An 82764-nucleotide genomic window follows, 5' to 3' on the forward strand; every position below is an offset into this window, starting at 1 on the left:
GAAATACTGATAAATCATCAGATGCAATGGCAGGCTTTTTACCCGAAATAATATCAGCCAGTAACTGACTAGAACCGCATGCCATTGTCCATCCCAATGTACCATGCCCGGTATTTAGATAGAGATTGTGATATTCAGTCGGACCAACAATTGGCGTACCATCTGGTGTCATTGGACGTAATCCTGTCCAAAAATGAGTCTGAGTAATATCGCCACCGCCTGGATAAAGGTCTTGCACCACCATTTTCAATGTTTCATAACGTGCTTTAAGCAGATTCAAATTGAAACCGACAACTTCTGCCATTCCACCCACACGAATACGGTTATCAAACCGGGTAATCGCAATTTTGTATGTTTCATCCAATGCAGTAGATACCGGAGCCCGTTGTGCATCGACAATAGGCATAGTTAATGAATAACCTTTCAGTGGATATACTGGAATTTTGACAAGACCTTTCAGTAATTCAGTGGAATAAGCGCCCATTGCAACAACATAGTTGTCTGCTGTCATAACACCATCTTCGCACTGGACGCCGGTAATCCGATGCCCTTCCACCAATAACTGTTTGACCTGTTTATTAAACAGAAACGTTACGCCTGCCGCTTCTGCCATTTTTGCCAACTCTTTAGTAAAAAGCTGACAATCACCCGTTTCGTCGTTCGGTAATTGTAAGCCCCCCGTCAGTTTGTAAGCGACATGTGCTAATGCCGGCTCTACTGTCGCTAGCTTATCTGCCGTTAATAAATTGTAAGGAACACCTTCCTGTTCAAGAACGGCGATGTCATTCACGGCATTATCAAACTGCTTATTGGTGCGGAATAACTGAAGCGTGCCCCCCTGCCGCCCTTCGTATTGAATACCCGTATCTGCCCTCAATTGTTTGATACAGTCACGACTGTACTCTGCCAGTCGTACCATCCGGCTCTTATTTATCGCATAGTGACTTGCATCACAATTACGCAGCATCTGCCACATCCAGCGTAACTGAAACAGCGATCCATCCGGGCGAATAGCCAATGGAGCATGACGTTGAAACATCCATTTAATCGCTTTCAATGGAATACCCGGCGCTCCCCATGGGGTCGCGTATCCCGGCGAGATCTGCCCGGCATTAGCCGCACTGGTTTCTTCAGCAGCACTTCCCTGGCGATCAATGACAGTGACTTCATGACCTTGCTGTACCAAATACCAGGCACTGGTTACACCAATAACACCACTACCTAAAACAAGGATTCTCATCATGGCCCCCGGACGATTTAAAATTTTAGGCAAGCATAATATGCTGATTATAAAAAACCAATATAGAACAATCATCGGTCACGTCAATAATCTACATTTATGATTTAGGTCACAATTAGATTACATTTATGCAACAGACTTATTTGTGATTTATACATACCCAACTTATGAAAATTAATATTAAAATCATAAAATTAAGATAATAATGACGATATGAACCACATGCTAATTATTTCATATCAAGTCATTATTCTGAGTTTTTCGGTGAAAAAAATGAATCAATTAAACAACCACAAGATACCAATAACCATCAATTAATCGAAATAAAAACCCAAATAAAAACCAAAAAATCAGAATAACATTCTGAAATAGAGACATTAACGATTAGCTTGAGATTGAATGAGAAAAAAGAAACAAAACGCCCGGTACAAAGCATTCTGCACCGGGTCAATTCAAAATAATTTTGATTTGAAACTACTAGATCGGATAAGGCCTGGAATTAAGTAAAAATACTAACGAGATATCAGCGACGCACTTCAGACAAATCACTTGGCATCGTACTTTGCATACTGTGCCAAATGACACCGCTATCTTTACCATAGTTACGTACACATTCCATGACGTTATCGTAAGATTTATCACGACATAATATCACCAGTTGCTGATAAAAATTCAGCGCCAATTTACGCGCCTCAGGATTAGAGAAGTAATAACGCCCTATACGGGTATATAACCCTTTCAACCCATTGATAATAAGGCCGTAAATTGGATTACCTGAAGCAAAAGCTAAACCACGGAAAATATCATAATCTAGCATACTAAATGAATCTGAGTTATCTTCCACATGCTCTTTTTCTGCCAGTACTTCCAATGATTTCCCCGGATTATGCTTAAAAGCCGTGCGAATAAATATCGCCGCAATATTCGTTCTCACCGCCAGTAGGTTATCAATCAACTCAGGAACGCGATCGTGATCAAGACGGGCCAGAGTCTCTAAAATATTAAGACCCGATGTTTCCCAAAAGTTATTCACTTTTGTTGGTTTGCCATGCTGAATTGTTAACCATCCATCACGTGCCAAACGCTGCAATACTTCACGCAGGGTGGTCCTTGTCACACCAATTAACTCAGATAATTCACGTTCTGCCGGAAGAATGGAGCCTGGAGGAAAACGGCCGTTCCATATACTCTCAATAATATACTCTTCCGCAAAACCTGCGGGACTTTGAGCCTTAATGACCATATTTTTATTATTCCAACGTGATTTTTTCAACTAATAATAGATGAAATTATATCAGAATACGCAACTTCAATATAGCTATACCCGTTATCTTTCAAGTTGCCTCTTTGTTGGCTGCACTCGCTCACCCCGGTCACATAGTTTGCTATGCTCCCGGGGATTCACTCCCTTGCCGTCGCGATGCATCTTGAAATCCATTGGGTATATGTAGTCTAGAAAGCGTAAAGGCGACCATGAAAAAAAGCGTACTAATGCTTAATTATACCTCATTTCCCTTAAAACATTCTGTATTAAAGCGTATTATTGTTTAAAGAACACAATTTTACGAATTTAGAGGAACTTTAATTGCAATGGAAACCAGTATCCTAAAAACAGCGGTAAAAAACTTTCTCGGCAACTCGCCAGATTGGTATAAGCTCGCTATCATCATCTTTCTCATCACCAACCCATTAATATTCTTCTTTATTAATCCATTTGTCGCAGGCTGGCTGCTTGTTATCGAATTTATCTTTACTTTAGCAATGGCACTTAAATGTTACCCGCTACAACCGGGTGGCCTGTTAGCAATTGAAGCGGTCATTATCGGCATGACCTCACCTCAACAAGTTGGTCATGAAATTGCTAATAACTTGGAAGTTGTACTGTTGCTGATATTTATGGTCGCAGGAATTTACTTTATGAAGCAATTACTATTATTTGCTTTCACTAAACTCCTGCTCTCCATAAAATCTAAGCGTATGCTTGCCTTAGCATTCTGCCTAGCCAGCGCATTCCTGTCAGCATTTCTTGATGCCCTGACCGTTATCGCGGTAGTTATTAGTGTTTCCCTTGGTTTCTACTCTATCTACAACAACTTCATTACGGATCAGCATGATGTAATTAACGCTAAATATGAAAATGATATTGATATAGCAAAAAAGAAACAAACTCTTGAACAGTTTCGCGCTTTTTTGCGCAGTCTGATGATGCATGCAGGTATAGGTACTGCACTCGGTGGTGTAATGACGATGGTAGGAGAACCACAAAATCTGATTATCGCCAAAAACGTTAATTGGGATTTTGTCACCTTCTTTATTCGCATGGCGCCAATTACCCTACCTGTCTTTCTCTGCGGGCTGCTAGTCTGTTTTCTGGTCGAACACTTTAAATTGTTCGGTTATGGTACAGAATTGCCAGAACGCGTCCGACAGGTATTGGAAGATTACGATAAAAAAACCAGCGCAAAACGAACACGTAAAGAAAAAGCACAGCTTATTGCTCAAGCGCTAATAGGTATATGGCTCATTGTCGCGCTGGCATTTCATCTGGCAGAAGTTGGTCTAATTGGCCTTTCAGTCATCATTCTAACCACGTCGTTCTGTGGCATTACTGAAGAACATGCACTGGGTAAAGCATTTGAAGAGGCACTACCATTCACGGCATTACTGACAGTTTTCTTCTCTATCGTTGCAGTCATCGTTGACCAACAACTGTTTACGCCATTTATTCAATTCGTATTACAGGTTTCTGAAACTTCTCAACTTTCCCTGTTCTATCTGTTTAATGGCCTGCTTTCATCAGTATCAGATAACGTGTTTGTCGGTACGGTTTATATCAATGAAGCAAGAGCTGCTATGCAAGAGGGCCTGATTTCACATAAACAATTTGAATATCTGGCTGTTGCGATTAATACCGGCACTAACCTGCCTTCCGTTGCAACACCTAACGGACAAGCCGCATTTCTGTTCTTGTTGACTTCGACATTATCACCATTGATTCGTTTATCTTATGGCCGCATGGTGATAATGGCATTACCTTATACCATTGTCATGACGCTGGTCGGTTTGCTGTGTGTAGAATTTCTGCTAATTCCAGTCACTGACATGATGGTTCATTGGGGCTTAATTGCTTTGCCATAACCAACCAATGCCGTATTGAGCAATGATTACGCTCAATACGGTTTTATTTTTCCTCGAAAAAGCCAGATTGACCTTAATTGACTTTTTTTGTTACCTGTAAATCGGCAAAATAGGCGCTCAATTGTTTATCTTAATCTGCATGGAAAAACGGAAATGATGCGATTTTTGAACCACTGTTCTCAAGGACGAAGCGCATGGCTGTTAATGATTTTGACAGCCCTGATACTAGAAAGCTCGGCATTATATTTTCAACATACGATGAAATTACAACCCTGCGTGATGTGTATTTATGAACGGGTTGCTCTGTTTGGTGTGTTGGGCGCTGGGATATTAGGTGTAATCGCACCAAAAACGCCGTTACGCTGGCTGGCTATTATTTTGTGGGCCTACAGTGCCTGGAGTGGCCTGCAACTCGCATGGGAACATACTATGATGCAGTTGCACCCTTCTCCATTTAATACCTGTGATTTCTTCGTAAACTTCCCTTCATGGTTGGCGTTAAACCAATGGCTTCCTTCTGTATTCGAAGCTACAGGTGATTGTTCAGTAAGACAGTGGCAATTCCTGACATTAGAGATGCCACAATGGCTGGTGGGTATTTTTGCCGCTTATCTGGTTATTGCTACGCTCGTATTAATCAGCCAATTTTTTATTCGTAAATAACTACCAACTCAGACAGGTGAAAATGATTGTCTTATGAATCAAATATATACCCTATGGATTTCAAGATGCATCGCGACGGCAAGGGAGTGAATCCCCGGGAGCATAGCAAACTATGTGACCGGGGTGAACGAGTGCAGCCAACAAAGAGGCAACTTGAAAGATAACGGGTATAGTCGCAGAATCATGCCTAAGGTTGCCTATAACCGGATATCCGAACGGCATGTTCCTGCTTGCTTAATTTCTACCTCAAATTGATGCACAGGAACCCTGCAATAATGCCCTTTCATCACAACGCTTACCATTTGCCAACTGGCAAACAGGTATTTGCGCCCCATTTAATTGTATTGCTAATGCAGGCAGACCACCTGCATAAAGACAGATTGCTCTAACATTATCTCTAAGAACAACTTCCGATTGAGAGTATTGTATCCCTTGATATAGGGTAGATGTTTTCCCTGCCTGGCTACTGCAACCCGCTAATACAGCAATGCCCAAGAACACGCCTAATAAGACTATCTGGAATCCTTTCTTATTACTGGCATTTAACATATTTTTTCTCCAGAAAACGATTCAGGGAAAACAGGAACACCGTTAATTGTTAATTAATGTGCACTGCTGTTAGAAAGCAGATTTATTACCATCACACCGGCAACAATAAGAGCCATACCTAAAATAGCCGCCCAATCCAGCTTCTGCTGATATAAAAATATCGCGGCAACAGAAACCAGCACAATACCCAAGCCAGACCATATGGCGTAAGCAATTCCTAGTGGCACAACTTTGACCACCTGGGATAGCCCCCAGAAAGCGATGCCGTATCCAACAATGACCAGTATAGACGGGAATAATTTACTGAACCCATCAGAGGCTTTTAACGAAGCCGTTGCTATAACCTCAGCAACAATTGCCATTGCTAAATATACAAATCCATTCATATCCTTACTCTCTATAGTAGAAAAAACAAAGCGACCAAAATTAATAGACAAAAACGGATTGAATCTATCACAAACGCTTTAAGGTGTAACGTAACAAAATTGATATATTTCGTTCCTTAAATCCAATTCAAACCTTATTTACCCCCAGTTCAAGAAGTACCGCTCAGGCAGGAAAATCGCTGGGGAGATTTTACAGAGAATATGGAAAAGTGCTAACGATAGGTTCCAGCTTTGAGATTTAGATCAGAATCATTCGTACGATAACCTTTAGGATTTGTAAGAAAACATAGCACTGTAGAATTAAAAACGTGTACATTTATAAGATAAAAATAATCTTATCATTTGATTAAGCAATGATGGTGATGAAATGATAAGAAAGTTACGTTGTCCAACGTTGAGTCAACATGTTAAACACCACTACGGAAGCAAATAGAGTATATGAAAAGAAACATTCAACCCAGTTTCTGTATCGTACAACAACCCAGAGGATTAGTCGCTATTTACAAGATAAATTAGCGTAACATCAATAAAATCATTGAATTATATACATGCTATTAACTGGAAAAAATTAACCTGATAATAAATACATGCACCAATAATCTTACAGTTTTATGCAAAGTTTATCTTCCAGTTTAATTCATTGAATAAAAATATATTTCATTACCATTAATATAGGTGGGACACGCTTTTTTATATCAATGGCAATGTAGTTATTTGAAAAATACACTTACATTCCAACAAAAATATAAGCGTATAAACTGTATTTATCAATAAACCATCTCATCCCAAATGAGATATCCTGATGTTCCCGCCATATGATGTCGACAAGTAATATTAGCATACTGAACTGAAACAACCTCCTCCGGCTGACCATTATTATCATTAATAACATGCGGATAATTAACATTTAAATCACAAATTCTTGTCCCAGTGAGCAAGATAGAATAAAAAAGTTCTTGTGAACCTATTGAAGAGGTCCGATAAATATCAAATGTCAGTTCCAGCTTTTCACGGTTAGCAGCCGCTATCATTAGCAATGGGGAAGATTTATCTAATAATTTAATAAAGTTTACCGGCTGATAATTGACATGCTGAGCGACAGTCAAACCATGATTGAATTGCAACACCATAATTTTATTTTCAAATCCATTCTGATACCGGTTACCAATAGAATCTAAAGTTGAACATCCTTGAGAAATAAGCCCCTGAGATTCACCTTTTATCGTCACATAAATCATATTTGCCATATTACACCTTAATTAACTTACCTTAATTAATTTACCTTATGTTCAATTCCCCATTTTGAGTTATTTTTCTTCGATTTCAATAAGAGAATTGTAATGAATCGTTAAGTATCTTATATAAATGTAAATATTGAAGGCTCGTAGTCAGGCCAAAGATAATAAAAAATTTTCATCACTATTTCTATCCTTTAGTAAAGAAAAAAACGTAAATTAATCAATATTACCAGACAAAACCAGATTGAATTTATACATCACTTAACCCCCTATAAATTCTTACTCCGTAGAGATTAGAAACCCGTTTGCTATATGTTGAAGATAATCCGATTATCTGATTAAGTTATGTCATCTAACGTCAGGCCAACATGTTAAAAGCTACCACAGGAACAAATAGAGTATTATGAAAAGAAACATTCAACCCGGTTTCTGTGTCGTACAGCAACCTGGAGGATTGAGTTTTCAGGCAAGTCTGTTATTCAGCCATTCAAATAGCGAAGCGGCCCGGTATTTTATGGCATTAAATGCAAATTACCGATTCCTGCAACCGGGACAAATCCTGCTGGTTGCAGATCCAGATTCCTATAATCCGCCACACATAATACAGCTATTAAAGCAATCTCAGTATGAAGTAAACCGATCCATTTCAAGTTTACCCAATGAATACGCGGCATTTTTGCATCGTCATTTTGGTCTGTTTCACTATGTGCTGGATCAGGGAGGAACTTTGGTTGGTACCGCTTCATCTCTGGGTAACTCTTATTTCTCCCAAATTAAAAAAAATCTGTCAAAATTACAGAAGCTTTATCAAAAAGAATATCGGCTAAATGGGCTAAACCGAAAATATGTCAGTCCCGAGTTTTATGTAGAAAGACAATTGATTATGGGTAACCTAAAGGGATTATTGAATAAAGTTGGCCGACTCTCTTTGAAAATCGACCAACATCCTAATCTAAAGCATGCGCTAAAGTTATCAACTAAAGCCATTGCTCATCAATGGGATAAAGTCGGAGTTGGCGCAATAAAGGGATATAGTCAAACAATTATGCAAAGTGAAAAAATGGTTAAATGGATGAAATATGGTGGCTGGGTTGCAATCGGCTTAGATTTTACTGATACCACCGGGCAAGTTATTGATGCCTGTAATTATGGGCAAACAGGGAAATGTGAGAAAGTAGCTATCAAAGAATATAGTAAATTTGCTGGGAGAACTGGAGGAGGAATTATAGGGGGAATAGGTGCTGGAACAGCAGCAGGTGAAATTTGTCTAGCATTGGGTATAGCATCAGCTCCTGCCGGAGGCGCCGTTGGATGGATATGCGTAGCTGTCGGTAGTGTAGTAGGTGGAGTTGCTGGAAGCACCGCAGGAGAGTTTTTAATCGATAAAATAGTAAGTGAATAACATGAGTATCCTAATTAATACAATTAACTTTCTCATGATTTCTTTATTTTTAGTTAGTCTGTTTTTGCTACTATTTTTATTCTTTTTTTATGGGATAAAGAAAGCATTCTTCGCAGAAATCAGAGAAAAATATACACAAAAAGGATTTTTTATACCACAAATTATATATGTAATATCGTTTTCTGGTTTTTATGGTAGTTATTATTTGTCCTGTTTCTTTTACCAAATAATAACCAAAAAAAAGACTATAATATCTCGTGCTTATATAGGTAATTCCATACCGGAAGAAGCATATGAGTTTGCAAACAGTATACCTAAAAAACTTGCTTCAATAATAATTATATATTATTATTTATTTTCTATTTCCATATTTTCATTCACCTTAAGCAGTATACTTATCTTGTTATACAAGTATTTAACGAATACATAAAACACACCCTATTAATTAAAATACCAATAGGAAATTAACATGAACAGATCAACTATTGCCATCATGCTTATTTTTTATATTTTATTTATTATTTTCTTAGTTGTATCAATAGCCATTTATAAAATAAACCAAAGAAAGATGGACAAGATCATTGAATTATATATAGAAGAAGGATTTTATTTACCAATAGGAATAACAATACAACGCTTCGGAAAGATGCGTGATCAGTTTCAAGTCGTTATGTTTTTCTACAGGTTGTTAACTGGAAAAAAAATGAAAACAAATCATCCTGATAGCAAATATATGCACCAAGAATCTTATGACTTTATTCAAAATCTACCCTCCAGCTTAACGCATTGGATAAAAATATATATCATTACCACTTATATAGGTATAGCATTTTTTCTCATATCAACAATAATAATCTTAATTCAAAAAGATTATTACTCGTGCTAAACCTATTTAAGAGTTTCAATAAACATTGAATATCAGTTCCAGTTTTTCACGTGTTAGCATCCGCTATCATTAGCAATGGAGAAGATTTATCTAATAATTTAATGAAGTTTACCTGCTGATAATTGACATGCTGAGCAACTGTCAGCCCATGATTAAATTGCAACACCATAATTTTATTTTCAAATCCATTCTGATACCGATTACCAATAGAATCTAAAGTTGAACATCCTTGAGAAATAAGCCCTTGATTTTCGCCTTTTATCGTCACATAAATCATATTTTCCATACTACACCTTAATTAATTTACCTTATATTAAATTTCTCATTCTGAGCTATTTTCCTTTAATTTCAATAAAATAATTGTAATGAATCGTTAAGTATCTTATATAAATGTAAATATTGGAGGCTTGTAGTCAGACCAAATATATAAATAAATCTCTTCCACTATTACTATCCTTTAGCATAGAAAAAACCGTAAATTAATCAATATCAACAAACAAAATCAAATTGAATTTATACATCATACCTCCCATGAATTCTCACTCTGTAGAGATTAGCAACCCATTTATCTACATATTGAAGATAATCCGATTATCTGATTAAGTTATGTTACCTAACGTTGAACCAACATGTTAAAAGCTACCACAGGAACAAATAGAGTATTATGAAAAGGAACATTCAACCCGGTTTCTGTGTCGTACAGCAACCTGGAGGATTGAGTTTTCAAGCAAGTCTGTTATTCAGCCATTCAAATAGCGAAGCGGCCCGCTATTTTATGGCATTAAATTCAAATTACCGATCCCTGAAACCGGGACAAATCCTGCTGGTTGCAGATCCAGATTCCTATAATCCGCCACACATAATACAGCTATTAAAGCAATCTCAGTATGAAGTAAACCGATCCATTTCAACTTTACCCAATGAATACGCGGCATTTTTGCATCGTCATTTTGGTCTGTTTCACTATGTGCTGGATCAGGGAGGAACTTTGATTGGTACCGCTTCATCTCTGGGTGACACTTATTTCTCCCAAATTAAAAAAAAATTTGAAAAAATTACAGGAACTTTATCAAAAAGAATATCGGCTAAATGGGCTAAACCGAAAATATGCCAGTCCCGAGTTTTATGTAGAAAGACAACTGATTATGGGTAACCTAAAGAAATTATTGAATAAAGTTGGCCGACTCTCTTTGAAAATCGACCAACATCCTAATTTAAAACACGCGCTAAAGTTATCAACCAAAGCCATTGCTCACCAATGGGATAAAGTCGGGGTTGGCGCAATAAAGGGATATAGTCATATAGTTACCCGCAGTGCCAAAATGGTCAAATGGATGAAATATGGTGGCCGAATTGCCATTGGCCTGGATTTTATTGATACCACCGGGCAGGTTATTGATGCCTGTAATTATGGGCAAACAGGGAAATGTGAAAAAGTGGCTATCAAGGAATATAGTAAATTTGCTGGTAGGACAGGAGGAGGAGCAGGTTTTGCGTATGCTGGTGGAATTGCCGCGGGCGCAGCATGTGTTGCTCTTGGTGCTGTAACTGATGGCTTAACTGCCGGACTTTGCATGGCAGGCGGCGGTCTTGCCGGTGGTTATATTGGCAGCAAAGGAGGAGAATTGTTCCTCGAATTTATTGTTGAATATTCAATGGGGTTTTAATATGAATAGAGTCACTTTTATCATTTTACTTATTTCTTGCGCTTCTTTTATTGGTTTTTTCATTATATCAGCAGCTATTTACAAAATAAATCAAAAAAAGATGGATAAAATTATTGAATTATATATGGAAAAAGGGTTTTGTTTATCATCAGGAGCATATATAGGGCATTTTATGGGTATTCACGGTCAATTTTATACTGCCGCATTTTTCTATAGATTATTAACAGGAAAAAGAATAAGAATAAATAAACCTAATAGTAAATATATGCCAAAAGAGTCTTACGATTTTATTCAAAATTTACCCCCCAATTTAACTCACTGGATAAAAGCATGTTTCATTACCATCAATATAAGTGTTGCATCCTTCATTATATCAATGGCAATATACTTATTTCAAAAATACGTTTAACTATATAGGTGGAATATTCCTCTTTATATCAATGGCAATGTTCTTATTTGAAAAATACATTTAAATTTAAACCTAACTAAAAATACGCGATAAGATTTGGAGGTCATATTGGGAATAAAAATAGAAAATAAATGGGCAAATCTTTTTCCGGAGATTAATATGCACAGGATAATTCCTCTTATTGTTATTATCTCTTAATCAGTTTATTATTTTTCACTATTGGGATAGTATTTCTTACATATGACAAATATATCTTGCCGTTCTTTAATTAGGAATTTTTCAGAAGAATTCTTAATTAGAAAGGCTACAGGCAGCTATGGATTTGAGAAAACCGAGGAATTTATTGTAGATTTGTTTATAGGAAATTAATTATGAACATGTTAGATTTGATAATGACAATATGTCTTTTTTTATCTCTTTTATTTTTGATTATATCAATAGCCATTTACAAAACAAATCAAAAAAAGATGGATAAAATTATTGAATTATATATAGAAGAAGGACTTTATTTACCAACAGGCATAATGATACAACGCTTCGGAAGGATGCGTGATCAGATTCACGTCGTTTTGTTCTTCTACAGGTTGTTAACTGGAAAAAAAATGAAGATAAATCAGCCTGATAGTAAATATATGCACCAAGAATCTTATAACTTTATTCAAAATCTACCCTCCAGTTTAACGAATTGGATGAAAACATGCATCATTACCACTTATATAGGTGCAGCATTTTCTCTCATATCAACAATAATAATCTTAATTCAAAAAGATTATTAATCGTGCTAAATGGATATGCGTGGCTGTCGGTAGTGTAGTAGGTGGAGTTGCCGGAAGCACCGCAGGAGAGTTTTTAATCGACAAAATAGTAAGTGAATAACATGAATATCTTAATTAATACAATTAACTTTCTCATGATTTCTTTATTTTTAGTTAGTCTGTTTTTGCTACTATTTTTATTCTTTTTTTATGGGATAAAGAAATCATCCTTCGAATAAATCAGAGAAAAATATACACAAAAAGGATTTTTTATACCACAAATTATATATATAATATCGTTTTCTGGTTTTTTGGCAGTTATTATCTATCCTGTTTCTTCTACCAGATAATAACTAGAAGAAAGACTATAATATCTCGTGCTTATATAGGTAATTCCATACCGGAAGAAGCATATGAGTTTGCAAAGAGTATACCTAAAAAACTTTCTTCAATAATGATTATATATTATTTTTTGTTTTCTATTTCTATATTTTCATTCACCTTAAGCAGTATACTTATCTTGTTATACAAGTGTTTGACGAATACATAAAACACATCCTATTAATTAAAATACCAATAGCATGAAAAGATCAACTCTTGTCATCATGCTTATTTTTTATATTTTATTTTCTTAGTTGTATCAATAGTTATTTATAAAACAAATCAGAGTAAGATGGATGAAATTATTGAATCATATATAGAAAAAGGACCTTATTTATCAGCAGGTGTAAAACTGGACCGTTTTTTGGGTGTTTATGATCAATTTCAAATTGCTTTATTTTTTACCAATTGCTAATCGGTAAAAAAATGAGCGGAGGCTCTGCTCCGCTTTTCGCTTAACCTGTCCATTACCTGTATATTTTACTATTTTAATGGTCAAACCCATTCGAATTCATCACAAATAAATCTTTTCATCATCTCCCCCTCTCTTATTCAGCAGATACCAATAAAGGTTCACATAATAACAACCCCATTTGTCATGGGTACATGGCTCACTGGTTTTTTATCAAATTGATGTCATTTAACATGATATAAATTTATATCATCTAACGTGATAATAGTTCGATTGAACCCCTAGTTCAACAAATTTAACAACCAGCTATCCCTAGTTTTACAGCAACAATAATAGCCTTGATTCAAAAACTTTATTCATTGTACTAAATCAAGAAGCTCGATCTAAATAACAGTTAAACCATGATTGAATTGCAACACCATAATTTGATTTTCATCTCCATTCTGACACCGGTTACCAATAGAATCCAGAGTATGCACGCTCTTCATCTTCGACAACAGAAAAAGCTATCAATTCACTAGCATTAACAGGTAAAAATGAGCGGAATCTATCGCAAACTCTTTTAAGGTGTCAGGTAATAAAAATGGTATACTCCACCCCCTAAATCCCATTTAAACATTATCTACAGAGTGTCCGTGGTGGATCAGAAACAACAATATAATCTGAACAAATTACAAAAGCGTTTACGCCGTGATGTCGGTCAAGCAATCGCTGATTTCAATATGATTGAGGAAGGCGATCGTATTATGGTCTGCCTTTCTGGTGGTAAAGACAGCTATACCCTGCTATCTATCCTGCAAAATCTGCAAAAAAGTGCTCCGGTTAATTTTTCACTTGTTGCAGTTAATCTGGATCAGAAACAACCCGGTTTTCCTGAGCATATCCTTCCCGCTTATCTGGATGAACTGGGTGTCGAATATAAAATTGTCGAAGAAAATACTTATGGCATAGTGAAAGAGAAAATACCCGAAGGTAAAACAACGTGTTCACTCTGTTCGCGTCTACGCCGTGGCATCTTATATCGTACAGCCACTGAGTTGGGCGCAACGAAAATTGCATTAGGCCATCATCGTGATGATATTTTGCAAACTTTATTTCTCAACATGTTTTACGGTGGCAAACTAAAAGGTATGCCGCCAAAGTTGATGAGTGATGATGGTAAACATATTGTCATTCGCCCTCTTGCCTATTGCCGTGAGAAAGATATTGAGCGCTATGCAACCGCCAAAGCATTCCCAATCATTCCTTGTAATCTCTGTGGTTCACAACCCAACCTGCAACGTCAAGTTATCAAGGATATGTTACGGGAATGGGATAAGCGTTATCCGGGCAGAATTGAAACCATGTTTCGTGCGGTACAAAATGTCGTTCCATCGCATCTCAGCGATTTTAATCTATTCAATTTTAAAAATATCACTCACGGCAACGAAGTGATTGATGGCGGAGATCTCGCTTTTGACCGCGAAGAATTACCCATACAACCCGTTGTTGATATAGAAGATCAACCCGATTATCAATCAGAACGGCTGGATATCATTGAAGTCAAATAGTTATACCCTATGGATTTCAAGATGCATCGCGACGGCAAGGGAGTGAATCCCCGGGAGCATAGATAACTATGTGACCGGGGTGAGTGAGTGCAGCCAACAAAGAGGCAACTTGAAAGATGACGGGTATATTCTTAACCATACCGCTCTGGATATATCTCAGAGCGTTAATTTCTGCTTCTCTTTCACTTTCGTCTTGATTTTTATTTATTTTCCTAAAGCAACAAATGAAAAATAAAAAAAGCCGACATTAGAAATTAATATCGGCACAAGAATGGGCAATTATTCTGTATAAAGACTTATGTGAGAAAAACTACAATTACGGAGAACAACGTTCATCGCTTAACGTTGTTTTCACCTGCGAGAGTTATCATGCCTCAATGACGACTGGTGAATATTGATATATCTCAAATTAAGGGCTAGTTTTAGTAACACTTCTCCGTAGTTATGTTTCATATCTCCAAATAACTATTTAATTTTCATAGCCATTTACTTCTTTTTAACCACCAGGCAACAAATATAATCAATCCCAATAACAGCAAACAAAAAATACTAAAACCCAGATGGTTTTCATTACCAGGAATACCGCCAAGGTTGACACCAAATAATCCAGTCAGGAATGTTGTCGGTAAAAAAATCATGGCAAATAATGACATAGTATAAGTACGACGGTTCATCGCATCCGCCATCATAGATGTAATTTCATCTGAAATAATCGCTGTGCGAGCAATACAACCATCCAAATCATCCAACTCTCTTCCCAAGCGGTCAGCTATTTCCTGCATTCGATGACGATCTTCATCACTCATCCAGAGTAATCTTTCATTGGCAAGACGAGCAAATACATCTCTTTGAGGAGCCATATAACGGCGCAGAATAATCAATTGTTTACGCAGTAAAGCCAACCCACCCCGCCCCGGTATCCGTTGCTCAAGAATCATATTCTCAAGCTCAATAAGGTTGTCATGAAGATCTTCAATAAAATTACCCACTTCATCGGTTATTGCATCAGCTATTTCAACCAACCAGTGCCCGGTCGTTTTCGCGCCTATCCCATTCTGTAAATCACTCAGTACCTGTTCAAGTGAATGAACTTTACGATGGCGACTGGAAACGATAATTTCAGCATTAATATAAATACGGAACGTTACCAGTTGATCGGGACGTTCACTTTTATTGCTATTAATTGTCCGCAGCGTGATCATCGTACCATCTCCGGTACGAACTATTTTTGGTCTAAAACTCTCTCCGGCCAGCCCCTTTTTGACTGTTTCTGGTAACAGATCCGTGTCCATTATCCAGCGATAACTTTTGGGATTGTGGTAATCCAGATGTTGCCAGAAAGGTTGAGCTGGTGTGGCTAATCCATTCATGTCAATCGGCGTCATGCCGCCTTGACCATCAAACTGACAAGCATAGACTGCATCAGCCTCTTTCAATGATGAACCATAAATGGTCTCCACATCCAGCTCCTTACCCTTAGTGCTTAATTATGTACATAGTATGGCTATATGCCACGTCTTCAGGATTGGTGATCGGGTATCCTTTTAACCAAGGTTTTATCAACCTGCCGTTAGTGTATTGATAAATCGGTGCAATAGGCGCCTGTTCAGCAATCATTTGCTCCGCTTTGTTATAGTCATCGTTTCTTAAAGCATCATCTGTTCGCAAACTAGCAGATTTTAGTAATTTGTCATAATTTGCCTGATGGAATTTCGCAATATTGCCACTATGCGTTGACGTTAACAGGCTTAGAAATGTAGAAGGTTCGTTATAATCACCCACCCAAGATGCACGAATAACATCAAAATTACCCGTGTTACGGCTATCAATATAAGTTTTCCATTCCTGATTCATCAAACTTACTTGCACCCCCAGTTTTTTCTTCCACATAGAGGCAATAGCAATCGCAATTTTCTGATGGTTTTCGGAATTATTATAGAGCAGAGAAAGTTTCAGTGGATTGTTCGGCCCGTAACCCGCCGCTTGTAACAAAACTTTAGCCTGTTGGTCCAGTTCTGCCTGTGTATGTTGTTCCATGTCACTAAGCACAGGATGGAAACCCGCGGTCACATCCGGCGTAAAATGCCAGGCAGGTTTCTCTCCTGTCGCCAAGACTTTTTCCGCAATGACTTTACGGTCAATTGTCATAGAAAGCGCTTTACGCACTCTGGCATTATTCGTTGGCGCACGTTGGGTGTTAAAAGCGTAATAATAGGTCCCCAACTGATCCGGCGTATAGACTTGCCCAGGTAATTCATGCTGCAATTTTTTATACATATTTTTCGGAAAAGATTCGGTGATATCCAAATCATCCGCCAGATAACGTTTAGTCGCGTGTGATTCCTGATTAATTGGTACAAATGTGACTTTGGTCAGGACGGTTTTTTTATGATCCCAGTAATAAGGGTTTGGTGTCAGAACGATTTTTTCATTAACAATTCGATCATGTAATTTGAAAGCGCCATTCCCCACCAAATGACCAACTTTTATCCACTCTTTCCCATATTTTTCTACTATTTTCTTATTTACCGGATAGAGACTGAAATTCGCCGTCAGATTGGGAAAATAAGGCACAGGCCGGTTTAATGTCACCTTTAATGTGTGCTTATCAATGGCCTCAACACCCAGTTTTGCCGGAATTAATTTACCATCAATAATTCCCTGAGCATTCTCGATACCCGCTAGTGCGGCAAACCAAGCAAAAGAAGAGGTATTAGCCGGCGTGACCAACCGCTGCCAACTATACACAAAATCTGTCGCAGTAACGGGTTCGCCGTTTGACCAACGAGCATCAGAACGCAAGGTAAAAAACCAAGTTTTGTTGTCTGCGGTTTTCCACGCTGTTGCGACGCCGGGAATGGCCTTGCCATACGCATCCTGATTCACTAACCCTTCAAACAGATCACGCTGAACTTGCGCTTCTGTCAAACCCACGGCATTCATCGGGTCTAAGGACGCCGGTTCGTCTTTTAGATGACGCACCAATTCCTGTTTGTCATTAAGCTGAGTGCCAGCAGGAACTTCTGCAGCGAAAACAGAAACGGAGATAAGAGAACTATTGATAAGTAGTGCACAAGAAATCAGATTCAAATAACGCATAAGATAATAATCTGCCCTGTTATAAAATAAATATCCCAATACTAAATTATAAGCCATTGTCGAAATGACACAATCAGACAATTTTACTCTCACAAGCACTATTTTTGATGGGCAAGCGCCAAATATTCTTCTACACTGGGCAATCGTGGTTCATTTATCAGAGGAAGAAAGCTATGACACAAACAGTAAAATTTCAAGGCAATGATATCGCCGTAAGCGGCCAGTTCCCAAAATCAGGGGAAAAAGCGAAAGATTTTACTCTGACAGCCAAAGATCTCTCCGATGTCTCTCTTAGCCACTATGCCGGAAAAAGTAAGGTGCTGAATATTTTCCCAAGTATCGATACCGGTGTTTGTGCGGCATCAGTACGTAAATTTAATCAGGTAGCGAATGATTTGGAAAATACCGTCGTACTGTGCATTTCTGCCGACCTGCCTTTTGCTCAGTCCCGTTTCTGTGGCGCGGAAGGGTTATCAAATGTCGTCACGCTGTCTACCTTGCGTGGCGGTACTTTCAGTGAAGATTATGGCGTTGCCATCAGCGATAGTCCTCTGAGTGGTCTCACAGCCCGTGCAGTCATTGTGCTTGATGAAAGCGATAACGTGATTTATAGCCAACTGGTTGATGAAATCACTAATGAGCCAGATTACGATAGCGCACTGGCCGCACTGAAATAAATCCCATGATTTGTATAATGCCCACTTCCGGTGGGCATTATTTTATTCATCACCATCCGGCTCATATTCAGTAGCATGCTTCCTGCTACTCAGACCATATTCTCTCAATTTATTGGCAATCGCAGTATGCGATACCCCAAGACGTTTAGCCAGTTTACGCGTACTGGGATAGTGCCGATAAAGACGCGTTAACACCGAACGTTCAAAACGTTTACTGATTTCATCCAGAGAACCATTGAACACATCTTCACTAAAAGAAACCTCTGTTTCAAACTCTGGCAGTTGTATATCCCGCGGCGTCAGCTCCATATTTTCAAGCTGAGTCAGCGCCCGATAGATGGCATTTTGTAACTGCCTTACGTTACCGGGCCAACTGTAACTCGTCAGAAAGTGGGGAAGTTCAGGGGACAATTTCGGTTTCAGTACTCCCTGTTCTTCAGAAAAACGCTCAATAAAATACTCCACCAGCGGCATAATATCTGCTTTACGATCACGCAACGGCGGGAGTGTAATCGCCAACACATTAAGACGATAATAGAGATCTTCGCGAAATTCCCCTCGCTGCACCAATTCAACCAGATTTTTTTGTGTAGCACAGATAACTCTGACATTCACTTTGACTTCATTTTCTTCCCCTACTCGGCGGAAAGTACCATCATTCAGAAAACGCAGTAGCTTAATTTGCATCTGTGGCGACATTTCACCGATTTCATCCAGTAAAACAGTGCCTCCATTAGCCTGCTCGAAGAAACCTTTCTTTCCTTCAATCGCATTCGGATAAGCGCCGGCAGCATAGCCAAACAGTTCACTTTCTACTACATCATCCGGCATCGATGCGCAGTTCAACCCCAAAAAGGGCTGTTTTCCGCGTAAGCTGTGAAAATGACAGGCTTTTGCCAGAATATCTTTGCCAGTTCCTGTCTCACCAATCAGCAACAGTGGCGCATCCAGCATTGCCATTTTACGGGCCTGCTCAATAATCTGAGTCATTTTTGGGCTAACAGCGATAATCGCCTTAAACTCACTACCATCATTGACAGTCAGTTTTTTCAGCTGATTCCCTATTCGAGCGGCAGATTTGAGCATAATCACTGTGCCAACACATTGCATTTTCTGCTTTTCATCCATCAGCTGAATAGGAGTAATATCCATCAGGTAGTCCAGACCTTTGAGAGTTATCCTTTCCACTCGTTGCTGGATATTTTTATTTTCAAACCAGCGCGAAAAGTTATAACCGCTGATAAACTGCCCAATAGGTTTTTGATAAGTTTGTTCCTCACTAACACCAAACAGCTTAAACACCGCGGAGTTAGCAAGCTCAATATTTCCTTTCAGATCAACTGAAAAAACAGGCTCAGGCAAGGATTCCAACAGTGCACACATCGCTTTGTGTTCTCTTTCTGAAGGCATAAAAGAGACGGTACGAACATCAATAACACCATTAATACGGCGAATTTCTGCCATCAATTTACGAAATACATTGAAATCAACTTGTGAAAAATTAAGGTAAATCCGGCCGATTTGAGATATTTCTATCCCTTTTAAATCAATATTCTCTAATACCAGTAGATCGAGCAGTTCACGGGTCAGCCCAATTCGATCATGGCAAGCAACTTCTAAGCGCATCTGTTTTGACCTTATTTACACTAATGCATATAATTTTTTAAAATACTACTCTCTACAATTATGCATATGAAGCATTCTGTCAGTAAAAATTGACCAGACTCCAGTTTTTTAATGTCGCAAATAACACAGTATTTGAAACTTTCACTAAAATAAACAAATCCTAAGATTGATTATAAAACAAATTAATAAAATAACGTAAAATATTGTCATTATCTGGATATTTTGTGCGTTCATATAGAATTAAAGTATATATCATTTAATTAACTATATTCTTAGACTTATTTGGCAGGATATTCTTAAGTTGAGTGATTAGCTGACGACGGAAATCTCCTAATTTAGGTTTATCACCTTCTATCCAAGGTAATGGCCTACATAATTCCATCGCTTTAATACCCAACCGGGCGGTCAGTAAACCTACACCGATCCCTTGAGCGGCTCTGACAGAAAGACGCGCAGCGATATCCTGCGATAACCAATCCATACCCACTTCCCGCACCACTTCTGAAGCACCAGAAAAAACAATATTCAGTAGAACAAGACGGAAGAGCCGAATACGACTGAAATATCCCAGTTCAATACCATATAGAGCTGCAATACGATTAATTAGCCGGATATTACGCCAGGCAATAAATGCCATATCGACAATGGCCAACGGGCTAACTGCTATCATTAATGCCGATTCCGCAGCACAGCGGCTGATTTCAGCCTTGACTTGAGAGTCCAAAACAGGTTGAACCCATTTACTGTACAACACCACCACTTCACGATCGTTATGTGTATCATGTAAAGCGGCCCACCAGCGCTGTAACGCCGGATTATGCTGTTCGATACCCGCCTGACTTGCCAACTTCTCACAAAATTCCCGCCCTTTACCCACGCCATGATGCTGCAATAACGCTCTTGCCGTATCGCGTTCCTCAGACCGCATTCTTAGCCGATAAAGACGATGCCACTCATTGACAAGAGAACCTATTCCCGCAAAGACAATCATGCCCCCGGCTGCCGCTACACCTAATGCACTCCAATCCTGTTGCTGCCATGATTGATAAATCCACTGCACAAACTGAGCAACAGCACTCACCCCCAATAACATCAGAGAACCATATACCATTCTACGCCAGCAACTACGCTTAGGTTTCAGTGCTGCATTAACTATCCCTTCTACCTGACCTTCGCGTTCTTCAGCCTCAAGTTCCGGTGAAGCAGGACAAAAATTCGCTGTGTCTTTTTCATTAAAGATCTGAGCAGGCTTTAAAACCGGCTCTTGTGGCCCCGATAAGGATTCTGCAAAGTCAATTCTTGGCTTCAAGGGTTCCGTCATTTCACTTTATCTCCCACTAAAAATTCCAGCACGGTATCCAACCGGATATGAGGCAATGGTGTATCAACATTTACCGGACAAGGGCTAAACTCTTCGAAAGAGAAACCCTGTTTTTGCCAGAAGTTATCCTCAGGTAAACGCCGTGGCACCTCTCCGGGAAAAAATGTCAGCGGTTTACCATCTGTAAGCCGATATCCTTTCAACGCCGGAATACTTTCACCATTGTGTTCAATCACGCCACTTTCTGTCGCTCGTACCGACGCCAGGCCAACACAATCCATGCTGATACCTTCAAAAACCGCATTTTGTCTGGCTTCCTGAATCAATTGCTGGAGTAAAGAAACCAAATTAGCATGCTGATCTGCGGTAACGTGATCGGCTTTACTGGCAGCAAACATTAATTTATCAATGCAAGGGGAAAACAGGCGACGGAAGAGCGTTCGTTTACCATAATGAAAACTTTGCATTAATTGTGTCAGCGCCAAACGCATATCATTAAATGCTTGTGGTCCACGGTTTAATGGCTGTAAACAATCTATCAACACAATCTGCCGATCAAAACGTAGAAAATGCGCTTTATAAAACCCTTTCACCACCGACTGGCAGTAATATTCAAAGCGCTGACGCAGCATACCGATATTCGTGTGTCTATCTGCCTGAGCAAATCGTGACTCAGTGATATTGTTGATATCCGGCCACGGGAAAAATTGTAAAGCCGGAGCACCCATCATATCACCGGGCAGAACAAATCTCCCCGGCTGAATAAAATGTAAACCTTGCTCTTTGCATTTAGCCAAATATTCCGTATAAGCCTGAGCAATAGCAGCCAACAGATTCTCATCTGCGGGTGCCAGTGGATCGCACTGTTTACAAAGTTCCAACCAAGGTTTTGCCCATACAGCTCTTTGTCCCTGCAATAAGCTATTCATCTGGTGTGACCATGTTAAATAACTTTGCGCCAACATCGGTAGATCCAACAGCCATTCGCCGGGATAATCCACAATTTCCAGATATAACGTGGCAGTTTCTTTAAAATGGCGCAGCAGAGAATCCCCAGAACGGTAACGAAGTGCCAGACGGATTTCACTGACACCCCGCGTCGGAGTCGGCCAGGCTGGCGGTGTGCTGTAAAGTGCGGTCAACCCTTCATCATAAGTAAAGCGAGGAACGCCCAAATCACGTTGTGGAACCCGTTTTACACCCAACAAGCGACCGTCACGCACAGCAGAAAATAGCGGCAACCGGGCACCGCTATGGAGGTTAAGTAACTGATTAACCAAAGATGTGATAAACGCTGTTTTACCACTATGACTTAATCCTGTTACAGCTAACCGTAAATGGCGATCCATCCCACGATTAACCAACGCAGTTAATTCATTTTGTAGCCGTTTCATGTCTCTCCTGTGATAAATATGACGATCAGGCAATACCCGTTGCATCATTTAACTTTTCCTGCAACTCGTGCTGGCAGGGCTTCACGCTGACGCTACATCTCTTGTTTAGCCAACTTATGAGAAACCCAAACCGTGTTAGGATCATCGGCTTCATTGAGGCCCTGTTTCACTTGTTCCCAGAACCAATTATCGTGTTCCGCCGCTTCATGAGTTCGTTTCAACACTAATGACCCCACAATTAGCCCAAGGCCTCCCTTAATTATTATCAAAGCTGCCTGAAACGACTGCGAACGCTGAACGTTTCTGAGGTGATATAACGCTCCATTTGGCGCAGACGAATCTCTCCCGATTTCAATTGATAATCGATTTCATTCAGCAAGTTTTGTACTGAAAAATGGTCCTCTTCGATATAACCCGTAGGTGCCGGATCAAGGACGAAAACCAGTACAATATAAGCAACAACCACAAAACCAAACAGGCCAAAGAAGAGTGACAATACCGCGATGACACGAATCAAACGTACTGGTACATCAAAATAATAGGCCAACCCAGCACAAACACCTTTAATTTTGCCCTTTTCGGGTATTCGATACAGTTTCCGGCGGTTACCATTCGACATTATGATTGCCTCCAATCAGGATGTTCCGCATCCAGAATATCTTCCAATGTTTTGATTCGTGCCTGCATATGTTGTACCCGCTCTGCCAGACGCTGAATTTCATTCTGATCTAACTGGCTTTGGTTTGAATTCCGGCTGTTATAATGCAACCACAACCAGATGGGTAACACAAAAAGTACAAAAATAGTCAGCGGAATGCCAAGAAATATAGAGCCCATCACTTTTCCTTAAATGGTTAGTTGAGTGCGCCAACACTTAATGTTGTTCTTTATTAGCATTTATTTTAGCCTTCATTGCCGCTAACTGCGCACTGATTTCATCGTCTGCTTTTAATTCAGCAAACTGTTGATCCAACGATTTTTGTTTTCCCATGCCCACGGCTTCTGCTTCCGCTTCCATATGATCGATACGGCGTTCAAATTGTTCGAAGCGAGCCATTGCCTGATCAATTTTACCGCTGTCTAGATGATGACGAACCTGTCGGGAAGAGGCGGCCGCCTGATGACGCAAAGCCAATGCCTGTTGTCTTACTCGGGTTTCGCTAAGTTTGTTTTCAAGCTCAACAATCTCCCCTTTCATTCTCTCAAGTGTCTCTTCCAGTATGGTTAATTCATGTTTCAATGTATCCACTAAAGCAGCCACTTTCTGCTTTTCAAGCAGGGCTGCCCGTGCCAAATCTTCTCTCTCTTTATTCAACGCCAGTTCCGCTTTTTCCTGCCAGTCGTGCATTTGTTGTTCACCTGCGGTAATGCGGCGAGATAACTGCTTTTTCTCTGCCAAAGCACGGGCGGAAGTTGAGCGAATTTCAACTAAAGTGTCTTCCATTTCCTGAATCATTAGACGAATCATTTTCTGCGGATCTTCCGCTTTATCCAGTAATGAAGAGATATTGGCATTCACGATATCAGCAAAACGAGAGAAAATACCCATAACAAATTATCCTCTTTGGTTAAGGTTGGTTAATACTATTCATGTCACTTCTATCCTATCAAGAGTCATGCCAACTTTTCATTTACTTTATTTCCATGAAATATAAAGAAATTTTTTTATTTAACTTTTTATCACAACGTAATAAAGTGGCTAAAATAACCAATTATCGGTGAAAATAACCATGAATGACGCCACAGAAAACCTATTGGGTGAAGCAAACAGCTTTATTGAAATTCTGGAGCAGGTATCCGCGCTGGCAAAATTAAACAAACCCGTTATCGTTATTGGGGAACGCGGAACCGGCAAAGAGCTGATTGCCCGCCGTTTGCATTATTTATCTCCCCGCTGGCAAGGCCCATTTATCTCCCTAAACTGCGCGGCTCTGAATGAAAATTTATTAGATTCAGAGTTATTTGGTCATGAAGCTGGCGCATTTACCGGTGCGCAAAAGAGGCACCAAGGAAGATTTGAACGTGCTGATGGAGGAACACTATTTCTTGATGAATTGGCAACCGCACCAATGCAAGTTCAAGAAAAGCTGTTGCGTGTCATTGAATATGGGCATCTTGAACGCGTTGGCGGCAGCCAATCATTACAAGTTGATGCTCGACTGATATGCGCGACCAATGATAATCTGCCCGCAATGGCAGCTAAGGGGCAATTCCGCGCTGATTTGCTCGATAGGCTGGCTTTCGATGTGGTTAAAATCCCACCATTGCGGCAAAGACAGCAGGATATCATGTTGTTAGCGCAGCATTTTGCTATTCAGATGTGCCGCGAACTTGATTTACCACTATTTCCCGGGTTCACTGACCAAGCAAGACAACAGTTACAGGATTACACGTGGCCCGGTAATATTCGTGAACTGAAAAATGTTGTGGAACGATCGGTTTATCGTCACGGCGAAAATTCTGCTCAACTTGATAATATTATTATTAACCCATTCGCCTCCACACCACATTTTATAGCCAATGATGATAGTAATGATTTATCTTCACAACTTCTGCCTTCACTACCAGTTAATTTGAAACAGTGGCAACATGACAGCGAACGACAATTAATAGCATTATCATTAAAAGAGAGCAGATTTAACCAAAGAAAAGCAGCAGAGAAACTACGACTGACCTATTATCAATTACGAGGCTTAATGAAGAAACATGATATCAACGTCGGCGATAAGTGATCCGGATTACAGATAAAAAAAAGCCAGCACCCGAGCTGGCTAAAAAACACTGGAAGCAATGTGAGCAATGTCGTGCCTTTCCTGAGATACAAAAACTGTTCCCCGGAAGTGCGATACAGATGATAATGGTTATCAATACGTTTTGCAAAGCACTTTATTGAGAATTTTTCTCATTATCATCCCCGCAGCGTTTTTTTGGGCTCAAGCGCGAATTGAGATACAATATGTCAATTCTAATTAATAACAGATGCCTTATATGCGCAGTTTGATTTATTGGATCATATTATCCCTTTCAGCTCCTGCTATTGCAGAAACAATAGCTATGCCTGAAAAAAATCCCCACGTTCCGACTGACATTCAGCAACAAGGGCTTATTTATTGCGTTAATGGCAATCTGAATACCTTTAATCCCCAACTGGCTAGCAGCGGCTTAACTGTCGATACACTGGCAGCACAACTCTATGAGCGCCTACTAGATGTAGACCCCTATACTTATCGTTTACTCCCTGAATTAGCCTCCCATTGGGAAATACTGGATAATGGTGCTACCTACCGTTTTTATTTGCGCCATAATGTCTCATTTCAATCAACAGACTGGTTTACTCCGACCCGTAACATGAATGCTGATGACGTCATTTTCAGCTTTAAGCGTCTGTTTGATAAGCAACACTATTATCACAACGTCAATGGCGGGCATTATCCCTATTTTGACAGCCTCCAACTGGCCGATTCTATTCAAAGTATCCGTAAACTTAATGAATATACGGTGGAGTTTCGCTTGAACGAACCAGATGCTTCTTTTCTTTGGCATTTGGCAACCCACTATGCCCCAATACTTTCACAAGAATATGGGCAACAATTGCATCAAATGAATCGCCATGAACAAATTGACTGGAAACCTGTCGGCACAGGCCCGTTTATGTTGGAAGATCATCGGACCAGACAATTTATTCGTCTGGTTCGTCATGATAAATACTGGAAAGGCAAACCACAAATGCGTCAGATAGTTATTGACGTCGGCGCCGGCGGCACCGGCAGGATGTCTAAACTTTTAACCGGTGAATGTGATGTATTAGCGTATCCCGCTGCCAGTCAGCTTACAGTTTTACGAGATGATCCTCGCCTGCGTCTGACTTTACGCCCAGGAATGAATATCGCTTATCTGGCTTTCAATACCAGCAAGCCACCACTTGATAAGCTACAGGTCCGGCAAGCCATTGCTTACGCTATTAATAACCAACGGCTGATGCAATCCATCTATTATGGTACGGCGGAAACAGCCTCATCAATTTTACCTCGGGCGTCATGGGCTTATGATAATCAAACTGAAATTACGGAATACAACCCAGAAAAATCCCGTAAAATGCTTAATGACCTCGGATTAAATGGCTTGCAATTGAGCTTATGGGTACCTTCCGCCTCTCAATCATATAATCCAAGTCCACTCAAAATGGCAGAACTGATTCAGGCCGATTTAGCACAAGTTGGTATTATCATGAGTATCAAACCTGTTGAGGGCCGCTTTCAGGAAACCAAACTGATGGATAAATCTCACGATATGACATTATCAGGTTGGTCAACTGACAGTAATGACCCAGACAGTTTTTTCCGTCCACTGTTAAGTTGTGCTGCTATCGCTTCACAGACAAATTTCAGCCATTGGTGTGAACCAACGTTTGATAAAATTTTGCGGGAAGCTTTGATTAACCAGCAATTATTATCCCGAATTAAGTATTATCATGCGGCTCAACAAGTCCTTGAGCAGCAATTACCTATATTACCATTAGCCTATTCTCTGCATTTACAGGCCTACCGTCATGATATTAAAGGGCTGGTACTCAGCCCATTTGGTAATACCTCTTTCGCTGGCGTTTATCGGGAAAAAGAGACTAATCGAATGAATCAGAAGGGTGACAAATGATTATTTACACTCTCCGTCGTCTGCTATTGCTGATTATTACCCTGTTTTTCCTGTCACTGATAAGCTTTAGCCTAAGTTACTTTACCCCCAATGCTCCACTCAGCGGGGCATCCCTATTTGATGCTTATATATTCTATTTCAACAGCTTATTACTATGGGATTTTGGCGTATCCAGCATTAATGGTGAACTTATCAGCGGACAACTACGGGAAGTGTTCCCCGCCACAATGGAGCTCTGTATTCTGGCTTTCTCTACCGCCTTACTAGTCGGCATCCCACTCGGGATTATTGCGGGAGTATGGCGTAACAAACCAGCAGATACTGTTATCATCTCCATTGCTTTAGTCGGATTTTCCATCCCGATTTTTTGGCTAGCATTATTACTGACTCTATTTTTCTCTCTTTATCTCGGCTGGCTACCCGTCTCCGGGCGCTTTAATCTGCTATATCAGATTGAACCTGTAACAGGTTTCTCATTAATTGATGCCTGGTTATCAAAATCACCCTATCGTAATGAGATGATCATTAGTGCCATGCAACACTTGCTGCTACCCGTTATTACACTCGCCGTTGCACCGACAACCGAAGTTATCCGGTTGATGAGGAACAGCACAGAAGAAGTTTTTGGTGAAAACTATATTAAAGCCGCCGCAACCCGTGGTTTATCAAGGCTGACAATTATCCGTCGTCATGTATTACACAATGCGTTGCCCCCTATCATTCCGAAACTAGGATTACAATTTTCCACCATGCTGACACTGGCAATGATGACAGAACTCGTATTTAACTGGCCGGGACTTGGTCATTGGTTGGTCAGTGCCATTCGTCAGCAAGATTATTCCGCCATTTCTGCCAGTGTTATGGTGATTGGCACACTGGTGATTTTTGTCAATGTTCTGTCTGATATTATTGGCGCAATGGCTAACCCTCTGAAGCATAAGGAATGGTATGCCCTTAGATAATTTTTATCGTGAAAAGAAAATGCCGTCACCGATAAAGGTCATCTGGCGCTTTTTCTATTCTGACATGTTGGCAATGATGGGGTTTTATGGGGTGCTGATTCTGATCGCCCTAAGTCTGTTTGGTAGCTATCTGGCCCCCTATAAGCTCGATCAACAATTTCTTGGTCATCAGTTGCTGCCACCTTCATGGTCATATCACGGTAATATCGCATTTTTTCTAGGTACCGACGATCTTGGACGCGACATTCTCAGCCGATTACTAATAGGTACAGCCTCTACATTCGGTTCAGCTCTGTTAGTCACTTTAGCAGCCGCTTTATGTGGTCTGATTATTGGCTGTCTGGCAGGCATGACACGAGGACTGAAATCCGCGGTGCTCAATCATATTCTCGATACATTACTCTCTATCCCATCACTATTGTTGGCAATCATTGTCGTCGCCTTTGTGGGCGCCAGTTTGCAGCATGCAATAATCGCTATTTGGTTGGCGCTATTGCCACGTATCGTTCGCACAGTTTACAGCGCCGTTCACGATGAGCTAGATAAAGAATATGTTATTGCCGCTCGCCTGGATGGCGCCTCTAATTACCACATTCTATGGTATGCCGTATTACCAAACATTACCGCCGCCTTGGTCAACGAGCTAACACGTGCCCTTTCTATCGCCATACTTGATATCGCTTCACTTGGTTTTCTTGATCTTGGCGCCCAGCTTCCCTCACCCGAATGGGGAGCCATGTTGGGCGATTCACTGGAGCTAATCTATGTTGCGCCCTGGACCGTTATGTTGCCCGGCGCGGCAATTATGTTCTGTGTCTTGTTAGTCAATTTATTAGGTGATGGATTACACCGAGCAATTAATTCCGGGGTGGAATAATGCCATTACTCGACATTCGCAATCTCACTATTGAATTTATGACTGCCAAAGGGCCAGTTAAAGCGGTTGATCGCGTCAGTATGTCACTGACAGAAGGCGAAATACGTGGTCTGGTTGGTGAATCCGGCTCAGGTAAAAGCTTGATTGCCAAAGCAATAAGCGGAGTCACTAAAGATAATCTCAAAGTGACGGCTGACCGTTTTCGCTTCGATGATATTGACCTGCTCCGTCTGACTCCACGTCAGCGCCGAAAAGTAATCGGCCACAATATCTCAATGATTTTTCAGGAGCCACAATCCTGTCTTGATCCTTCTGAAAATATTGGTCGTCAACTCATTCAAGCCATTCCCTGCTGGACATACAAAGGCCGTTGGTGGCAACGTTTCAAATGGCGAAAACGCCGGGCTATTGAATTACTCCACCGTGTGGGAATTAAAGATCATAAAGACATTATGAGTAGCTTCCCTTGCGAGTTAACGGAGGGAGAGTGCCAAAAGGTCATGATTGCTATCGCATTGGCTAACCAACCACGCCTGCTGATTGCAGATGAACCAACCAATGCGATGGAACCAACCACACAAGCTCAGATTTTCCGTCTGTTAGCACGATTGAATCAGAACAACAACACCACCATTTTACTGATAAGTCATGACTTGCAAGTCATGAGCAAATTGGTGGATCGCATTAATGTTCTGTACTGTGGTCAAACGGTCGAAAGCGCCGTTCCCGATGAATTACTGGTAACACCACACCACCCTTACACACAAGCGTTAAGCCGCGCTATCCCTGATTTTGGTAGCTCTTTGCCCCATAAAAGCAGGTTAAACACCTTATCAGGCGCTATTCCATCCCTTGAGCACTTACCCATCGGCTGCCGTTTAGGTCCGCGTTGTCCTTATGCGCAAAAAACGTGTATTGAAACACCGCGGTTGCGGGTGATTAAAAACCACGCTTTTGCCTGCCACTTTCCACTGAATCTGGAGGAACAGTAATTGATTAATACTCTGCTAGAAGTCAGGAACTTGGCTAAAACTTTTCGCTATCGAACGGGTTTTTTTCATCGTCAACATCTCAATGCGGTAAAACCCGTTAGTTTTACCTTAAAAGCTAAACAGACACTGGCGATTATTGGTGAAAACGGTTCTGGAAAATCAACACTGGCAAAAATGCTTTCAGGCGTCATCGAGCCAACTGCCGGTGAAATCATGATCGAAGGCCATAAACTCACTTACGGTGATTACAGTTATCGCAGCCAACGCATTCGCATGATATTTCAGGACCCAAGTACGTCGCTAAATCCTCGTCAGCGTATTGGTCAAATTCTTGATATTCCCCTTCTGCTTAATACAGCGCTCAATACAATGGAGCGGGAAAAACGGATCAACCAGACATTGCGACAAGTTGGCCTGTTACCGGACCATGCCAATTATTATCCACATATGTTAGCCTCAGGCCAGAAACAGCGGGTAGCACTGGCGCGCGCATTGATATTACAACCTCAGATTATTATTGCTGATGAGGCATTAGCATCACTCGATATGTCTATGCGATCTCAAATCATTAATCTGATGTTGGAATTACAGGAAAAACAAGGTATTTCTTACCTCTATGTCACCCAGCATCTTGGCATGATGAAACATATCAGCGATCAGGTGCTGGTCATGCATCAAGGGGAAGTTGTTGAGCGGGGAAATACAGCAGAAGTGTTGGCTTCTCCTCTGCACGATATGACCCGCCGTTTAATCGCTAGCCATTTTGGTGAAGCACTCACCGCTGATGCCTGGCGGCAGGATATTCCTTAACATATAGAAAACGATAATCACTGCTCGGAGCAGAACGCAAAATACAGCATATTTCTCTCTAGCGTGATAGAATTACTGGGTTTATTAACAATAAAACGTCATATTGATATTGTCTCTGTGAGCAATTTTAATCCATGAATATCATTACCGGCGTTATCACACAAGGATACTGTTATGGGTTTTATGACCGGCAAGCGCATTCTGATCACTGGCGTCGCCAGTAAACTCTCCATCGCTTATGGTGTTGCAAAAGCAATGCATGACCAGGGAGCTGAGCTGGCTTTCACTTATCAAAATGACAAGTTGAAACCTCGTGTTGAAGAATTTGCTGCTTCCCTAAATTCTACTATCGTTCTGCCTTGCGATGTAGCTGAAGACGAAAGCATTGAAGTCCTGTTCACCGAGCTGAGTAAAATTTGGCCAAAATTCGATGGTTTTGTTCACTCCATTGGCTTTGCACCTGCTGATCAACTGGATGGTAACTATGTCAGTTCCGTTACCCGCGAAGGTTTTAGAATCGCGCACGACATCAGCTCTTACAGCTTTGTTGCTATGGCAAAAACTTGCCGTGAAATGCTGAACCCAAATTCTGCTTTACTGACTCTCACCTACTTGGGAGCAGAGCGCTCAATCCCTAACTATAATGTAATGGGTCTGGCAAAAGCATCTCTGGAAGCTAACGTCCGTTATATGGCTAACGCCATGGGCGCTGAAGGTATTCGTGTTAACGGTATCTCTGCCGGGCCTATCCGTACTTTAGCTGCGTCTGGCATCAAAGATTTCCGTAAAATGCTGGCTCACTGTGAATCCGTTAACCCAATTCGCCGCACTGTAACAACTGAAGATGTTGGTAACGCTGCGGCATTCTTGTGCTCGGATCTGTCCGGCGGTATTACCGGTGAAATCCTGCATGTTGACGGTGGTTTCAGCATTGCCGCAATGAATGAACTGGAATTGAAATAATCTGATTAATAATCAGTAAATTTCAACTCACAAAACAAGGCCCGAAAAGCTAGTTTTTCGGGCCTTTTATTATCAATAAAATAATAGATTAATCACTTCATTAAATCATCACTAATAGGTAAAAATTAATTTTAAATTAAAATATAAAAAACAATTGGAGAGAATTATTAAAACCTTTGTAATTAAATAGTTAAACGATATTACCTTATATACCCGTCATCTTTCAAGCTGCCTCTTTGTTGGCTGCACTCACTCACCCCGGCCACATAGTTATCTATGCTCCCGGGGATTCATTCCCTTGCCGTCGCGATGCAACTTGAAATCCATAGGGTATAATTGTTTTACCGAAATAAAAAATATTATCTCGTTTCCTTGCACTAATCAGTAATATGTCCTTTAATATAATCAACAACTTAATTTCATATAATTGATTATTAATGCAATATTTTATTTTTATTATCATTTTAATCTTTTAGGTTTAATATTATATTTCATACTTTTATACAATTTAATGATATTTATTATTTTAGCAAGGTGAATAAAATGAAAAATGATTTTTTAATTATATCCAATATGTTTAAATCAATTACCAATATAAAATTGCCAGAATGCCTGAAAAATCATGATCTATCTCAAGAAATTGCAACTTCTTGGAATAAGTTTAGTGAATCATTATATCACTGGCCATCAGCGCTGGAAGATTATGAATATGCATATAATTCCGATGAACAAGATATTGATAGAATCATTAAAAATATACACAAAGCAACAACTTATTTAGGTTCACTTAGCAGTGGATATTTAGGTCATGGTTATATTGCCAGGGTCGATCATGCATTGAAAGAAATTGAATCAGATTTTAGTAAGCTAAACGATTTCATCTCAAAATTACCACAACTCTTTGAAATGTCTCAAATTAATTTTGAAAGCAAGAAAAACTTCGCAGAAAAAACACATATAAAAATACAACAATTATTAAAGAGTATTCCCGATGGAGAAGATAAAAAACAAATATATAAACTCTCTTTATTGATGGAAGAAATCACTTTAAATATATCAGATGTTTCATTTAGCCTTAGAAATATAAATAATTCAGTCAATAAACTTAATGGACAAATCAGAGCAATTAATAATATTTACAATGAATTAGTCGAAAACTTTAATAAAGAGAATAAAAAAGATATTTTTACAAGAAACTATAGGCAATGCATGATCTATTTTAGTGATTTTACAAATAAATTCAATTTATTTTCCTATGATTACAAATCATTTAGAAAAAATAATATATTAATTATGTTATAATCAATATAAAATGAATTTTTGCAACTATCAATAATCTCTATTATTTATTCCGTATAATATCATCAGTTGTAAAATATGCTATATAACACAAAATACGGGGCAGTTTTGGACAAGTAATTTCATCCAGAACTCTCCTTAAATTTCTCTATTAATGCAACCAATTTACCCCAAAATAACGATAAAAAACCAGATAACCACTCATATAATCAAGTGCATAAGAAAGCACTAATCACGATATGATCAGACCATCGGATATCTATTCAATCATTAATTTGCTATAACATATTTCCATATGCCGTGGTAGTATGTATCAAGGCTATGACAATGCCTTACTGAGTTCCTTTGTCCTATTATATCTATACCCTATGGATTTCAAGATGCATCGCGACGGCAAGGGAGCGAATCCCCGGGAGCATAGCAAACTATGTGACCGGTGTGAGCGAGTGCAGCCAACAAAGAAGCAACTTGAAAGATAACGGGTATATTACCGAAAATTTTTAAGGAGCTATACATGAAACTTTATTACCAACCTGGAGCTTGTTCTCTATCACCCCACATCATACTTCGTGAAGCAGGACTTGATTTCAGCGTGATTAAAGTTGATCTGAAAACTAAAAAAACGGAGAACGGCGACGATTTTTTCGCAATCAACCCAAAAGGCCAGATACCAACTCTCCTGCTAGATAACAATGAGATCCTCACCGAAGGAGCTGTTATTGTCCAATATATTGCCGACCAGAAACCGGACAAAAAATTAATTGCACCAGCCGGAACAATGGAACGATATCATCAACTTGAATGGCTTAGCCATATTTCCAGTGAAATCCATAAAGGATTCTCACCCCTGTTCATGCCAGGAACACCAGAAAATTATCGTCCTGTTGCTATTAATAATCTACTTAGAAGATTCAAGTATATAGATGAAGTATTAGCAAAACAGCCATACATTGCCGGGGAGCATTTTACTGTTGCTGACGCTTACTTATTCACGCTCAGTAACTGGGCACCTTTAGTGCAATTGGATCTATCTGATCTGGTTCATCTTAAAGCTTATCAAGAGAGGATTGCAGAACGTCCAAATGTTCGTGATGCCCTGAAAGCTGAAGGGTTAATTTAAAAATAAAAAACCGTTCCACGCAATGTCCGTGGAACGGTTAAATATCTTAATCCAATTGTGTCGCACAGAATTTATGACCAGGCGCCACCATTCTGTCCTGAGCAGCCACAATTTGTAATTCGTATTCGCCCATATCTTTGGTTGTTACCATCACTTCATAAACCGCAGCAGCGACATGTTCGAGGGCAGTTTGTAAAGGCTCGCCTTTTAATAGATTAACCAATAACAAGCCGCTGGTTAAATCACCCACACCAACTGGCTGGCGTTCGCCAAAATCCACCAAAGGCCGACTTACATGCCAGCTATGTTCTTTAGTCACTAATAGCATTTCAAAACGATCAGTCCGATAACCAGCGCGACTAAGGTGTTTAACCAGTACAATATCCGGCCCTTTATCACATAGTGTTCGAGCAGCCACAACAGCCTGTTCTACATTAGTCACTTTCTGCATACTAAGTGTTTCAAGCTCCAGCAAATTTGGCGCAATGATATCACTTACAGGAAGTGCATCTTTACACAAAAATTCAGCCACCCCAGGCACAACAATACAACCTTTTTCTGGGTGCCCCATAACGGGATCACAGAAATACCAAGCATCAGGATTCACCGCTTTTACCCGTTTTACTATATCGATAATATGGCCCCCTTGCTCCGCTGAACCGATATATCCACTCAGTACTGCATGACAAGATTTGAGCTGTTCAATTTCTTCTATGCCCTGAACGATTTCTGTAAGATGGTTAGCTGGCATAATACACCCTTTCCATTGAGCATATTGGGTGTGATTTGAAAACTGTACTGTATTCAACGGCCATACGTTTACCCCCATCCGACGCATAGGGAATTCCGCAGCACTGTTGCCAGCGTGACCAAAAACAACATGAGATTGAATTGAAAGGATATTTTTCACAATGACGGCCTATATTTTTATTCTGGCTTCTGTTTATAAGATTAAAGTCATAGTAAGAGAAAGGGCAACATTATCATTGCCCCATCATATGTTGGCTGCACTCGCTCACCCCGGTCACATAGTTATCTATGCTCCCGGGGATTCGCTCCCTTGCCGTCTCGATGCATCTTGAAATACATAGGGTATATATAATATGAGCTATTTCCAGCAGATCAAACAATCGTGTTTTTTACCACGACGCAGCAGGGTGTAACGATCAAACAGACGGTTACTGTCAGTAAACAGATATTCAGGTTCAGATTGTTTTTCACCATTAATTGCGACAGCGTTGGAACTGATCATCGTACGCGCCTGACCACGAGAAGGTACCAACCCGGCATTAACCAAAGCTTGTTGCAAATCTGCGCCTTTTTCCAACTCAATTACCAGCATACCATCCTGCGCCAATTGAGCAAAATCCGCTTCGGTCAAATCAGCAGCAGCTCCAGAGAATAAACTTTCTGTAATCCGTTTAGCGGCTGCTAACCCCTCTTCACCATGCACCATACCGGTAACTTGTTCTGCCAACACGTACTGAGCACGAGGAGCTTTACCGCTATTTTTATCTTCTTCTTCCAAAGCATCAATATCTTCAAGATTCATAAAGGTAAAGAATTTCAGGAAGCGATAAACATCAGCATCCGCAGTGTTAATCCAGAATTGATAGAATTTGTATGGACTGGTTTTCTTCGGATCTAACCAAACAGCGCCACCTTCTGTCTTACCAAATTTAGTGCCATCAGATTTCGCGATCAATGGAACGGTCATGCCAAATACTTGTTTCTGGTTGATACGACGCGTTAGATCAATACCAGAAGTAATATTCCCCCACTGGTCAGAACCACCAATCTGTAACTCAACACCATGTACTTCATTCAGGCGAGCAAAATCATAGGATTGCAGTAGATTATAAGAAAACTCAGTGAAAGAGATACCCACATCATCACGGTTCAAACGCTGTTTAACCGCCTCTTTGTTAATCATCTGATTAACTGAGAAATGTTTGCCGATATCACGCAGGAAAGTCAGAACATCCATGTTGCCAAACCAATCATAATTATTGGCTGTTTTAGCGCTATTTTCGCCACAATCAAAATCGAGGAAAGGTGAAACTTGTCTACGAATTTTCTCCACCCACTCTTTAACGGTAGCTTCAGTATTCAATTTACGTTCAGTGGCTTTGAAACTTGGATCACCAATCAAACCCGTCGCTCCACCAACTAACGCCACGGGTTTATGCCCGGCTAGCTGGAATCGTTTTAAACACAGCAAGGGAACCAGATGCCCCAAATGCAAGCTGTCAGCGGTCGGATCGAAACCACAATAGAGGGAGACAGGACCCTGCGCCAGTCTCTCCGCTAACGCATTCTCATCCGTCACCTGGGCAATGAGGCCCCGCTCTTGCAGTTGTTTTATCAGGTTATTGCTAGACATTAATGACTCCATTAATTTGTGTATTTTGTCTGTTGTATAAATCGCGATTTAAAAAGAGTGCGGCATAGGATAAAACGCCAATACTATAAGTGCTAGTATTAAAAATGATAATCCACGATTTATGGTGCAAGCCTGTCAACATGCCAGCTATCGCCTTGCCGTTGATAAATAAACCGATCATGGAGCCGGTTTGCACCACCTTGCCAAAATTCAACAGAATCAAAGGTCACTTTGAATCCCCCCCAAAAGCTAGGCAAAGGCACCTCACCATTCAAGAATTTCTGTTTCAATTCAAGGAACTTCCCTTCTAAAACACCGCGTGCGGAAATACGGGAAGATTGTTGTGATGCCCATGCAGCAATCTGGCTATCTCTAGGACGGCTATGGAAATATTTCACCACCTCAACAGGAGAAAGACGTTCCGCTTTACCAAGAAAAGAGACTTGCCTTTCCAAAGGATACCAAGGGAAATGGAGGCTGATTTTGTTATTGTGCGCCAAATGTTTCGCTTTCCGGCTACCTAAATTTGTATAAAAAATCAGACTATTTGTATCAAAATGCTTCAATAACACAATACGTTGATACGGTTGACCATTCTCATCGACCGTCGCTATAGACATTGCTGTGGGATCACTCAACTTAGCGTCACATGCTTGATTAAGCCAACGCTCAAAAAGTTCGATGGGCTCTTCAGTCAAATCCTTACGTCTTAACCCACCACGAATATATTCACGGCGTAATTCTGCAACATCAAATTCATTATGTTCTGACATTAACGTAGCTCTGTTTATGACTCACTAAATACCCAATAGCTTATCATTGTTATTGATTAATAACAGGATAAATCGCTCCTAAAATAGTTTCAGTACTCGCACCGGTAACAGAGGGTAAATTCCCTGGCACACCTGACATTGTACGGAATGCTAACCAAGCAAATGCCAGTGCTTCCATATCATCACCGCTTAGGCCATATTTATCTGTCGGGCAAACCTCCGTCCCCGGTAATAAGGCAGAAAGTCGACTCATTATCTGCGGGTTACGTGCGCCACCACCACAAACCAACAGACGTTCACATCCACCACTCAACATAATTTGCTGTGATACAGACGCTGCTGTCAGCTCGGCCAGCGTTGCCTGAACATCGACAGGAGATATGTCAGGAAAGTTAACTAATTGCGCCTCCAACCAACTCATATTGAAATACTCCCGACCTGTGCTTTTAGGGGCTGGTCGTGAAAAATAGTGATCAGAAAGCATTTGTCCGAGCAATTTGTTATTAACAACACCTTCTCGTGCCCATTGCGCATCTTTATCATAAGGTTTTTTCTGATGACGCCATACCCAACTATCCATCAGCATATTACCCGGACCTGTGTCATACCCTTTGACAGGTGATCCAGGTAATAGCGTCGTTATATTGGCAATACCACCGATATTGAGAATTATCCTTCGTTCTGTCGAATGGCCTAATACGGCGAAATGAAAAACTGGAACTAATGGCGCTCCCTGCCCACCATATGCCATATCCCTCCGACGAAAATCGCCAACCACAGTTATCCCAGTCAAAGCTGCAATACGGTTATTGTCGCCAAGTTGCATAGTGAAAGGCGTATGACTATCTGGCTCATGCCAAACGGTTTGCCCATGACATCCCACAGCAGTAATATCACTTGTAGTTAACCCTGTTTTAATCAGTAAGCCTTGTACAGCTTCAGCGAATAAAGAACCAAGTTCATAATCCAACCGACCGATTGCCGATAATGTCGTTTGCTGCCCTTGACAGACTGCGAGAATTTTCTGTTTTAATTCGTATGGGAATGGATGCGAATAACTGGCTTGCTGAGCAACAACTTTATCATTGATTGCGGCAAGCACCACATCAACGCCATCCAGACTTGTACCCGACATTACACCAATATAACGACCTGACTTCATAACCATTTAATTTGCCTTCCTGCTTAGAATCTGTCTTGATAAAATCAGAAACCATGCCAATAACTATAAAGCGCAGTGGTTTTGGCTGTATATGACTAATAGACAAACGAAGGAATAAAACCTGAGTTTTGGAAACAACTTCACAAAAAATGCTGAATTTTTCATTAATAGCTATTTCTTTTAAAAATCTCTATTGACGTTTAATATATGTTTAGCACTAGATTGCTAATGTACTGATATTCTATTTGAATAAACTTTTTATTACTTATTGCCAATGCCGGTTGTTAGCCTGATTGCCCAGTGAGCTATCAGATTTCCGCAGTCAGGCATCGAAATTAGGAGTTACTATGTTTAAGCACTTTTTAGTTAGCGCGGTTGCCGTTGCTTCATTATCAGGCTGTGTCAACACCGATTCTCTTTCTGGTGATACCTACACTGCTGGACAAGCTAAGCAGGTCCAAACTGTCTCTTACGGCACAGTTGTTTCTGTTCGTCCTATCAATATTCAGGCGAGCAGCAATGAGAATGTATTAGGCGCGATTGGTGGTGCAGTTCTAGGAGGCCTTGTTGGTAATACTATTGGTGGTGGCAGCGGCAACACATTAGCAACTGCCGCGGGTGCGATTGCCGGTGGTGTCGCGGGCCAAAATGTTCAGGGAGCTCTTAACACAACTAAAGGTGTAGAACTCGAAATTCGTCGTGACAGTGGTGAAAGCATCATTGTTGTTCAAAAACAAGGCAAAACACTCTTTCATAAAGGCCAACGTGTAAGAATCGCAGGCCAAGGTAGTAATATTACTGTTTCACCTCGACAATAAGATATAGATAAGAAAACCGTGACTTCATTTTAGTAAGTCGCGGTCTTCTTTCATCCGGTTAGCATTTCATGGATATCGTCATTACTATCTATTTTGTAATTGGATAATATTTTGCTCTAACTTCTGAACTAAAGTGGAAAGAAAAGCAAGTTCCTCGCGTGAAATACCTCCCAGAATCTCATTTCTTGTGGATTCAATAACACCATCTAACTCCCTAATAACCGATGCAGAATCTTCAGTTAGCTTGATTCTCTTTGCACGACGATCATTGGCACAAGTATGCCGGGTGATAAGTTTTTTTTCCTCAAGCTGATCTAATGTCCTGACTAAAGATGGTTGCTCGATACCGATAGCTTTCGCCAACTGTATCTGAGATTGCTCCTGAGGTAACCGGCTAATATTGTATAACGTTACCCAATGAGTCTGAGTTAATTCTAACGGCTTTAAACGATAGTCAATTAAAGCACGCCAAATACGAACTAACCGTGCCAGATCTGATCCCAATGTAGATTCCAATTGTCCCTCCTTAAATAACTAGCCTACTAAACATAACAGCCAAATTTTTCTAAATCAGGCTAACTAGCCTTAAAAAAGTATATATAACTTCTGTATAATCACAGTAAATTCTTAGTAACTAACTAATTCAGGTAACTATAACCAAGAATAACTAAACTTAATTTAAACTCAGAACAAACAATCAACATACAATATTTTTACCATAAAAACTATCAGAACTACGAATACAAACAAACAGAAACCAATAAATATCATTCAATACTTTATTCAAAGTACTATAAGAATAGCTGTCATCTAAATGCTAAGCTATCTATTTTTACATTAATGTTGTTTTTATTTTACATTTATCACACAATCAAGCTTAAAATTCCATTTAAAACATAAAGTTATGAAAACATCAAATAAGCTCACTTAGCCTTTCCGTTAATCAAGAAATAAAAAAATAACAAACAAAATACTTAAAATTATAGTAGAACATTTATAACTTTGCCAAAAATATAACCCTATATAAGTAAATCATTGAATTGTTAATCCCAATAACCTCAAAAATCGATAATTAAAACAGTGATGGCTGCTCAGGTGGTTCTTCATCTATCTGATTTTGTGCTCTCAATGCACGTAAATATCTTTGCCGGCACAGTCGCAATACTTCACGCTTTTGCCCATCTGACATTTTCATCCAATTAAATCTTTCTTCCCGGCTACGATAACACCCCAGACAAAAACCCCGCTCATTCGCCTGACAAATTCCTCGACAAGGACTGGGAATAGCAAAAAACTCTAGTTGCTCAGCCATCACATCCCGTTTCCTATACAATTCACATACTATATTTAATTATAAACCTAGATAAGAATAAATTATAATTATGGACAAATTGAACTGTAACCGTAAGACACGTTATAGTTAGTGGTTTTTGTGCGATCTACCGCACAAAAATATTGGTAAAACCATTAAATTAGAGGTAATTATGCGTTTACTCCATACCATGATCCGTGTTGGTGACCTACAACGCTCCATTAATTTTTACACTGAAGTGTTAGGAATGCGCCTGTTGCGCACCAGTGAAAACACCGAATATAAATACTCACTCGCCTTCGTTGGCTACGCTGATGAAAGCGAAGGAGCAGTAATCGAGTTGACCTATAATTGGGGAGTTGACCATTACGAAATGGGAAATGCCTTTGGTCACATCGCATTAGGTGTTGATAATGTCGCAACCACTTGCGAATCTATTCGCAAAGCAGGTGGTAACATTACCCGTGAAGCGGGTCCTGTAAAAGGCGGAACAACCATTATTGCTTTCGTTGAAGATCCAGATGGCTACAAAATTGAACTTATTGAAAACAAAAATGCCAGCAACGCTCTGGGTAACTCAATCTGATGTCTGACAAAAAAGAGCCAAACGTCCTTAGTGGACGTTTTAGAGGTTATTACCCTGTTGTTATTGATGTTGAAACTGGCGGTTTTAATGCCAAAACAGATGCATTACTTGAAATTGCCGCCGTTACACTGGAGATGGATGGTGAAGGTTGGCTAACGCCTGGCGAATCACTTCACTTCCATATTGAGCCATTTGAAGGAGCCAATCTTGAACCAGCAGCCCTAGAATTCACCGGCATTGATCCATTAAATCCGCTACGTGGGGCAGTGAGCGAATATGAAGCTCTACACGCTATTTTTAAAATGGTTCGTAAAGGGATAAAAAATAATCATTGTAATCGGGCAATTATCGTTGCTCACAATGCTAACTTCGATCACAGCTTTGTTATGGCTGCCGCGGAACGCACTGGACTAAAACGAAATCCGTTTCATCCGTTTGCAACTTTTGACACCGCTGCTTTAGGTGGTCTGGTGTTAGGACAAACAATCTTAGCAAAAGCCTGCATCACAGCCGGCATCCCATTCGATAATAATCAGGCTCACAGTGCTTTATATGATACTGATCGTACCGCTGAATTATTCTGTGAAATGGTCAACCGTTGGAAACAACTTGGTGGCTGGCCATTAGCAACAACCGCAGAAAAAACTGGATAAATAGCCGAATGGCTAGATTAATATAATCAAATCTAAACAATAATACCCCCCATATATCAACATATGGGGGGATAGCATAATAATCTATACCCGTCATCTTTCAAGTTGCCTCTTTGTTGGCTGCACTCGCTCACCACGGTCACATAGTTACCTATGCTCCCGGGGATTCACTCCCTTGCCGTCGCGATGCATCTTGAAATCCATAGGGTATATAAGTAATTAAAAAATTACTCTGTCGCGTTTTCGTCCTGAGAACGATATTTATCAGCAGTTTCTTTGATTAATGTTTGTAACTCACCACGCTGATACATTTCAATGATAATATCGCATCCACCTATCAACTCACCTTCCACCCAAAGCTGAGGAAAAGTTGGCCAATTAGCATATTTTGGCAATTCTGCACGAATATCTGGATTTTGCAAAATATCTACGTAAGCAAAACGTTCACCACACGCAGATAAAGCCTGAACCGCCTGCGCAGAAAAGCCACAATTTGGCAATTTAGGAGAACCTTTCATATACAATAAAATCGGGTTTTCTTTAATTTGGCGCTCAATCTTCTCTATAGTAGTCGTCATTTTTATTTCCTTTAAACCAACAGTCTGTTGATAACCAACATCGTCACAATATTGCGGAGAATACCATTTTCTCTCACTAATATGTATCCTGATCTCTTCGTATCCTGACACAGATGACATGATTTTCACGGTTATTTATTGTAGAGGTTGTTAAGATGACAGACACAATAGCGGCAGAAAAACAAAGAGCAGATAAAGAGACTATCTGCCCAATTTCCTTTCAACGTAAAGCCCAATTTTTAAATCATCTAACCCGTTCAAAACATCAGGCAAAGATCAAGCAAAGAGCGGCAAAAATGGCAATCATCACCAACGTGCTGACAGCAGTAAATAAACCAAGCTTCAAATCGGTATTCATAGAGCCTCCTCAGAATAAAAAGTTTATAACGACAAAAACCAGTCTATTGAGATGGTTAATTGCCCTTACATAAGGAAAAGTATAAATAGCGATTACCACACATTTTATAACACTGATTATTGCTTTCACTTTTGAGCCAGATCAGACAAAATCCAGGATTTATCGCTAACTTATTGCTAGTCCTTCTATGTAAAGGGCTAGCAAGCGATTAACAAAGCGTTTTAAATTTAGACCAAAAGGTCAGGAGTCTTTCACCTCATGGCAACGATCAAAGATGTGGCTAAGCACGCTGGCGTCTCAACCACCACCGTATCCCATGTTATTAATAAAACCCGCTTCGTCGCTGAAGATACTAAAGCTGCTGTTTGGACTGCTATTAAGGCACTGAATTATTCACCCAGTGCCGTTGCCCGCAGTCTGAAAGTTAACCACACAAAATCGATCGGATTACTGGCAACGTCCAGTGAAGCCCCCTATTTTGCTGAAGTCATTGAGGCTGTTGAAAACAGTTGTTATAGCAAAGGCTATACGCTGATTTTATGTAACTCACACAATAACATTGATAAACAGAAAGCCTATCTAGCCATGCTGGCACAAAAACGTGTGGATGGACTGCTAATTATGTGTTCAGAATACCCGGAACAGTTGTTGGGAATGTTGGAAGATTATCGCAATATTCCAATGGTCGTCATGGATTGGGGACAGGCCAGAAGTGATTTCACCGATACTATTATTGATAATGCATTCCACGGCGGTTATCTAGCTGGTCGTTATCTTATCGAACGTGGTCATCGTGATATTGGCGCGATCCCCGGCCCTCTGGCACGAAATACCGGTGGTGGTCGTCATCAAGGATTCTTAAAGGCGTTAAAAGAAGCCAACATTCCGATCAGAGAAGAATGGGTTATTCAGGGGGATTTTGAACCAGAATCGGGCTATAAAGCCATGCATCAAATCTTGAATCAAAAACAGCGCCCGACTGCGGTTTTCTGCGGCGGAGATGTTATGGCTATGGGGGCGATTTGTGCTGCTGATGAATTAGGATTACGCGTCCCACAGGATATTTCTGTCATCGGTTATGACAATATACGCAACGCTCGTTATTTCTCTCCGGCATTGACCACCATTCATCAACCAAAAGAACGACTGGGGCAGATGGCCTTTTCCATGTTACTGGACAGAATAATCAATAAACGTGAAGATGCACAAACTATTGAAGTACATCCACGTTTGGTTGAGCGACGTTCTGTCGTGGATGGTCCATTTATCGACTATCGTCGTTAATTCGTTTTATTCATCTTGAAGCCATTCAGCATTAAGAGTTTCACTATCGCCAAGATAGTCAAGCAGCCAACTTAATGCTGGAGAATGGCTGTTTTGAACCCATGCCAAACAACATGGACTGTCTGGTAAAGGCTGTTCCAGTTCCAGCACGGTTAGTCTATTCTGCCGAATAAGCGGCATTGCCCTATGCTTAGGCACCATTCCTACACATAACCCTTCGTTTAGACAAGACAGACCGGACTCCCAATCAGGAACCACCAACCGGCGCTGATTATCCAGATTCCAAGTGTCACGCTTCGGTAAATTACGGGATGTATCTTCAAGACACAAACTTGGATAAGGCCGCATTTGATCATCAGATAACGGACCCGGCAACTGGGTTAGCGCATGGTCAGCGCTAACCACACATAACCAAGGCATAAACCCCATATCTCGGAAACTATACCTTTCTCCGACTGGAGCCGCCCGGGTTGCACCAATTGCAACATCAACTTGACTATTCACCAGCGCATCCCACACACCATTAAACACTTCCTGATGAATAAAAAGTTCTATATCAGGAAAATGGTGGTAGAAATCAAGAATAAGCTGGCAACTACGTTCTGGTTTGACAACGAGATCAATAGCAATACTAAATTGCCCTCTCCAGCCGTTTGCAACTTGTTGACACTGGTGACGAGTATCAATCATTTTTTTGATAACAGAGCGAGCTTCTTTGATAAAAATAGCGCCTGCCTCAGTTAATTCTACATCCCGATGACGACGCTCAAACAACGAAACAGCAAGCCACTCTTCCAGTTGTCTTACGGTATAACTGATCGCAGAAGGGACACGGTGAAGCTCCGATGCAGCGGCACTAAAACTGCCTGTTCTGGCAACCGCATCCACAACTTCAAGTGAATATTCTGACCACATAATTTTACCTTTCAATTTTTTTCACAGCACTATGCAAATATTACCATTTCACAAGTAAAAATCACGACATATAGAATATGTGTCAATATTGTTATCTATCCATCACTGCAAATTATTTCAATCATGACATTCAAAGAGAGTAATCAAATGAAAAACTCAAGTCAGTTCATGTTCTACCTTGCAGGCTTGAGTATGCTAGGTTATCTGGCCATTGATATGTATCTGCCAGCATTCGGCACTATGCAACAAGAATTAGATACATCGGCAGAAGCAATCAGTGCCAGCCTAAGCATCTTTCTTGCAGGTTTCGCCTTCGCTCAACTTTTGTGGGGACCTCTTTCAGATCGCTTTGGCAGAAAGCCGATTATCATCACCGGACTATCCCTGTTTTCTATTGGCTGTCTGGGGATGATGTGGGTAACAGACGCTACCCAACTTTTAGTTTTGCGTTTTATCCAAGCCATAGGTGTTTGTTCAGCCGCAGTCTCATGGCAAGCATTAGTTATTGATCGTTATGAGGCCAATCGTACCAAACGTGTTTTTGCAACGATTATGCCTCTGGTTGCGCTCTCCCCTGCCCTGGCGCCCTTGATGGGAGCTTGGCTGTTACAACATGGCGGCTGGCGCATGATTTTCCTAGTCTTACTGACAATTACATTATTACTGTTGTTTTTTACTCTGTTCTTGCAAGAAAATCGCAAAAACCGTGAAACTCAAGCGCAAACAAATAATGTCTCTTTCCTTACGCTATTAAAATCACCGCTATTTAGTGGCAATGTTCTGATATTTGCATCATGCAGCGCCGGCTTTTTTGCTTGGTTAACAGGCTCACCTTCGATTCTCGGTGAGATGGGATATACCCCAGATGACATCGGTCTGAGTTATATCCCTCAAACACTGGCCTTTATCGTTGGAGGTTATGGATGCCGCAGTATTTTAGCCAAAATAAAAAGTGATATTATTTTCCCTTATCTGTTAATTGGCTATGCTGTCAGTATGATTGTGCTCTATTTAATTGCAAAATTTAGCGAGCCAACTCTATTCACCATTTTGGTACCTTTTTGCTTTATGGCTGCAATGAATGGTGCGTTATACCCAATTGCAGTAGCAAACGCTTTATCCGCTTATCCACAAGACAGTGGGAAAGCTACTGCATTACAAAACACGCTTCAATTAGGGCTCTGTTTTATTGCCAGCCTAATTGTATCAGCATTTATCATCAATCCTCTCATATCCACAACCACTGTCATGGTTTCTACCGTTGTTCCAATGACATTAGGATATTTTATGCAGTGGAAAAAAAACGCTGATCGCCACATTCACATAATTGAACAAAATTCTTGATATTAATCAAATTATTATCTCAATAAAGGCTGCTAATTACCAATTAATCGCAGCCTTTATTTATTAATTGATAAAACAATTTTACGCTTTTATACTCAAGATGTTCCCTATTATAAATAACTTGGAATTTGAGGTTTTCAGGAGCAATGACTGCCCCCATTAAACTCATGGATTAGTCATCTTTAAGGTTTTTTACTTTGATTCTTTGTTATTTTTTGCATTTTGCGTCTTAGCATCCTGCTTTGCTAGCTAAAACGAGCTCCTCAATATTCCATCACCCTAACGTTGGAGAGTATATGAGTTCACCCTGTATTGAAAACCCGAAAACAGCCATTAACTCCTGGCAGAGAATTACCAATGAGATGCTAGAAGAAACCGGTATTCAAATTAATGGTCACAATCCTTATGATATCCAGATAAAAAACCCTAATTTCTATAAAAGAGTTTTACAACAAGGTTCGATGGGATTAGGTGAAAGTTATATGGATGGCTGGTGGGATTGTGAGCGGTTGGATATTTTCTTTTATCGCGTTTTACTCGCTGGATTAGAAAATAAAATGCCTAATAATTTCAAAGACACGCTGAGAATCGCAATAACCCGCTTACGTAATCTGCAAACGCCAAAACGGTCATGGATTGTCGGTCATCAACATTATGATTTAGGAAATGATCTTTTTACCCGTATGCTTGACCCTTATATGCAATATTCCTGCGGATACTGGAAACAAGCTAAAACACTGGAACAAGCTCAGCTTGATAAGTTGAAACTCATCTGCGAGAAATTAGCACTCTCTCCAGGTATGACTCTGCTGGATATTGGCTGTGGTTGGGGTGGGCTATCGGCTTATGCGGCTAAAAATTATGGTGTTTCCGTAACAGGTATCACTGTTTCAGCCGAACAACAGAAATATGCACAGAAACAATGTAAGAATCTAGATGTAAAGATCATTTTGAAAGACTATCGGGATTTACATGAACAGTTCGACAAAATTGTTTCTGTCGGTATGTTTGAACACGTTGGACCTAAAAATTATGCAACTTACTTCGACGTTGTTCAAAGAAACCTAAAACCTGATGGCTTATTCCTGCTACATACTATTGGTTCCAACAAAGCTAAAGTCAGTGCTGACCCGTGGATCAGCAAATATATTTTTCCTAATGGCTGCCTGCCTTCTATTGAGCAAATAGCCCACACCAGCAAAAGCCGTTTTGTTATGGAAGATTGGCATAACTTTGGCGCAGATTATGACCGCACATTGATGACCTGGCATGAAAGATTTATTGCCTGCTGGCCTGAAATAGAAAATAACTATAGTCCAACATTTAAACGCATGTTTAGCTATTATCTGAATGCCTGTGCAGGTGCATTTCGTGCTCGCGATATCCAATTGTGGCAGATCATATTCAGTCTAAAAGGTATTGAAGGCGGGTTACGAGTAGCCCGATAATTAACCAAAAGCTACAGGTTTCCACTGTAGCTTTTATACCCGTTATCTTTCAAGTTGCCTCTTTGTTGGCTGCACTCGCTCACCCCGGTCACATAGTTTGCTATGCTCCCGGGGATTCTCTCCCTTGCCGTCGCGATGCATCTTGAAATCCATTGGGTATAGTCAATGTAACAAACATATCCATGTTTAACTCTAAATATTAAAAGGGAAATTCCTATGCTAACTTTAAAAAGATCGCTCTGTTTTTCACTAACGGAAATCATTCACATAACCATTATCAAAGAAGACTGTTTGATCAAATGCTATTTTTCCACCAGAAAATATCAAATCTAAATGATGACTCCCTTTTACACCACCACCCAAACCAAGATGTAAACCAGGATGTCGTTCTTCAAAACCAGCATTTCTGCCATAAAGCGCTTTCACACCCATGTTAGTCCCAATACCAAACTCTTCAACAATTCGGTTTCCGTGATTATGGTTTAGGTATAAATTAAAATCCCGACTAAATTCATCATTTTCGCAATCAAACCCAATAATTTCACCCTCTTTTATATTTATAGTCATCATATCATTGACAACCCCATACTTTATGGCAAAGGGGGCCGTACTCAAAAAAGTACCACTAAAGCTGACACTACCGTTAAGGCTCTTTATATGGCTTGCTATTTCCCCAGGAATAACATCAATATTTCCACTGCCATCAATGGAAGTCCACTTATGGTCTTTTTCTAAATAACCTACAATCGAGTTCCCTTTATTATCTGTATATTGAATCTTCTGTGATCGACTTGATAATTCAATAAGTTTTTTGTTCCTTTCTGTTATTGATGCTGGTGGCTCGCTGAATGCTTCAATGAAATGCGGGCCATAATCTTTAAACAATACAGATTTCTTCCATGATTCAGTAATAAAGCTTCTTATTTTGGTTAGATATTCTGGCCCTTGTGGAGATGCATTCTTTAATGTTGATGATGCGTAAAGAAAAATAAACAAATCACAATCAGATATTTTTTGTTTTACATCGTTCGGTGATGTTTTTTCTAAAAAAGCAAAATCAGACTTTACATCGAAACTCTTCTTATGCACATGCATCTTTTGCGCAATATCGCTATGCTCAGTATCAGATCCGATAAATATTTTTATACATTCATCATTTCTTACTTTACCCGAAATCGCAGGATGATATGATAAACAACGATACATATTCTCAAGACTTTTATCCATGAGGACAATCCTGTTTATTTTTAAGTAAGGGGCGACTCCCCTTACTTATCTATTTATTATACCCGTTATCTTTCAAGTTGCCTCTTTGTTGGCTGCACTCGCTCACCCCGGTCACATAGTTACCTATGCGCCCGGGGATTCACTCCCTTGCCGTCGCGATGCATCTTGAAATCCATAGGGTATATAAAGAACCTTAATTATAAAAAACCGTTAAGGCCAAAGTGCGGTACCAAAAGGTACAACAGCTTGTGCATTCATCATTTCAACAGCATCATCGTGTGTAGGTTCTTCAAGCCATTCATCTAACTCAATCGGGTTTTCCATAAAAAAGTAGCCTCTAAAAATATCATCACGGGGATTAACCTGCACTTTACGAGAAAGAGCATTAACACAATAATAACAACATTAATTATATTGATTAACATAATATGTTAAACACTGCAACACAAATCACAAAAAGGAGCATCGATGGGTTCAATGCTCCCTTTTAGCACACGGTTAATTCTGTTCGAAAGCGACAATCGGAGTCTGCCTATCGCTCCTCATTTATTGCGCATTCTTCCATGAATGTCTCCGGTTGCTGAGAGACAACCTGTTCCCGCTCTTTCTGAGCAAGAACACGCTCCACAGTATCAACAATCGCTTGAGTTTGTGAATCAATCTCAATATTAACCCTCTGACCAAGACGTTTCTTACCTAATGTCGTACGTTCCAGTGTTTCAGGAATAAGGTGAACACAAAAACGATTATTAACCACATCGCCAATTGTCAGGCTAATTCCGTCGATGCCGATAAATCCTTTATGCAAGATATATTTCATTAATTGCTTATCATGGATACGGAACCATATTTGATGATTATTTTCTGAAGTGAAAATTTTAGCTATCTCAGCAAACGTGATGATATGACCGGACATCAAATGTCCACCAATTTCATCCCCAAATTTAGCCGCCCGCTCCAGGTTCACATAATCCCCTGGCTGTAAATCACCAAGATTAGTCAGACGTAGAGTCTCTTTCATCAAGTCGAAACTAATCTCATCGCCTTCTATTTTGGTTACCGTCAGACAACAACCGTTATTGGCAACTGACGCCCCTGTTTCAATACCTGGCAATAATTCAGCCGGGAATTTAACAACATGAGTCCGAAAATTACTTTTTTCATCAATAGCAACCAAGGGTGCTTTTCCCTGAACGATGCCCGTAAACATAGAAGAACCTCTTAATGACTGTGTATAATTATTAATTAGTTTATATCAAGTTGTCATTGATAAATACCACCTGATCATTTGAATATAAACTCAGCATTATTATTGCAATATAGTATTAAATAGATACAATACTCCGGTTAGTAAGCGGTTGATTTTTCGAAAATCGTTTCTTATATACAGATGTCTTTCTTAATATTTTCTACTTTAATAAAAAAGGTGTAATGCGTGCAGAAGTATTTAAAAGAAGCGCGTAGTTTGCTCGCTCTTGGGATTCCCGTCATTATTGCTCAATTTTCACAAACTGCAATGGGGGTTGTGGACACCGTTATGGCGGGTAGCGTCAGTGCAACAGATATGTCCGCGGTTGCTGTTGGCACCTCGATCTGGCTGCCCGTTATCTTATTTGGTTACGGCTTACTATTAGCTTTAACACCCATTATTGCGCAAATGAACGGTTCTGGTCGCAGGAATCTCATTGCTAACCAAACTCAGCAAGGATTCTGGCTGGCGATTTTTCTCTCCATTATCATTATTGCTATTCTATACAACAGCAAGTTCCTGATTGACAGGCAACACAATATAGATCCACTTTTGGCAGAAAAAGCGGTTGGATTTATCCACGCAATAATGTGGGGTGCGCCGGGCTATCTGTTTTATCAGGTACTGCGTAATCAATGTGAAGGTTTATCGAAAACCAAACCAGGCATGGTAATTAGTTTTTTAGGATTATTGATTAATATTCCGATTAACTACATATTCATTTATGGTAAATTTGGCGCGCCCGCTTTAGGTGGTGTCGGCTGTGGTGTTGCTACCGCCAGCGTTTACTGGGTCATGTTCCTGCTAATGCGTTGGTATGTGAAACGTGCATCATCACAAAGGGATATCCGCCCTAAACATCGCTTCGCCGCACCAGAATGGCATATTTTGAAACGCATTTCAGCTCTCGGCTTACCTATTGCGATGGCAGTATTTTTCGAAATTACATTATTTGCCATAGTGGCATTACTGATCTCTCCTTTAGGCGTTACTGCTGTTGCAGGGCACCAAATTGCACAAAATTTTAGTTCATTAATGTTTATGTTCCCAATATCTTTGGCCGCAGCAACCACTATCCGCGTTGGCTATAATTTGGGGAAAAAATCTATCGAGAATGCCCGGATATCAGCCTATACCGGAATTATGGTTGGTTTGGTATTTGCTTGTTTAACCGCAACTTTTTCTATCATTCTGCGAGAGCCGATCGCCTTGATGTATAACGACAATCCTGAAGTTATCACCATGGCATCACATCTGATGCTATTTGCCGCGCTTTACCAATTATCTGATGCCATACAAGTGGTAGGGGCTGGTGTTTTACGTGGATATAAAGATACGCGTTCTATCTTTTATATCACTTTTATCGCTTTCTGGATTCTGGGGCTACCAAGCGGTTATATCTTGGGATTAACCGACTATATTGTACCCGCTATGGGGCCACAAGGGTTCTGGATCGGCTTTATTATTGGCCTGACTGCATCAGCAGTAATGATATTTGCCCGTATTTCATGGACACAAAAACAACCAGATGAGGTAATTTTACAACATTCAACCCGCTAATTTACTTTACTATAAAGCCGGGGATGAATACTTAACTGTTGGAATAAACGACAAACTCACTGTGACAGATGCAAATACGAACAGTTGAGCAATAATTTGTATTATTCCCCTTGCCAGAAGGCTAGCTCACCGTTAATATTCGTCCCCGTTGTCACCAATGCAATTTAGATTGCGTCCGTAGCTCAGTTGGTTAGAGCACCACCTTGACATGGTGGGGGTCGGTGGTTCGAGTCCACTCGGACGCACCAATTGCGTAGTGATTACATCGGTTTACAGTGCGTCCGTAGCTCAGTTGGTTAGAGCACCACCTTGACATGGTGGGGGTCGGTGGTTCGAGTCCACTCGGACGCACCAAGTCTACAGATGGATCTTCTTGTTTTTATTATCTCTTTTCTTGGTTTTGCTTAATTTATTTCCCACGTCAAAATACACTGTTGTTTGTTTACAGACAGTTTGAGCAATGCGCGATAACTCTTCTCTGTTAAGATCTGCATCATTTTTCCTGTTTACCGTTATAATTAATTCATATATACCCTATGGATTTCAAGATGCATCGCGACGGCAAGGGAGTGAATCCCCGGGAGCATAGCAAACTATGTGACCGGGGTGAGCGAATGCAGCCAACAAAGAGGCAACTTGAAAGATGACGGGTATAATCATTTTTTGATTCATTTCACAGAAATAAGTCTCTATAATACGGCGCAATTTAGAGTTGAATGGTTTCAGCTTATTGATTTGCCGAACACGGAAAAGTTACAGATTATCGTATGTATAAGCTCGCATAATTACATGTGCCTAACCTCACACGAAAAACACCGCATGTCTTCCCCGCCACTTGTTCTTAATGATGTTGCGCAACGTTCAACACCACATGGTATCTGCGCAAACCATAAAGTTGGCGATTCACTATTTTATCCAATTAAAACCTGTAGATAGATTGTCATGAAAAAAACTAAAATTGTTTGTACTATCGGACCAAAAACAGAATCCGAAGAAAAACTAGCCGAACTGTTGAATGCTGGCATGAATGTTATGCGCCTCAACTTTTCACACGGAGACTATGAAGAGCACGGCCAGCGTATTCAAAATATCCGTTCAGTTATGACTAAGATAGGTAAACAAGCCGCTATTTTGCTGGATACTAAAGGCCCTGAAATCCGAACTATGAAACTGGAAGGCGGTAACGATGTCTCTCTAACCGCAGGTCAGACCTTCACTTTTACTACTGACACTTCCGTTATCGGTAATAAAGACCGTGTTGCTGTCACTTACAATGGTTTCCCTGCGGATCTGGCTCCCGGTAATACCGTGCTAGTTGATGACGGCTTGATCGGCATGACAGTTAAAGAAGTCACTAAGTCAGAGGTCATTTGCCAAGTTTTGAATAACGGTGACTTGGGGGAAAATAAAGGTGTTAATCTGCCGGGTATTTCCATCAACCTGCCTGCCCTGGCTGAAAAAGATAAGCAAGATTTGATCTTTGGTTGCCAACAAGGTGTTGATTTCGTCGCCGCTTCTTTTATCCGCAAACGCTCCGATGTTCTGAAAATCCGTGAACATCTGAAAGCGCACGGCGGTGAAAATATTCAAATCATCTCTAAGATTGAAAATCAAGAAGGTCTGAACAATTTTGATGAAATTCTGGAAGTTTCTGACGGGATCATGGTTGCTCGTGGTGATCTGGGCGTTGAAATTCCAGTTGAAGAAGTGATCTTCGCCCAGAAGAAGATGATTCAAAAATGTAATATCGCTCGCAAAGTTGTTATCACTGCAACTCAAATGCTCGATTCCATGATTAAAAACCCGCGCCCTACCCGTGCGGAAGCTGGTGACGTCGCTAACGCTATTTTGGATGGTACTGATGCGGTTATGCTTTCTGGTGAAAGTGCAAAAGGCAAATATCCAATAGAAGCAGTGACTATCATGGCAACGATTTGTGAACGTACAGACCGCGTTATGCCAAGCCGTATCGAAGCCGTCCATTGCCGTAACCTGCGCGTAACCGAAGCGGTGTGTCGTGGCGCTGTTGAAACAGCAGAAAAACTGGAAGCCCCTCTGATTGTGGTCGCAACCTATGGCGGTAAGTCTGCCAAATCCATTCGTAAGTACTTCCCTGGAGCCCCTATTTTGGCATTAACCACTAATGAAGTGACTGCCCGCCAATTACTACTTGTTAAGGGTGTTTTTACCCAAATTGTTAAAGAAATCGCCTCTACCGATGATTTCTACCGCATTGGTAAAGAAGCGGCGTTAGCAAGTGGCCTGGCGAAGAAAGGTGAAATCGTGGTTATGGTATCTGGCGCCCTAGTTCCAAGCGGCACAACCAATACATCTTCTGTTCACGTACTTTAATTTAATAGGTCGCTTTATTTCTGAAACACCGTAAATATAGCGGTGTTTCAGGATATTGAATATCTGATTTTCTCCGCCAATATGTTGCAATACCAAATTACTTTCCCAATCATCATACTCACAGATTTCTTTTCATTTTATGCTAGTTAATATTAATAATAATGCCATTCTCTGTTTTCTCGTGGTCAAAAAACGGCTTAACTCTCAACAATGATAATATTTTCCAGCACTACATCATTTGTGGAGAACCCTCTTTACATATCATCAACATCTTTGCCTTGATCATGGCTCATCGAAAGCTTTACCGACTTCGCTTAAGTTCTGGAACTCACCTTTTGTTCCCGTCGTTTTCGCTTGAATCGAGCACAGGATATCTTGACGACTAAAAATCGAAGCTTGCAAAAGTGCTGTTTGTTGCAACGATTCATAGACACCATGATCACGGCTATAAAGCATAGCCCGTTTAACCCCGTTAATAGCCACTGGAGGCCGATCAGCAATACGCCGGGCAGTCGCGAGAGCGCCTTCGATTAGTGTTTCCGTAGAAGGGAACACCTTTACCACCAGCCCCAAATCATGAGCCTGAACCGCACTCAACGTATCCCCAGTCAGAGCAAGATAGCGAGCCACACCACCAGGGATCAAATGTTGCAAACGTTGAAGAATACCTAAGTCAGCCATCATACCAATATTGGTTTCTTCTATACGAAACTTCGCATTTTCAGCAGCAAAACAAAAATCGCACGCAGCAATTAAATCAAAACCTGCACCAAGACAAGCGCCTTGTACTGCGGCAATAATGGGGAATCGGGCATGCTCCAATACGCTTATCGCCTCTTGCATTTGCAATAAGCTGAACTGCATCGCTTCCCGCTCATTAGGATTAGTCGTATTAGCCTCTTTGCTAGAGGCAAAGATTTGCAAGTCAAGCCCACCACAAAATGTGTTTCCCTGTGCAGAAATCACCATTGCCCGCACTTTACCTGAACGACTGAGTTGCTCTACTGTTTCAGGAAATCGTTTCCAAAACCCAAGCGCCAAACTATTTGCCTTTTCAGGACGACTGAGTTGTAAATGGGCGACTCCGTTGTCAATGCTGATGTTAAAATATTCGTTAGATTGATCAGTTAACATAACAAACTCCTCTTACCAGTTTGAATTTGAGCCTAGGATTCAACCTGAACATTGTCAAGTTATTCATCTACAATAAGATTCAGTTAACAAATTTGTTTTAAGAGAAACCCTAAATTTATGTATAAAAAATGGCTTCATTAAATAGATGTCCCGATGGTTCAATAGATGCAAGATGTCCAAAATGTTGTATTTTTTATTTATAAGAATTTTTAACTAAAATTATTTCGAAGAATATCATTCCCTCACGGAATAGGCTTTTTTTGATTAAAATGTTACTCAACGGTTTTGTTTTTTTACATTTAGATGAAAATTATCTGCTCACTAAAGAGAAAAATTGAAATAATTGGTTTTCATGATAAAAATTTATTCTCTTTCTAAAAAACTTTGTGTAATACTTACATGGCTACTTGGAGATTAACTTAAATCTAGAGGGTATTATAATGAATCGTACTAAAATTGTACTGGGTGCAGTAGTTCTGGCTTCTACTCTGTTGGCTGGTTGTTCAAGCACTGCTAAGGTTGACCAACTGACTTCTGATATTCAGACTCTGAATGCAAAAGTTGATCAACTGAGCAATGACGTGAACGCAGTACGTACTGACATTCAAGCCGCTAAAGACGATGCAGCTCGTGCGAATCAGCGTCTGGATAATCAAGTTCGTTCCTACAAAAAATAATTTTTTGTAATTATGTACAAAAATGGCGCACAGTCCATCTGTGCGCCATTTTTTATCATCGGATTCTGTTAGATAAATATTTGCAGGCTTCTTTGTCCGCAATAAAATATTAATTTTCCCGATAGATTGGCCCAGGTTGATATAACGGTGGTAATTTAAACGGTTCAGATACATCTTTATTCACCGCTTGTTCTACACCTTTAACATCATCATCTTCCACCTGTACGATATTCTCTTCTCGCAACTCCTGTTGTGTTTCAGACTCTATGCCTTTACTTACCAGCACCGGCATACCAGAACGACGTACCATCGCTTGTTCAACAATATTCTTATCTGTCTTGCTATTATCAATGAACTTGTTCAAATTGGCTGAGCGGACAATAGGTAATGTCTGTGGATCATCATCCTCTTTTTTAGACAATGGCTGATGTACTTCAATATAACGCTTACCATTTGGTTCTACAGAATACTTAACCGCCTCATTGATAATCTGTACTCGTGTTCCACGGGGAACAGCATTGAATAGCGCTTCAATATCATCAGGACGCAAACGAATACAGCCCGAACTCACCCGCATACCAATACCAAAATCAGCATTAGTGCCGTGGATCAAGTATTCTCCGCGCCCGGCAGCTAAGCGCAACGCAAATGCGCCCATTGGGTTTTCCGGGCCAGCAGGAACAACCGCAGGTAAGATAACCCCCTGTTCAGCATAATGTTTACGGATATTCTTAGTCGGCGTCCAAGTTGGATCTTTAATTAGCTGACTAACAGATGTTGTCATCACTGGCGTATTACGACCGAGTTGCCCAATACCAATAGGATAAACGATGACTTTGTTTTTCTCTTTAGGGAAATAGTAGAGTCTGAGTTCTGCTAGGTTAATCACAATCCCCTGCCTCGGTGTATCAGGCAACAACATTTGTGATGGAATAATCAGTTCAGAACCCTGAGCAGGCAAATAAGGGTCGGTACCTGGATTAGCTTCCAGCATTGCCAGTAAACCAATTTCATATTCGGCAGCAATGGCCTCTAAAGAACGTCCATCATCGGGTACGACCAATGTCGTATTTTCGCCAATTAAACGGCTATTGGCCGCCGCTGGCAAAATATATTCTGTGGCGCTAACGGTGTTAGCTAACCCACTTAACAATAACACGCTAATAAACGTTAAAACTCGTTTCATGCTTGCTTCCTGGAATGACTTCTGAATGTTATCGAATAAATTTAAGTATATACCCTATGGATTTCAAGATGCATCGCGACGGCAAGGGAGCGAATCCCCGGGAGCATAGCGAACTATGTGACCGGGGTGAGCGAGTGCAGCCAACAAAGAGGCAACTTGAAAGATAACGGGTATAAAAGGTTGAAGCCTTATTGGCCGTATATATTATCAGTAGCTATAGAAACGCGTAAGACTGGTATTTAAACCATTTTACTTGCCCTGTTTCGGATAGCACATATCATCGCATGTAACCCCTGCGTGCGTGAGAGAGTCAGATGTTGCTCCAAAGATAATTTGCCAAAATATTCAGTTACATCCAAATCCAGAATCTCCTGGGGTGTTTTATCCTGAAACAAGATAAAGACAATCGCAACCAACCCTTTAACAATAGCGGCATCACTATCACCAATAAATTCCACTTTATTTTGGTGATTTGTTCTTAGCAGTATCCACACCTGACTCTGGCAACCTGCGATTAAGTTCTCAGGTTGGCGTTGTTCGTCAGTAAGAGGAGGCAACTTCGCCCCCAGTTCAATCATATAGAGATATCTTTCTTCCCAATTCTGGCAACGGGAAAAATTACGTAACAATTTATTTGTGTCGGGCCAACTTGCCATGACTTTTTCCTTATCACTCTTTTGATCTATAACTAGTTCAACCCAGTAACAATTCTATTCTCTGCAATGCAACAACAAGCGCATCAATATCTTCTTGCGTAGTATAAATCGCCAATGAGGCCCTACACATGCTGGAAACGTGATAATGTTCCATCAAAGGAAGGGCACAATGATGCCCGGTACGGATCGCTATTCCATATTGATCAAGGAAACTTCCCACATCATAAGCATGATGTCGGCCAAGGTTGAAAGCAATAACCCCCTGACGTTGCTCAGGACCATACCATTTCAGGGTTCTGACCTCTTTCAGCCGTGCCATTGCATAATCCATCAGTGCCTGTTCATGTTGCTGAATTTCATCCAGCCCAAGTGAAGTGACATAATCGACAGCAGCACCAAGCCCAATAATTCCCGTAATATTTGGGGTTCCCGCTTCAAATCGCCACGGTGGTTCTGCATAGGTTATCCCCTTTTGCAGGCTAACCTGTTTTATCATCGCGCCACCCCCTTCCCAAGGTGGCATAGCATCCAGCAGGGATTTACGCCCATAAAGCACACCAATGCCTGTTGGACCATATAATTTGTGACTGGAAAAAACATAGAAATCGCAGTCCAGATCCTGCACATCAACTTGCTGATGCATAATAGCCTGAGCGCCATCGACCAGAATAGGTAACCGACTCCCCTGCTCATTAGCTAGTTTTCTTGCCTGTTTTATGATTTGACGTACAGGATTCACTGTACCAAGCACATTAGAGAGGTGAGTAAAAGAGAGTAATTTAGTCCGTGAATCAATCAAAGAGGCTAAGACGACTTGATCCAACTCGCCATTCTCATTCAATGGCCATACTCTAATTTCAAACCCAATCTGTTCTGCCAGCATATACCACGGAACAATATTGGCGTGATGTTCCATTTCAGTAATAACAATATTATCGCCATTATTGATAAACTTGCGGCCATAACTGTTAGCAATCAGGTTAATCCCTTCTGTCGTACCTTTAACGAAGACAATCTCTTCATGACTTTGAGCATGAATAAATTGCGCCATCTGGTAGCGCACATTTTCAACCATCCGAGTAGCCACAGAGCTCAGGGTATGAATTCCCCGGTGAACTGCCGCATACTGGTGCAAATAAAATTCACTTTCTCGTTCAATAACCGAAACCGGCTTCTGAGTGCTGGCAGCACTATCAAGATAAACCAATGGATGCCCATTAACCCGTTGAGTTAACACCGGGAAATCTTGCCGCACCTTTTTTACAGAAAAAGTCATCTTTCCACTCTCGCTAAACGGTGCTTAATATGTTTCATAACAACGGCCTTCAGGGATTCATCTTCAATAGATTCAGTTAGCTCAGCAGCAAAAGCAAATACCATCATATGCTCTGCATCACGTCGTTCGATACCGCGTGATTGCAGATAAAACAGTTGTTCTTCATCTATCCGACCAACGGTTGCACCATGACTGCATTTCACATCATCAGCGTAAATTTCCAGTTGGGGTTTGGTATCCACTTCTGCCTGTTTGCCCAACAACAAATTGTTATTGGTCATTTGTCCGTCAGTTTTCAATGCATGAGGAGCCACTTTAATCATGCCGTTAAATACCGCTTTGCTCTGATCCATCACAATGGTTTTATGCAACTGACGGCTTTCACAATGCCCCTTATTATGTTCCAAATAAGTACGAGTATCGGCGACCTCTTTTCCTTGCGGCAACAGTAAGCTGTTCAACGACAGATTGGCCCCTTCGCCATTCAACTTAACACTGGTATTGTGTCGGCCAAGCCCTGAGCCTAATAAAAAGCTGATGCTTTTTACTTGAGCATCACGACCAATCACAATATCGTTATGGGCAAAGTGATAGCTTGCACTGTTCTCAACCCCCAGTTTTATATGGGCGAAATGGGCATTATCCTCCACTTCCGCAGTTAATCGGCTTCCTGTCATATGAGGTTGTTGTCTATCAATACTGACGAAATGTTCAATCACGCTGGCACTCGCATTCGTGCCTACGGCAATGTGGTAGCGGTAATGACTACTATTCAATGCTTCACTACTGTGACCACTGGTTATATTCAGCAGGTACAGCGGCTTTTCTGCCACTTGCCCAGCCTTTAATGTAATAACCAAAGGTTGTTGAGCCAAACTCTCTGTCAAATGCAGAAAAATCTCACCCTGTATCGGTGCCGGAAGCCCACTTTTGTTATCCAGTAAACTGAGCTGATATGGCCCAAATTCACAGGAACTCAGTAAAGGTGAAAAACAACCATCCACCATAACGACACGCCAACAATCCATTGGAATCGCCAGTTGTTCGCATTGTGCTACTGTCAATTCCCAAGTTTTGCTGCTGTATTGCTGATTTAACAATTTATCCAACGGCGTATAACGCCAATCTTCATGTCTGAATTGAGGAAAACCGGTTTTAATGGCTTTCTGCCAATGCAAACTGGCATGAGATGAATCCTCACCATGACGGCTGTGGTACAAATCAGCAAAACGTGCTAATGCTTGCTGATTACGTTCTGCAACCTGCCGCACCTTTTCAGCTTTTTCACTGTTGGTCAATAAGCCAGCCATAACCTTGCTCCTCCAACTTTTTCGCCAGACTGAAATCACCGGATTTAATTATTCTTCCCTGATAAAGCACATGCACAAAATCAGGTTTCACATAATCCAAAATACGTTGGTAATGGGTCACAATAATGAATGAACGATTTGGATCACGTAGAGAATTCACACCATTAGCCACAATTTTCAATGCATCAATATCCAGCCCTGAATCTGTCTCATCCAGAATACAGAGTGTCGGTTCCAGCGCGGCCATTTGCAGAATATCATTACGCTTTTTCTCACCACCGGAAAAGCCGACATTGACTGAACGTGTCAGCAAATCCGGCGGCATATCCAACAATTCAATTTTTTCTTCGATAAAATCGGCAAAATCAAAGCGATCCAGCGGCTCCTGATAGCGATATTGGCGAACAGCGTTCACTGCGGTTTGCAGGAAAAATTGATTACTGACACCCGGAATTTCTACCGGATATTGAAACGCCAGGAAAATCCCCTCGCCGGCTCGCTCTTCTGGCTCAAATCCAAGTAAATCTTTGCCTTTAAAGGTGATTTCACCATCATCGATTTCATACTCTTCACGGCCAGCTAACGTTGCTGATAATGTACTTTTACCGGAACCATTTGGCCCCATAATGGCATGAATTTCACCCGGTTTAACTTCAAGATTTAATCCTTTTAAGATTTCATTACCTTCAACACTGACTCGTAAATTTTTAATACTTAACATATTACATGCCTTCGAACGACTTAACGTTCTGTCATAAAAAAGGGAAACCGAGAAAATTCATCCGACGCTGTGTTCAAGGCTGATCGCCAGCAATTTTTGTGCTTCAACAGCAAATTCCAGGGGAAGTTCAGAGAACACATCCTTACAGAATCCATTAACAATCATGGAAATCGCATCATCTTCACTGATGCCACGTTGCAAGCAATAGAACAATTGATCTTCACCAATGCGGGAGGTTGTCGCTTCATGCTCCAGTTGCGCCGTATTGTTCTGTACTTCTACATAAGGGAATGTATGCGCGCCACATTCAGTACCAATCAACATGGAGTCACATTGGGTATAGTTACGAGCGTTTTCTGCTCCCGGTAATATTTTAACCAGCCCACGATAACTGTTCTGACTACGACCGGCAGAAATGCCCTTTGAAATAATGGTCGATTTGGTATTACGGCCAATGTGGATCATCTTGGTACCGGTATCTGCCTGTTGAGTACCGTTAGTCAGCGCAACGGAGAAAAACTCGCCAATCGAGTTATCCCCTTTCAGGATCACACTGGGATATTTCCAAGTAATTGCGGAACCTGTTTCCGATTGAGTCCAAGACATTTTGGCATTTTCGCCTTCACATAATGCTCTTTTAGTGACAAAGTTGAGAATCCCCCCGGCACTATCACCACCGGAAAACCAGTTTTGTACCGTGGAATATTTTACTTCGGCATCTTTATGGATAATCACTTCGACAACAGCGGCATGAAGCTGATAGCTATCACGCACCGGTGCAGAGCATCCTTCTATATAGCTGACATAACTGCCTTCATCAGCAACCAGGATAGTGCGCTCAAATTGTCCCGTTTTCGCAGCGTTGATACGGAAATAGGTGGACAGTTCCATTGGGCATCGAACGCCTTTTGGCACATAAACAAAAGTACCATCAGAAGCCACCGCGGCATTCAGCGCGGCAAAAAAGTTATCATGGCTTGCAACCACACTGCCGAGGTATTTACGGACCAATCCGGGATATTCCTGTATCGCTTCACTAAATGAGCAGAAAATAATCCCTTCTTTCGCTAACTTATCCCGATAGGTCGTTGAAACAGAAACGGAGTCAAAAATAGCATCTACCGCAACAGCTTCACCTTCCCGGACAGGAACACCCAACTTATCAAATGCTTCTTCAATTTCTGCGGTTAAATAGCTATTAGCTTGCTCCGCTCCTGTCCCTTGAACAGCACCAGATTGTGAATTGCAACTATCACCACAAGCACCGCATGAAGGTGCTGAATAGTAACTGTAGTCTTGGTAATCAAGATTGGGATAATGGGCTTTCAACCAATGAGGCTCTTCCATTCCTAGCCAATGGCGATAAGCCTCCAGCCGAAATTCAAGCATCCATACGGGCTCATTGCGTTTTGCGGAAATGGCCCGCACAACCTCTTCACTCAAACCTTTAGCTAACTCATCCGTCGCTACCTGAGTAAAGAAGCCTTCTTTATAACGATGATCGCTAAGCCAAGTCTGCACATCATCACTGATTTCTACATTGCTCTGAGACATATATTGGTACACTTATATACCAAAGCTTTCACCACACCCACAGGCATGTTGTGCTTTTGGATTATTGAATTTAAATATCTGATTTAAACCTTCACGAACAAAATCCACTTCAGTACCATCAATAAATGGCATGGCTTTCAGAGGAACATATAGACATGCACCTTCATTTTCATACCTCAGATCATCAGGTGCCGGATCGTTAACCATCTCAAACACATAGCCAAAGCCGGCACATCCCGATTGCTTAACCCCCAGATATAATCCTTTGCTTTGTGGGTTTTGCTGCATCAACTTTAGGATCTGCTCTGCGGCTCTCGCGGTGATGGTGATTCCTTGCCATGCAGTTTCATTCAGAGAAAAGGTTTCAACACTATTTGTCATAGTTGACCTCACATTTGTTCTATGGTCATTTTTGCCGCCGTTATCGGAGAACTCTACTCCCGTATAATGGTAATGATAACCTTTATCACTTCAACCATTTGTTTTAAGAGGATATACCTTAAGCAGATCGAATTTTATACAAATGCGATGATTTATGTTCATTTCATATGAAGGTATATCTTTAATTTACTGTTTTATCTATAAATTATTAGTTTGATCAATTGTGCTATTTTGTACTTATTGGCGTAAGACAAAAGCACAAAAAGTTCATCAAAAGCACTATTAATGCGAGCTTTCAGAGACACAGGAGAATGGCTCCATCCCCAGTATAAAAATAAAAGCCAGTCAGACAAAACTGATATAGTTAACCGAAAGTACAGAATGAAGGTTGCCATTATGATGATAATATATGCAAATAGAATTTCTGTTTAATTGAGGCAATTAATTAAACGCATTAATAAACAATTTTATCTATACCCGTTATCTTTCAAGTTGCCTCTTTGTTGGCTGCACTCACTCACCCCGGTCACATAGTTACCTATGCTCCCGGAGATTCGCTCCCTTGCCGTCGCGATCCATCTTGAAATCCATAGGGTATATATATTCCACTTCCAATATTCCTTTCTTTTTTATTAATAGTTTTACTAGCTGGTTAATTTAATTCAAAGGTATTACTTGACTATAATAAATATTTTCAAGATGTTGCATCTTATATCAATAAAAGTATACTGCCTCCGGGTGCTTGAGACTTTCTGTCTTGAGCATTATATTCCAGGCAGGAAGAGAAAAGCCCCATCCGACTATAAATCGAAATGAGGCTACTCCTAATGCTGAACAACATAAGGCTAGCCTCTTACCTGACAAAAAGCAAGGAGAGAAGGTGATGAAGCCGCAAAAAATCGCAATATTTAGTTTGATCATTATTTGTGTGACATTACTCCTGTTCACATGGATAACAAGGGGTTCACTCTGTAAGCTCCATGTCAAACGAGGTAATACAGAGGTTGCGGCAATTATGGCTTACGAATCCAGCAACAGGTAAGGCAACCTCAGGCGGGAGGTTTTTACTCCCGCCCTTTTAGATGTTGTTATGGCTTTAGTTCTCAGGCACCCTTTATATTTCAGTGGAATTAGACATTAATTAAAACTACTGAAATTTTAGCATTAATTGATATATACTGGCGTTTACAGATTTAAATAAAAATTTTCAATTAGATTTTTTCCTATCCCAATATTAATTCTTTTAATATCATTCACCACTTCTATTCCATTAGACATTTAAACTTATAGAACATATACAATCAACTCAAATAACCCATAATATTATAAAAATATCGATAAGCTCTATAAATATATATACTTCTTAAAGGTTATCGCAACTCAAGTAAGTTATCTTAAAAAATAACCTTTTCACTTAAATAGTAGGTTATTTCTCCATATCAATAACCTACTTTTATTTTTGTTTTATATTTTATCCAGGCAAAACTGATGTGGTTAACCGAGAGGTACAGCACAAATGTTGCCGCTCATCAAAAATATCAATTCGCCACACCTGGTGATTGCGGCCAATATGAATAGGTTTACATACGCCTTTCACTTCACCACTACGAACCGAGCGAATATGATTAGCATTGATTTCCAGCCCAACAACTTTTTTCTCACCTTCGGAACAGAGATACCCAGCTAAAGAACCGAGTGATTCTGCCAGCACAACAGATGCCCCGCCATGCAATAAACCAAATGGCTGACGCGTGCGATAATCAACCGGCATTGTGCCTTCAATATAGTCATCACCGATATGCGTGATTTTTATGCCCAGATGGCCCATCATACATTGGCTATTTACTTGATTCAGGCTATCCAGTCCAATATCACGTTTCCAAATCATGGGATTATCTCCAATAAAGCTTGCAACGGATGCTTAAGTACTTGCCCTTCTATCCTCTTAACCTGACTGCGGCAGGAATAACCGGAACTTAGACAGCGCTCCAATGGAAATTTCTGCAAGGCAGGTTGCCAGGATAACTTATAGATACCAATAGAGTGTTCTATGTTTTTGTTTTCATGACCATAGGTTCCGGCCATGCCACAGCAGCCTACACTGATATTATCCAGCTTGCTACCCAACCGATGGAAAATTTTTTCCCACTGTTGACTACTGCCCGGTAGCATAGTCACTTCGGTACAATGTCCAAATAGATACCATTTATCACCGGATCTTTCTTCATGGCCACTTTTCTCTGGTAAGGTATTAATCAACCATTCATGAACAAGCTGAACCTCAAACTTCCCACGCTGTTCTCCCAAAATTTCTTTATATTCGTCCCGGTAGCACAGTACCAGCGCTGGATCGATACCGACCATAGGAATACCCAACTCAGCAACCCGGTTCAGAAAATCTGACGTCTTTTTGGCCGTTTTAGCAAAACGGGATAAGAAGCCTTTGATATGTTGTGCTTTACCGTTTGGAGAAAATGGCAGCAATACGGGTTTATATCCCAATTTTTCTACCAAATAGGCAAAATCAGCCACAACTTTTGCATCGTAATAACTCGTGAACGGGTCCTGAACGATCAACACGTGTTCGTTACGATGAACTTGTTCCATTTTTTCAAGCTGTTCCAGTGTGGTCGAAAGTGCATAATGACCCGCCAGTTGTTGGTGCAGCGTCGGGCTGGATAACAAGGGTAAATCCACCATGCCGATAGTCCGGCAACTCAATTCTTGCATCCACGATTGTTTCAGGAAGAAATTAAAGACCCGAGGGACCTTAGCCATTAATGGCGTACTGCTTTCCGCACTCGCCACGATATGATCACGTAAAGGGCGAAAATAGCGGCCGTGATATAACTCAAGAAAACGTGCACGAAATGACGGAACATCAATTTTAATCGGGCACTGTGTTGAGCAAGCTTTGCATGCCAGACAACCCGACATTGCCTCTTTCACTTCGTGAGAAAAGTCATACTCCCCACGCCATGCCTGCCAGCTATTGCGAGTCTTTTCAATCAACCCACGCAAACTTGGTCGTTTTTGCTCTAATCCTTGTTTCAGTAGCGTCGGCTCCACCCCCTGTTCCGTCAAAAGGCGCAGCCATTCACGCACCAGTGTTGCGCGTCCTTTCGGCGAATGGATACGTTGCTGACTCACTTTCATTGATGGACACATCGGGCTTTTTACATCGAAATTAAAACAGAGCCCATTCCCATTACACTCCATAGCGCCACGGAATGTATTCCTAACATTTACCGGAATTGTCCGGTCATAAGTTCCTCGCTTAACAGCATCGACCTTCATCATAGGAGCATCAATCCCCATCGGCGGACAAATTTTACCCGGATTCAAGCGGTTATCCGGGTCAAAAGCAGCCTTAATCCGGCGTAATTCTTCATACAAGATGCTACCGAAAAATGCCGGGCTGTATTCAGCACGAAATCCTTTACCATGCTCTCCCCACAGCAAACCACCATAACGTGCCGTAAGACTGACAATTGCATCAGAAATCTGTTTCATCAGTATTTCCTGCTGAGGATCACACATATCCAACGCTGGCCGAACATGCAGCACCCCCGCATCCACATGACCAAACATACCATAATTGAGATGATGGCTATCCAATAGTTGCCGAAATTCCGCAATATAATCAGCAAGATGCTGTGGCGGCACACACGTATCTTCCACAAAAGGAATGGGTTTCGCCGCACCTTTACTGTTACCTAACAAGCCAACCGCTTTCTTGCGCATGGCATAAATACGCTCAATATCAGCTAACTCTCGGCAAATTTGATAACCAATAACCCCAGCTTGCTTGCTATCCATCAGTTCATCAAGGCGCTGACAAAGTGTTTCTACTTGCCGGTCTATCAAAGGTTGATCATCGCCACTGAATTCAACAATATTCAACCCCTGCATATCTTTGTTCGGAACATCAGTGATAAATTCCTTAACTGAATGCCAGACGATATCCTCACGCGCCAAATTCAGCACCTTGGAATCCACGGTTTCAACCGATAATGCCTTTGCCTCCACCATAAAAAGGGCGTTACGCAGTGCAGAATCAAATGAATCATATTTCACATTCACCAATCGCCTAACTTTTGGCAGCGGAGTAATATCCAAAACCGCTTCGGTAATAAAAACTAGCGTTCCTTCTGAACCGGTTAAGATACGACCTAAGTCAAATTTCCGCATATCGTCACTGAAAACATGGCGCAAATCATAACCGGTCAGAAAGCGATTAAGTTTGGGGAATTTTTCAACGATAAGTTCACGTTGTTCACGGCAACGACTAAGCACCGTGTTATAAATGCGACCGGTAACAGAATCCTCTTGCGCAATCGATTCCGCCTGGACTATATCCATAGCGCGGGTGTCAAGTAATTCCCCCCCTAATAGAACTGCCCGTAGGCTAAGAACATGATCAGAAGTTTTACCATAGACTAATGAGCCCTGACCGGATGCGTCAGTATTAATCATACCGCCCAATGTTGCACGGTTACTGGTTGAAAGCTCCGGTGAAAAGAAATAACCATATGGACGCAAATATTGATTCAGTTGGTCTTTAATCACACCCGCTTCAACTCTGACCCAACCTTGCTCCGGGTTAATCTCAAGAATGCGATTCATATAACGGGACATATCCACCACAATGCCGTCATTAAGCGCCTGGCCGTTTGTGCCTGTACCGCCACCGCGTGGAGTAAATGTCAAATTCTGATATTCTTTTTCACCTGCGACACGAGCCAGTAAAACCACATCGGCACTGGATCGAGGGAAAACGACAGCCTGTGGTAAGAGTTGATAGATACTGTTATCTGTCGCCATTGTCAGACGATCGGCATAACTACTGGCAACATCTCCGGTAAATCCTTGTTCCTTTAATGTATCCAAGAACTTCTGTGCGACCTCACTGACGTGCGGTGCTTGTGATATGCGTGGGATCATTATCGTTTTGACCCTTTTAAAATGAGTGTCCACATTGCTTTATTTATACTATCTTTGAATCAATGCCTTAATCAGCCGTAACCATTTACCACCGTTAACTGATTTGTCTGAGAAGGCAAGCGTTTACCTTATCATAATATTCACCTATTTTGAGTAACCTGTAGATAACATCCTATTTATTCATTATCTTTAGCGCCACTAAATCCCTGAGAGAAATTAACTTATGGACAAATCTCAACCGCATTACGACCTCCCCAAACTATTATTTACTTTAATTTTCCTATCATTGTTAATCGTTACCAGTTTTTGGGTGATAAAACCTTTTATCTTTGGTTTTGTCTGGGCAGGCATGGTTGTCATCGCCACCTGGCCATTATTAGAAAAACTACAGAACAGTTTGTGGGGTAAGCGCTGGATTGCTGTCTCCATCATGACGCTACTGTTAATCCTATTATTTGTGATCCCTATCGCATTACTGGTTAGTAGTTTATTGGAAAACAGCGCGCCATTAATCCAATGGGCTAAATCCCCCTCTCATTTTCAGATACCGACAATGACCTGGCTGAATAACATCCCTCTGGTTGGCGATAAACTATACAGCGGTTGGAACTCACTCATTACTGATGGTGGAAATGTTCTGATAGCTAAAGTCCAGCCTTATGTTGGAGAAGCAGCAACCTGGTTCTTTACTCAAGCAGCAAATGCCGGGCGTTTCGTATTCCATCTCGGTTTGATGGTGCTATTCAGCGTGCTCTTATATCTAAAAGGAGAACAGGTGACGATGAGCATTCGCCATTTTGCCATTCGCTTGGCAAATAAACGCGGAGATGCCGCCATCCTGTTAGCAGCACAATCCATCCGTGCCGTAGCGCTTGGAGTGGTGGTTACCGCATTGGTTCAAGCCATTATCGGTGGTCTTGGCTTGGCTGTTTCAGGCATTCCTTATGCTACATTACTGACAGTACTCATGTTTGTCTGTTGTGTCGCTCAACTCGGCCCATTACTGATTTTAGTTCCCGCTGTTGCCTGGCTTTATTGGACAGGTGATACAACCTGGGGAACCGTGCTACTGGTCTGGAGCGGTATCGTAACGACAATGGATGGGTTTCTTCGCCCATTTTTAATCCGTCTGGGCGCAGATTTACCTATGGTGCTAATATTAATAGGCGTTATTGGTGGAATACTCTCATTTGGCATGATTGGCTTATTTATCGGCCCCGTTGTATTAGCAGTTGCTTATCGTTTATTAATCGCATGGATGAATGAAGTCCCAGAACCTAAAAATGATTTAGCCGAAACTGAAAAATATCTGGAACAGAAATTTTCAGAATAAATTTGTATGATAATTAATTCTGACTTATATAGCGAAAGAGAGTTAGCTCTTTCGCTAAATCATAATCTCAATAAAACTTATCATTCTTCTGAGGTGCTGATTTATTAAATATCATTATTGTAAAGTAATTGTTAAAAAATCGTTAAATTTGGCTCATTATAGCCGTAAATAATACGTAAATTAGGACAATTCTTAATGAATAAACTATTTAACTAAATTAATATAAGTGGGCTATGAACGAGACGTTTATTTCTCCTTTTGATGGTTCTACTTGTTAGAAACACCTATATTGCTGTGTGTAGTCCTTGCCTATCACGCCCATGATAGGCTTTTTTTTTGCTATTTTTATACTTTCCCTTAGAACGATAATTAACGACTCTAGTTGTTAAAAAACCCGCCATTATTTTGACGGGCCTTTAGTTTCAATTGAGTATTATTCTCAATTAACTCACTTTCGCTAATCCTAACCAAGTTTTTACAACGGTATCTGGATTTAATGACAGGCTATCAATCCCTTCTTCCATCAACCAATGAGCAAAATCCTGATGGTCTGAAGGCCCCTGACCACAAATTCCCACATACTTGTTTTGACGCTTAGCCGCTTGAATAGCCAATGAGAGCAGCGCTTTGACCGCATCATTACGTTCATCAAATAGTTCAGATACCACCCCAGAATCCCGATCCAAACCAAGAGTCAGTTGAGTCATATCATTAGAACCAATAGAGAAGCCATCAAAATGTTCAAGGAACTGTTCTGCCAGAATTGCGTTGGACGGAATCTCGCACATCATAATGACTTTCAATCCGTTTTCACCGCGCTTCAACCCTTGGGATGCCAATTCAGCAATCACTGCTTCAGCCTGCGCTACCGTACGAACGAACGGGATCATAATTTCAACGTTGGTCAACTCCATATCATTACGTACACGTTTAACGGCTTCGCACTCCAATGCAAAACAGCGACGGAAACTGTCAGAAACATAACGCCCTGCACCACGGAAACCTAGCATAGGGTTCTCTTCATCAGGTTCATAAATGTCACCACCAACCAGATTGGCATATTCATTGGATTTAAAATCAGACAAACGGACAATAACCCGTTTCGGCCAGAATGCAGCCGCCAGAGTGGCAATCCCCTCCGTCAAGCGCCCAACATAGAACTCAACCGGGTTGTCATAACCTGCCATCAGCGATTTTATCTCTTGCTGCAACTCAGGAGTTTGCTGATCAAACTCCAGTAATGCTCGGGGATGTACACCAATCATCCGATTGATAATAAATTCCAAACGAGCAAGACCTACACCATCATTCGGCAAACGGGCAAAATCAAATGCACGATCTGGATTGCCGACGTTTAGCATAATTTTTACATCAAGCTCTGGTAACTGATCGACTTGAGAACTTTGTACAGTAAAATTCAGTTGATTTTGATAAACAAAACCCGTATCACCTTCCGCACAGGACACTGTCACCGACTGATTCTCTTTCAAACGTTCCGTTGCATCACCACATCCAACAACTGCGGGAATGCCCAATTCACGGGCAATAATCGCTGCATGACAGGTCCGGCCACCGCGGTTAGTCACAATCGCAGCAGCTTTTTTCATAATAGGCTCCCAATCCGGATCGGTCATATCAGTAACCAGAACATCACCCGGTTGGATGCGATCCATTTCATTCAAGTTGTGAATAACTTTTACTCGACCTGCACCAATACGATGGCCTATGGCACGTCCTTCCACCAATACCTGACCTTGTTCATTCAGTTGGTAACGTTCCATAACCTGCTGATTTGAGCGGACAGTTTCAGGACGCGCCTGAACAATGTATAACTTGCCGTTATGACCATCTTTAGCCCATTCAATATCCATTGGTCGGCCATAATGTTTTTCAATTAGTAACGCCTGACGCGCCAATGCCTCAACTTCTTCATCAGCTAAAGAGAAACGATTGCGTTGTGATGCTGGTACATCTTCGATGCGTACCTGCTTGCCATGTTCTTTATTGTCAGCATAGATCATATGCAGTTTTTTAGAACCCAGATTACGTCGCACAATTGCTGGTTTACCCTTATTCAGGGTTGATTTATGAACATAGAACTCATCCGGATTCACAGCGCCCTGAACAACCATCTCACCCAATCCGTAAGCAGAGGTAATAAAAACAACCTGATCAAACCCTGATTCAGTATCAATAGTGAACATCACACCGGAAGAGGCGAGATCAGAACGCACCATACGTTGTACACCCGCTGATAATGCAACCCCCCGATGGTCATATCCCTGATGGACACGATAGGAAATAGCGCGATCATTAAACAATGAAGCAAACACATGTTTGATGGCAACCATCACAGTATCAATGCCTTGCACGTTTAGAAAGGTTTCCTGCTGCCCGGCAAAAGAGGCGTCAGGCATATCCTCAGCCGTTGCCGAAGAACGTACAGCAAAAGAGGCTTCAGGCTCTCCTTCAGACAACTGTTGATAAGCATCCTGAATATCTTTTTCTAGTTGTGGCGTAAATGGTGTATCAATCACCCATTGGCGAATTTGTGCACCGGCTTTAGCCAGTTGATTGACATCATCAACATCCGTTTCATCCAGCAAGTCATAAATACGCTGATTGACACCACTTTGTTCCAAGAAATCATTAAATGCCTGTGCTGTCGTGGCGAAACCATTCGGGACAGAAACCCCCAACTCTGACAGGTGAGTGATCATTTCTCCCAGGGAGGCGTTTTTACCACCAACCCGGTCAATATCATGCATACCTAATTGGTTATACCAAAGCACATTACGCGGAGTGAGGTCATTATTGGGCATTAAAACAATCCTTTTAGCATTCGTGAGAGATACCCGTTATCTTTCAAGTTGCCTCTTTGTTGGCTGCACTCACTCACCCCAGTCACATCGTTATCTATGCTCCCGGGGATTCGCTCCCTTACCGTCGCGATGCATCTTGAAATCCATAGGGTATACAAATCGGAAAATTGGCACTGCATAGCGCAGTCATAAATAGACTAACACAATGTTTTCGCACACATAGAAAGGTGAATCGATCAACCCAACACATTATTTTTTTCTTAGGTATACTTTGCAGAAAATCGAAACTCGGTTTCATTTAACTAAACGATTGGAAAGATAAAAGGTCACTATAAATATCATGGCAAAATTCAGATTAGAAACATCAGCGAAACGTAATGGTCGTAATAGTGTTGAAAGTGTTGAACGCACTGTCTTTTTTATTTCAGATGGCACGGCAATTACCGCAGAAGTATTGGGCCATGCTGTCTTATCACAATTTCCCATCAAAATAACTTCTTATACTCTTCCTTTTGTTGCCAGTGAAACCCGCGCAGAAGAAATAAAGCAACAAATAAATCAGATATATCAGGATACGCGTATAAGACCTTTAGTTTTCTATTCTATTATCTCTTCTGGAGTGAAAAATATTATTACCAGCAGCGAAGGATTTTGTCAGGACATTGTACAAACACTGGTAGCGCCATTACAGCAAGAAACCGGGTTGGAACCCAAACCCGAACTTAATCGCACTCACGGCCTGACTGAGAAGAATCTCAGCCAGTACGATGCACGTATAGCTGCTATTGATTATGCCCTGGCACATGATGATGGTATCTCTTTACGTAATCTTGACCAGGCACAGGTTATCCTATTGGGCGTATCCCGCTGTGGGAAAACACCCACTAGCCTCTATTTAGCCATGCAATTTGGTATTCAGGCTGCAAATTATCCTTTTACTGCGGATGATATGGACAATTTACAATTACCTGCGACATTAAAACAATTTCAACATAAGTTATTCGGTTTAACTATAAGCCCTGAACGGCTGGCAGCGATTAGGGAAGAACGTCGAGAAAATAGCCGTTATGCATCATTGAGGCAATGTAGAATAGAAATTTCCGAAGTTGAAGCTTTATTCCGTAAGAATAAGATTAATTATCTTAACACCACCAATTATTCTGTTGAAGAAATCTCAACCAAAATAATCGATATGATGAAGCTAAACCGCCGAATGTTTTAAAAATATATCAATAGGAATAATGGAAAAAAATTTATCATATGATTAATTATATCATTTGTTTAACTTAGTCGTTTTCGTTTATTGTAATTTCAATTACCTATAGATATGCCTGCTAATGTGAAACGAACTTCGAGAAAATATATGTACAAAACAGATGGTTTAAGGACTCACCGTGTCGACAGTTTGGTAACACCTCAAACTCTTGCAATTCAATTTCCCGTATCCGAAAAAATCGTCAACAATGTGACAGCGTCACGGAAACGTATTGCCGATATTCTTTGCGGGAACGATCCACGGCTTATGGTAATCATCGGTCCTTGCTCTATTCATGATATTGATGCCGCTTTAGATTATGCTCAGCGACTGAACAGATTGCGTGAAAAATACCAGCACAGACTGGAAATTATTATGCGCACCTATTTTGAGAAACCACGCACAGTGGTGGGCTGGAAAGGTTTAATTTCAGATCCCTATCTCGACGGTTCTTGCCAGGTAAATCGGGGCATTACTTTGGCCCGGAAATTATTGGTTGACGTCAATGAGTTGGGTTTACCTACGGCAACCGAGTTTCTGGATATGGTGACCGGCCAATATATTGCCGATCTGATCAGTTGGGGCGCGATCGGAGCCAGAACAACAGAAAGCCAGATTCACCGAGAAATGGCATCCGCCCTCTCCTGTCCAGTTGGCTTTAAAAATGGAACGGATGGCAACATCCGTATCGCCATAGATGCAATCCGTGCAGCCAGTGCCTGTCACACATTTCTCTCGCCAGATAAGCACGGCCAGATGACCATCTATCAAACCGAAGGCAACCCATACGGCCACATTATTATGCGTGGAGGCAAACAACCTAATTACAGTGCTAAAGATATTGCTACAGCTTGTACTCAACTACGTGAATTTAATTTACCAGAACATTTAGTTATCGATTTCAGTCATGGTAATTGTCAAAAAATTCATAAACGCCAACTGACTATAGCAAAAGAGGTGGGCCACCAGATTCAAGAGGGTTCTACCGCTATTGTCGGTGTGATGGTTGAAAGTTTTCTGGTTGAAGGCACCCAGCAAGTCATTCAGGGGCAACCGCTAAATTACGGTCAATCGATCACAGATCCTTGTCTAAACTGGCAAGATACAGAACAGCTTATTGACATTCTCGCCGAAGCAGTAAGTTACCGTTTCTAAATCCTTATTCCGAGTTAGCCTTTTTCATTCATAAGAGGCTAACTGACAACACATTAATTAAATTTCATTAATATGTTGCTCCTGACCACCAAAAATATTGCTTGAAGTCACCTCTTTATATAACGATAATAATTCTCACTATGATAATAGTTAGTATTCGCAAAGTGGTTTTATGACTAAAATATGTCACCAACATTCTTGTATTACACTTGAAAAACAATGCAACACCTATCCTGCTGAAATTGTAGAAATTGGCTACATTGACAGTAAACAACTATTAGGTGAGCTAGGAATTACCAGAATTCGTCACCAAGGAGAATTCTACCAATTGCGCCAAACTAAAGCCGGTAAGCTGATACTAACTAAATAAAATAATAACTCAGCCAGCCACCCGGATCGCGTATCGGGGCAGCCAGCTATATCCATAACTCATAAAATATTATTATGGAGATTCGCCTGATGTCTCAATCTGCAAGATCAACACTCAAACTATCAGCATTAAGCTTGGCAATTATCAGTAGTATTCCGGCTGCTTATGCGGCAACAAAATCGCTCGATGCCGACAGTGATAAATCATCCCGCGAGGTGATAACTGTTTATGCAACAGGTAATGAAAGGGATAGTTTCGACGCTCCCATGATGGTAACTGTGATAAAGAGTAAGTCACCACAAAGTCAGACAGCCGGTAATGCTAACGACCTCATCAAAAAAATACCCGGTATTAATATAGCCGGTACAAACCGTGCTAATGGGCAAGATGTTAGTCTGCGTGGTTATGGTCCAAAAGGTGTTTTGACGTTGATTGACGGTATTCGCCAAGGTACCGATACCGGTCATATCAATGGCACGTTCCTGGACCCAGCACTCATTAAACAAGTCGAAGTTGTACGCGGCCCTTCCGCCCTACTCTACGGCAGTGGTGCCTTAGGCGGTGTGATCGCTTATCAAACTGTCGATGCCGCAAATCTTCTGCAAGCTGGTCAAGATCACGGATTCCGCGTTTTTGCCCGCGGTGCAACGGGTGACCATAGTATGGGCTTTGGTGGTGCAACGTTCGCGAAATCAGAATCCCTGGATGGTGTATTTGCCTTCAGTACCCGTGATTCAGGTAACATCCGTCACGGTGGTGGTGTGGTTGCCGATAATGACGAATTTATCAGTAACCTGATGGCAAAAGGCAGTTGGAAAATTGATGACAACCAGTCCTTAAGCAGCCAATTACGCTATTACCGTAATGAGGCTAATCAGCCTAAAAATCCGCAATCTCTTACTAGTAAAAATAATAAACCTAAATCATGGACTGATCGCACGACAACTCAACGTGACGCCCAACTCAGCTACCAATTAAATCCAGCAGAATATGATTGGTTAAATGCCAAAACTGACCTTTATTATTCCGATATCACTATTGATGCCCGTACTAAAGAGAAGGGTTTCGAAGGCCGTAAACAGAAAACCTATGGCGTAAAATTGGAAAACCGCTCCCGCCTGTGGACAGACAGCCCTCTGGCACATCAATTTACTTACGGTGGTGAAACTTACAAACAGAGACAGACCCCAAAAGGTAACACTGATAGCTTCCCTGATGCTGATATACGCTTTTATTCCGGTTGGTTGCAAGATGAGATAACGCTGCGCGACCTGCCAGTCTCTATTGTCGTCGGTACTCGCTATGACAACTATAAAGGAACGAATTCTAAATATAAGGACGTCAGCGCTGATAAATGGTCTTCCAAAGGAGCTATTAGTATTACACCAACTGACTGGTCGATGCTGTTTACCTCTTATTCTCAAGCTTTCCGTGCACCGACGATGGGGGAAATGTACAGTGATTCTATGCACTATCCTGGAAACTTCTGGACCCCTAATCCAAATCTCCGTCCAGAAAGCAACGAAACGTGGGAATCTGGTTTTGGATTACGTTTCAATGATCTACTAGCAGATAACGACGAGCTGAAATTTAAAGCGAGTTACTTTGATACTAAAGCCAAAGATTATATTAAGTCAGATGTAGTCAACCGAGGAAGGAACACAACATCTGTTAATATATCTAGCGCCAAGATTTGGGGATGGGATGCTTCCATAAACTATGAATCCAATCTGTTCTCTTGGGAACTGGCTTACAACCGCACAGAAGGTAAAGATGAAAAAAGCGGTGGATCTCTTGATAACCTCAGCCCAGATACTATCACCAGCATACTGGAAATCCCTATTGCACAAACCGGTTTCTCTGTCGGCTGGGTAGGTCAATTCACCAAGCATACTGACTTCAAAGGTAAAGATGCTAGAGGTAGAGATCCTAAACAACAGGCAGGCTATGGCGTTAATGATTTCTATGTCAGCTATCAAGGTGAAGGAATGCTCAAAGGTGTGACTACTACAGCAGTTTTAGGCAATGCTTTTGATAAAGAATACTACTCACCACAGGGAACACCGCAGGATGGCCGCAATGCCAAACTGTTAGTCAGTTACCAGTGGTAATTAAATACATGTATTTCAAGGAGTTAAATTGTGAATTATTCACTTTATGAACGTTATCTACAAGCCAAATCCGATAACAAAGCCAAATATGCCCGTGATCTGGCAGCCTATCTGAATGTCAGTGAAGGTGAATTATTACATAGCCGTGTTGGTATCGATGCCAAACGCCTTAATGTTGACGCCCCAACTTTACTGGAAGAGTTAGCTGTTGTTGGTGAAATTAAGGCGATCACCCGCAATGATTTTGCTGTTCATGAACAAATTGGCCGGTATGAAAATACCCATTTCAGCAGCCACGCTGGGCTGGTCCTGAACCCTCGTGAACTCGACTTGAGGATATTCTTTGGACATTGGAGTAGTATATTTTATCTGGTTGAACCCGCAAAAAATGGTGTGCGCCACAGCATTCAATTTTTTGATCATCAGGGTGACGCATTGCATAAAGTTTATGCAACAGGTAATACTGATATAACAGCCTGGGAAGCACTGATAGAAAAATATCAGGCAGAAGACAACCCCACACTGGTCATCAAACCTATAGAAGAAATCACCTATTCAACTCTAACAAATGAATTGAAAGCACAGCTTGATAAAGAATGGCGAGCAATGACTAACGTTCATCAATTCTTCACGTTACTTAAAAACCATAATCTGAGCCGTCAACAAGTTTTCAATGCGGTACAGGATGATCTGGCTTACAAGGTGGGAAATTCTGCACTGAATGAACTTATCAACGCCGCTTATAACGATCAGAATGAGATCATGATCTTCGTCAGTAATCATGGTTGCGTACAAATTTTCACCGGAAAGCTGGAACGTCTGATGCCACATCAGGAAGAAAACTCAGATCAGAAATGGATTAATATCTTTAACCGCAATTTCACACTACATTTAATAGAGAGTGCTATTGCTGAAAGCTGGGTAACCCGTAAACCAACAGAGGATGGTTTTGTCACCAGCCTGGAGTTATTTGATGCTAATGGCAATCAGATTGCTCAACTGTTTGGTCAGCGTACAGAAGGCACTCCTGAACAAACTCAGTGGCGTGAGCAAGTGGCTGCTCTGCCAAAACTGCAATCAATACAGGAAGAGCGTGTAGCATGAAACAATGGCTTCTGACATTTGTCCTTACGGTATCGTTCAGTGCTTTTTCCACTGAACGGATCGTCACTATCGGTGGCGATGTATCTGAAATTGTTTTTGCACTTGGTGAAGGTGAAAAAGTTGTCGCCAGAGACAGCACCAGCCAGAAACCAACCGAATTGCTTGCCTTACCCGATGTCGGCTATATGAGAATGCTTAACCCTGAAGGCATTCTCTCTATGAATCCGACACTGGTGCTAACCAGTGAGTTGGCAAAACCTTCACTGGCACTTAAGCAGCTCCAGGATTCTGGTGTAGAAGTGATTCAGATAACCGGAAAAGCAGCGTTAGAAGCCGTTCCTGAAAAAATTAAGACCGTCGCTAAGGCGGTCAATCAGACTGAACGCGGTGCACAACTGATTCAACAATATCAAAAAGCACTGGCAGAAATACCAACAACTACCTTGCCGACTCGTATTCTGTTTGTGATGAGTCACGGAGGTATCATGCCAATGGCTGCCGGCCAAAAAACCGCAGCGGACAAAATGATTCGCGCTGTTGGTGCCACTAATGCCATGCAAGGTTTCAACAATTACCGCCCACTTTCCCAGGAAGGTGTTATTGCCAGCGCACCAGATCTGTTATTAGTGACGGAAGATGGTATTAAATCAATGGGCGGTTTGGATAAAATCTGGCAATTACCCGGATTGAAACACACCCCTGCCGGTCAAAAACAACGGGTTTTAATTGTAGATGATATGGGGCTACTCGGTTTTGGCCTCGAAACCCCCTCAGTGATGAAACAACTCAGACAGGCGGCGGAGAAGACTCAATGAGCCGTATGAAGTCTCCGGGTTTGGGCTTGGCGTTTCTTTGTTTGTTACTGTCCGGGTTGGCTATTGGTTCTGCCAATATTGGCGCATTATCATTATCTTTCAAGACATTATGGGAATCTTCCATTAGTGATCCCCAGTGGCAAATCTGGCTGAATATCAGATTACCAAGGGTGCTATTAGCCATACTGGTTGGCTGTGCTTTAGCGACTTCCGGGGCTGTAATGCAAGGGTTATTTCGCAATCCACTCGCTGATCCTGGCCTACTAGGTATTAGCAGTGGAGCCGCATTGATGGTTGCAATGGCAATTGTTCTGCCAGTTAGCCTGCCATCTGTCATCGCTGTGTATGGACATATTATCGCCGCTTTTATTGGCAGCCTGTTAATTTCATTACTGATTTTTTCACTCAATAAATATAATTACGGAAATCTGGCCCGCTTATTACTCGCCGGGATTGCTATCAATGCCCTTTGTATGTCTGCTATTGGTGTCCTGAGCTATATCAGTGACGATCAACAGCTACGACAATTCTCTTTATGGATGATGGGTTCACTCAGCCAGATAGAGTGGCCGACGTTGGCAATTACAGCTTCTTTAATTATTCCCGCTATTATCCTAACATTCAGTCAGGCCCGTAAACTGAATCTGCTGCAATTAGGAGATGAAGAGGCCCACTATCTTGGTATAAATGTCCAACGCACTAAATTCCAGTTATTACTACTCAGCGCCCTGCTTATTGGCAGTGCTGTTGCATTAAGTGGTGTTATTGGATTTGTTGGACTAGTTGTCCCACATTTGATCAGAATGAGATTTGGTGGTGATCATAATTGGCTACTTCCCGGTGCTGCTTTAGGCGGAGCTTCTCTTCTGCTTACCGCAGATACACTGGCAAGAACATTAGTCTCACCAGCAGAAATACCCGTTGGCCTAATTACTGGTTTAATCGGCGGCCCATATTTTCTATGGTTGATACTCAAACAACCAGGGCCGGGGAGCCGCACATAATGGATGCCATAAAAAATAATATTTCTCTGCAAGCACAGAATTTAAGCTATTCAATTGGCAACCAGAAAATTATTGATAATGTTTCGCTCTCGGTAAATAAAGGCGAGATTGTCGCCATCATTGGGCCAAATGGCGCTGGGAAATCCACATTATTGCGACTATTAACGGGATATATAAAACCTGAACATGGGCAATGTTATTTACATGGAATACCCATTGAGCAATGGCCTGCGGAACAATTAGCGCGCACTCGTGCCGTCATGCGTCAACATAGCTCACTCTCCTTCCCTTTCAGTGTGGAAGAAGTGATCGCTATGGGGCGCTCTCCTCATGGTATTCATCATAAACAGACAGCAATTGATACCGTTATTGAACAAACGGATTGCCAGGAATTACGTCACCGTGACTACCGGCAACTCTCTGGTGGTGAGCAGCAAAGAGTACAACTCGCTCGTGTCCTTGCCCAACTTTGGCATCCAACACCGACAGAGTGTTGCTTGTTTCTTGATGAACCAACATCGGCCTTGGATCTCTACCACCAGCAACATACTTTACGCCTGCTTTACCGACTGACACGGAAACAGCCTATGGCTATGTGCTGTGTTCTACATGATTTGAATCTTGCTGCTCTCTATGCAGATAAAATCTTTCTATTACATAAAGGGAAGTTAGTCGCTGCGGGTACACCAGAAGAAGTACTAAATGATCACACTCTGAGAAAATGGTATCAAGCAGATCTTGGCATTACCCGCCATCCTGAGACTCAACAGCCTCAGATTTATTTGAGGCAATAACAGTAAATTTGACAGGCAAATTATTTCAGCCAATTGCCTGTCTTACTCTTTACTTACGAAACTTTATTGCATCAGGCAGATACCAGAAAGTTGAAATCAAGCACAAGCAATAACCCAGAAGTTCACATCCTTCCTCAACCATATTTTTTGCTGTTCGATCAAAATGTTCAAGCATCAAACCTTTCCATAATTCTCCCATACCAAACAAACGGGAAAAAACGAGTACACACAAAATACCTGCAACCATCATGCTGTAACTTTGATGGCGCGTAAAATGAACAAGCCCAGCCAACGTATCCCTACCTTTATAAGCAGAGTAAAAAATACAAATTAGCGCTAACGGAATAGCAATCCACGCCCAGGCACCATGAAATATTTCATCAAATATAGCATCCAGCTCTCTTATCAATAAACAAGCAAAAAAACCTGATATCAAAACTAATGCAGGACGTAATTGACTATTCTTTTTCGCTTCCAGCAGAAATACAGCAGAAATAACAAACAGTATACTTTCCTGAGCAATTTCAGTTAATGAGTTCTCCTTCACTGCATTCTGCAAATAGATAACATCAATAAAGAGTAAGCCTATGATCATGGCTAAAATCAGAGCATAAAGAACAAAAAATGCCAACTTTTTAGTTAAAAAAGCCAAGTCCGATTGCATTACAACCTCCATTAAATTAAATGACGAACGATGATACTGTTTTGAATAAATTAGTGAAGATCATTTGATGCTACTTATTATTAAAACAAAGGAAATTTGCATAAATGATAATAATTATCAATTATAAATAGCATTTTTTGCCTATAGATATCCCGGATTTATTTTAAAATACACTCATTAATAACTATAGTTATTATCCTTATAGAAATAACTAACGAAATCTAATATTTTAGCAACTAGCCCACTATCAGTGGGAGGTGAAAATGTCAGAAAGTGTAGTGAATGATATTGTCAGATGGCTCGAAACTCAGCTCCAACGTAACGAAGGTATAAAAATAGCGACCATTGCTGACAGAAGCGGTTATTCAAAGTGGCATCTACAAAGAGTGTTTAAAGAAGTGAAAGGCTATACCTTGGGTGAATATGTTCGTAAGCGGCGTTTACACGAAGCAGCAAGATCTCTGCGTGAAGAAAACCTACCAATCCTTGATATCGCCTTACAGTATGGTTTCAGTTCTCAGGCAACATTTACCCGGATCTTCAAAAAGCACTTTAATACCACGCCTGCCAGATTCAGAGAAAATGGCAATCTCCCTGAATTAAAGTGCTTCTTAGGTCATAAGCAATAACCGAGAGCGCCTAATAACCTTATTGATAGTATTCGCTAATGGTCAATATTTTATTGACCATTTAACTCTTATACTATTTTAATTCACTAACACTATAATAGATCAAAAAACCAAATAAGGATTTTCCAGATAACTATTGGCTAGTCCCGTTTTATTCACTAGAAATGAAGAACAATTACCACATATACCAGCATAAGTGATTTCGGATAATAACTTTATTAAATGACAATAAAATCCATTCAATTTTATAATCCACGATAAATAAACTGATTAATATAATTAAAAAAGGCAGATTCGACTAATAAGTGCAATTTTTCAGAAGGGCGGTCAGTTGCTATAGTAGGCATCTTTCTCGCCAAAGGAAAATGCACTATGGCCTATACACAACTGACCGAAAC

Annotated in this window: 78 protein-coding genes, 2 tRNA genes and 1 other RNA gene (1 of these 81 running past the window's edge); 44 read left to right on the forward strand and 37 right to left on the reverse strand. The window is 41.0% G+C overall.

What is annotated here, in order from left to right; genetic code table 11:
* Together ACGF5R_RS00695 and fadR are read right to left on the reverse strand one after the other, a co-directional pair.
* A protein-coding gene (locus tag ACGF5R_RS00695) for a D-amino acid dehydrogenase (RefSeq protein ID WP_112875816.1) crosses the window boundary here: on the reverse strand, nt 1-1240 show its 5' portion. It extends 71 nt beyond the left edge of the window; the window shows 1240 of its 1311 coding nt (coding positions 1-1240); the start codon lies at nt 1238-1240; its stop codon lies off the left edge, out of view.
* Nucleotides 1241-1763: 523 nt separating this feature from the next.
* Nucleotides 1764-2483 (reverse strand): fatty acid metabolism transcriptional regulator FadR, encoded by a 720-nt coding sequence (gene fadR, locus ACGF5R_RS00700; RefSeq protein ID WP_112875815.1) that lies wholly within the window; start codon nt 2481-2483, stop codon nt 1764-1766.
* A 347-nt stretch (nt 2484-2830) separates the two neighbouring features.
* Here fadR and nhaB point away from each other — a divergent pair, with 347 nt between their 5' ends.
* On the forward strand, nt 2831-4378 hold the full coding sequence (gene nhaB, locus ACGF5R_RS00705) for a sodium/proton antiporter NhaB (RefSeq protein WP_387689241.1): 1548 nt from the start codon (nt 2831-2833) through the stop codon (nt 4376-4378).
* 153 nt (nt 4379-4531) lie between these two features.
* Nucleotides 4532-5041: a disulfide bond formation protein DsbB gene (gene dsbB / locus ACGF5R_RS00710; protein ID WP_387689244.1), complete on the forward strand. Its 510-nt coding sequence runs from the start codon at nt 4532-4534 to the stop codon at nt 5039-5041.
* A 246-nt stretch (nt 5042-5287) separates the two neighbouring features.
* On the opposite strand, the gene ACGF5R_RS00715 is transcribed toward dsbB, so the two are convergent.
* From ACGF5R_RS00715 to ACGF5R_RS00725, 3 genes are all read right to left on the reverse strand, one after another.
* Nucleotides 5288-5590: a DUF333 domain-containing protein gene (locus ACGF5R_RS00715; RefSeq protein WP_112875812.1), complete on the reverse strand. Its 303-nt coding sequence runs from the start codon at nt 5588-5590 to the stop codon at nt 5288-5290.
* Between the two features lie 53 nt (nt 5591-5643).
* A complete protein-coding gene (locus ACGF5R_RS00720) occupies nt 5644-6021 on the reverse strand; it encodes an SMR family transporter (protein ID WP_339366754.1) in 378 nt (125 codons plus the stop codon).
* 722 nt (nt 6022-6743) lie between these two features.
* Complete coding sequence (locus ACGF5R_RS00725; protein ID WP_112875811.1) at nt 6744-7223, reverse strand: Hcp family type VI secretion system effector; 480 nt, start codon at nt 7221-7223, stop codon at nt 6744-6746.
* Between the two features lie 505 nt (nt 7224-7728).
* On the opposite strand from ACGF5R_RS00725, the gene ACGF5R_RS00730 reads away from it, so the two are divergent.
* Both ACGF5R_RS00730 and ACGF5R_RS00735 read left to right on the forward strand, forming a co-directional pair.
* On the forward strand, nt 7729-8616 hold the full coding sequence (locus tag ACGF5R_RS00730; protein WP_146748303.1) for a hypothetical protein: 888 nt from the start codon (nt 7729-7731) through the stop codon (nt 8614-8616).
* A 469-nt stretch (nt 8617-9085) separates the two neighbouring features.
* A complete protein-coding gene (locus ACGF5R_RS00735) occupies nt 9086-9502 on the forward strand; it encodes a hypothetical protein (protein ID WP_387689247.1) in 417 nt (138 codons plus the stop codon).
* A 46-nt stretch (nt 9503-9548) separates the two neighbouring features.
* Here the strand turns inward: ACGF5R_RS00735 and tssD are convergent, their stop codons facing one another.
* Nucleotides 9549-9788, reverse strand: a complete 240-nt coding sequence (gene tssD / locus ACGF5R_RS00740; protein ID WP_112875805.1) for a type VI secretion system tube protein TssD — start codon at nt 9786-9788, stop codon at nt 9549-9551.
* 378 nt (nt 9789-10166) lie between these two features.
* Between tssD and ACGF5R_RS00745 the strand changes: the two genes are divergently transcribed.
* The 5 genes from ACGF5R_RS00745 to ttcA all read left to right on the forward strand — a co-directional run bounded on the left by ACGF5R_RS00745 (nt 10167) and on the right by ttcA (nt 14676).
* A complete protein-coding gene (locus ACGF5R_RS00745; RefSeq protein ID WP_387689249.1) occupies nt 10167-10655 on the forward strand; it encodes a hypothetical protein in 489 nt (162 codons plus the stop codon).
* Nucleotides 10648-11169: a hypothetical protein gene (locus ACGF5R_RS00750; RefSeq protein WP_387689252.1), complete on the forward strand. Its 522-nt coding sequence runs from the start codon at nt 10648-10650 to the stop codon at nt 11167-11169. Before ACGF5R_RS00745 ends, ACGF5R_RS00750 begins: the two co-directional genes overlap by 8 nt.
* Before the next feature lies 1 nt (nt 11170).
* The gene (locus ACGF5R_RS00755; RefSeq protein WP_112875803.1) at nt 11171-11578 is read left to right on the forward strand and encodes a hypothetical protein; all 408 of its coding nucleotides are present in this window, start codon (nt 11171-11173) and stop codon (nt 11576-11578) included.
* 371 nt (nt 11579-11949) lie between these two features.
* The gene (locus tag ACGF5R_RS00760) at nt 11950-12354 is read left to right on the forward strand and encodes a hypothetical protein (protein WP_387689255.1); all 405 of its coding nucleotides are present in this window, start codon (nt 11950-11952) and stop codon (nt 12352-12354) included.
* Between the two features lie 1392 nt (nt 12355-13746).
* Nucleotides 13747-14676, forward strand: coding sequence for a tRNA 2-thiocytidine(32) synthetase TtcA (gene ttcA / locus ACGF5R_RS00765; protein WP_262980047.1), 930 nt, complete (start codon nt 13747-13749; stop codon nt 14674-14676).
* A gap of 476 nt (nt 14677-15152) precedes the next feature.
* Here the strand turns inward: ttcA and zntB are convergent, their stop codons facing one another.
* A complete protein-coding gene (zntB, locus tag ACGF5R_RS00770; protein ID WP_387689258.1) occupies nt 15153-16136 on the reverse strand; it encodes a zinc transporter ZntB in 984 nt (327 codons plus the stop codon).
* Between the two features lie 16 nt (nt 16137-16152).
* Nucleotides 16153-17775, reverse strand: coding sequence for an ABC transporter substrate-binding protein (locus tag ACGF5R_RS00775; protein ID WP_387689261.1), 1623 nt, complete (start codon nt 17773-17775; stop codon nt 16153-16155).
* 173 nt (nt 17776-17948) lie between these two features.
* Here ACGF5R_RS00775 and tpx point away from each other — a divergent pair, with 173 nt between their 5' ends.
* Complete coding sequence (tpx, locus tag ACGF5R_RS00780; RefSeq protein WP_112875799.1) at nt 17949-18452, forward strand: thiol peroxidase; 504 nt, start codon at nt 17949-17951, stop codon at nt 18450-18452.
* Between the two features lie 42 nt (nt 18453-18494).
* Here the strand turns inward: tpx and tyrR are convergent, their stop codons facing one another.
* The 7 genes from tyrR to pspA all read right to left on the reverse strand — a co-directional run bounded on the left by tyrR (nt 18495) and on the right by pspA (nt 24342).
* The gene (tyrR, locus tag ACGF5R_RS00785; protein WP_112875798.1) at nt 18495-20078 is read right to left on the reverse strand and encodes a transcriptional regulator TyrR; all 1584 of its coding nucleotides are present in this window, start codon (nt 20076-20078) and stop codon (nt 18495-18497) included.
* 256 nt (nt 20079-20334) lie between these two features.
* Nucleotides 20335-21399, reverse strand: coding sequence for a YcjF family protein (locus tag ACGF5R_RS00790; protein WP_387689264.1), 1065 nt, complete (start codon nt 21397-21399; stop codon nt 20335-20337).
* Nucleotides 21396-22793 carry a YcjX family protein gene (locus ACGF5R_RS00795; protein ID WP_112875906.1) on the reverse strand — a complete coding sequence of 466 codons (1398 nt, stop codon included), beginning with the start codon at nt 22791-22793 and terminating at the stop codon, nt 21396-21398. The genes ACGF5R_RS00790 and ACGF5R_RS00795 overlap by 4 nt, the downstream gene beginning before the upstream one ends.
* Before the next feature lie 92 nt (nt 22794-22885).
* Complete coding sequence (locus ACGF5R_RS00800; RefSeq protein WP_255566824.1) at nt 22886-23017, reverse strand: hypothetical protein; 132 nt, start codon at nt 23015-23017, stop codon at nt 22886-22888.
* Nucleotides 23018-23058: 41 nt separating this feature from the next.
* Nucleotides 23059-23412 carry an envelope stress response membrane protein PspC gene (pspC, locus tag ACGF5R_RS00805; protein WP_112875796.1) on the reverse strand — a complete coding sequence of 118 codons (354 nt, stop codon included), beginning with the start codon at nt 23410-23412 and terminating at the stop codon, nt 23059-23061.
* The gene (gene pspB, locus ACGF5R_RS00810) at nt 23412-23630 is read right to left on the reverse strand and encodes an envelope stress response membrane protein PspB (protein WP_011146806.1); all 219 of its coding nucleotides are present in this window, start codon (nt 23628-23630) and stop codon (nt 23412-23414) included. The genes pspC and pspB overlap by 1 nt, the downstream gene beginning before the upstream one ends.
* A 37-nt stretch (nt 23631-23667) precedes the next feature.
* Complete coding sequence (gene pspA / locus ACGF5R_RS00815) at nt 23668-24342, reverse strand: phage shock protein PspA (protein ID WP_112875795.1); 675 nt, start codon at nt 24340-24342, stop codon at nt 23668-23670.
* Nucleotides 24343-24523: 181 nt separating this feature from the next.
* On the opposite strand from pspA, the gene pspF reads away from it, so the two are divergent.
* The 9 genes from pspF to gstA all read left to right on the forward strand — a co-directional run bounded on the left by pspF (nt 24524) and on the right by gstA (nt 34469).
* Nucleotides 24524-25525 carry a phage shock protein operon transcriptional activator gene (gene pspF, locus ACGF5R_RS00820; protein WP_112893924.1) on the forward strand — a complete coding sequence of 334 codons (1002 nt, stop codon included), beginning with the start codon at nt 24524-24526 and terminating at the stop codon, nt 25523-25525.
* 256 nt (nt 25526-25781) lie between these two features.
* Entirely contained in the window at nt 25782-27446 is a 1665-nt protein-coding gene (gene sapA, locus ACGF5R_RS00825; RefSeq protein WP_262979997.1) for an ABC transporter substrate-binding protein SapA, read from the forward strand.
* Entirely contained in the window at nt 27443-28408 is a 966-nt protein-coding gene (gene sapB, locus ACGF5R_RS00830) for a putrescine export ABC transporter permease SapB (RefSeq protein WP_112875793.1), read from the forward strand. The genes sapA and sapB overlap by 4 nt, the downstream gene beginning before the upstream one ends.
* A complete protein-coding gene (gene sapC, locus ACGF5R_RS00835; RefSeq protein ID WP_112875792.1) occupies nt 28395-29285 on the forward strand; it encodes a putrescine export ABC transporter permease SapC in 891 nt (296 codons plus the stop codon). Before sapB ends, sapC begins: the two co-directional genes overlap by 14 nt.
* On the forward strand, nt 29285-30277 hold the full coding sequence (gene sapD, locus ACGF5R_RS00840; protein WP_112893926.1) for a putrescine export ABC transporter ATP-binding protein SapD: 993 nt from the start codon (nt 29285-29287) through the stop codon (nt 30275-30277). The genes sapC and sapD overlap by 1 nt, the downstream gene beginning before the upstream one ends.
* Nucleotides 30278-31087, forward strand: coding sequence for a putrescine export ABC transporter ATP-binding protein SapF (gene sapF, locus ACGF5R_RS00845; RefSeq protein WP_112875790.1), 810 nt, complete (start codon nt 30278-30280; stop codon nt 31085-31087).
* A 174-nt stretch (nt 31088-31261) separates the two neighbouring features.
* The gene (fabI, locus tag ACGF5R_RS00850) at nt 31262-32050 is read left to right on the forward strand and encodes an enoyl-ACP reductase FabI (protein ID WP_011146814.1); all 789 of its coding nucleotides are present in this window, start codon (nt 31262-31264) and stop codon (nt 32048-32050) included.
* A gap of 543 nt (nt 32051-32593) precedes the next feature.
* Nucleotides 32594-33352, forward strand: coding sequence for a hypothetical protein (locus tag ACGF5R_RS00855; RefSeq protein WP_112875789.1), 759 nt, complete (start codon nt 32594-32596; stop codon nt 33350-33352).
* Between the two features lie 511 nt (nt 33353-33863).
* Nucleotides 33864-34469: a glutathione transferase GstA gene (gene gstA, locus ACGF5R_RS00860; RefSeq protein ID WP_262979995.1), complete on the forward strand. Its 606-nt coding sequence runs from the start codon at nt 33864-33866 to the stop codon at nt 34467-34469.
* Between the two features lie 46 nt (nt 34470-34515).
* Here gstA and pdxY read toward each other — a convergent pair whose 3' ends face one another.
* On the reverse strand, nt 34516-35379 hold the full coding sequence (gene pdxY, locus ACGF5R_RS00865; RefSeq protein ID WP_112875787.1) for a pyridoxal kinase PdxY: 864 nt from the start codon (nt 35377-35379) through the stop codon (nt 34516-34518).
* Between the two features lies 1 nt (nt 35380).
* Between pdxY and ACGF5R_RS00870 the strand changes: the two genes are divergently transcribed.
* Nucleotides 35381-35551: a hypothetical protein gene (locus ACGF5R_RS00870; RefSeq protein ID WP_387689270.1), complete on the forward strand. Its 171-nt coding sequence runs from the start codon at nt 35381-35383 to the stop codon at nt 35549-35551.
* A gap of 26 nt (nt 35552-35577) precedes the next feature.
* Here the strand turns inward: ACGF5R_RS00870 and tyrS are convergent, their stop codons facing one another.
* The 3 genes from tyrS to anmK form a co-directional block, all read right to left on the reverse strand.
* A complete protein-coding gene (tyrS, locus tag ACGF5R_RS00875; protein WP_387689273.1) occupies nt 35578-36852 on the reverse strand; it encodes a tyrosine--tRNA ligase in 1275 nt (424 codons plus the stop codon).
* 119 nt (nt 36853-36971) lie between these two features.
* Nucleotides 36972-37625 carry a pyridoxamine 5'-phosphate oxidase gene (gene pdxH / locus ACGF5R_RS00880; RefSeq protein ID WP_112875784.1) on the reverse strand — a complete coding sequence of 218 codons (654 nt, stop codon included), beginning with the start codon at nt 37623-37625 and terminating at the stop codon, nt 36972-36974.
* Between the two features lie 49 nt (nt 37626-37674).
* Nucleotides 37675-38787: an anhydro-N-acetylmuramic acid kinase gene (gene anmK / locus ACGF5R_RS00885; protein WP_112875904.1), complete on the reverse strand. Its 1113-nt coding sequence runs from the start codon at nt 38785-38787 to the stop codon at nt 37675-37677.
* Between the two features lie 347 nt (nt 38788-39134).
* Between anmK and ACGF5R_RS00890 the strand changes: the two genes are divergently transcribed.
* Entirely contained in the window at nt 39135-39605 is a 471-nt protein-coding gene (locus ACGF5R_RS00890) for a glycine zipper 2TM domain-containing protein (protein ID WP_112893930.1), read from the forward strand.
* Nucleotides 39606-39689: 84 nt separating this feature from the next.
* On the opposite strand, the gene slyA is transcribed toward ACGF5R_RS00890, so the two are convergent.
* Nucleotides 39690-40121, reverse strand: coding sequence for a transcriptional regulator SlyA (gene slyA / locus ACGF5R_RS00895; protein ID WP_112875782.1), 432 nt, complete (start codon nt 40119-40121; stop codon nt 39690-39692).
* Between the two features lie 556 nt (nt 40122-40677).
* Nucleotides 40678-40917, reverse strand: coding sequence for a DUF1289 domain-containing protein (locus ACGF5R_RS00900; protein WP_112875781.1), 240 nt, complete (start codon nt 40915-40917; stop codon nt 40678-40680).
* 172 nt (nt 40918-41089) lie between these two features.
* Here ACGF5R_RS00900 and gloA point away from each other — a divergent pair, with 172 nt between their 5' ends.
* Entirely contained in the window at nt 41090-41503 is a 414-nt protein-coding gene (gene gloA / locus ACGF5R_RS00905) for a lactoylglutathione lyase (protein WP_112875780.1), read from the forward strand.
* Nucleotides 41503-42156, forward strand: a complete 654-nt coding sequence (gene rnt / locus ACGF5R_RS00910; protein ID WP_112875779.1) for a ribonuclease T — start codon at nt 41503-41505, stop codon at nt 42154-42156. The genes gloA and rnt overlap by 1 nt, the downstream gene beginning before the upstream one ends.
* 227 nt (nt 42157-42383) lie before the next feature.
* Here the strand turns inward: rnt and ACGF5R_RS00915 are convergent, their stop codons facing one another.
* Complete coding sequence (locus ACGF5R_RS00915; RefSeq protein ID WP_112875778.1) at nt 42384-42734, reverse strand: Grx4 family monothiol glutaredoxin; 351 nt, start codon at nt 42732-42734, stop codon at nt 42384-42386.
* Nucleotides 42735-42889: 155 nt separating this feature from the next.
* On the opposite strand from ACGF5R_RS00915, the gene ACGF5R_RS00920 reads away from it, so the two are divergent.
* Both ACGF5R_RS00920 and purR read left to right on the forward strand, forming a co-directional pair.
* Complete coding sequence (locus ACGF5R_RS00920; protein ID WP_112875777.1) at nt 42890-43165, forward strand: hypothetical protein; 276 nt, start codon at nt 42890-42892, stop codon at nt 43163-43165.
* A gap of 185 nt (nt 43166-43350) precedes the next feature.
* The gene (purR, locus tag ACGF5R_RS00925; protein WP_112875776.1) at nt 43351-44376 is read left to right on the forward strand and encodes an HTH-type transcriptional repressor PurR; all 1026 of its coding nucleotides are present in this window, start codon (nt 43351-43353) and stop codon (nt 44374-44376) included.
* A gap of 6 nt (nt 44377-44382) precedes the next feature.
* Here purR and punR read toward each other — a convergent pair whose 3' ends face one another.
* Complete coding sequence (gene punR / locus ACGF5R_RS00930) at nt 44383-45291, reverse strand: DNA-binding transcriptional activator PunR (RefSeq protein WP_387689276.1); 909 nt, start codon at nt 45289-45291, stop codon at nt 44383-44385.
* Between the two features lie 147 nt (nt 45292-45438).
* Here punR and punC point away from each other — a divergent pair, with 147 nt between their 5' ends.
* The gene (gene punC / locus ACGF5R_RS00935; protein WP_112875774.1) at nt 45439-46635 is read left to right on the forward strand and encodes a purine nucleoside transporter PunC; all 1197 of its coding nucleotides are present in this window, start codon (nt 45439-45441) and stop codon (nt 46633-46635) included.
* A 296-nt stretch (nt 46636-46931) separates the two neighbouring features.
* Nucleotides 46932-48083, forward strand: coding sequence for a cyclopropane fatty acyl phospholipid synthase (gene cfa / locus ACGF5R_RS00940; protein ID WP_112875773.1), 1152 nt, complete (start codon nt 46932-46934; stop codon nt 48081-48083).
* A 249-nt stretch (nt 48084-48332) separates the two neighbouring features.
* Here cfa and ACGF5R_RS00945 read toward each other — a convergent pair whose 3' ends face one another.
* Both ACGF5R_RS00945 and ACGF5R_RS00950 read right to left on the reverse strand, forming a co-directional pair.
* Nucleotides 48333-49310 carry a leucyl aminopeptidase gene (locus ACGF5R_RS00945; RefSeq protein WP_112875772.1) on the reverse strand — a complete coding sequence of 326 codons (978 nt, stop codon included), beginning with the start codon at nt 49308-49310 and terminating at the stop codon, nt 48333-48335.
* Between the two features lie 532 nt (nt 49311-49842).
* Nucleotides 49843-50520 (reverse strand): riboflavin synthase subunit alpha, encoded by a 678-nt coding sequence (locus tag ACGF5R_RS00950; protein ID WP_387689279.1) that lies wholly within the window; start codon nt 50518-50520, stop codon nt 49843-49845.
* 225 nt (nt 50521-50745) lie between these two features.
* On the opposite strand from ACGF5R_RS00950, the gene ACGF5R_RS00955 reads away from it, so the two are divergent.
* From ACGF5R_RS00955 to pykF, 4 genes are all read left to right on the forward strand, one after another.
* A complete protein-coding gene (locus ACGF5R_RS00955; RefSeq protein WP_112875770.1) occupies nt 50746-52119 on the forward strand; it encodes an MATE family efflux transporter in 1374 nt (457 codons plus the stop codon).
* A 171-nt stretch (nt 52120-52290) separates the two neighbouring features.
* Nucleotides 52291-52367, forward strand: a tRNA-Val gene (locus ACGF5R_RS00960).
* A 29-nt stretch (nt 52368-52396) separates the two neighbouring features.
* A tRNA-Val gene (locus ACGF5R_RS00965) sits at nt 52397-52473 on the forward strand.
* 588 nt (nt 52474-53061) lie between these two features.
* Entirely contained in the window at nt 53062-54471 is a 1410-nt protein-coding gene (gene pykF / locus ACGF5R_RS00970) for a pyruvate kinase PykF (protein ID WP_387689282.1), read from the forward strand.
* A gap of 282 nt (nt 54472-54753) precedes the next feature.
* Here pykF and ACGF5R_RS00975 read toward each other — a convergent pair whose 3' ends face one another.
* Complete coding sequence (locus tag ACGF5R_RS00975; RefSeq protein ID WP_112875768.1) at nt 54754-55605, reverse strand: enoyl-CoA hydratase-related protein; 852 nt, start codon at nt 55603-55605, stop codon at nt 54754-54756.
* 440 nt (nt 55606-56045) lie between these two features.
* Here ACGF5R_RS00975 and ACGF5R_RS00980 point away from each other — a divergent pair, with 440 nt between their 5' ends.
* Entirely contained in the window at nt 56046-56282 is a 237-nt protein-coding gene (locus tag ACGF5R_RS00980; protein WP_036805405.1) for a major outer membrane lipoprotein, read from the forward strand.
* 109 nt (nt 56283-56391) lie between these two features.
* Here ACGF5R_RS00980 and ACGF5R_RS00985 read toward each other — a convergent pair whose 3' ends face one another.
* The 7 genes from ACGF5R_RS00985 to sufA form a co-directional block, all read right to left on the reverse strand.
* Nucleotides 56392-57468, reverse strand: coding sequence for a L,D-transpeptidase family protein (locus ACGF5R_RS00985; protein WP_262979988.1), 1077 nt, complete (start codon nt 57466-57468; stop codon nt 56392-56394).
* Nucleotides 57469-57707: 239 nt separating this feature from the next.
* Complete coding sequence (gene sufE / locus ACGF5R_RS00990) at nt 57708-58124, reverse strand: cysteine desulfuration protein SufE (RefSeq protein WP_387689286.1); 417 nt, start codon at nt 58122-58124, stop codon at nt 57708-57710.
* Nucleotides 58125-58161: 37 nt separating this feature from the next.
* Nucleotides 58162-59400, reverse strand: a complete 1239-nt coding sequence (sufS, locus tag ACGF5R_RS00995; protein WP_387689289.1) for a cysteine desulfurase SufS — start codon at nt 59398-59400, stop codon at nt 58162-58164.
* On the reverse strand, nt 59397-60710 hold the full coding sequence (gene sufD / locus ACGF5R_RS01000) for a Fe-S cluster assembly protein SufD (protein WP_387689292.1): 1314 nt from the start codon (nt 60708-60710) through the stop codon (nt 59397-59399). Before sufD ends, sufS begins: the two co-directional genes overlap by 4 nt.
* Nucleotides 60685-61431, reverse strand: coding sequence for a Fe-S cluster assembly ATPase SufC (sufC, locus tag ACGF5R_RS01005; protein WP_112875763.1), 747 nt, complete (start codon nt 61429-61431; stop codon nt 60685-60687). Before sufC ends, sufD begins: the two co-directional genes overlap by 26 nt.
* A 57-nt stretch (nt 61432-61488) precedes the next feature.
* Nucleotides 61489-62985, reverse strand: coding sequence for a Fe-S cluster assembly protein SufB (gene sufB, locus ACGF5R_RS01010; RefSeq protein ID WP_387689295.1), 1497 nt, complete (start codon nt 62983-62985; stop codon nt 61489-61491).
* A gap of 12 nt (nt 62986-62997) precedes the next feature.
* Complete coding sequence (gene sufA, locus ACGF5R_RS01015) at nt 62998-63366, reverse strand: Fe-S cluster assembly scaffold SufA (protein ID WP_262979983.1); 369 nt, start codon at nt 63364-63366, stop codon at nt 62998-63000.
* 883 nt (nt 63367-64249) lie between these two features.
* On the opposite strand from sufA, the gene ACGF5R_RS01020 reads away from it, so the two are divergent.
* Entirely contained in the window at nt 64250-64408 is a 159-nt protein-coding gene (locus ACGF5R_RS01020) for a Hok/Gef family protein (RefSeq protein WP_112875903.1), read from the forward strand.
* A 429-nt stretch (nt 64409-64837) separates the two neighbouring features.
* On the opposite strand, the gene ACGF5R_RS01025 is transcribed toward ACGF5R_RS01020, so the two are convergent.
* Both ACGF5R_RS01025 and ACGF5R_RS01030 read right to left on the reverse strand, forming a co-directional pair.
* Nucleotides 64838-65254 (reverse strand): hotdog fold thioesterase, encoded by a 417-nt coding sequence (locus ACGF5R_RS01025; protein WP_112893949.1) that lies wholly within the window; start codon nt 65252-65254, stop codon nt 64838-64840.
* Nucleotides 65251-68310: an FAD-binding and (Fe-S)-binding domain-containing protein gene (locus tag ACGF5R_RS01030; RefSeq protein WP_387689298.1), complete on the reverse strand. Its 3060-nt coding sequence runs from the start codon at nt 68308-68310 to the stop codon at nt 65251-65253. Before ACGF5R_RS01030 ends, ACGF5R_RS01025 begins: the two co-directional genes overlap by 4 nt.
* A 223-nt stretch (nt 68311-68533) precedes the next feature.
* On the opposite strand from ACGF5R_RS01030, the gene ydiK reads away from it, so the two are divergent.
* Together ydiK and rprA are read left to right on the forward strand one after the other, a co-directional pair.
* Nucleotides 68534-69643, forward strand: coding sequence for an AI-2E family transporter YdiK (gene ydiK / locus ACGF5R_RS01035; RefSeq protein WP_112875758.1), 1110 nt, complete (start codon nt 68534-68536; stop codon nt 69641-69643).
* Between the two features lie 225 nt (nt 69644-69868).
* Nucleotides 69869-69982: antisense sRNA RprA (gene rprA / locus ACGF5R_RS01040), an RNA gene on the forward strand.
* 104 nt (nt 69983-70086) lie between these two features.
* On the opposite strand, the gene ppsA is transcribed toward rprA, so the two are convergent.
* On the reverse strand, nt 70087-72465 hold the full coding sequence (gene ppsA / locus ACGF5R_RS01045; RefSeq protein ID WP_112875757.1) for a phosphoenolpyruvate synthase: 2379 nt from the start codon (nt 72463-72465) through the stop codon (nt 70087-70089).
* Between the two features lie 340 nt (nt 72466-72805).
* Between ppsA and ACGF5R_RS01050 the strand changes: the two genes are divergently transcribed.
* The 8 genes from ACGF5R_RS01050 (at nt 72806) to ACGF5R_RS01085 (ending at nt 81073) form a co-directional block, all read left to right on the forward strand.
* Nucleotides 72806-73687 carry a pyruvate, water dikinase regulatory protein gene (locus ACGF5R_RS01050; RefSeq protein ID WP_112875756.1) on the forward strand — a complete coding sequence of 294 codons (882 nt, stop codon included), beginning with the start codon at nt 72806-72808 and terminating at the stop codon, nt 73685-73687.
* Nucleotides 73688-73828: 141 nt separating this feature from the next.
* Entirely contained in the window at nt 73829-74875 is a 1047-nt protein-coding gene (locus ACGF5R_RS01055; RefSeq protein ID WP_112875755.1) for a 3-deoxy-7-phosphoheptulonate synthase, read from the forward strand.
* Between the two features lie 172 nt (nt 74876-75047).
* Entirely contained in the window at nt 75048-75245 is a 198-nt protein-coding gene (gene hemP / locus ACGF5R_RS01060; protein WP_112875754.1) for a hemin uptake protein HemP, read from the forward strand.
* Nucleotides 75246-75334: 89 nt separating this feature from the next.
* On the forward strand, nt 75335-77356 hold the full coding sequence (locus tag ACGF5R_RS01065; RefSeq protein WP_112875753.1) for a TonB-dependent hemoglobin/transferrin/lactoferrin family receptor: 2022 nt from the start codon (nt 75335-75337) through the stop codon (nt 77354-77356).
* Between the two features lie 30 nt (nt 77357-77386).
* The gene (locus ACGF5R_RS01070) at nt 77387-78460 is read left to right on the forward strand and encodes a hemin-degrading factor (RefSeq protein ID WP_112875752.1); all 1074 of its coding nucleotides are present in this window, start codon (nt 77387-77389) and stop codon (nt 78458-78460) included.
* Complete coding sequence (locus ACGF5R_RS01075) at nt 78457-79275, forward strand: hemin ABC transporter substrate-binding protein (protein ID WP_112875751.1); 819 nt, start codon at nt 78457-78459, stop codon at nt 79273-79275. Before ACGF5R_RS01070 ends, ACGF5R_RS01075 begins: the two co-directional genes overlap by 4 nt.
* A complete protein-coding gene (locus ACGF5R_RS01080; RefSeq protein WP_112875750.1) occupies nt 79272-80279 on the forward strand; it encodes an iron ABC transporter permease in 1008 nt (335 codons plus the stop codon). The genes ACGF5R_RS01075 and ACGF5R_RS01080 overlap by 4 nt, the downstream gene beginning before the upstream one ends.
* Nucleotides 80279-81073, forward strand: a complete 795-nt coding sequence (locus tag ACGF5R_RS01085) for a heme ABC transporter ATP-binding protein (protein WP_112875749.1) — start codon at nt 80279-80281, stop codon at nt 81071-81073. The genes ACGF5R_RS01080 and ACGF5R_RS01085 overlap by 1 nt, the downstream gene beginning before the upstream one ends.
* A gap of 49 nt (nt 81074-81122) precedes the next feature.
* Here the strand turns inward: ACGF5R_RS01085 and ACGF5R_RS01090 are convergent, their stop codons facing one another.
* Nucleotides 81123-81737: a hypothetical protein gene (locus tag ACGF5R_RS01090; protein WP_112875748.1), complete on the reverse strand. Its 615-nt coding sequence runs from the start codon at nt 81735-81737 to the stop codon at nt 81123-81125.
* Nucleotides 81738-82000: 263 nt separating this feature from the next.
* On the opposite strand from ACGF5R_RS01090, the gene ACGF5R_RS01095 reads away from it, so the two are divergent.
* On the forward strand, nt 82001-82366 hold the full coding sequence (locus ACGF5R_RS01095) for a helix-turn-helix domain-containing protein (RefSeq protein ID WP_387689301.1): 366 nt from the start codon (nt 82001-82003) through the stop codon (nt 82364-82366).
* The last annotated feature ends 398 nt before the right edge of the window (nt 82367-82764 follow it).

It is taken from the genome of Photorhabdus sp. RM71S, from assembly GCF_042879355.1.
GTDB classification, from domain to species: Bacteria; Pseudomonadota; Gammaproteobacteria; order Enterobacterales; family Enterobacteriaceae; genus Photorhabdus; species Photorhabdus kayaii.

Coding starts and splice junctions, on each gene's coding strand:
- fadR (WP_112875815.1), bottom strand. CDS start 2,483: ATGGTCATTAAGGCTCAAAGTCCCGCAGGTTTTGCGGAAGAGTATATT.
- nhaB (WP_387689241.1), top strand. CDS start 2,831: ATGGAAACCAGTATCCTAAAAACAGCGGTAAAAAACTTTCTCGGCAAC.
- dsbB (WP_387689244.1), top strand. CDS start 4,532: ATGATGCGATTTTTGAACCACTGTTCTCAAGGACGAAGCGCATGGCTG.
- ACGF5R_RS00715 (WP_112875812.1), bottom strand. CDS start 5,590: ATGTTAAATGCCAGTAATAAGAAAGGATTCCAGATAGTCTTATTAGGC.
- ACGF5R_RS00725 (WP_112875811.1), bottom strand. CDS start 7,223: ATGGCAAATATGATTTATGTGACGATAAAAGGTGAATCTCAGGGGCTT.
- ACGF5R_RS00730 (WP_146748303.1), top strand. CDS start 7,729: ATGGCATTAAATGCAAATTACCGATTCCTGCAACCGGGACAAATCCTG.
- ACGF5R_RS00735 (WP_387689247.1), top strand. CDS start 9,086: ATGAACAGATCAACTATTGCCATCATGCTTATTTTTTATATTTTATTT.
- tssD (WP_112875805.1), bottom strand. CDS start 9,788: ATGGAAAATATGATTTATGTGACGATAAAAGGCGAAAATCAAGGGCTT.
- ACGF5R_RS00745 (WP_387689249.1), top strand. CDS start 10,167: ATGAAAAGGAACATTCAACCCGGTTTCTGTGTCGTACAGCAACCTGGA.
- ACGF5R_RS00750 (WP_387689252.1), top strand. CDS start 10,648: ATGGGTAACCTAAAGAAATTATTGAATAAAGTTGGCCGACTCTCTTTG.
- ACGF5R_RS00755 (WP_112875803.1), top strand. CDS start 11,171: ATGAATAGAGTCACTTTTATCATTTTACTTATTTCTTGCGCTTCTTTT.
- ACGF5R_RS00760 (WP_387689255.1), top strand. CDS start 11,950: ATGAACATGTTAGATTTGATAATGACAATATGTCTTTTTTTATCTCTT.
- ACGF5R_RS00775 (WP_387689261.1), bottom strand. CDS start 17,775: ATGCGTTATTTGAATCTGATTTCTTGTGCACTACTTATCAATAGTTCT.
- tpx (WP_112875799.1), top strand. CDS start 17,949: ATGACACAAACAGTAAAATTTCAAGGCAATGATATCGCCGTAAGCGGC.
- tyrR (WP_112875798.1), bottom strand. CDS start 20,078: ATGCGCTTAGAAGTTGCTTGCCATGATCGAATTGGGCTGACCCGTGAA.
- ACGF5R_RS00790 (WP_387689264.1), bottom strand. CDS start 21,399: ATGACGGAACCCTTGAAGCCAAGAATTGACTTTGCAGAATCCTTATCG.
- ACGF5R_RS00795 (WP_112875906.1), bottom strand. CDS start 22,793: ATGAAACGGCTACAAAATGAATTAACTGCGTTGGTTAATCGTGGGATG.
- pspC (WP_112875796.1), bottom strand. CDS start 23,412: ATGTCGAATGGTAACCGCCGGAAACTGTATCGAATACCCGAAAAGGGC.
- pspB (WP_011146806.1), bottom strand. CDS start 23,630: ATGGGCTCTATATTTCTTGGCATTCCGCTGACTATTTTTGTACTTTTT.
- pspA (WP_112875795.1), bottom strand. CDS start 24,342: ATGGGTATTTTCTCTCGTTTTGCTGATATCGTGAATGCCAATATCTCT.
- pspF (WP_112893924.1), top strand. CDS start 24,524: ATGAATGACGCCACAGAAAACCTATTGGGTGAAGCAAACAGCTTTATT.
- sapA (WP_262979997.1), top strand. CDS start 25,782: ATGCGCAGTTTGATTTATTGGATCATATTATCCCTTTCAGCTCCTGCT.
- sapB (WP_112875793.1), top strand. CDS start 27,443: ATGATTATTTACACTCTCCGTCGTCTGCTATTGCTGATTATTACCCTG.
- sapC (WP_112875792.1), top strand. CDS start 28,395: ATGCCCTTAGATAATTTTTATCGTGAAAAGAAAATGCCGTCACCGATA.
- sapD (WP_112893926.1), top strand. CDS start 29,285: ATGCCATTACTCGACATTCGCAATCTCACTATTGAATTTATGACTGCC.
- fabI (WP_011146814.1), top strand. CDS start 31,262: ATGGGTTTTATGACCGGCAAGCGCATTCTGATCACTGGCGTCGCCAGT.
- ACGF5R_RS00855 (WP_112875789.1), top strand. CDS start 32,594: ATGAAAAATGATTTTTTAATTATATCCAATATGTTTAAATCAATTACC.
- gstA (WP_262979995.1), top strand. CDS start 33,864: ATGAAACTTTATTACCAACCTGGAGCTTGTTCTCTATCACCCCACATC.
- ACGF5R_RS00870 (WP_387689270.1), top strand. CDS start 35,381: ATGACGGCCTATATTTTTATTCTGGCTTCTGTTTATAAGATTAAAGTC.
- tyrS (WP_387689273.1), bottom strand. CDS start 36,852: ATGTCTAGCAATAACCTGATAAAACAACTGCAAGAGCGGGGCCTCATT.
- pdxH (WP_112875784.1), bottom strand. CDS start 37,625: ATGTCAGAACATAATGAATTTGATGTTGCAGAATTACGCCGTGAATAT.
- anmK (WP_112875904.1), bottom strand. CDS start 38,787: ATGAAGTCAGGTCGTTATATTGGTGTAATGTCGGGTACAAGTCTGGAT.
- ACGF5R_RS00890 (WP_112893930.1), top strand. CDS start 39,135: ATGTTTAAGCACTTTTTAGTTAGCGCGGTTGCCGTTGCTTCATTATCA.
- ACGF5R_RS00900 (WP_112875781.1), bottom strand. CDS start 40,917: ATGGCTGAGCAACTAGAGTTTTTTGCTATTCCCAGTCCTTGTCGAGGA.
- gloA (WP_112875780.1), top strand. CDS start 41,090: ATGCGTTTACTCCATACCATGATCCGTGTTGGTGACCTACAACGCTCC.
- rnt (WP_112875779.1), top strand. CDS start 41,503: ATGTCTGACAAAAAAGAGCCAAACGTCCTTAGTGGACGTTTTAGAGGT.
- ACGF5R_RS00915 (WP_112875778.1), bottom strand. CDS start 42,734: ATGACGACTACTATAGAGAAGATTGAGCGCCAAATTAAAGAAAACCCG.
- ACGF5R_RS00920 (WP_112875777.1), top strand. CDS start 42,890: ATGACAGACACAATAGCGGCAGAAAAACAAAGAGCAGATAAAGAGACT.
- purR (WP_112875776.1), top strand. CDS start 43,351: ATGGCAACGATCAAAGATGTGGCTAAGCACGCTGGCGTCTCAACCACC.
- punR (WP_387689276.1), bottom strand. CDS start 45,291: ATGTGGTCAGAATATTCACTTGAAGTTGTGGATGCGGTTGCCAGAACA.
- punC (WP_112875774.1), top strand. CDS start 45,439: ATGAAAAACTCAAGTCAGTTCATGTTCTACCTTGCAGGCTTGAGTATG.
- cfa (WP_112875773.1), top strand. CDS start 46,932: ATGAGTTCACCCTGTATTGAAAACCCGAAAACAGCCATTAACTCCTGG.
- ACGF5R_RS00945 (WP_112875772.1), bottom strand. CDS start 49,310: ATGGATAAAAGTCTTGAGAATATGTATCGTTGTTTATCATATCATCCT.
- ACGF5R_RS00950 (WP_387689279.1), bottom strand. CDS start 50,520: ATGTTTACGGGCATCGTTCAGGGAAAAGCACCCTTGGTTGCTATTGAT.
- pykF (WP_387689282.1), top strand. CDS start 53,062: ATGAAAAAAACTAAAATTGTTTGTACTATCGGACCAAAAACAGAATCC.
- ACGF5R_RS00975 (WP_112875768.1), bottom strand. CDS start 55,605: ATGTTAACTGATCAATCTAACGAATATTTTAACATCAGCATTGACAAC.
- ACGF5R_RS00980 (WP_036805405.1), top strand. CDS start 56,046: ATGAATCGTACTAAAATTGTACTGGGTGCAGTAGTTCTGGCTTCTACT.
- ACGF5R_RS00985 (WP_262979988.1), bottom strand. CDS start 57,468: ATGAAACGAGTTTTAACGTTTATTAGCGTGTTATTGTTAAGTGGGTTA.
- sufE (WP_387689286.1), bottom strand. CDS start 58,124: ATGGCAAGTTGGCCCGACACAAATAAATTGTTACGTAATTTTTCCCGT.
- sufS (WP_387689289.1), bottom strand. CDS start 59,400: ATGACTTTTTCTGTAAAAAAGGTGCGGCAAGATTTCCCGGTGTTAACT.
- sufD (WP_387689292.1), bottom strand. CDS start 60,710: ATGGCTGGCTTATTGACCAACAGTGAAAAAGCTGAAAAGGTGCGGCAG.
- sufC (WP_112875763.1), bottom strand. CDS start 61,431: ATGTTAAGTATTAAAAATTTACGAGTCAGTGTTGAAGGTAATGAAATC.
- sufB (WP_387689295.1), bottom strand. CDS start 62,985: ATGTCTCAGAGCAATGTAGAAATCAGTGATGATGTGCAGACTTGGCTT.
- sufA (WP_262979983.1), bottom strand. CDS start 63,366: ATGACAAATAGTGTTGAAACCTTTTCTCTGAATGAAACTGCATGGCAA.
- ACGF5R_RS01020 (WP_112875903.1), top strand. CDS start 64,250: ATGAAGCCGCAAAAAATCGCAATATTTAGTTTGATCATTATTTGTGTG.
- ACGF5R_RS01025 (WP_112893949.1), bottom strand. CDS start 65,254: ATGATTTGGAAACGTGATATTGGACTGGATAGCCTGAATCAAGTAAAT.
- ACGF5R_RS01030 (WP_387689298.1), bottom strand. CDS start 68,310: ATGATCCCACGCATATCACAAGCACCGCACGTCAGTGAGGTCGCACAG.
- ydiK (WP_112875758.1), top strand. CDS start 68,534: ATGGACAAATCTCAACCGCATTACGACCTCCCCAAACTATTATTTACT.
- ppsA (WP_112875757.1), bottom strand. CDS start 72,465: ATGCCCAATAATGACCTCACTCCGCGTAATGTGCTTTGGTATAACCAA.
- ACGF5R_RS01050 (WP_112875756.1), top strand. CDS start 72,806: ATGGCAAAATTCAGATTAGAAACATCAGCGAAACGTAATGGTCGTAAT.
- ACGF5R_RS01055 (WP_112875755.1), top strand. CDS start 73,829: ATGTACAAAACAGATGGTTTAAGGACTCACCGTGTCGACAGTTTGGTA.
- hemP (WP_112875754.1), top strand. CDS start 75,048: ATGACTAAAATATGTCACCAACATTCTTGTATTACACTTGAAAAACAA.
- ACGF5R_RS01065 (WP_112875753.1), top strand. CDS start 75,335: ATGTCTCAATCTGCAAGATCAACACTCAAACTATCAGCATTAAGCTTG.
- ACGF5R_RS01075 (WP_112875751.1), top strand. CDS start 78,457: ATGAAACAATGGCTTCTGACATTTGTCCTTACGGTATCGTTCAGTGCT.
- ACGF5R_RS01080 (WP_112875750.1), top strand. CDS start 79,272: ATGAGCCGTATGAAGTCTCCGGGTTTGGGCTTGGCGTTTCTTTGTTTG.
- ACGF5R_RS01085 (WP_112875749.1), top strand. CDS start 80,279: ATGGATGCCATAAAAAATAATATTTCTCTGCAAGCACAGAATTTAAGC.
- ACGF5R_RS01090 (WP_112875748.1), bottom strand. CDS start 81,737: ATGCAATCGGACTTGGCTTTTTTAACTAAAAAGTTGGCATTTTTTGTT.
- ACGF5R_RS01095 (WP_387689301.1), top strand. CDS start 82,001: ATGTCAGAAAGTGTAGTGAATGATATTGTCAGATGGCTCGAAACTCAG.